The sequence below is a fragment of the Pseudomonas sp. NPDC089752 genome (assembly GCF_044748725.1).
In the GTDB taxonomy this organism is placed as follows: Bacteria; Pseudomonadota; Gammaproteobacteria; order Pseudomonadales; family Pseudomonadaceae; genus Aquipseudomonas.
The window spans coordinates 115,343-230,256 of the sequence record NZ_JBIVGP010000008.1; the positions used below are offsets into that span (position 1 = coordinate 115,343).

Genomic DNA, 114,914 nt, shown 5'->3' on the forward strand with positions numbered 1-114,914 from the left:
CCACGCCTTGCCCGGAAAGCGCCATGGTTACGATCAGGTTGTAGTCATTGGCCGTGAAGATCGCTGGACTGCCGCTTGAGCGATGGTCGATATCGATGGACTGATAGGCGAACCACACCCCCCAGTCGACATGTTCGGCCACTTGTGAGCGACCGTATGGGCCATGGTTCAGCAACGCAGAGTCGCGCAGCCCTTCCAGGGTATGGATCGAAGGGTGATCCATGGCGAATTGCGGCGAGCAGACGGGATAGATCAGGTCATGAAACAGATGCTCACTACTGTAACCCTCACGGATGTGCGCAATCTTCGAGATGAAGACATCGGGCTGAACACCGGGCTCCATCGTCAGGAAGTTCTGGGTGGTGATCAGGTGCAGCTCTAAGCCTTCGTTCTGCGCGATGAACTCAGGCAGGTTGTCGGAAAGCCAGAGGGCTGAAAAGGCCGGCGTGCAACAGACCGTCAGTACTTTGGCTTCGGATTGGCTGCTACGAATGCGCTCGGCGGTCTGGGCGATATTGACGAAGGACAGATGCGCTGCGTCGTAGAACAGGGTGCCGGCAGGCGTCAGCTCCACGGCCCGTGCGCCACGGGTGAACAGCTGGGTCCCAAGGTTGAGCTCCAGCTCGCGGATTTGCCGGCTTATGGCCGCCTGCGACACACACAGCGCTTCGCCTGCCCGGGTGAAACTTCCATATTTGGCCGCCGCCACGAAGGCCTTCACAGCCCGCAGCGAGGGCATCTTGACCAAGATCGTATCTGGATCGACTGGCTTGGACATGCTTGGCCCTTAGATTTTCGACATGCATCAGTGCGCGGCGAGGGTAGCGATTGTCCTTGTCTCCCTGCCATCCATGGGTCGCTTTCGGGAATGTCTTGTCGTTCACCGACATGGGCGTCTCAGCAATCGACGTTCGTACTGTTCGTTATCGGCCGTGCCAGATCGGCTGCTGAAATGGCGCTGACATGCGATAAGCCGTGATTATTCCATGATAGTTAACGGTTGAATTCATCAACGCTAAACGGCAAAATCAGCATGTAAATACGTGGTACATACCACAACACGAAATCGTAGGAGCAAAGCATGGCCCGTGGCGGCATTAACAAGGCGGTGGTGCAGCAGGCGCGGCAGGTGCTGATCGCCCGGGGCGAGTACCCGAGCATCGATGCGGTACGTATCGAGTTGGGCAACACTGGCTCCAAGACCACGATTCATCGCTACCTGAAAGAGCTCGAAGGTGTGAAACCGGCGGCGTTGCAAGGGGCGCCAGCGTTAAGCGACACGCTGGGCAAGCTGGTGGCGCAGTTGGCGGAACAACTGCAGGAGGAGGCCGATGCCTGCGTCGAACGAGCGCAAGCGGCGATGAACGAGCAGCGCGAGCAACTCGAAGGCCAGCTGCAACTGGCGCAGCAGGCGTTGGCCGCAGCGCACCAGCAACAGCAAATTCAGTCCGCTGCACTGGCTGCGGAGTCGGAGCGACTCAAGGCCACGCTAAGCACGCTGCAGGCCGAGCAGCTTCGAGGCGCCAGCCTCAATCAGGCACTGGGCGAGCTTCAGGTACGACTGAGCGACAAGGATGAGCAGATTCGCTCGCTGGAAGAGAAGCACCGCCACGCTCGCGACGCCCTGGAACATTACCGCAGCGCCAGCCGTGAACAGCGCGAACAGGACCAGCGTCGCCATGAAGCGCAGGTGCAGCAGCTCCAGGTCGAGTTGCGCCAGCTGCAGCAGGGGATGATCGTCAAGCAGGACGAGCTGACCCGCCTGCACCGGGATAATGAGCGCCTGCTTGGCGAGCATCGCCAGGCCAGCAGCGAACGCAAGGCGCTCGATGAGTTACTGGAGCAGCGCGACACGCAGATTCAAGGCCTGCGTACCATCCTGGCGCAAGCACAAGGGGCCAGCGACGAGATGCGCCGGCAGTTGCAATCGCAAGGTCAGGCGCTGGAAGACCAGCGCGCGCTGTGCGCGGAGCAGGGCAGGCAACTGCAGTTTCTTGAAAATCAGTTACACGAACGCGATGAGGCAATGAGGCTTTACCAGGCAAGAAACGAGCAGACGGCCCCATGATCCAGAGCACGCCACGCTCCCGCATCAGGCACTGCGGGAGCGGTGCCGTGTTTAGCTATCCACCTTCTTGGCTGCCTCGACACCTGATGCAGACAGCTTGATGGGGTAACTGACGCTTAGTGGCTGATCGCCTTCAACCGTTACGCTGCCGTCCTGGATCAACCCGTGGGCTTGCAAGGTAATCAGCACATCAGCGACAGCCTTCTCACCGCGATAGTTGTCGAGTACTTCCTTGCCCAACCCATGCGGGTGCGCATGCAGGAGCCGGGTGAGAATTTCGCTACGCAATGTATCGTCAGTCATGGGTCTCCTCCGGCTATTTGCCATGCTTGGTCTGAAGCGCCTTGGCCTGCTCCAGGTGATGTTCCAAGGTAGGCAGGGTTTCGCTGGCAAAGGCCTTCAGCTCGGCCTTGTCGGACGAAGCGGCCTCTTTCTTGAACAGTTCCACGGCTTTTTCGTGGGCGTCGACCTGGTTGTTGACATAGGATTTGTCGAACGACTCTTCACGCCATTCGAGGATCATCTTCTTGACCTTGTCGGTCAGCGCGGCTTCATCAGGCACGCTGATGTCCAGCTTGCGCGCGATGTCGCCGAGTTTCTGGTTGGCTTTGGTGTGGTCGGTCACCATCTGTTGGGCGAAAGCCTTGATCTCGGCGTTCTGGCTCTTTTCCATCGCCAGGTTGCCGGTAACCACTTCGGCTATGCCGGCCTCCGTGGCTGCATCGACGAAATCATCGGAGGATGCGGCCATTGCCTGCAGCGATGCCATGCCGATGATCAGCGACAAACCTGCACGCTTGATGAACAGATTGCTCATGTCTCACTCCTTGCTTTCGGTGGCGCGACCTCAGTGTCGCGTACGGTTGAACCGTGCCCGGTGCAATAGGTTTAATTTTTTTGCCTGCAGGCCGACCACTGCGCCAATGGGGTTGAACGTTGCCGGGTGCCGACGCTCACACATTCAAAGGTTGCGCGAAGGAGCTGAACATGAGCATTGAACGCAGCATTCCCGAGCTTGAGGCCTGGTATGCGCAGTACGACGATGACAGCTACCGTCGGCAGTCGCCGGATGCTTACCATCATGAACTGGTGCGCACGGCAGAGGCGCTGCGCGATGATGGCGCCATCGATTGGGATGACTGGCTGGCACTGAAGGCCTTGGCGGATGAGGCCCATGTCGGTGCCCTGCACGACGCGGTACAGGCCCACGTGGAAGACCCGGACGCATGAAAGCGCTGCGCATCGCCACATTCAACATCAATGGCATCCGTAGCCGTCTGCCTGGCCTGTTGGCTTGGCTGGAAAGGGAAAAGCCCGATATAGCCTGCCTGCAGGAACTCAAGGCAGCGGACGCGCAGTTCCCTGGCGAAGCGATCGAGGCCGCGGGTTATGGTTACCTGCACCATGGCCAGCCATCGTGGAATGGGGTGGCGATCCTGGCGCGCGACAGCCAGCCGCTGGAAGTACGCCGAGGCCTGCCGGGAATGGAGGATGACAGCCAGAGCCGCTATCTGGAGGCCGCAGTCCACGGTGTGCTGGTCGGCTGCCTGTACTTGCCCAACGGCAACCCGCAACCAGGGCCGAAGTTCGACTATAAACTGCGCTGGTTCGAATGCCTCAACGCCCATGCGCGTGAACTGCAAAGCAACGGTCATCCCACGGTGCTGGCGGGTGACTTCAACGTGGTACCGACCGATTTCGATATCTACGACCCTAAGTCCTGGCTCAAGGATGCGCTGTTACAACCCGAGTCACGCTCGTGCTATCAGTCCTTGCTCGATCAGGGGTGGACCGATGCCATTCGCCACCTTTATCCAGACGAGCGCATCTATACGTTCTGGGATTACTTCCGCAACCACTGGGCCCGCAACGCCGGGCTGCGCATCGACCATCTGCTGCTCAACCCAGCGCTTGCGCCCTATCTCAAGGCCGGGGGTGTGGACGCCTGGGTACGCAATGAACCCAAAGCCAGCGATCACGCGCCTACCTGGATCGAGCTGGGTACGCGCAAGCGGCGCTGAACTATAGTGATAAGCGGCAAACGCTTGAGGGCAAGGATTTCCATGGGTGCGGCCAGGAAGCAGGACGATGACGGGCTGTTCGCGGTAACCAGCGAAGGGCGTGCCTTGGCATTGTTTCGCCTGGTACTGACGTTCATGGCAGTGGTGATGCTGACCTTCGTGATGATCGAAGGCTGGCGCATCTGGCGCGATTACCGGCATGCTTTCAGCAATGCCGAAAACATGGTCAGCAACCTCGCCAGGGCAACCGCCCAGCACGCCGAAGACGCCATCCGCCAGGTGGACGCGATCACCGCCGCGCTGGCCGAGCGATTGGAAGGCGATGGCTTCGACCACCTCGATCGGCCGCGTTTGCATGCCCTGCTGGCCCAACAGAAAGCCATCATGCCGCAGTTGCATGGGTTGTTCGTCTACGGGCCGGATGGCAGCTGGCTGGTCACCGATCAAGCCGCTATCCCTGCCAATGCCAACAACGGCGACCGCGACTATTTCGTTTTTCACCGCACCCATGCCGACCGCGCAGTGCGGATCGGTTCCGTGGTGCGCAGCCGTTCCACCGGCGACCTGATCATTCCCATCTCGCGCAGGTTGGACAACCCAGACGGCAGCTTTGCCGGCGTACTACTGGGGACCATCAAGGTTGACTGGTTCGTGCGTTACTACGGTGATTTCAAGATCGATGAACGCGGCGCCCTGGTGCTGGCCAAGCGCGACGGCACCATTCTGGTCCGCAGGCCATTCGTCGAGCAGGTCATAGGCCGCAGCCTGGCCAACAGCGAAATTTTCCGCAAACACCTGCCTTACGCCAGCGAGGGCCTGGCCGAGGCGGTGGCAGTGGTCGACGGCACGCCACGCTTGTATGGCTATCGTGCTTTGGCGAGCTATCCACTGGTGGTTGAGGCGGGGTTGTCGCGGGAGTCGATCATCGCGCCCTGGCGCCACGACATGATCAAGTCGGCCGCAGTCATGCTGTTGCTACTGGTGGGGCTAGGCGCATTCGGCTGGGTCGTGTTGCGTCAACTGCGCGAGCGTATTGTCATCGAACGGGCGCTGCACCGGGCGCACCAGACGCTCAAATCGCTGGCCCTGACCGACAGCCTGACGGGTCTGGGCAACCGCCGCAGGCTCGATGCTGTGTTCGAGGCCGAAATCCGACGCGCCAGGCGCCAGGCGTATGCGCTGGCAGTGGTGATGCTCGACCTGGACTACTTCAAACTCTACAACGACCGATACGGCCACCCTGCAGGCGACCAATGTCTGCGCCGCTTTGCCGAAGTGTTGCAGCAAGCGCTCAAGCGCCCGGCGGACCTTGCGGTGCGTTATGGTGGCGAAGAATTCACCGTGCTGCTGCCCAATACCGATGTGCAGGGCGCGGTGCTGGTTGTCGAAGAGATACTGCAGTCGCTGCGCCGGCAGATGCTCGAGCACGCTGCCAGCCCCCTGGGCCGTGTTTCTGCCAGTGCGGGGATCGCCGTTGGCCATCCTGCCATTGATTCAAGCAGCCCGGAGAGCTTGATGGCAGCAGCGGATACCGCTCTGTACAAGGCCAAACGGCAGGGCAGGGATGGCTACACCGTCGCCGGAGGAATGGCGATGAGTGCCCATTGACCTGGGAACGGTCAAGGCAACCGCAGGCGCATTGCGCATCTTCCACTCAAGCCGAGCGCGTATTCGCTTGCCAGCAGGCTTGAGAGCCTAATGTCCAGATCCGCATCGGCAATCACCTCGAAGCCATGGCGTTGATAAAACGGCGCATTCCACGGCACGTTCGAAAACGTCGTCAGTGTTACCTGGCCTAGCCCCTTGTGGCGCGCCTCCTCGATCATCCGAGTCAACAGCTGTCGCCCAATGCCTTGGCCTTGGGCGTCTCCTCGAACCGACACTTCCTCTATGTGCAAAGCCTGGCACTGCACGCTTGCGCAGATGAAGCCCAGTATCTTGCCTTCCTCTTCGGCCACCCAACTGCATCCGTTGCCCAAGAACGACAGGTGCGCAGCATCGTCCATGACGCTGCTGGTGGCAAGCCAGGCCAAATCCGGGAACTGGAGGAACGCCTGGGCGGCTGATCGCTCAACCGCCGCCAGTTGGGAAAGATCATTGGGTTGCGTTGCACGTATCATCAGCGAGCGCCTTTCAATCCATTGCCGTTGTCTGAGCCTGCAACTGCCAGCGTACCGAACTGACACCTTTTTCAAGGCTTACCCGGCTCACCAGGCGCTCCAGAAGTGCCGGCGCTTGGGGATTGCCCAGCAATTCGGCGCGCACTTCCAGGCGCGCTGGGTCGTTCAGGTCCTCGCTGTGCAATGACTGCAGGCGCAATTGCGGGTCTCCCAGGCTGTGCAGCATCAAGCTGCGCACCTGAATTTCGTCCTCGGCGCGGCACACGACGCGCACCTCGAAGCGCTGCTCGACCTCAGTGGCAGGCACCACGTCCTGGCGATCCAGGCGCTGGGCAATATCACGCAGCAGAATATTGGCGCACAGTACCACCAAGCTACCCAGTGCCGCCTCCAGCAACAGGCCGAGGCTGCACAATACACCCACAGCTGCCGTGCACCAGAGGGTGGCCGCGGTATTGAGGCCGCGGACCGTGAATCCATCGCGCATGATCACGCCGCCGCCGAGAAAGCCGATTCCCGAAACCACATAGGCGGCAACCCGGGAAGCATCGGTGGGCGCCATGCCGGGCACGGCCTGGGTCATCAGCACGAACAGACAAGCACCGGTGCTGACCAGCGCATTGGTGCGCAATCCGGTCAGGCGTTGGCGCAGTTGGCGCTCGGCGCCGATCAGGGCGCCCAGCAGCAGGGCGATGCTGACACGCAGCAGAAATACTTTCCAATCCATAACGAACCTCTTGCACGGGCATACGCCCGCTTTACGCCACAGCAGGTGGCGCGGTTGAAAAACCAGAAATGCGCAGGACCACGAAGGTAGGGAAAGGGGAAGCTGTTGCCGTTCAAGGCTTGAGAAATCCACCGTCTAGCCAATGGCGAGACAGTGGCAGGTTACTGCCGGACTAGCTCGCCGCGTGGGCCTGTCGCAAGCGACTGGGGCTACTGTCCAATGCAGGACTCCTGATTAAGGGTGCGAAATTGCGGGGTGGACCTTACGCCGCTGCCAGGGCAGGGTCAAGGGTGAAATGGTGACAATGACTTCATACGGAAATGCCCTACAACCGGTCACCGGTGCATGGAAAAAATCGCCCATACTCGGTACCCTTGCGCGACTTTTTGCCATCCCCCGGACACGCCCCATGCTGCTCAATCTCTTCGTGCTGATCGGCACCTTGGTGGCCATGGAAGGGGTCGGCACGCTGGCGCACAAATACATCATGCACGGCTGGGGCTGGTGGCTTCATCGCTCGCACCATGAACCACATCTGGGCATGCTCGAAGCCAACGACCTGTACCTGGTGGCCCTTGGCCTGATCGCAGCCGGGCTGGTGGCGCTGGGCAAAGCCGGGCATGCGCCGCTGCAATGGGTGGGCGGCGGTGTCGCGGCCTATGGCGTGCTGTATGTGCTGGCTCACGATGGTTTCTTTCACCGGCACTGGCCGCGCAAGCCACGCCCCCTCAATCGCTACCTCAAACGCCTGCACCGCGCGCACAGGCTGCACCATGCGATCAAGGGGCGTACCGGCAGCGTGTCGTTCGGCTTCTTCTACGCACCACCGCTGAACGTGCTCAAGCGCCAGCTGCAGGCCCGACGCATGCGCCGCTAACGCCTCAATTCACCATGTTGCTTTCTGCTGCCGCAGCCGCCTGCCCGCGGCTCACCCACCAGCCAAACGCTGCCGCCGTGAAAAACATGATCAGGCTGTACAACGCCGCGGGCACGGCCATGGTCGCGTTATTAAGCAACGACGGGCTCAAGGCCAGGGCAATCGCCAGGGTGCCATTGTGGATACCGATCTCCATGCCAATGGCGATGGCCTGGCGCTTGGGGATACTCAACAGGCGCGGCACCCAATAACCGACCGCCAGGCTGATCACGTTGAACAGCAGCGCCGCCAACCCCACGACCGGGGCGTAGGCGACTACCGTCTGCCAGTCCTTGGCCAGGGCCAGGACGATGGTGAATGCCAGGAACAACGCCGCCACCAGCTTCATGGGCTTTTCCATGCGTGAGGCAAAACCGGGCGCCCAACGGCGAATCAGCATACCCAGGGCAACCGGCAGCAGGACAATGGCGAACACCTGCATGACCTTGGCAAATTGCAACGGAATGGCTTGATCGGATTCCATGAACCACGCCAGCGACAGGTTCACCAACAGCGGCATGGTCAGGATCGCGATCAATGAGTTGACCGCCGTCAGGGTAATGTTCAGCGCCACATCGCCATGGGCCAGATGGCTGAACAGGTTGGCGGTGGTGCCGCCCGGCGAGGCTGCCAGTAATATGAGGCCAACCGCCAACGCCGATTCAAGGCCAAAACCATTGGCAATCAGAAAGCACACCAGCGGCAGCAGCAGAATCTGGCACACCAGGCCGACCACCACCGGCTTGGGGTACTTCACCACACGGGCGAAGTCAGCCAAGGTCAGCGACAGGCCCAAGCCAAGCATGATGATGCCCAGGGCCAAGGGGAGAAAGGCAGTCAGCAACGGCGATGCAGTCATTGGCGGTTACTCGGGCGGGGAATCCAAGCAGTCTAGGCTGGGCCTTGACGATAGCTACTGGCAATGCATGCGTTCTTGGTAACCTTTTGTAAACGGAACGTTGCTGCCGCGTTGCGAGCGCGCGCCGCGCACAGTAGCATTCGCGCTTTTGCCAAGGATTCGCCTGTCATGCCGTTCCAGCAAGGTCTGCTTGCCACTCCGGTGCCTGCCCACGCCCGTCACCTTTTTTTCACCCTGCACTCGCCCGAAGCACTGCCAGCTGCACTCGATGCGCTGTTGCCACAGGTCGATGGCCAGCACCTGATTGTCGGCATCGGCGCGCCCCTGGTGAAGGCGCTGGGCCGCGAAATTCCGGGCTTGCGTGCTTTTCCGCAGCTGGATGCGGCGGTGCACAACCCCAGTACCCAGCATGCGCTGTGGCTGTGGTTGCGTGGTGATGAACGAGGCGATTTGCTGCTGCAGGCACAAGCCTTGGAACACGCGTTGGCGCCTGCGCTGCACCTGGTCGACACCGTCGACGGCTTTTTGCACCGCGGCGGTCATGACCTGACAGGCTATGAGGATGGCACTGAAAACCCGGTCGACCAGCAAGCCATGGAAGCAGCCATCGTCGCGACGGCTCTGCCAGGCCTGGCGGGCTCCAGTTTTGCTGCTTTCCAACTGTGGAAGCACGATCTGGAATACTTCAAGTCACTGCCGCAGGTAGATCAGGACAACATCATCGGTCGTCGCCTGAGCGATAACGAAGAGCTCGACGACGCCCCAGCGTCGGCCCATGTCAAGCGCACCGCCCAGGAAAGCTTCGAGCCGGAGGCATTCATGGTGCGTCGCTCGGTGGCCTGGGCCGACAACCGCGGCGCAGGCCTGGCTTTCGTGGCCCTCGGCCACAGCCTGGACGCCTTCGAAGTGCAATTGCGGCGCATGAGCGGCCTCGAAGACGGCATCATCGACGGCCTCTACAGGTTCAGTCGCCCGCTGACAGGGGGGTATTACTGGTGCCCGCCCATGGCCGGGTCGGTTCTGGACCTCAGCCTCTTGCTACAAGCCTGATCACTAAATATCCAGAAACAGAATCACCGATCGACGCGCGTCCTGGCGGCTAGCCTTAAAAGTTTCCGACCTATGACGGGAGCTTTTCCATGTATGCACGTCGCGATGTCCTACGCGCCGGGGCGGCTTTGGGCCTGCTCGCTACCGCCCCTTGGCTGCATGCTGCGCCCTCCGCTGGCCTGCTGACCCGCAAGGTACCGTCCACCGGCGAAGCGTTGCCGGTGATCGGGGCCGGTACTTCCGGCAGCTTCGAGGTCGACGCCGGCTCGCCTGAGTACCAGCAACTCAAAATAGTGCTCAAGGCGTTTTTCGACGGCGGTGGCAAAGTCATCGACACCTCGCCCAACTATGGCGGAGCCGACCGCATCCTCGGCCAGTTGCTGGAGGAGGGCGGTTGGCACCGCCAGTGCTTCATCGCCACCAAGATCGCCGCCGACAGCCGCGACGATGCCCAAGCGCAATGGGCCGGTACCCTTGAAAGCCTGCGTACCGACAAGGTCGACCTGCTGCAGATCCACAACCTGCGTGACTGGAAGACTCAATTGCCCTACGCCCGCGAGCTCAAGCAACAGGGCAAGACCCGCTATGTCGGCATCACTCACTATTTGAACAGTGGCCAGGATGAAGTCGCGGACATCGTGCGCAGCGAGCCACTGGACTTCATTCAGATCAATTATTCAGTCAATGCCCCTCAAGCGGCGCGCGAGCTGCTTCCCCTGTGCCAGGACAAAGGCGTGGCTGTGCTGATCAACCGCGCTTTCGACGATGGGCGCCTGTTCGCCAGGGTCAAAGATCGGCCCTTGCCAGCCTGGGCAGCGGAGGCGGGGGTCGGCAGCTGGGCGCAACTGTTCCTGAAGTTCGCCATCAGCCATCCGGCCGTGACCACGGTGATCCCTGCGACCAGCCGCCCTGAGCGCCAACTCGACCAGCTCAAGGCCGGCCACCACCCCTTGTTGAGCCAGGCGCAGCAACAGGCGCTGATTCAGCAGTTTTCCTGACCATGGTCAACTGGCGCAGAGGGCTGAACATCCAACCGGGAGAGGGCCCGGCCGTGGCCGCCGGTTTGGCGCTGTTCTACTTGCTGTTCACCGGCTATTTCATGCTGCGACCGGTACGCGAAACCATGGGCGTGGCAGGCGGCGTGGAAAACCTGCAATGGCTGTTCACCGGAACGTTCATCGCTACCTTGGTATGCCTGCCGCTGTTCGGCTGGCTGGCTTCAAGGGCACGCCGGCGGCAGATTCTGCCCTGCACCTACGGTTTCTTCGCCAGCAACCTGTTGTTGTTCGCCGCGCTGTTTGCCCGCGACCCCGACAATTTGTGGAACGCACGGGCGTTTTATATCTGGTTGTCGGTGTTCAATCTGCTGACCATATCGCTGGCCTGGAGCGTTCTGACCGACCTGTTTTCCACCGAGCAAGGCAAGCGCCTGTTCGGCTTGCTGGCCGCGGGCGCCAGTCTGGGCGGCCTGAGCGGGCCCATTCTGGGCACGCTGCTGGTCGCGCCGCTCGGCCATGCGGGCCTGGTGGCGTTGGCCGGCGTGTTTCTGATAGCCAGCATTACTGCAGCTGCTTACCTTCAGCGCTGGCGTGACCGCCAGCCACTGCCAGCCCATAGCGATCAACCTGCCTCCAAACCTTTGGGCGGTAATCCATTCACGGGCGCAACCGCCGTGATGCGCTCACCGTATCTGCTGGGCATCGCCTTTTTCGTGGTGCTGCTGGCCAGCGTCAGCACCTTCTTGTACTTCGAGCAGGCGAGGATCATCAGCGAGACATTTACCGATCGTACCCGCCAGACCCAGGTGTTCGGTCTGATCGACAGCGTGGTGCAGGGCCTGGCGATCATCACCCAGGTGTTCATCACTGGCCGCCTGGCCAAACGTATGGGCGTAGGGGTGCTGCTGGTGGCAGTACCGCTGGTGATGGCGGTAGGCTTCGTCTGGCTGGCCCTGGCGCCGGTATTTGCGGTTTTCGTGGTGGTGATGGTGGTGCGGCGCGCAGGGGAGTACGCCCTGGTACGTCCAGGACGGGAAATGCTGTTCACCGTGCTGCCAGCCGAAGATAAATACAAAGCCAAGAACTTCATCGACACGGTGGTCTACCGCGGCGGCGATGCGCTTAGCGGCTGGGTCAAGCGCGCACTGGATGTGCTGGGTGACCATCCGCAGCTGGCAATGTTCATCGGTGCGCTGATCGCCCTTGCCTGGGGTGTCACCGGAGGCTGGTTGGGACGGCGCCAGCGGCAGCTGGACAAGGAAAGCCCTTCGTCCGCTGGCGCGCCAAATACTTCACCGCCGCTTATTTAATGCCACCGGTCCGAACCCATCGCAATAAAACGAATCCTTCGATATCGCCGAACTCCGACTCTATGTACGGCATTATTGCCGTGCAAATCCCGAAGTCATATGAGGTTTTGCACCATGGACAAGAAAGATAAGGGCAGTGCCGGCAGCCAGGCGGGTCATGGCAGCCAGGGCGGTTCGAAAAATCCTGGTAACTTCGCCAATGACCGCGAGAAGGCATCCGAAGCCGGTCGCAAAGGGGGCCAACAGTCCGGTGGTGGCCACACCAACGACACCAGCCGCAAAGGCGGGCGTTCGTAAGTGACGCAGCGCAGTGTCGGGGCAACCTGGCACTGCGATTCACCCCGGCACGAGGACTTCCCATGCGTTTGACTCCATTGTTCGCCTTACTCGGCAGCCTGACCCTAGTTGGCGGCTGCTTCGATCGTGACAGCGACCACCCGGCCAAGGATGCCGATCACAGTAAGCCTTCGCTGCAGATGCAGCAGAACACTGAGAAACCTGCGCCACAACCTGCACCAGGGCCTGAGCCGATGCCTCGCGAAGGCCAGAGTCAATAAGCAGACGAGGAGGGCGGTATGACGGTCTTGTCTCGCAACAGCCTACCCCTGACGCCGGCACCGACCGCGCACGTTTCCCTCGCCAATCGCTATGAGTCTTTGTTGAACGGCGACGCCAATGGCATTCCCCCATGGCTGGCTGAACAACTTTCGCTGACTCACGCCCGCCCGGATGACCTGCCAGACAGCGCGGATCAGCTGCATGCCTGGAGCGCTCAGCATGCCGCGCAAGTGGCTGCTGATCATGCCGAGTACCTGGAGCAGCGCCGCCAGGGCGCCCCTCGTCGATATTTCGCCAACCGCGCCCAGGCGTTGTGGTTCATTCAGCAGGTCGCGCCGACCAAGGCAGTGGACGGTGCCTGGCTTTTCGGCACCTTGCGCCATTGGCAGGATCCGCGCTTTCACGGCCTGATTCGCACCTACCTCGAGGAGCTGGGCGAAGGCGACCCGCGCTGCAACCATGTGCTCATCTACCAGCGCCTGCTGAGTCGGTTGGGTTGCCTGGAGCCCTTTGAGCTGGACGATGACCGTTACCTTCAAGGCGTACTTCAGTTGGCGCTGGGCATGTGCGCGGATGATTTTCTGCCTGAAGTGATCGGCTACAACCTTGGCTATGAACAGCCGCCGTTGCATCTCTTGATCACGACACATGAGCTCGCTGAATTGGGCATAGATGGCTACTACTTCCAGTTGCACGTGACCATCGACAATGCTGCCAGTGGCCATGCCAGCAAAGCCATCCATGCCGTCCAACAGCTGTGTCCTCAGGGCGACGCCGAAGCATTCTATCAACGGGTGCGGCATGGCTACCGGTTGAACGATCTGGGCACTGACACGCCTACCCTGATCAGCCGCTTCGACCTTGAAGCACAGCTCTTGGCGCTACTGGCACGCAAGCGCGTGTTCGGCCAGTTCATGCACGCCGACCGTTGCCGTTTGCAGCAACGTACGGTCAACCAGTGGTTGGCCGACCCGGAGGCGATGCCGGCCTTCTTGCAAGCCTTGCAGGCGCAAGGCTGGATCAAGCGTGGGCAAGATCCCGCCGACAGCCGATGGTGGTCGCTCATCGATGGCCCCAGCGCGCCCATGTTCGGCGTGTTCAATGCCTACGAAAAGCAGCTCTGGCATGACTGGATCGCGGACGGTTGGCAAACGCCCCAGCGCCGGGTACCGCCAGGCGCCTGGGAAGCTGAACTGAACCAGACGTTGGCGACGCCAGCGCGCGAAGCCACGGCCGACATCGACACCCTGCTTGCCTGTATGGCAGGTAAACGCCATGCCCTGCCGGAAGGCCTGCAAGCTACCCGTGCATACCTCAAGGCTACCGGTCTCGCCCAGGAGAGCCCACACTGATGATGCTCACTCCCCAGCAAGTTCAGGCTGACGAAGCGTTGCTACGGCTTGGGCAACGCCTGCGTGCAGATGGCTATCGCTTCACCTGCGTGACGCCCGCCACCCATGCCCGGAACAACGCCAGGCAGGGCACGGAGCAGGCGCGCAACCTGCGTGATGTGTTTGGCTGGAGTCGGCCCTTCGCTGCTTCGCTGATATCGAATGATGAGCTGGACCAGTTGCAAAGTGCGCGAGTGCTGTCAGAGGAAGGCGAACTGCTGCGTAGCCAGATTCGCTGGTCCAGCCTCGACGACCTGCTGCTGGTGCATTCCGCTTATCCCACCGACGCCAATGATGCGGTGTTTTTCGGCCCGGACAGCTACCGCTTCGCCCAGGTCATACACGACCACCTGCAACACAGCCCATTGCGCGTCGAACACGCCGTGGACATTGGCTGCGGCAGCGGCGTCGGCGCTCTGGTAATCGCTCGCGCTGCCCAGCATGCCCAGGTAACCGCGGTCGACATCAACCCACTGGCCTTGCGCTACACCGCCATCAATGCGGCGCTGGCCGGGGTCAGCAATGTGTCGATCCAGTCCAGCGACCTGCTTAACGGGCTCAGCGGCAACTTCGATCTGATAGTGGCTAACCCGCCTTACATGCTGGATGCCGGTCAGCGTACCTATCGCCATGGCGGGGGAAGCCTGGGTGCGCAGCTGTCATTGCGCATCGTCGACCAGGCGTGCGAGCGTCTGAGCCCTGGTGGCGCCTTGCTGCTGTACACCGGTGTGGCGATTGTCGAGGGTCGCGACCCGTTGCTCGAAGCGATTCGCCTGCGATTGGCCGGGCCGGAATGGGCGTGGGTATACCGTGAAGTGGACCCCGATGTGTTTGGTGAACAGCTGCATGAGCCGGGCTACGAGCACGTCGAGCGCATCGCCGCAGTGGCGCTGACCGTAAACCGCAGTGCCTGACGCCATGTCTCGCTTCTGCACATTCGGAATCGAAGAAGAATACCTGTTGCTGGACCTGGCAAGCAGGCGGGTGCTGACAACCCCCTCGACCCACATTGCCAAGCGCTGTCGTAATGTTTTGGGCAAGCACTTCGCCGACGAGATGTTCCTCAGCCAGATCGAGCTGGCATCCCCTGTGTTCGGCAATCTTCTGGAAGCGCGCAGGTTCATCCTCGATAGCCGCTCGCGGCTGATCGAAACGCTGGCCGAAGAAGGCGCAGGCCTGTACTGCGCAGCCAGCCATCCCAATGCACCGTGGCTGCGCCAGAAGGCCAGGCCCACAGCACATTATCAGCAACTGTTCGAAGATTATCGGCATGTCGCACGGCGCAGCCTGCTCAATGGGCTGCACGTACACGTCGGCGTGCCTGCCGGGCATGACCGCATGCAATTGATCAATCGCGTGTTGTACTGGCTGCCGTTGCTGCTGGCATTGAGTGCCTCGTCGCCGATGTGGATGGGTCAAGTGACCGGCTACATGAGCTATCGCCGGGTGATTTGCGGGGAATGGCCGCATATGGGGCTGCCGGAGCCCTTGCAAGACTGGTCAGCCTACCAGCGGTATCGGGCGCTGCTGCAACGCACCGGCGCGCTGGCCGCGGAGGGTGATTTCTGGTGGGCGATACGGCCTTCCCGGCGTTTCCCGACCGTGGAGCTTCGCATCTGCGATGCCTGCCCCAACCTCGAAGACGCGCTGTGCCTGGCCGGCCTGTTTCGTCATCTGGTGGAACACTGCCTGCAACCGGCTCGTCAGGCCGCCCCCATCAGCCGTGAACTGCGCTGGGTAACCCAGGAAAACTACTGGCGCGCGCTGCGCTATGGGCGCCTGGCCGAGTTCATTGGGGTACATGAGCAGCAACCGGTCACCGCGCTTGGCTGGCTATCGCAACTGCAAAGCTGCTACCCCGCCCAGACCCTTGATGCCGAATGGGCATTCAACCGAGCTGAACGTATTCTGCGCGAGGGCAGCAGCGCCGATCTGCAGCTGGCTTGTTGGCGGCAGGCACGCGAAGGCGGGGCAAGCAACAGCCAGGCGTTGAATGCGATCGTGGATCAGGTGCTGGCTCAGGCACGTGGGCAGTCAGGGCCGCAACCCACCACGGCGGCGCTTGCATTACGCTAGCGTTCGCCGAAAATGGCGGCGTCCATCGCAAGCCATTTGGAATGCCGCTCCATGATGCTGATCAAGCAATTCCCTGACATCACGCTGGCCGATACGCTGTTCGTCTTCGCACTCGAGGCCGAAGCCGGGTCGGTGTTCAGCCACGTCAACACCGTCTTCACCGGCATCGGCAAGGTCAATGCCGCCATCGCCCTGACCAAGGCCATTCACCGGCAGCGCCCCAAGCTCATCGTCAATCTCGGCTCGGCCGGCAGCCAGCGCTACGGCAAAGGCGAGGTGGTGTGCTGCACGCGCTTCGTGCAGCGCGACATGGACGTCACCCCGCTGGGGTTCGCCCGTTACGAGACACCGCTATCGGACATACCGGTGCTGCTCGAGCACGGACAAGCGATCCCAGGGTTGCCCCAGGGCACTTGCGGCAGTGGCGACAGCTTCGAGGTCAACCATGGCGAGTCGCCGTATGACATCGTCGACATGGAAGCCTATGTGCTGGCGCTGATCGCCCGTAGCGAAGGCATCCCCTTCGTATGCCTGAAATACATCTCCGACGATGCGGGCAGCGATGCAGCAGGCGATTGGTCCGTGCAGGTGCACCTGGCCGCCGAAGCGTTCCAGCGAGCGCTGTTCGACCCGGCCAGGCAATCTGAGTAAACCTTCGCGCCGCCACGCAGTCATTTCAAGTAAGCGCCCGGCATTTCCGGGCCAAGGAGGTGGCTGATGACCCTTGTCTGCCTGCTGCGTGGCTGCCACTGGCGTGCCATGGCCAACCCCGAAATCGTCGGGCTGCACTGCCAGCATTGCGAACGCTGTGGCGCCTTGCGCTACTGCCAGCCCGGCCAACCCCTGCAACCTTAGGAGGTATGCCATGGCCAGGGCAATCTGGAAAGGCGCCATCAGTTTCGGCCTGGTGCATATCCCGGTCTCTCTCAATACCGCAGTGCGCACGGAGCGTGTCGATTTCGACTGGCTCGACAAGCGCAGCATGGAGCCTGTGGGCTACAAGCGCATCAACAAGGTGACTGGCAAGGAAATCGACAAGGACAATATCGTCAAGGGCGTCGAGTACGAAAAAGGGCGTTATGTGGTGATCAGTGAGGAAGAAATCCGCAAAGCCCGTCCTGAAGCTACCCAGACCATCGATATCTTCTCCTTCGTCGCCGCCACCGACATTCCGTTGCAGCATTTTGATACCCCGTATTACCTGAGCCCGGACCGGCGTGGCGGCAAGGTTTATGCGCTGCTGCGCGAAACCCTGGAAAGCACCGGCAAGGTGGCCCTGGCCACCGTAGTGCTGCACACCCGCCAGCACCTGGCGCTGCTTCGCCCGCTTGACGATGCATTGGTGATGATCACCTTGCGTTGGCCTGAGGAGGTGCGGGGGTTGGAAACGCTGGAACTGGACAAGAGCGTGACCGAGACCAAGGTCGACAAGCGCGAACTGGACATGGCCAAGCGCCTGGTCGAGGACATGAGCGGTGAGTGGGCGCCTGATGAATACCACGATGCGTTTCGCCAGACCATCATGGACCTGGTGGAAGAGAAGGCCAGCAAGGGCAAGATCAGCGTGGTGGACAAAGGCGAGGGCGGCGATGCCGAGAAAAGTGCCGATATCATCGACCTTACCGAGCTGCTCAAGCGCAGCCTTGGGGGCAAGGCTGGCAAGAAAGCGCCTGCTGAGAAAAAGCCGGCCAGGAAAACTCGTAAAGCTTCGTGAAAGCAGGCCCGGCGCCTTCGCGGGCAAGCCCGCTCCCACAGGATCACCACTACCCATCAGGCTGGTGGAGAACCTGTGGGAGCGGGCTTGCCCGCGAAGGGGCCCGAGAAAACACTAGGGAATCTGCGCCTGCAAACCCGACAGAAAATCCCCAAAGCCCTCCCTAGCCCGGCTATCGATGCGGCTACTGGTCGCAACACTGTGCTTGGCCGTCCACACGATCTGCGCACCACTGGCCTCCAGGTCGCGCACAAGCTGCACATCCTCGTGCGCCTGCAGCGGCTGAAAGCCACCCACGCGCTCATAGGCGCGCGCACAAACCCCAAGATTTGCCCCATGAATATGCCGATGCCCCTCGCAGGCCTGATAGCCGCTGAGGTACAGCTTGCGCAACGCCGCACGCTGCCACGGTTGCCATCGCTCGATATGCACGGTGCCACACACGACCTCGGCACTGCAGCCCAGTTGCGACAGCAACCAATGCGGCGGCACCTGGCTGTCGGCATCGGTACAGGCCAACCACCGGGCACCGCGCTCGAGCATCAACGCTGCACCTAAGCGCCGGGCCATGCCGACACTGCCGGCATCGACCGCCAGCGTTTCCACGCCAAAGCGCTTGGCCACTGCTGCACTGCCATCGACACACCGGTCCAGCACTACCAACACTTCGACCTGATGGCCAGCCTGCTCAGCCAAGGCCACCGCCGCACCCATGGCCTTCAGGCAACGCCCCAGCCGCCGCGCTTCGTTGTGCGCCGGAATCACCACGGCAATCATGAGCACGTCTCGTTCAGATCGACCACGCTGGGCTGGCAGGACCAGTATTCCAGCAGAAAATCCGCCTCTTCATGGCGTACCACTGGATACAACGGCAGGTGCCTGGCCAGCAGCTGGTGCACTTCACGACCATCCTGCGGGCAGCCTGAAATCGGATGGCGCCAGTGACAAGCCAGCAGGCCTCCATCATCGCTCAGGCTGGCGACAGACTGCTCGATCACCTGCAACCAATCGGTAGGGTCGAGGTAGTAGCCGACCTCGCTGAGCACGATCAGGTCGAAACTGCCCCCTGGCCAGTCCACCGGCAAGCGGCCCGTAGCGACGGACGTATTGTGGCTGCCTGCCAGGCGCTGACGGGCCAACTGCACGGCAGTCGGGTCCAGGTCCTGGCACAGCAGTTCGGCGCAGCGTTCAGCCAGCCCGGCGCTCAACTCGCCATTGGCACACGCCGGTTCGAACACGCGCTGGTAACACTGGCGCGGCAGGCTGGCCAACATCAAGTCACGCTTGCGTCGCTCATACCAGCGGGTGCGAAACGCCCAAGGGTCCTCATTGTCGGCATACAGGTTGGCGAAATACTGGGCATCGAGGCTCATGACGTCTCTCTTTACAGAAAAATCAGTTCGAAGGGTTGCAACAGGCAATCGAGCAGGTTGGCAGGCAATACCGGCGGGCGCTGCTCGTCAGACTCCAGCTGGCTGTGGTGCGCGGCGATCGCCTGGCGCTTGCGCGCCACGCGTGCTTCATCCAGCTGCAGGCGATGAGCCCTTGGCCAGGGCAAGCGCGCATCGTCAGGCTGCGCCCAGTGCCAAGCCCACACCGGCACTTCGACCAATTGGACACCGCGCGCAAGCGCGGCCTGAGCTGCGGCGCGACCGAGCGCTTCGTGATCGCAATGGCCATCGCCGCGCCAGGTGGTCATCAACAGGTCGTCGGGTTTGAGCAATTGGTTGAGGTGGTTGACCAGAAAAGCCTCATCACGCGGCAGTCCACCGTCCTTGAGATGTAGCCGGCGCCAATCCAGATTGTTGAGATCCAGATCCAGCTGTTGCAACGCATGCCGACTTTCCAGCGGCCTTTGCCGGCGCAGGCGATGTTCGGTCCAGGTCGACGAGTCGGGATGGCTGCCTTCACCATCGGTGGCGGAAATCAGCAGCAGGTCCTGCTCGCGGCCGTGCATGCCGGCCAGCAAACCACCCGCCATCAGTATTTCGTCGTCCGGGTGCGGTGCCAGAAGCACCAGGCGCCGGCCCGGGGGCAGGAGCTGTTGCGGGGTGATCCAGGTCGCACGGGCCAGGTGCGCGGACTGCTGCCAATCCGCCCAGGCCGTGCCTGAACTGGCCTGAATAAGGTTTTCCTTCATAGCTGCCAGGCTCCTGCCGGTACGTGCGCCAGCTGTTGTCCGAGGGTGGCCAGATCGCGTTCGGCATGGCTCTGGCGCAGAAAAACCGGAAGATCGGCGCTAAGCCGGGCGAAATGGGCGTTGCGACAGAAGGGGGTGGCGCCCAGAGCGCGTCCCACATGATGAATGACCTGTTCGACCGCCTGTTCGACCTGGGCACGCACGCGCCGCACTTCAAAGCTGGCATCGGCGGCAGGGTGCAGGTCGATCCACGCGGCGCATTCGCGCAAAGCGGCGCGGGCGCCGAACAGCGCTGCATCTACCGCACCCAGGTGGGCGTGGGCATGGACATCTGCCCGAGGCTTGCGGCAGTGCTCGCGCAGGTAGTCGGCCAATGCTTCGCCAGCGCCATACCAGCAGGCCGCGATACCGGCACCGCCATGCCAGAAGCCTGGGCGGGAGAGGTATTGGCCCGAATGGCCGACCGCGATGCCCGGGGTGTCGTCAAACGCGACCTCCACGCTTGCCGTGATGCCCATGCCCACCGCTTGCCAATGATCGATCTGCAGGCTATTGCGGGTATGGGTCAGGTCGATCGCCACCAGCTGCGGCAGGTCGTTATCGGCCCAGGCCGTAATCAACGCGTGATCGATCTGCAACGCCCCGGAGCACCACGCCTTGCGCCCGCTCAGGCAGACCTCGTCACCACTGCGGGCAACGATCTGGGCACGGGCATCCGGCGGCTCGGCAGCCCATACGCCCCATATCCCTTCACCCGCCAGCGGTGTTGCACCGCACTCGGCCAAGATCGCCAGGGCGTCGGTATGGCCTTCATACAGCTTTGCCAGTGCCAGGTCGCATCCGGCAATCCGCGCCAATGTCTGCCATCGCTGCAAGGTATCGCCGTGACCCGGCAGCGGCAGCAGGTCGAGATGGCCAGCCCGCAGGGCCTGCATCAGTTGGGCTAATTGGGCGTCCAGATTGAGGGCCTGCGGCCGCTCACTGAAGGTGCGTAGCAAGCTGTCCAGCGTGTCCAGATTGAAATCCTGAATGATGCTCATGCCATCCCCATCTGTTTGCGCATGCGCGCGGTGATCGATTGCCGGGTCTTGCCCATTGCCGCCCACGGGTCGTCGACTTCTGCCAGGCGTTCGTGCAGGTTGCCGATGTGCCATTGGTTGGCGCCTTTCAGTTGGCCGAGTTCCTCACGCCATATGGGCACCGACACCGGCAACCCTTCGCGGGCGCGCAGGGAGTAGGCGCAGGCCGTGGTAGCGCCTTTGCCGTTGCGCAGGTAGTCGATGAAAATACGCCCAACGCGGTTTTTCGGGCCGGACACCGCGCTCAGGCGGTCGGGGAACAGCTTGGCCAGGTAGCTGACGATCGCGTGGCTGAAGTCCTTGACCTCATCCCAGCCGGCACGTCGGGTCAGCGGCACTACCAGGTGCATGCCTTTGCCGCCGCTGGTCTTGAGGAATACCTGCAGGCCCAGCTCGTCGAGCAGGGTCAATGTCAATTGCGTGGCTTCGATCATGGCTTTCCACGGCAGTGCAGGGTCCGGGTCGAGGTCGAGTACGAAGCGGTCGGGTTTCTCGAAGTCCTGGTCGGTGGCATTCCAGGTGTGCAGTTCGAGCATGTTCATCTGCACCGCGCCAAGCAAGGTGTCGGGGCGGTTGATGACCATCGCCGCCTGGCCCGCTTCGGCCTTGTCATAGGTAACAACGTTGGCGATCTGCAGCTGGCCGGCATTTTTCTGGAAGAACAATTCGCCGCTCAGGCCCTCCGGAGCGCGGACCAGTGCGACCGGGCGGTCCTTGAGCTGGGGCAGGATCAACTCGCTGACACTTGCGTAATACTCGGCAACCTGGCGTTTGGTCGCGCCGATGGTGGCGTCTATCACCCGGTCTGGGTGCGTGAGACGCAAGTCGCCGAGGTCTTCGTCCTGCTCTGCAGGCTTGCGTTTGGTGATCTTTTTTGCAGGCATGGCACGCTCCAGGTCGATGGCGCTGGCAGGTTTGTCGTCGCGCAGGCCATGGAATACCGAGTGGCGCACGATTCCATCGCGGGTCATCTGCGCGTACGAGACTTCGGCCATCAGTTGCGGCTTGAGCCAGTGCACGTCGCGGGCCTCGGCGCCGGTCGGCGGCTGGGGCAGGGCGGGTTTGGCAACTTCCAACGGTTTGAGGCGGGCGTGAATGCTGTCCAGCGTCGTGGCACTGAAGCCCGTGCCTACCTTGCCCGCGTAATGCAGCTCGCCGCTGTCGGGGTCGTGCAAGGCCAGCAGCAAGGCGCCGAAGCCACTACGACTGCCTTTGGGGTCAGTGAAACCGACGATCACGAACTCCTGGCGCTGCTTGCACTTGAGCTTGATCCAGTCGGCGCTGCGCCGGCCGATGTAGGTGCTGCCGGCGCGCTTGCCGATCAGGCCTTCGAGCTCCAGGCGACAGGCGCTGTCGAGCAGTGACTGCACCGGCTGATCGAAATCGGCGGAAAATTCGAGGACCTCGGATGCGTCGTGCTCAAGAAGCTGACGCAGCGCTTCGCGCCGGTCCTCCACCGGCTGTTCGCGCAGGTCCCGGCCGCCCAGAAAGGGCATGTCGAACAGGTAGTAGCGAATCTGCCCGTCCTCTTCGGTATCGAAGGCATTCTGCAGGGCCTGGAAGTCGGCCACGCCGTTCTCACCATTGACCACCATCTCCCCATCGAGCCAGGCCGAGTCGACACCCAATGCGCGCAGTGCAGCCACTTGCCGGGGCATCTTGCTGCTCCAGTCATGGCCATTGCGCGTGAACAGGCGTACATCGTCGCCCTCGATGCGGGCAAGAATGCGATAGCCATCGAATTTGACTTCATAACGCCAGTCGCCCTGGGGCGGCGAGTCGACCAGGGTTGCCAGCTGAGGCTGTAACTTATCGGGCAAGGCGACTTTCTTACCGGCACTGGCACGACTGCGCTTGGCCGGTTTGCCGGGCTTTTGTGCTTTTGCCGCGCCACGGGGGACCAGGGTGCGATCACTGATCACGCTGTCAGGTTGCGCTTCGACGATGCTGTATTCGGCCTCGCTGCGCGCCTGGCCGTCGTGGGACTTGACCAGCATCCATTGCTCTTTCTTGCCAGCCAGGTGGGTGCGGAACAGGTTCCACACACCGCTGAGCTTTTCACCCTGCAGTCGGAACCGCAGTTTGCCCTTGGCGTAGGCCTGGTGTGCGTCACCCTCGGGTTCCCAGACCCCTCGGTCCCAGACGATCACATCCCCAGCGCCGTAGTGGCCTTCCGGGATATTGCCTTCGAAATCCGCGTAGTCGAGGGGGTGATCCTCCACATGCACAGCCAAGCGCCGCACTTTGGGGTCCAGCGACGGGCCCTTGGGAATGGCCCAGCTTTTCAGCGTGCCGTCCAGCTCGAGCCGGAAATCGTAGTGCAGGTGGCTGGCATCGTGCTTCTGGATGCAGAACTGCAGGGCATGCGCCGCTTTGGATCGACCACGCTTGCCACTGGGCTCGGGCGTGGCGTTGAAGTCACGCTTGCGCTCATATTCCTCCAAGGGCTTGGCCATATCAGGCTCCAGATAGGGTGGCGGTCCTTAATTTGGGAGGCAGCGGGCGAGTTGGGAGTTCAAAAAATTACATGCACGAAAAACTCTGAATCTCGGCCGTTCTGCGCAGTCGACCAGTTACAACCTTCTGATGGAGAGCCGACATGAGCCAGCCCACTGATCGCAAGCCTTACACGCCCAGCGAAATCGACGACACCGAGGACCGCATGGGCAGCGTGCATGAACTGGACTTCAATGAACGCAATGACGAGCGCAAGGGGCGTATCGGCGATGAACGCCCGGCCTCGGAAGTGGACAAGGAGTTTCCGCCGCAGCGTGTGGCGGAGAGTGGCATGACCGGTGGTGAGGCGCTGACCGACAGCCTGCATGAAGATAACGTCACTGATGACGACCTCAGCCCCGACACTTTGCTGGATGAGACGGGTGCACGTGACCCTTACGAGCCTGGCGATGGCGGCGGGCCGGCGGATCAAGAGCTGCGCGAAGTCGATGCCCGTGAGATTGGTGGAGGCATTGGCCTGGATGAAGCCGAGCTGGCCCGTTCCGCGCCACTGGATGGCGAGCCGTGGACGGACGATGTGGCGGACGAGCCGCCAAAGCAGTGATGTCCGCGTGGGAGCGGCTTCAGCCGCGAAACAGACGACGCGGTGAATGGCACCGGCTTTGCCGGTGATCGCGGCTGAAGCCGCTCCCACCAGAATAGTGAGTCCGGCTGATCCCAAAACGGTGATGTCTCATGTGTGGTGTGGGAGCGGCTTCAGCCGCGATACAGACGACGCGGTGAATGGCACCGGCTTGCCGGTGATCGCGGCTGAAGCCGCTCCCACAGGGATCGCGCAGCTTTTTAAGTTTTGTGGAAGACAGTTGCTCCCACAGGATGATCGTGTCTGCCAGATCCACGAACTAATGGGTCTGCCAGATGCCGTTGCTGCGTTCGCAGTCCGTGCGGGCCTGGCCCAGGCTAGGGGTGTCGTAGTAATACGTGACAACCCGGGCATCCTTGGGCAGGGCAGGCTTGGTCGACGGCTCATCGCGCCCCGCAGATTTCGGATTGGCCAGGCTCTCCTGGGTCAACGGCGCAATGCAACTGCCGACGCTGCCATCCGCGCAGCGCGGCACTTTATGTTTTTCGGTGTTGAGCATCTCCTTGCTCTCATTGCTGCACGACCAGTTGATCGCCTCGGCGGGCATGTTGCTGTAGCTGTAGCAAGTCCGCCCCTCCACCGGTTTTATGGCTTCACTCGACGAGCGCGTCGTCACCTCACAGGCTTCGGCCAGCACCTCTGCGCTGGCCAGGCTGCCCAGCAGTATCATCAGCACGGATACACGCATGTGTCACCTCCCGGGCCTCGGCCCGTTTTCAGGTCTTGCGCAAGGTCGCTTCGCCGCGCTGGCGCATGGCCCGCGCACGCTTTTCCAGTACCAGGTAGGTAATCACCGCCAGCAGCAGGGGTATCAGGTAATACAGGGTGCGATAGCCCAGCAACGCCGCGACCAGGCTGCCCTGGCTCAGCTGGCCGTGCAGCAGGGCAAGAAACACCGCTTCCAGTACGCCCAGCCCCGCTGGAATGTGCGCAACGACGCCTGCCACGCAGCTGATCAGCAGGATCCCGAGGATCGACGGGTAGAACAGGTCGTTCGGCAGCAACCAGTAGATCAACAGCGCCATCAATGCCCAGTTGCTCGCGCCCAGCGCCACTTGGCACAACGCCAGACGCAGCGAAGGCAAGGTGATCTCATGCTCTCGTATGTGCCAGGTGCGTCGTTTGGAGAAGCCGCAGGCGACGAGATAAGCCGCCGCAACGCCGAGCAGCAGAAAACCGATCATCTGCAGGCCGGTTACGCCTACCGCCCAGCTTTCCGGTAACTTGACCAGACGCAACGCGAAGACCGTGCCCGCCAGCAACATGTAGCCCATCCAGTTGGTCAGCAAGCCCAGCGTCAGAATCTTGGTGATGGTCGGCGTATCCAGGCCCAGCCGCCCATACAGCCGATAACGCAGGGCAACGCCGCCGACCCAGGTGGTGAAGTTGAGGTTGAACGCATAGCAGACGAAAGCCACCGGCAGCACTTGGCGCGCGGGCAGGTGGTGCCCGGTATAAGCCCGTGCCAGGAGATCGTAGCTGGCGAACGTCAGGTAGCTGCACATCGCCAGGCCCAAACCGATGATCAACGTGCTGGGTTTGTAAGCGACCAACGACTGCCGCACCTCGTTCCAGTCCAGATTGCGCGCCAGCATGTACAGCAAGGCCGGGATCAGAATCAGGAACAACAGGGTCAGCACGCGCTTGCCCCAGGTCTGCCAGGTTTTTTGCGCCATCAGGTATTGCCCTCATGCAAATCGCCCTGGGCCTGCATCTCAGGTTGTACCGAGCGAAGCTTTTGTCGGTGAGCGGGGAACCAGCCCGCAATGCGGGGGAAGTAGCGGGTGAGGTGGAAGCCTACGAAGATCAGCGGCGCCCGCCACCAGTAGCCGCGGATCATTCGTTCCAACGTCACCGCTTTGCAGTGTTCACCGGCCAGAGAGGCGAGGTGCTGGTACAGGTGCTGATTGAAACGGCGATCTCGGATCAGCAGGTTGGCCTCGAGGTTGAACGACAGGCTCAAGGGGTCGAGGTTGCTCGAACCCACCGTCGACCATTCATCGTCCATCAATGCCACCTTGCCGTGCAGGGGGCGTTGGCAATACTCGTGAATGTGCACGCCATCACGTAGCAGATAGTTGTACAGCAACCGAGAGAGCGCACGGACCCAGCGCATGTCCGGTTGCCCCTGCAGGATCAGCGTCACCTCGACCCCCCGCCGTGCAGCGTTGCGCAATTCGCGCAAAAGCCGATAGCCCGGGAAGAAGTAGGCGTTGGCTATCACAATCCGATGCCGCGCAGCACGGATAGCCTGCAGATAACACGCCTCGATATCGCTGCGGTGTTGCGTGTTGTCGCGCTCGACCAGTACCGCACTGACGCCGCCGGCAGCCTGGCTGAGCGGCCGCACCTCACTGGGTGGGTCGAGCACCGGCGCCATCAGCCGTTTACTGGACGCATGCAACTGCGCCACGACCGGCCCACGCACCTCCACCGCATAGTCCTGCTTGGCCATTGGGCCAAAATCGCCCAGGTGGTCGGCGCTGTAGTTGATGCCACCAATGAAGCCTCGTTCGCCGTCGATCACCACGATCTTGCGATGCAAGCGGCGGAACAGGTTGGTGCGCATGCCCGCTACGCGTGGCTGCGGGTCGAACGCATGGAAACTCACGCCGGCTTCGGTCATGGCCGAAATGAAGCCATCCGGCAGGTCCGCAGTGCCGTAGCCATCCACCGCCAACTCTACCCGTACGCCGCGCTGCGCGGCATCGATCAACACTTGCTGCAGTTGCTGGCCGACCTTGTCATCGAAAATGATGAAGGTTTCCAGGAGAATCTCTTTGCGTGCCTGCGCCATCGCTTCGAACACGCGAGGGTAATATTCTTCGCCATTGATCAACAGCTCGACGCTGTTGCCCTCTACCCAAGGTCTGTTCACAAGTTGATCTCCGCAGCCAGAGGGGCATGATCCGACAGGTGCGACCATGGATATTTGGAAAGCACCTGAGCCTTGCTTACCTTGGCGTTGCGCAAGTAGATGCGGTCAAGGCGCAGCAGTGGCAGGCGCGCCGGGAAACTGCGTGCCGGCGCACCAAACCGCTCACCGAACGCTTCCGCGAGGTGTCGGGTAAGCACGGCATCGGCCTTCAGCCGCCAATCGTTGAAATCGCCTGCGACGATCACCGGGGCATTGGCTGGCAGGCTATCGAGCAAATCCAGAAGCAGTCGCACCTGATCTTGCCGGTGGGTTTCGCGAAGACCGAGGTGCACACACACCGCATGCACTTCCTCATGACCCGGAACGTTCAGCCGACAATGCAGCAAGCCGCGCTCCTCGTTGCCCTTTATCGTGACGTCGAGGTTGCGGTGATCGGCAATCGGGAATTTCGACAGCAGGGCATTGCCATGATCGCCATGCGGGTAGACCGCATTGCGCCCATAAGCGAACTGCGGCCACATGCTGTCGGCAAGAAACTCGTACTGCGGCGTGTCGGGCCAGGTCGGATGACGCAGCGCATGCTGTTCATGGCTGCCGTGGACTTCCTGCAGGAACACAAGGTCTGCATCGGTGGCACGGACCGCTTCACGCAGCTCCGGCAGGATGAAACGCCGGTTCAAGGCGGTGAATCCTTTGTGTACGTTGATCGTCAGCACATTCAGCCGATGGACCGTGGTGATACGGTCGATGATGCACTCAGGCTTGGGCAGGGTCTTGTTCACAATGCCACCTCCGGTTCCACGCCGGGCTCAGTGACCAGCTCACCTGCCAGTTCGAGTTTTTCCAGCAGGCGCCGCGCGTCGAACGGGGCGTGGACCTTCTGGTCGTTATCGAAGTAGCAGTAGATATCCCGCGATGCGCGCCGATGCGGCTGCCGTTCGACGATCAGATGTGCATCGTCGGGTTGGCTGCCCTGGCTCCATCTTTCAATGCGCTGCTTCCACCTGCGCAAGGCGCGGGCGGTATAGCCACTACTGTAGAGCTCGACATCGCCATGCAGGCGCATGTACACGAAATCAGCGGTTACGTCTTCGACGTATGGCCACTTGCCTGCACTGTCAGCCACCACCAGTGCCACGCGATGTTTGCGCAACAACTGCACGAACGCCTCGCACAGAAAACTTTCGTGGCGTATCTCCACGGCATGGCGCAGGCGCGCGTTGCCACGGATATCGGTGCCGCCATTGCCCTGCAGACGTTCGGCGCAGTGCCGAGCGCAATCACGCGCAGCTTTGCGATCCCGTGGCAGCAATTCAAGAAAGCGGGAAAAACGTTCTTCGTCGAACTTCATGTTGGGCGGAAACTGCCAAAGGATCGGCCCCAGTTTCTTGCCAAGCAGCAACAGGCCCGAGGCGAAGAAGTTGGCCAGCGGCTCCTCGATGTCCTTGAGCCTGCGCACATGGGTGATGAAGCGCGGACCTTTGACCGAAAACACGAAGTCTTCAGGTGTATCGTCTCGCCACTGCTGATAACGCAGCGGCGTCTGCAAACTGTAGAACGACCCATTGATCTCGATGCTGTTGACCGCTCGCGAAGCAAATGCCAGCTCGCTGTTCTGCGGCAGGCCCTGGGGATAGAAGTCCTTGCGCCACGGGGTATAGCGCCATCCGGAAATACCGATGCGGATATCACTCACGCTGTCGTCCTCATTGCTGTCCCTTGAATAGCGACCCGGCCGACAGGGCAACGGTTCAGGCTGTTTGACAAATGGCCGGCAAGGCGGTGCAGGGGAACTTTGCGCCCGCCGGCGATTCCACCGAAGGACGAATGGTGGTGAGGAACCTGAGCATGAAATTCGACCGCTTCGCCCAATGGCTGGCCAACTTCACCGGCCGCCCGATGTCCTTTGCCGTCGCGCTGCTGTTGATACTGGCCTGGGGCGTGAGTGGGCCGTTGTTCGACTACAACGATACCTGGCAATTGGTGATCAACACGTCCACCACCATCATCACGTTTCTCATGGTATTCCTCATCCAGAACACCCAGAACCGCGACAATGACGAGTTGCATATCAAGATCGACGAGCTGTTGCGCACAACCAAACGCGCTCACAAGGCGTTGCTCGACCTCGAAGACATGGACCCCGCGCAGTTGCATGCACTGCGCAAGCAATACCAACTGATGGGCGAACACGGGGAACCCAATGGACCAATCGCCACACGGGACGACGCACGCGACTGAGAGCCGCCCAACCTTGCGCAGCGACCCGGCAATCTGGAGGCACGCATGGCCAGACACATCATCCACTTCACCGGCCCGATCAATTCATCCACCTGCGGCAACCTGATCAACACCTGCTCCAAGGCGTTGCAGCAAGGTGTCGAGGTGCTGCAGCTGAACATCGCGACGATGGGCGGGGAATGCAGTTACGGCTTCACCCTCTACAACTTCTTGCGAACGTTGCCCGTGCCAGTGCACACGCACAACCTGGGTACCGTGGAATCGATGGGCAATATCCTGTTCCTCGCTGGCGAACACCGTACGGCCTGTGCACGCAGCAAGTTCCTGTTTCACCCCTTTCATTGGACGCTGCACGGCTCGGTGGATCATTCCCGCATGGCCGAATATGCGATGAGCCTGGACTATGACTTGCGCCTGTATGCGCAGATCGTCGCCGAGCGTACTCAGGGCAGCACCGAGGTGCTGGACGTTCCACGCTATTTGATGGCCTATCCACGCATCCTGGGGCCGCAGGAGGCGCTGGAGAGCGGGATGATCCACGCCATCGACGAAATGCCGATCGAAGCAGAAACCACCCAATGGAGCGTTCACGCATAGTTCAGGCGCAAGTATTTGTGGGCTTTAAGTTTGGTGCCGCCTGTCAGCTGCATGCATCGGCATTGAGCAGATCGTTGCGCCAATGGCTCGGAAACTAGGCATGGCAACGTTCATGCGTCCAACCCTCGAATCGCAAGGAGAAACGACATGGCTCGTGATCAAGAGCGAACCAGCCAACGTGGCGGCACCAAGGAAACCAACCCCGGCAATTTCGCCAACGACCGCGAACGAGCATCCCGAGCTGGCCACAAAGGCGGCCAGGCATCGGGCGGCAACTTTGCCAATGACCGCGAACGGGCTTCGCAGGCTGGCCGCAAAGGTGGCCAGAACAGCCACGGCGGGGGCCGTCCGCAACAGGGTTGAGCCACTGCCAGATCCGAGGGCCCGCGAGCGTCCGCTCTGCGGGCCGCATTGGAGAGCAATTGTTCGACAATTTTTTTGAATCTTTGCCGCCAGGCATCACTCAATGACTAAGTCATCCATGGAGAAGAGGAGGGCCCCGTGATGCCTAATCCGCAGCTGTACATCATTGACTACCAACTGCATGGGGAACAGCGCAGTTTCATCATCCGCATGGAGCGGATGGATAACGCCGAGGCCTGGCATTGGGCGAGTTGTGATGCGGGTATCGGCATCATTCCAAAGTTCGGCCGGGAAAAAATCAAGAAGGTCAGCCGGCCGATGGCTGAGCGTTATGGGATCACCGCTGTGAGTTGGCGCCTGTCGGGAGGCAAGCCGAGCCAGCCAGTGGGAGATTCGGCCGTCATCAGCTGAAAGCAGGAGCGGGCTTCGAGGCCCGCTCCAGTGGTGTCAGGCACCCGACTCCGGGTCGCTGGCCGGGACGCCCGGACGGTTTTGCTCATCGTCGGCAACATTGGGATCTGCATCCGGATCGTCATTGCGATCATTGGGTTGTTCCGGATCCAGCTCGGGCCAGTCATCCTGGGCGCTACCGCCGCCCATTCGCAGTATCTCGCTCATCACGATCTCCTTGGTGGCATGTGCAATTTAGAGTGCAATGCAGCCAAGGATGATCTGCCCGCAAGCGGTCGCGCCCGACCAACGGCTTCAGGTGCCGGTGTATTTGACTGCCGCCGCCGTGCGGGTGGTGACATTCAACGCCTTGAGCAGCGATGAAACATGAATACGCACGGTAAACGGCGAGATATCCAGAGCGCGGGCGATTTCTTTATTGGTCTTGCCCTGGGCAATCAACCGCAGCACTTCTTGCTGACGATGGGTGAGCAGCTCAAGCTCGGACTCACTACCAAGGTTTGGCAATAGCCCTGAGGGTGCATACTTGACGAGTACTTCGCCCTCGCGAATGGCCAGGATCGCCGCGCCGATCTCGTCGGGGGCGATGCTTTTGCCGATGAAGCCATCGACCCCGCTGGCCAAAACCCGCTCGATCAGATCGGGCTCATCGACCATCGACACGATGATCAGCGTGGTACGGGACAATTGCTGGCGCAGGTCGGCCAGGCGGTCGATGCCGGTCAGGCCGGGGAAGCGCAGGTCGAGAATCAGCGTGTCCGGCACCTCTCCCTGGCTGGCAAGGTCCAGCACCTGCTGCAGGTCGCCGGCTTCTTCAAGCTGAGCGTGTGGCAACACCCTTTGCACGGTGCGAGCCATGGCTTCCCTGAAAAGCGGATGATCATCCGCCACGATGATGCGGCACGTCACGTCCTGACACTCCCTGTGAAGACCGGTTTCCCGGACCCTGCTAATTTAGCAGCTGACTTCGGTAACTGTCGCGCCGGGATGGCCGTTATGCGACACCGTACACAGGGACGTCAGCATGGACTACAACAAGAACAACGAACTCGACCAGGCCAACCTGCGGGTCATCGTCGCCAGCTGCGCGCTGGTCTACATCACCGTTCTGGGCTTTCTCCCCGGACATTCGCTGAACGACTACCTGCCGGTCATCTATTACATCGCCAGCTTCATCATCCTGTCGATCGGCCTGCGCCAGGCCATTGCCCGCTGGCCGGGGCATTACCCGTGGCGGCGGGTGCTGGGCATCGTGCATGACTACACCGGCACCTGTTTTGGCCTGGTACTGGGCGGCGAGGCAGCGCTGCCGCTGTATGCGGTGATGGTCTGGGTCAACCTGGGCAATGGCATGCGCTTCGGCACACGTTACCTGCTGATTGCCACCGTGCTGGCGCTGACGGCGCTGGTGGCGGTCTATCAGCTCAACCCCTACTGGCAGGCCAACCCGTTCATGGTGCTGATGCTGCTGACCACCAGCACCGTGATCCCGGTGTACGCCCACCTGCTGCTGGAGCGCACGCGCAAGGCATCTGAGCTGGCGATGGCAGCTACCCAGGAGAAGTCGCGTTTTCTGGCCCAAGCCAGCCACGACCTACGCCAACCGATCCACTCCATCGGCCTGTTCACCCACGGCAACGATAGCGCCGCTGGGCATCTGGCAGTTGTACTCGCCTTTGGCGGTGGTGACCGTGTAGTACGTAAGGGTGCTGTCGCTGCGCACGTCAGCCACCTTGCTTACCTTGGTGTTCAGGGCGAACTCGGCACGCTCTTTGAGGGTGTCGTTGGAGGGCTTGATGGTCTGGCAGCCGGTGACACCGACCAATACGGCGGCGCTCAGGAGGAGTTTGAGGGTGTTCATGACAGAGGGCTTCCTTGGCGTTGTTCTGTGCCGGACTATAGCGCCGAGGAACGGGCAGGGCAGTAGGGCGGATGTACGAGGTGGCGTTGTGCCTCTAATGGATGCTGTACCGGCCTCTGTGGGAGCGGGCTTGTCCCGCGAACACGGGCGACGCCCGTGCCATCCAGCGCGGAGCCTGCTTCGCGGGGCAAGCCCGCTCCCACAGAGGCCGGTACAGGCGACCCATCACTCAGGCTTTTTCAACACCAAGGTCAGAATGTCGTAGCTGGCCACCAGCTCACCCAGCTGGTTGGTCACCTCCACATCCCACGCCACCACACCTTGCGGCTGGCCGAGCGGGCTGGTCTTGCCCTGGTCGATCTTGCGCTTGCAGGTCAGCCGTGCCTGGATGGTGTCGCCAATGCCCACCGGGTTGATGAAGCGCAGCGTATCCAGGCCGTAGTTGGCCAATACCGGCCCGGCGCCTGGGGAGACGAACAGCCCGGCAGCGGCGGACAGTACGAAGTACCCATGGGCGATGCGCTTGCCGAACTGCGACTCTTTGGCAGCAATCTCGTCGAAGTGCATGTAGAAATGATCGCCCGAGAGGCAACCAAAGTTGACCAGGTCGGCTTCGGTCACCGTGCGTCGGTGGGTCAACAGCGATTCACCGATGCGCAGGTCCTCGAAATAGCGGCGGAACGGGTGTACCTCAGTCTCGATCACTTCGGCTCCGCGCACATATTCCCCAGTCACGGCGGTCAGCATGCTTGGCGAACCCTGTACGGCGGCACGTTGCAGGTAATGCTTGACCGCACGCAGGCCTCCCAGTTCTTCGCCGCCACCGGCGCGGCCTGGGCCGCCGTGCTTGAGCTGCGGCAGCGGGGAGCCATGCCCGGTAGATTCCTGTGCGGCCTCACGGTCCAGCACCAGCAGGCGACCATGCCAGGCGGCAGCGGCAGGAATCGCCTTGGCGGCTACGGCGCGGTCGGCGGTGACCAGGGTCGCCACCAGGCTGCCTTTGCCGCGCGCCGCCAGAGCCAGAGCTTCGTCCAGATCGTCGTAGGCCATCAAGGTACTGACCGGGCCGAATGCTTCGATATCGTGGGCACCGCCCTCGGCATGCGGGTCGCGGGCCTGGAGCAGGGTCGGCGCGAAGAACGCCCCTTCGGCAACGCCTTCGCCACGCGGGGCAAAGCCGTCGCTGGCGCCGAACAATTGGTCGCAGCTTTGCAGCAAGGCACGCACACGCTCGCCGACGTCACGCTGCTGGTCGTGCGAGGCCAGGGCGCCCATGCGCACCCCTTCCAACGCCGGATCGCCGACCACCACCTTGCTCAGGCGCTCACGCAGACGCGTAGCCACGGCATCCAGATGCTTGGCGGGGACGATGGCGCGGCGGATGGCGGTGCATTTCTGCCCGGCCTTGGTGGTCATCTCGCGCACCACTTCCTTGATGTACAGGTCGAACTCTTCGCTGTCTGGCGTGACGTCAGGGCCCAGGATCGCGCAATTGAGCGAGTCGGCCTCGGCGGTGAAGGGCACCGAGTTGCGGATCAGGTTGGGGGTCACGCGCAGTTTGGCCGCCGTATCGGCGGAGCCGGTGAAGGTCACTACATCCTGGCCTTGCAGGCGGTCGAGCAGGTCGCCGGTGCTGCCGATCACCAGCTGCAGGCTGCCAGCCGGCAACAGGCCGGATTCGTTCATCAGGCGCACCACCGCTTCGGTCAGGTAGCTGGTGGAGGTGGCCGGTTTGACGATGCAAGGCATGCCGGCGAGGAAGGTCGGGGCAAACTTCTCCAGCATGCCCCAGATCGGGAAGTTGAACGCATTGATGTGCACGACCACGCCCGCACGCGGCACCAGGATGTGAGAACCGGCAAAATGGCCCTGCTTGCCCAACGGGATCGCCGGCCCTTCATGCACCAGATTGCCCGATGGCAGTTCACGGCTGCCGATACCGGCATAGGAGAACAGCGTGGCGTTGCCGCCCTCGATGTCGATCCAGCTGTCGGCACGGGTGGCGCCGCTGTGGTGGGAGAGTGCGTAAAGCTGCTCTTTGCGCTCGGCCAGGTACAGCGCAATGGCTTTGAGGCGGGCGGCACGCTGCTGGAAGTCCATGGCCATGAGCTCGGCCAGGCCGCGGTTACGGGCGAACTCAACGGCTTCGGCGAAGTCCGGGCGCTCTTCGTGGCTGTAGGCCAGGACGTGGCCATCCAGGGCGCTGCGCAGGGCCTGGGCGCCGTGTTGGCCGATCCAGCGGCCGGCGATGAAGCTCTGCAGGGTAGGGGCGTCAGACATGCTGTTCTCCATGCTGTTCAAGTGGGGTGGGGGCGCTGTTACCACAGCGCCACGGTGTAGCCGATGATCAGGCGGTTCTCATCCACGGCGTTGGTCAGGCCATTGCCGGAACGGAAGGTGACGTTGCGCCAACGCAGACTGACGTCCTTGAACGGGCCGCTCTGGATGACGTAGGTCAGGTCTGTGTCGCGTTCGCGCTCGCGGCCATTGCTGACGGTGGCTGTCTCGGCGTGGCGGCCGTCGGTGTAGCGGGTCATGAAGCTCAGGCCCGGAATACCCAGGGCGACGAAGTCGTAGTCGTAACGCACTTGCCAGGAGTCGAGGCCGGCGCGGGTGAAGGTGTTGTAAGTCACCAGGTTGACGGTGAACGGGTCACCGCCGTTGACGAACGGGAAGGCGCTGTCGCCGGACATCTGCTGCCAGGTGGCGGTGAATTTATGGGCGCGCACGCCGAGGGTGAACATGGCGTTGAAGTTGCGGTTGTCGATGTTGCCGGCGCGTTCGGCGCCGTCGTTGCGGCTGTCGAAGTAGCGCAGGTCGGTGCGCAGGCTCAGGCCTTCGCCCAGCGGGCGGGTATCTACCAAGCCGATGAATTGCTGGCGGTAGATGTCTTCCAGCTTGGCGTAGTAGTAGCTGACACTGGTCTGCGGGGTGATCGCGTAGCTGCCACCGCCGAAGTCGAGGTGGTCACTGCTGGCGGCGCCGTAGCCCATGTCGTCGCGCCCGGACGAGTCGCGCAGGTTGGTTTTGCTGAGGCGCCCGGCATTCAGGGTCAGCCGGTCGATGTCCTGGCTGGTCAGCTGGCCGCCCTGAAAGGTAGAGGCCAGCAAGCGACTGTCGTTGTACACCACCACCGGAAGGATCGGCTGCAGGGTGCCCAGGCGCAGGGTGCTCTTGGCCACCCGTAGCTTGCCGGTCAAACCCAACTCACTGTAATTGTCGACCGGTTCAAGGCTGTTCGGGCCGAACGGCAGCAGGCCGGTGTTGCGCCGGTCGGGGCTGGAGTCGAGCTTGATGCCCAACTGGCCCATGGCGTCCACGCCAAAGCCCACCGGGCCTTCGGTGAAACCCGATTCCAGTCGGGCGGTAAAGCCTTGGCCCCATTCCTCGGCCTTGGCTTGCGGCGCATTGTTCTGCCGGAAGTCACGGTTGAGGTAGAGGTTGCGCAGGTCCAGCCGTGCGTGGCTGTCGCCGATGAAGTCCGCCAGGGCCGGCAAAGGCAGGGCGAGTGTGGCCAGCCACGCGGCAGACGTGAAGTGCATGCGGTTCATTGATGATGTTCCCCAGAGTCAGAGTTCAGTGCTTGCTGGCACCCGCGGCGCCGATGCCGGTCATCGAGCGGATGAACTGGGCGAGATAGCGCCCACGTTCTTCGCTGGCACGCTCAGAGGCGTCCGTCACCGAAAACGCCCAGGCACCGAGGAACGCAAGGCTCATGGAGAACAGGGCTGGGTTGCTATAGGGAAACAATGCTTGTTCGTGGTGCAGCACGTTGACCCACACCGCCGGGCCCAACACCACCAGTACCACTGCCGACACCAGGCCGGCCATGCTGCCGCACACCGCACCACGGGTGGTCAGACCCTTCCAGAACATCGAAAGCAGCAGCACCGGGAAGTTGACCGAGGCAGCCACGGCCAGCACGAGGCCGGAGAGGAAAGCGATATTCTGCGACTCGAACACCAGGCCCAGCACCACCGCCAGCATGCCGATCACCAGCGTGGCGATCCGCGATACGCGCATTTCCTGCTGTTCCGTGGCCTGGCCTTTGCACAGCACGCAGGCATACAGGTCATGGGATACGGCCGAAGCACCGGACAGGGCCAGGCCCGCCACCACGGCGAGGATCGTGGCGAAGGCGACAGCAGAGATGAAGCCCAGGAACAGGTTGCCGCCCACGGCTTGCGCCAGGTGCACGGCGACCATGTTGCCGCCGCCGATGATCGCGCCGCTGGCATCACGGTAGGCGGGTTCGGTGCCGACCATGACAATGGCGCCGAAGCCGATGACGATCAGCAGCAAGTAGAAGTAGCCAATGAAACCGGTGGCGTAGAACACGCTCTTGCGCGCTTCCTTGGCATCACTGACGGTAAAGAAGCGCATCAGGATATGCGGCAGGCCAGCGGTGCCGAACATCATGCCCAGGCCCAGCGATATCGCGTCCACCGGGTTCGACAGCAAGCCGCCGGGCGCCATGATCGCCTGGCCCTTGGCATGCACGGCCACGGCGTTGGCGAACATCGCTTCGGTGCTGAAACCGAAATGCTTGAGCACCATGAACGCCATGAACGTGGTGCCAGACAGCAGCATGACCGCCTTGATGATCTGCACCCAGGTGGTGGCGAGCATGCCACCGAAGGTGACATAGGCGACCATCAGCACGCCGACCAGCATCACGGCGTACAGGTAGCTGATGCCGAACAGCAGCTCGATCAGCTTGCCGGCCCCGACCATCTGCGCCACCAGGTACATCAGCGCCACCACCAGGGTGCCGAAAGCTGACGTCAGACGCACCGGGGTCTGCGCCAACCGGTACGACACCACATCAGCGAAGGTGTACTTGCCCAGGTTGCGCAGGCGCTCGGCGATCAGGAACAGGATGATCGGCCAGCCGGCCAGCACGCCCAGGGCATACAGCAGGCCGTCGTAGCCGTTCATGAACATCATGGCCGATATGCCCAGGAAGGACGCGGCGCTGATCATGTCACCGGCGATCGCCAAGCCGTTCTGCATGCCGCTCAGGCCACCGCCGGCGGTGTAGAAGTCGCTGGCCGACCGGGTGCGCAGGGCGGCCCAGCGGGTCACCAGCAGGGTGAAACAGACGAACACCATGAACATCGAGATGGCAGTCCAGTTCATTGCGCGCACTCCTGCTTGACCTTGTCGTTGAGCGGGTCGAGCACGTTGTTGGCGCGGTGCACGTAGATGCCGGTGAGGGCGAAGGACAACAGCACCATGAGCACCCCGACCAGCATGCCGACGGTGGTGACGCCGCCGCTCAGGGATTGGCCCAAGGTGCTGGGGGAGAACGCCACCAGTAGGACGAAGCCGTAGTAGATGACCAGCATGGCCAGGGTCAGGCTGCCGTTGAGGCGGCGTTTGCGCCGGACCAGGTGCTGGAAGTCGGGGTGGTTGCTGATGCTCTCGATGTGTTCGGGGGTCATGGCAAGCGATCTCTGGGTGTTGTAATTGTTTTTGGTGAGGTCACGCGGGTTTTGCTGGGTTGCTGAGGGCGCTATCGCGGATGAATCCGCTCCTACAAGAGCGGCGCAGACCCCTGTAGGAGCGGATTCATCCGCGAAAAAGGCGACGCGGTCTTACAGTTGATCGAAATCGAGCACCACCTTGTCGCTGACCGGGTAGGTCTGGCACGACAGCACATACCCGGCCGCCACTTCGTAGTCCTCCAGCGCATGGTTGCTGTCCATCTCCACCTCGCCCTCGATCACCCGGCACTTGCAGGTCGAGCACACCCCGGCCTTGCACGAATAGGGCAGCTCTGCGCCGATGGCGTTGCCGGCGTCCAACACGTTCTGGGTGTTGCGCGGCAAATCGAAGCTGAGCGCGCGGCCATCACTGATCACCGTGATGTGGCTGAGCGCCGAATCGACCTGGCGCGCCGCCTCGCGGGCTTCACGGCGGGTTTCGCTGCCGGCAGCGGCGAACAGTTCGAAATGAATGCGGTCCTCGGCCATGCCATTGGCCTGCAGGCTGTCTCGCACGGTTTCGGTCATTGCTTGCGGGCCGCAAATGAACGCAGCGTCAAGGCTGGCCACGTCCATCCAGCGAGAGAACAGCTGGCCACACTTGTCGGCATCGATGCGGCCGTTGTAGAGGTCGACGTCCTGCTGCTCGCGGCTGAACACGAAGATCAGGTTGAGGCGGTCGAGGTAGCGGTTTTTCAAGTCTTCAAGGGTGTTGCGAAACAGCGCGCCCGAGCTGGAACGGTTGCCGTACAGCAGGGTGAAGCGGCTGTGCGGTTCACTGGCCAAGGTAGTGGCGATGATCGACAAAATCGGTGTGATACCGCTGCCGGCGGCCACGCCCAGGTAGTTGCCCCGGCGAGTTGGCTGCAGCGGCACGAAGAAGTTGCCAGACGGCGGCATCACCTCCAGTTGCGCGCCCGCTTTGAGCACGTCATTGGCGAACGCCGAGAAACGCCCGCCTGGCACGCGCTTGACGGCCACGCGCAGCTCGCCGTCCTGCACCGCGCTACAGATGGAATAGGAGCGGCGCACTTCTTCATTGTCCAGTTGGGTGCGCATCACCAGGTACTGGCCCTGGGTGAAGCGGAAGGCGTCGTGCAGATGCGACGGCACGTCGAAGGCTATCGATACCGCGTCGCGGGTTTCGTTGCGCACTTGCTTGATGGTCAGGCTGTGAAACTGGCTCATGGTGGTCTCCACGGCTCAAATGCATTTGAAGTAGTCGAACGGCTCCAGGCACGCGCGGCAGCGGTACAGCGCCTTGCAGGCCGTGGAGCCGAACTGGCTGAGCAGCTCGGTGTGCTGGCTGCCGCATTGCGGGCAGCACACCTCGGGCGCCTCACCGAGCAGGCTGCGCTTGCTGGTGCTGCCGCTGGGCGGGGCGATGCCGTAGGCTTGCAAGCGTTCACGGCCCAGCGCGCTGATCCAGTCGGTGCTCCAGGCGGGGGTCAAGCGGCGCTCGAGTTCGGGCGCAGGAAAACCGGCTTGTTCCAGCGCCTGCCGGATATCCCCCTCGATCACCTCGGTGGCCGGGCATCCGGAATAGGTGGGTGTGACCACCAGGTACAGGTGTCCAGAGCGCCAGTCCAGGTCGCGGACAATGCCTAAGTCGACGACGCTGACCACTGGCACTTCGGGGTCCATGACCTGGCCCAGCACGTCCCAGGCTCGCGCCAGGTCATCGCCTTGCTCAGCCCGTGCGCCGCGATCGCCGACGATCAGTTCACCAGGTTGCATCGGGGTAGGCCCTTGGCAGGAACTGCATCTCGGCCAGCAGCAGCCCCAGGTGCTCGGTGTGCAGCCCTTGCCGGCCACTGAGGTAGAAATGGCTGGCGGCCTTTGGCAGCGGCAACTCCACCGAAGCGAAGGTAGCGCTGACCTGTTTGAGCCAATCGGCGCCAACCTGCACAGGGTCGGCAGCGATGCCAGCTTCGGCCAGTTGCACCTCGTGATCGCTGCCCGCCGTGAGTTCGACGGTGAAGCGCCACAGCGTCGGAATCGCTTCCAGCATGCGTCGACGGCTCTCTTCGGTACCGCCGCCCAGGCGCTGCACCCACTCGGATGAGCGGCGCAAGTGGTAGGTGACTTCCTTGAGCGCCTTGGCAGCGATACCGGCGATGCGCGCGTCGCTAGAGTCGGCCAGGCGCTGGAGCACAGCATGGTGCCAGGCGTCATAAAGGAACTGCTTGGCCATGGTCACGGCGAAGTCGCCATTGGGTTGTTCGACCAGCAACAGGTTGCGATAGGCCCGTTCATCGCGGCGAAAGGCCAGGGCATCGGCATCGCGGCCATCGTCCAGCAGCTCGGCGGCGTACTCCAGCCAGTTGCGCGCCTGGCCCACCAGGTCGAGGCCGACGTTCATCAAGGCCAGCTCTTCTTCCAGTGCCGGTGCGTGGCCGCACCATTCGCACAGGCGCTGACCCTGGACCAGGGCACTGTCGCCGAGCAACAGCAGGTAAGGGATGAGATCGTGCTTGTGCATGGCCAACCTCACATGTGCCCGACTTCGTCGGGCAGTTCGTAGAAGCTGGCGTGGCGATAGACCTTGTCGTCCGACGGCGCGAACAGCGGGTCTTTTTCGTCAGGCGAGGAGGCGGTGATCAGCGCCGAGGGCACGACCCACAGGCTGACCCCTTCGCTGCGGCGGGTGTACAGCTCGCGCGCGTTCTCGATCGCCATGGCGGCGTCGGCGGCATGGACGCTGCCGACATGCTTGTGGTTCAGGCCGTGCTTGCTGCGCACGAATACCTCGAAGAGGGTCCAGACAGACATTTCAGATCTCCGCATCAATCGCCGCTCAGGCGGCGTTCTTGTTCTGTTGCTTGCGTGCATAGGCCACGGCCGCTTCGCGTACCCAGGCGCCATCCTCGATGGCCTTGCGCCGGGTGGCGACGCGTTCCTGGTTGCACGGGCCGTTACCTTTAATGACTTCGTAGAACTCGTCCCACTGGATTTCGCCGAAGTCGTAGTGGCCGCGGGCTTCGTTCCATTTCAGGTCGGGGTCAGGCGCGCTGCAGCCGAGCAGTTCGAGCTGGGGCACAGTCTGGTCGATGAAGCGCTGACGCAGCTCGTCATTGGTCTGGCGCTTGATCTTCCAGGCCATCGACTGGGCGCTGTTGGGGGAGTGTTCATCGCTGGGGCCGAACATCATCAGGGCCGGCCACCACAGGCGGTTGATGGCGTCCTGGACCATGTCCTTCTGCGCCTGTGTGCCCTGGCGCATCATGGTCAGCAGCAACTCGTAGCCCTGGCGCTGGTGGAAGCTTTCTTCCTTGCAGATGCGCACCATCGCGCGGGAGTAGGGGCCGTACGAGGTGCGCTGCAGCACCACCTGGTTGACGATGGCCGCGCCATCGACCAGCCAGCCCACGGCGCCCATGTCGGCCCAGCTCAGGGTCGGGTAGTTGAAGATGCTCGAATACTTGGCCTTGCCGCTGTGCAGCTTGGCGATTTCTTCGTCGCGGTCGGCGCCGAGGGTTTCCATGGCGCTGTACAGGTACAGGCCGTGACCGGCCTCGTCCTGGATCTTGGCCATCAGCTGCAGCTTGCGCTTGAGGCTGGGGGCACGGGTGACCCAGTTGCCTTCGGGCAGCATGCCGACGATCTCCGAATGAGCATGCTGGGAGATCTGCCGGATCAGGGTCTGGCGGTAGGCCTCGGGCATCCAGTTCTTGGCTTCGATCTTGATCTCGGCGTCGATCTTCTCCTGGAAGTTGCGCTCTTCTGGCGACATCTCCTCCAACGACTTGACGCGTTTGACTCCGGTTTCCACTAGCTGTGCGTACATGTTCCGACTCCTGCTAAGGCATGAGCCATTTGTAAGCGATACAAAACATAACGTCAAACAGATTTATGCGTATCGAATAAGATTTGTGTATCACATACCGCCCTTTTCGCGGGGCAAGCCCGCTCCCACAGGGTGAATTGCATTACCTGTGGAAGCGGGCTTGTCCCGCGAATAGGCCACCAGCCACAATGCAAAAAAAAAAGCCCCAGCCTAAGCCGGGGCAATAATGGGCAGCTGTTGAATCAGCTGGCCAGGCGCTTATCAAAAACGTGACAAGCCTTGCCTTCAGAGCGCTTCAGCGTCCCGCAAGGCTGCAGCCGCACCTGGGTGCTGATGCCGATATAGGTCTTGATCTGCTTGGTCAATTCACCGGTAAGCAGCTTGCGCTGCCCGTCATCCATGGCCTGGCACTCGGCACGCAGCTCCACATGCACCTCGACACTATCCAAATTTCCATCACGATACAGATGTATCTCGTATAGCTCGGAAAGGTGTTTTATTTTAAGCACCTGTTCTTCAATCTGTGTCGGGAACACGTTGACCCCGCGAATGATCAGCATGTCATCGCTGCGCCCAGTAATCTTGCCGATGCGCCGCATCGGCCGCGCAGTGCCCGGCAGCAAGCGGGTCAGGTCGCGGGTGCGGTAGCGCACCATCGGCAGCGCCTCCTTGCTGAGCGAGGTGAACACCAGCTCGCCGAGTTGCCCGTCAGGTAACACTGCGCCGGTCACTGGATCGATGATTTCGGGGTAGAAGTGATCTTCCCAGATGGTCGGGCCATCCTTGGTCTCGATGCACTCCATGGCCACACCTGGCCCCATGATTTCGGACAGGCCATAGATATCCAGCGCATCGATGCCCAGGCGCTGCTCGATGGAGCGGCGCAGCTCGTCGGTCCAGGGCTCTGCACCGAAAATGCCGAGGCGCAGCTTGAGGTCGTGGGGGTCGATGCCCTGGCGTTCGATCTCGTCGGCCAGGTTGAGCATATAGGACGGCGTAACCATGATGATGTCGGGCTGGAAGTCGCGGATCAGCTGCACCTGCTTCTCGGTCTGGCCACCAGACATGGGGATCACGGTGCAACCAAGGCGTTCTGCTCCGTAGTGCGCGCCTAGCCCACCCGTGAACAGGCCGTATCCGTAGGATACATGCACCTTGTCACCCTTGCGCCCGCCGGCTGCGCGGATCGAGCGGGCGACCACGTTGGCCCAGGTGTCGATGTCATTCTGGGTGTAGCCGACTACCGTGGGTTTGCCAGTGGTGCCGCTGGAGGCGTGCAAGCGCACCACCTCCTGCTGAGGCACGGCGAACATGCCGTAGGGGTAGTTGTCGCGCAGGTCGTTCTTGCCGGTGAAGGGGAACTTCGCCAGGTCGTCGAGCGATTTCAGGTCATCGGGGTGGGCGCCGCATTCGTCGAAGCGCTTGCGGTACAGGGGCACATTGTCGTACGCGTGTTGCAGGCTCCAGCGCAAACGCTCCAGCTGGTGCTGACGCAGGGCGTCGACACTGGCGGTTTCCATCGGGTCCAGCAGGGCACGATCGGCATCATGGTACATGTTCATGGCTTCACTCGAATTGTTCTTGTTGGCCGGCGCTTCCTATGGAAAGGGGCCGTGAGTGTCATGGACGCAGCATAACCGGCGGCGTCGCGTTCAGTAACAAGCCATTGGTCAGAGACGCTCGATGACCATGGCAATGCCTTGGCCGACGCCGATGCACATGGTGCACAGGGCGTAGCGTCCGGCGGTTTCTTCCAGCTCATGCAGGGCGGTGGTGACCAGGCGCGCACCGCTCATGCCCAGCGGGTGGCCCAGGGCGATGGCGCCGCCGTTGCGATTGACCCGCGCATCGTCGTCGGCCAGGCCCAACTCGCGCAGCACGGCCAGGCCCTGTGCGGCGAATGCCTCGTTGAGCTCGATGACGTCCATGTCGGCCAGCGACAGGCCGGTCAGTTCCAGCACTTTGTGCGTAGCCGGTACCGGGCCGATGCCCATGAGGCGCGGTTCGACACCGGCCACGGCCATGCCGACAATCCGTCCACGCGCCTTGAGGCCATGGCGACGAGCCGCTGCGCTGCTGGCCAGCAGCAGTGCGCAGGCACCGTCGTTCACCCCAGAAGCATTGCCCGCCGTGACGCTGCCGCCCTGGCGGAACGGTGTACCGAGCTTGGCCAGCTGTTCCAGCGTGGTGTCGGCGCGTGGGTGCTCATCGTGCTCGACGCAAAGGGGTGGACCTTTGCGTTGACTGATCTCGACCGGCACGATCTCCCGCGCCAGGCGGCCACGGGCCTGGGCGGCGGCGGCCTTGTGCTGGCTGCGCAGGGCGAAGGCGTCCTGATCGGCACGGGAAATGGAGAATTGTTCAGCGACGTTCTCCGCCGTCTCCGGCATTGAGTCGATGCCATACTCGGCCTGCATTCGCTTATTGACGAAACGCCAGCCAATGGTCGTGTCGAACAGCTCGGCGCTGCGGCCGAATGCCTGCTCCGACTTGCCCATGACGAACGGCGCACGCGACATCGATTCGACGCCCCCGGCCAGCATCAGCCCAGCCTCGCCACAGCGCAGGGCGCGGGCGGCATTGCCGATGGCGTCCATGCCCGAGCCGCACAGGCGGTTGATCGTGGTGCCCGGCACGCTGATCGGCAAACCGGCCAGCAGCGCGGCCATGCGCGCCACGTTGCGATTGTCCTCGCCGGCCTGGTTGGCGCAACCGAGGATCACGTCGTCGATGGCGTTCCAGTCCAGCTGCGGGTGGCGTGCGACCAGCGCCTTGATCGGCACAGCGGCCAGGTCGTCGGCGCGCACGCAGCTGAGCGCGCCGCCGTAGCGGCCGATCGGTGTACGCACAGCGTCGATGATCAGCGCATCGAGGGACGTCTGTTCAGTCATTTGCGGTCTCCTGCGCGATCACCGTGCCGCGCACTTTGTAGGATTTGCCGTGGAACAAGGCGATCAGCTCGCCGTGCTGGTTTTCGATGCGTACGTCGTACAGGCCGGTGCGGCCCTTGCGGCTCAGTTCGGTTGCGGTCGCCGTGAGCACATCGTCGCGCAGGGCAGGGGCGACGTAGTCGATGCTGCAGCCCAGGGCGACAGTGGCTTCGTCGTAGCTGTTGCAGGCAAAGGCGAAGGCCGAATCGGCGAGAGCAAACAGGAAACCGCCGTGGCAGGTGCCGTGGCCCTGGATCATGTCGGTGCGCACCTGCATGCTTAGCCGGGCTTGCCCGGCGCTGGCCCCCAGCAGGCGGATACCCAAGGCCTGGCTGGCCTGGTCGCGGGAGAACATCGCATCGGCGCAGGCCTGGGCCAGTTCGTCCGGGGTGCGTTGCAGGTCAGTCATGCAGGCGGGCTCCTTGAGCGTGGCTGCGGCGCAGCAGCAGGGAAGGGCGGTAGCGGCTTTCGCCGTAACTCGATTGCAGGTTTTCCAGCACGCGCAGCGTGTAACCCAGGCCGATCTGCTCAGCCCAGGCCAGCGGCCCACGTGGGTAATTGACCCCGGCACACATGGCCAGATCGATGTCGGCAGCGCTGCCAACCCCTTGCAGCACCGCGTCAGCCGCTTCATTGGCGAGCATGGCCACCGTACGCAACACCACCAGGCCGGGCAGGTCGGCGAGCGCCGCCACCTTGATGCCAGCGCGCTGCAGCAGCGCAACCACCTGGTCGCGCGCAGCGACCGCCGTGTCCGCAGACCAGCTGATGGCGACGCGCGTGGCCGTGCGGTAGTCCAGGGCCAGGTCGACCAGCACCAGGTTGCGCAGGCCTTCTTCACGTGCACGCTGGCTGGCCAGGCGACCGTCAGACAGCACAAGCGTTGCGTCACCCACGTGGATAACGCCGTTGCCTGCTCGCTTGGTCAGGGCGATCCCGCTGTCGCGCAAACGCTCGACCAGAGGCTGCAGCGCGCCCAGATCGCCCTCGATCACGCAGTGCTCAATCGTCTGTGGACTCTGCAGCTCGGTCGGTTGCGCACGCTCGGCGTCCTCGGCGTAGCTATAGAAGCCCTGGCCGCTTTTGCGCCCCAGGCGGCCGGCATCGACAAGCTCTTTCTGCACCAGCGAAGGCTGGAAGCGAAAGTCACCATAAAAGGCATCGAACACCGAACAGGTCACCGCGTAGTTGACGTCATGGCCGATCAGGTCGGTGAGCTCGAATGCGCCCATGCGAAAGCCGCCGGCCTCTCGCAACAATGCATCGAGCGTCGCGCAATCCGCTGCGCCTTCCTGCAGCAGGCGCAGGCTTTCGGCATAGAATGGCCGCGCCACACGGTTGACGATGAAACCGGGTGTGGAACGGGTATGGACCGGCTTTTTTCCCCAGGCCTTTGCCGTTTCATAGAGGCTTGCGGCAACGGCTGGCTTGGTCGCAAGGCCCGCAACGATTTCAACCAGCGCCATCAACGGTGCCGGGTTGAAGAAGTGCATACCGACCACATTTTCAGGCCGAGCAAGGCCAGCCGCCAGGCTGGTGATCGACAAGGACGAGGTATTGCTGGCCAGGATGCAGTCGTCTGCGCACAGCGCTTCAAGCTGGCGCAGCAGGTCTTGTTTGACTTGAAGGTTCTCGACGATGGCCTCGATCACCAGCCGGGCATCGGCCAAGGCTTCGATTGCTTCCTCCGGCTGCAGGCGCGCAACGATGGCCTCGCGGGTATCCGGCCGCAGCTTGCCTTTTTCCACCAGGCGCCCGAGCTGGCGATCGATACCTGCCACAGCCTGTGCCGCGATACCAGGACGGTTGTCGTAGAGTTTCACCCGGTGGCCAGCCTGGGCCGCCACTTGGGCAATGCCGGCCCCCATGGCACCGGCACCGATGACTGCCACCAATGCGTTGTTGTCGAGTGCGCTCATGCTCAGCGCCCCTTGAATTCAGGTAGGCGCTTGTCCATGAAGGCGCTGACGCCTTCGCGGTAGTCCTCGCTGCGTCCGGCCAGGCGCTGCAGATCGCGCTCAAGCTCCAGCTGCTGATCGAAACCATTGTCGAAGCTGGCGTTGAGGCTGCGCTTGATCAGCGCCAGGCCGTAGGTCGGCTGAGTGGCGAGGTGGCGGGCGAGGGCGATGGCCTCGTCACGCAGCTCGGCATCATCGACCATCCGATGAATCAGGCCCCACTGCTGGGCCTGCTCGGCACTCAGGCGCTCGCCAAGCATCGCCAGCGCCTTGGCCCGAGCCATGCCGACCAGGCGCGGCAGCAGCCAGGTGCCACCGGAGTCCGGCACCAGGCCGATCTTGCAGAAGGCTTGGATGAAGCTTGCCGAGCGTGCGGCCAGTACCAGATCGCAGGCCAGCGGGATGTTTGCCCCGGCACCTGCCGCCACCCCATTTACCGCGCAAATGACCGGCAACGGCAGGTCGCGCAGGGTGCGAACCAGCGGGTTGTAGAATTTGTCGATGGACTCGCCCAGGTCAGGCACCGCCGCACCGGGTGCGACATTGCGGTCGGACAGGTCCTGGCCCGCGCAGAAGCCACGGCCTTCACCCGTCAGCAGCAGAACTCGCGCTTCACTGCTCTGGCGCACCTGCTTGAGCGCTTCGCGTACCTCCAGGTGCATCTGCGTGTTGAAGCTGTTGAGTTGCTCGGGCCGGTTGAGGATGAGCTGGGCAACGCCGCCCTCGATGGAAAACAGGATGTGCTCGAACGTCATGGAAGGCTCGCTCCGTCAGGGGGATGGGAAGGGCTGGTCAACGGCCTTTGAACTGGGCCGGGCGTTTTTCCTGGAAGGCGCGAATGCCTTCGTCACGGTCGGCGGTGCCGGCCAGCAAGGTGAAAGCGTGACGTTCGAAACGCAGGCCGCTGGCAAGATCGGTGTCACCCGCCTTGAGCAGTGCCTCCTTGGCAAGGCGCACCGCCAGCGGTGCCTTGGCGGCTATGCTGCGGGCTACTTGAAGCGCGCGCTCGACGGTCAGTTCGGGCTGGGTGATTTCGCTGATCAGGCCGGCCTGCAGCGCATGGCTGGCATCGATTGCCTCGCCGGTCAGCACCATCTGCATCGCCAGCGGCTTGCCCACGGCGCGCAGTAAACGCTGGGTGCCACCGGCACCGGGAATGATGCCGAGGTTGATTTCCGGCTGGCCGAACCGGGCATCGCTACCGGCGATGACGATGTCGGCGCACATCACCAGCTCACAGCCACCGCCCAGGGCGTAGCCGTTCACGGCGGCGACCAGCGGTTTTGAGAACGCGGCGATGCGTTGCCAGTGGGCAACGCGCGGGTCGTTGATCATTCCGATCAGATCACGCTCGGCCATTTCACGGATGTCGGCGCCCGCGGCGAACGCCTTGCGGCTGCCGGTTATGACCATGGCACGGGTCAGCTCGTCTGTTTCGGCGGTATCCAGTTCGGCGGCCAGCTCGGCCAACAGGTCGGTGCACAGTGCATTGAGAGCATCTGGGCGGTGCAGGGTGACCAGGCGAACGCCATCTTCAGTCGCCTGCACGTTGATAAAACGCGGCATGTCGGGATCCTCAGGCTGCTTGCACGGCGCATCGGATGGCCGGCATTTCTTGGAATTGTCTGCAGGGGCGATGATCGAGCACGCCCAGGTGCGATCAATATAACCACCATGCGATACACTCACGCAATAGCTAGACTGCGTTTCGGTATCTGTTTAGGTGGTCACTGTTAGTCGATACAGCCCGATTTTCGATGTAATATAGCCACGAGCCGCAATTGACGGCCACCGCAATAGCGATACAAGATCAATGTGAAATTCTGATCAATTAGGAAAATACCTATGCCGTGCTACCGCCTGGAAGGCTTGACCCCTGTCGTCGACCCGACAGCCTACGTCCACCCGAGCGCCGTACTGATCGGTGATGTCATCATCGGCCCGCACTGCTACGTCGGGCCGTTGGCTTCTTTGCGCGGTGACTTCGGCCGCATCGTTCTGGAAGAGGGCGCCAACCTGCAGGACACCTGCGTGATGCATGGTTTTCCGGGAGGCGACACGGTGATCGAGCGCAACGGCCATGTCGGCCATGGCGCAGTACTGCATGGCTGCCGCGTTGGGGCAGACGCCCTGGTCGGGATGAATGCCGTGGTCATGGATGGCGCCCTCATCGCGCCACGTTGCATCGTCGGCGCCACCGCCTTCGTCAAGGCAGGATTCGAATGCGCCGAGCAGAGCCTGGTGATCGGCTCTCCCGCCCAGGCCCTGCGCCAGCTGACCGATCAGGAGCTGAACTGGAAACAGCGCGGCACCGCCGAATATCAGCGCCTGAGCCAGCGCTGCATGGCCAGCCTGGTCGAGTGCCCACCACTGGCCGAACCTGAGGCCCAGCGCCCGCGCATGATTGACGGCGGATTCAGGCCCAAAGCCGCGGAGGGCGCATGAGCCTCCCTGAAACGCGCAATGGTCAGGCGGGACGCCGCACAGGTATAGTCGCTGCTTTCCCCGCGCACAGTTCCTCCATGAGCAACCTCGCCCCGCTGAACCATTTGATCACCCGTTTCCAGGAGCAGACGCCTATCCGCGCCAGTTCGCTGATCATCACCCTCTACGGCGATGCCATCGAGCCTCATGGCGGCACGGTCTGGCTTGGCAGCCTGATCAATCTGCTGGAGCCGATCGGCATCAACGAACGGCTGATCCGCACCTCGATCTTCCGCCTGACCAAGGAAGGCTGGCTCAGCGCCGAAAAAGTCGGTCGGCGCAGCTATTACAGCCTTACCGGCACCGGCCGACGACGCTTCGAGAAAGCCTTCAAGCGTGTCTACAGTCCCACCCAACCAGCATGGGATGGTGCCTGGACCCTGGTGTTGCTGTCGCAGCTCGACGCCGGCAAACGCAAAGCCGTGCGCGAAGAACTGGAATGGCAAGGGTTCGGCGCCATGGCGCCTAACGTGCTCGGCTCGCCGCGGGCGGACCGTGCCGACCTGGCGGCAACCCTGCGTGAGTTGGAGGCGGGCGACGAGAGTATTGTGTTCGAAACCCATGCTCAGGAGGTTTTAGCCTCCAAGGCCCTGCGCGCGCAGGTCCGGGAAAGCTGGCGTATTGACGAGCTCGGGCAGCAATACAGCGAGTTCATCCAGCTGTTCAGGCCGTTGTGGCAAGCCTTGAAAGAGCAGGACGAGCTCAACCCCGAGGACTGCTTCCTGGCTCGCACCCTGTTGATCCACGAGTACCGCCGCCTGCTGCTGCGTGATCCGCAGTTGCCAGACGAGCTGCTGCCGGGTGACTGGGAAGGCCGCGCGGCCAGGCAGTTATGCCGAAACCTGTATCGACTGGTGGTTGCCAAGACCGAAGCATGGCTCAATAGTGCACTGGAGACAGCTGATGGGCCGTTGCCAGACGTGAATGAAAGCTTTTACAAACGATTTGGTGGTCTGGGTTGAGCTTGTGAGGCTTAATAGCGCCTGACGATGTTGAAGGGACCGACATGACAACCATTACCCCACGCGTCCTTGAAGACGTTGCCTTTGGCGACCTGGACCTGTTGCATAGCATCAGCGTTGCACTGATCGGCGAGCAGGACCGCCAGGCGCTGTATGTCAAGATCGTTGATGCTGCAGCAAGCATAACCGGGTCGCAATTCGCCACGATGCAGATACTTTGCCCGCCCGATCACGGGTCAGGCCATGGCGGCAAGCTGCAACTGCTGTGCTCGCGTGGCCTGCCCCCGGATGCCATTCAGTTCTGGCAGTGGGTGAGCTACAACGCGTTGAGCAGCTGCGGGTTGGCCCTCAGGCGCGGCAAGCGTGCAATCATCTCGGACTTTGAGCTGTGGGACGAAATCGCCGGCACCGAGGAACTGCTCGCTTTTCGCAGTGCCGGCATCCGTGCAGCTCAGACCACACCACTGTTGTCACGCAGTGGTCGGTTATTAGGGATGATGTCCACCCATTGGACCCAGCCACATCACCCCTCGGATCGCGTCTTGCGCCTGCTCGACATCCTCGCGCGCACTGCTGCCGACTTGCTGGAGCGAACGTTGGCCGAAGAAGCCCTTCGTGAACTCAACGAAACGCTGGAACAACGGGTCGCGCAGCGCACTGCCGAGTTGATGGCCACCGAGGAAAAGCTGCGCCAATCGCAGAAAATGGAAGCGGTCGGCCAATTGACCGGCGGGCTGGCCCATGACTTCAACAATTTGCTCGGCGGCATCAGTGCTTCGCTGGAGCTGCTCAGCCTGCGCACTCAGCAGGGACGCATGGGGGATGTCGAGAGGCACATCAAAGCAGCCCGTCACTCCTGCAGCCGAGCAGCTACCTTGACCCACCGCCTGCTAGCGTTTTCCCGCCGACAAAACCTCGAGCCTCGCGCTGTAAAGGTGGCCACGCTGCTGCAGGAGATGAGCGAACTGGTTCAACGCACGGCGGGGCCTGGCATTGTGGTTGAAACAATCTGGGACCATGCGCTATGGCCTGCCTTCATCGACCCGAGCCAACTCGAGAATAGCCTGTTGAACCTGTGCAATAACGCCCGGGACGCCATGCCCCAGGGCGGGCGAATACAGCTTGAGGCCGGCAACCTAACGCTAAGCGCACAGCACGCCGAGCACTATGAAGTTGAGCCGGGGCAATATATTCAATTGAGCGTGACCGACACTGGGGTCGGCATGCCGCCCGAAGTACTGGCTCATGTCTTCGAGCCTTTCTTCACCACCAAACCCGAAGGGCAGGGCACAGGCCTTGGCCTTTCGATGATCTATGGCTTCGCCCAGCAATCGGGCGGCCAAGTGACAATCCGTTCGCGCGTGGGCGAAGGCACCCGGGTCGATCTGTATCTGCCTCGTCATCATGGCGAAATACCTGAACCCGACGCAATCGACGACAGGGCGCCTGCAGTGGCGTTACAGCAGGGCAAAACGGTACTGCTGGTCGAAGATGAACTCACCATGCGCATGGTCGTGGCGGAAACACTCCAAGATCTCGGCTATGAGGTACTTGAGGTTGGCGAAGCGGCTGCCGCGATTGAGCTCCTGCGCTCAGGGGTGAACATCGACTTGCTGATCAGCGACATCGGCCTGCCAGGGGGCATGGATGGATGGCAACTGGCTGAACAGGCGGTTGGGCTTGATAGCTCCTTGAAAACACTGTTCATCACCGGGTACTTGCAAGCCAGCGAGTTGGCTGCAGGCAGGCATGTCCTGATCAAGCCGTTCACGCTTGAGTCGCTGGGGATGCGTGTTGGCGAACTGTTGGTCGAGTAGGTCAGCTTTCGGGATGCTTAGGAATCATAACTACACTAAATGAGTATTTAGTGTAGTTATTCCTTAAGTTCATATCATAAGGGCAGGGTAGCTCATCTGGTGAGCTCAAGGAGCATCATGCAATGACACACTTTCCAGGCTGGATGCTTGAAAGCGCCCATAACTACCTCAAGGCCGCTGAGCTACTAGACGCCCAAAACCTCCCGCATGTCGCCATGGTCAACGCAGCAATCGGTATCGAAATCTTGCTGAAAAGCTTTATTTCCGTACCAGATCACCACCAAGGCACATCCGGCGAAACCTACAAGCTCGACGTCGAAGCGCTCAAAGCGGCTCACCAGCACTTGCAGTCAATCGGCAAGATTCCACCCAAGCAAAAGCGTGACGCGCACGATCTGCTGACGCTGTTCCACGCGATGCCTGCAGCTATTCGTGAAAGCCTGGCTCTGAACAGCCAGGAACATTCATTCGAGCGGTATCGCGATGTGTTCACCAACAACCGGTATCAGTATGAGTCAGCCAGCTGGAGGTTTTCCGATCCAGTGCTGATGAGGTTGCTGCGCTGGACGTTGGCCAACGTGGTCGGTTACTACAAGGAGCGAGGCTCGGAGGATCCGTTCGTGCTGGGTTACATCGCTGAGATCCAAGCTCGATCTGCAGCGCAGTGATCGAGGCCTGGGGCCTGGCTTCAAATCTGCTCACTCACGACCCCGGCAGCTTCATACGAAGATGCGCATAATGCATATTATGTTAAATCAGTACTTTGCCGAGCTGTCTATCATGTGTCGCTTGCACCCTAAAACCGGACGTTGCCTCGAAATTGCCAGAATCTATCTGTAGCCGTTGTGAAACACGGACACTCCTACCCCTAAAACCCCCGCAACCCAGAGCCCACAAGGCCTCCAGCGTCTTGGGGTTGCTTTCGAACGCCGGAAAACCTCAGAAATGCGGACACATATGCCTCTGAGTGCCTTCCGCAAACCCTTGAATCCATTGGGGCTCGTCAAAAAACGCTCGTTTGAACCGTTGCTCCGGTTTTCTGCGCTATCTGGACACTGGAATAATCTGCGGGATTTGCAAAATCACCCCTGCAAGCCAGTAAATCCAACGCCTCCAGGTTTTTTTGCACCTAATACGGACGCTTTCCTGGGCTCACGCCGAACCCCATAATCAGGACACTTTCCGTATTTTCAACGCTCAACGAGCCACAGTCCCCATGTGAAATACACGCACTTGTGGCCCGCAAAGAGACGCAACGCCAAGCAGACAAGCGCTCCAAGCCACGGGCTCCGGGCCTCACAGCAGTCCCCTCGATGTCGATCCTGGATTCAGCTCCTTGGAAACCGCTTACCAGCAAAGCTTTCGCACAGCTCATCCACGAACGACGCTCCGAGCCGTTTTCCTGAGAACGCAACGATAATGCGGACACTTTCCAAAGCCCGCCCTGAGCAACCACCAGGCGGGATCCCCGATTTTGCTGCCTTTGGTGTAATTTGCGGTCAATGCGGACACTTTCCGAAATCGACCTGCACGACAATAATGCGGACACTTTCGTATTGATAAGCTTGTAATGTGGACACTTTCGGGGGGGCGAAATGGACATTGGAGTGACGAAGCGTACTTATACCTATATTGCCACTTCACGCCAGTGATTAGAGAGTCTTAAAGAGGCTTCCTCATCCTGCAAACAATATAGAGGAAATTCGAATAGTTCCTTAAGCCCTGCACTCGAAGGTGGCCACTGAAGCGAAAGCAACAATATTCTTATAAACCGAGATTTATTTGAGCGACAGGCACTACCAATGTCTGACGCTGCCAGATGCAAATTGCTCATATATGACGCAGCCGGGCAGACCCATAACTCCGAATATGGCCTAGTGGGTTTCTTGTCATATGTCAAGCAAGCATGATAGTCGCTGACGGGTGGTGTCGATGGGCTAAAAATTTGTCAAGGTTGCGGCCGGCCAAACTTGGCGCTACTATCCGGCAATTCCCATTAACTATGGCCAGTCGATTGAAGTGAGTGATTGAAGCGGGCGGTGCAGGAAGTGAAAACTTCCTAAAACAGCCAGATTAGGAAGTTTCAATTGCTGACGTATGCCAGCCCATTACGGTAAGTAAGATGACCTGCACTCCCCGGCCCATATTTGAATCTCACAGTGATTTCGTGGATCAGGATTTCACTGTAGGCCGGCCATCAATCACGAGCGTCGAGCGATTCTTGGAAGGCTTTGCTCCCGAACTCAAAGCCATCCCAGGGTTCCTGGCTATCAGGGGTTATCTGAGGTGTTATGCCGACAACGCGCTCACATTCAGCACGTACCGAGGCCACGTTGAGCGGCTATTTCTCTGGGCGCTGATCGTGCGCCAGAAGCCTGTGCACGAGTTGAAACGGCTTGATGCCGAAGCGTATCTTGAGTTTTGCAAACACCCGCCAGTCACTTGGGTTGGGCCAGTCATTCGTAATCGGTTCATTTCAGAAAATGCTTTAAGTAGTGCTGATCAGACACCGGATCTGGAATTAGCGGCCAACCCCAAATGGAAGCCTTTCACACTGCGCGCTCCGAAACAAAATCGCAGCCTGAGTGAAAGTACTGGGGACAATTCGTCGACCTACTATCACTCATCATCCGGCAGCATGAACAATGTATTCAAAATTGCAAGTGGCTTTTATGAATATCTAGTTGAAGAGGAAATCGCTACTTCGAATCCGTTCCGCAAGGTTACTAAAAAGGGGCAGTATAGTTCATCTCAGCTAGAATCCAGCACTTCTCGGGCGTTGACCCCTTTGCAATGGGATTATGTGATTGACACTGCAGAATCCATGGCCGCTGCTGATCCTAGGAAACATGAGCGCACCCTATTCGTGCTCGTTACGATGTTCAGCATGTATTTGCGCATATCGGATATCGTTGGGCGTACTAATTGGCAGCCCACCATGGGAGATTTTCGTCTGGATGCTGATGGAAACTGGTGGTTCCATGTTGTGGGTAAGGGCAACAAGTCCGGAAAAATCGCAGTGCGGGATGAGTATGTAACGAAGTATCTCACAAGGTACCGTACCTTCATTGGACTGAGTCCATTGCCTACTTATCAGGAGAAAACTCCGCTTCTGAAAACGCTGAGTGGTCGCGCAGGCCTCTCGGATCGACAGGTGCGCGCCCTCCTCCAAACCGTTTTTGACCAAGCGCTCGTCAGAATGCGTGCAGAAGGACGTGAGTCTTATGAAATGGACAGCCTGCGCGTAGCATCATCGCACTGGTTACGTCATACCTCGGCGACCTTTGATGCGCCGTTCAGAAACGCGAAGGATCTTCAGTACGATCTAAGGCATTCCAACCTGGCGACAACTCAAAACACCTACTACCACTCACATGATCAAGAGCGAGCGCGGTCGGTCAAACACTTAGGAACGCGAGACAGAGGCTGATACTGCGCTGCCCTGCTCTTGGCATAATGTAAGGGCAAGCTCAATACGCACAGGGCAGCATAGGTATCCCATGGAGACCCTACCTGTGCCAGGCTACCTACTCAGTCTCAATTGGCGAGTGCTAATTAGCATCAGACATTGTCAGGCGATACGATTAGTATCTGAATCGGGTTGCGCGTACGCATGCTCCATACGTAATGTGTCAGTATGTGTAAAATAAAAATAATGGAGGCATTTAAATGCCCGGCACAAAGTCCACCTCATGCACTCGCGCTCGAACCAAAAAATGGTTTGGCACCCGCCTATTATCTGTTGCCCAGAAGAAACTTGTAAGACTTAGCCAATTCCAAGCAATCGGTTGGTTTTTCAAGGCCGTCGATATCATGGCGGAAGGATCCTTGCTGGATCAACTGAACGGAATGTTTTGTTTCGACCGCGAAGTTGATCAACTGGGCATCGGAGCTGACGCCCCAATACATCTATTATGCTCTGCTAGCTGGGATGAGAGATTTTTCGTGGCTTGGTGCTTGATCGGTACCCGCGAGCGAGAGCTTGCCAAGCAACTGATTGCTGGCGGAGCCCACAACTTCTGGCCCGACACGCGTTTCTGCGAAACCGGTTGGGAAGACCGTGTTCAAGCGTGGCTGGCCAATCTCCCCACGGGCGAATCTGATCACGTACAGTTTGAAATCGTGAGGTTCGTAGGCCAGCCCCCTCGAAATGCTCTCCAGTTCGCACAATAGGATCGAGGTGCAATGCTCATCTGATTGTCGAGTCTTCAGGATCAGGAAAAGCCCCGATGATAAGCCCACCTGGCCATCCTGGAGCTACCGCCAGTTATGCGCTGCTTCGCGGTTCGATCTGTGCAGTGCATTGCGTGGCCCAGTCGGGAGTCACAAGCTGTATATCCATACAGCATTGGGAAAATACGGTATCCCTTAGGCCCCAAGTGCACCGTCGCCCCCTGTGCTGGTTTTCTGATGACCCTCTAAAGCCCGTGGCACGGGGCCTGTAGCCATTTTCCACTCGCGACCACCCGCCATGCTCGACATCGTAAATCAGGTCATCCAGGTGGCAGATTCTCGGGGCTACAGATAGTACTGTATATACGCACAGCATTCGGTCGACCACGCCCGCACCAGGCACCCTGCCCTTGCCCTTTTCCGCACAAGCGCAGCTAGGGCAAAAACTAAGCTAGAGCTTAGATTCTCACCGCAGCCGCCCAAAAATCTGGAAAAACTAAGGTAAACCTTAGTTTTCAAGGGCGTCTTCCAGTGACTATCGCCTCACACAGATATCTGTAAACCAACTTTTTGCACTGTAAACCACAGCGGTTAACAGTATAAAAAATTGGTTTACAGCCTCTGCTCTACCCTTCGGTGGCAGGGAACAGCGCCCGCTGGGTGAGCAGGAGCAACCCTAAGAGGCTGGAGGCGTTGTCCTTACGGTTTTCGATAGCCTCATCGAGCAGTGCCCGGGCGTCTTCCTGCGTGAGCTTCAGCGTAGCGGTAGCCAGTGCGGCGGCAAACTCCAAGGCGGCATCGCCGTAAGTCCGCTCCCAGCGGGCAAATACCTTGGCGATGAACTCCTTCATCAGCTTGCTCAGCTCCGGGCTTGCTGAGTAATCAAGCTCTGAAGGGAGACACGCCCGGAGGAATGACGCCTGTAGGACGTTGTCGTTAAACCGGAGGAAGCACTCCGGTGATAGCACCACGGACTCATACCCCGTCGGCTGCAGGCGCAACTCATGATCTTCGTGCTCCCGAGCGAACTGCAGGACGGCAGCAATCGTAAAGAACACCGTGCTTTGCGGTACGTTCGGACAGTCCTGGCCCACATTGCTTGAGGCGTCGAAGAACAGAAATCCATCGGATAAGGCGAGCGCGCTGCCGTCATGTTTTGGCAGGAAGCTGTGCTTGTTCGCCATAACCAGCTCAGCGGCCTCATCAAGAGCCTGATGACGAACCTTGTCCGCGACTGCAGGCGTGAAGCCGACGTCATCGACCTGCCCGGCAGAGGTAACCTTGGTCAACCGACTCCAGGCGTTGTCTTTCCCGTCATCTCCGATGGGCAGGCACAGCCAGTTAGAGAAGCCATACTCCCGGGGCGTGGGGTTCTTCACCAGAAACGTTTTGAGAAGTGTCCAGGCTCTCGCGCTCTGTGGAATCCCGATCGGTGCAAGGAACCTGCGCGGCACGGTCGCATCCATGTAGGCCCGCAGATCACGACTGATCTCTCTCAGGATGCCGCCATCGCGCGCAACCACTGTCGCGACCAGCACCCCGGAGACGGTTTTGAACTCAACTTGGTCAAGCTCGCTGTAAGGCACGCATTGGATTGGCTTGGTCGCGCCCCATTTCTCGCTGAGAATCTCATGGGCCACCTCGCCAAGTTTCTTCGACCCGTCATCGTCGGCGTAGACGATCAGGTTTGTCGCCATGGAGACCGACCAATCAATTTCAGCGGCCAGCCATGTTCTGAAGGCAGCGTCCGCCAGCAACAGATCAGGATTGAGCGTCAACAGCTTGCGAGGCTTGCTCGACTTGTTGAATCCATCAATTCCTCCCATACCGAAGTACTTGTGGAATTTGGCCAGCCGCTTCGGGTCATGCTTCAAGGATATCGTGATCGACTTGGGTGGCTTGGATTTCGCCGAGAAGTTCTCTCCTATGATCTCAATCAGCGTGCAGCCTTCCTCCGCCTTGACTGGCAGTGGGTAGTCAACGTCGTCCAGGGCGACCAGGACACCTCCGTATCGGCCATCCGCCGTGCGATCGATCAGTGTGGCTACGCACTCCTCTGCGAAGCCCTGCTCCCCCATCTGCTTGGCCATACCGCCAGATGTAGAGGCTGATACCACGCAGAAATACTGACCTTCCGGCGGGTAGATGGTCTTGAGCCGTTCGTAGGAGTGGAAACTCATGACTTCGGACTTGCTATCCAGGCGAGCGAGCGCATTTTTCACGAATGCATAGATGCCCATGGTGTCGATGTACACCTTGCCAGCCTGGCGCAGCCTGGCACCGTACTCGAGTGCAATTGCATACCCGACCACACACACCTCGGCCTCATCGCTCGCCAGTTCCCTGGTCTGGATGAACACGTTGTTTAGTGTGCCGGAGGGGTGCTTGAAGGAGTGCGCGGATGGCGCTGCATGAATCACGTTGTTCTTTTCGATCAGCGTTCTCAAACCCTCTCTCAAGAGAGCGCTCGGATCATGACGGTAGACAAGCTCTTTGCCGCCCAGCACATGGGGGTTGAAGCTTGCGCCATTCCACTCCAGGAACACGTATTCATGGACACATACACGCGCGTTTTTCTCGCCACGCTTTAGCAAGTTGGCCAGGCGGTCTTGGTCGTCAGCCCAACCGCTCTTGAACACGGATAGCTGATCAGACGTCCCCAGGATGTAGACGCAGTCAGGTAGATGCCGTTGGGCCTTGAGAGCCACCTCGATGTCAGTGAAGACATGCTGAACCGAGAGCTCGGAATCGTTGTAGCAGACGACCAACGCTTCATGACTGCCAGTGGGATCGCTGACAGCGGACATCCATTGATAGAAACGCTCCATTACATGCCCCTCAATGGAATCATGATGGTGACAACAGCGCCTGCAACGGGCGCCAAATCGGTGGTGTCCCAATCCCTGAAATCGTCAGGATGACGGTGCTGGTCGTTCTCTTCGAATTGGTTATAGATGCACAGTCGCCCGGAACGGATACGGATCAATCCGCCTACCTTGCGAAGCTCGTTCAGGATGGCAGGCAGGCCGATGCCCGCAGCGTCCAGAGTCTTGCTGGACTGGCGTGGCTGCAGGCATTTGAGCAGGTAGTCTCGCTCCTCCTCGAGCGACATCTCTTGCACCGCCCTGCCGCTAAACCTGGAGGCGAATCCGGGGCCTGAGTCGAAGAAGCTGATGTGCAATGCGCGCAGGCTGGTCTTGTTGTTGTCGGTGGTGGACGACTCTCGCTCCCAGTAACGGCGCAAGTCCTCACTACCGTCAAAGTCTTCAGCGAAAATCTCGTCCTCAAGTCGCTTCCAGCCGACCATGACGCCTTCTACGTGGGCGAAATACGGGTGGCCCAAATGGTCTGAAGTCGCGTGTTCCTGGGTGTTGGATACAAGCTCAGAACAGAGCAGGCCCAAGCTTTCGAGGAGAGAATCCGGAACACTGGCACGCCCGCTCTGCTTGTTGACGAAGTCAATGAGCCTGCGCATCTCAGTGGTCATTTCAGACGCAGGCTTCACCTTGCCTTCCGCGCTAAAAAGCGGTCGCAGGTGCTGAACCTTCGATCCTGCAACACAGATCAGATCGACGACTCGGCCGTTGACGACGTCCTCGTACCTGCCGGCGTCCATGGCCTGCATTCGTTCGACCGACTCCTGAAAGACCTCTCGGCGATTGAATGTCTGCTCGCCGAGCCGGATACCCTTGGAAAGGCGCAAGGCAGCAATACCTGGCGAACAGTTAGCGAGGTTGTGCAGCAACGCTTGAGCATCGGCTTGCGGGTTGAAATCAAGGTAGTCGCTCTGCAACTGCTGCCGGGCCAGGGTAACGATCAGTTGCAGGCGTGCGGCATCATGCATGGCGCCATGCCGCGCACTGAGCATGTCTGCCTGAATGAGAAACCTCTCACCCTGGCTGTCGCAGATCTTGCGAATGGCCGCTTCGATGTCTTTGAGCGTACGCGTCTTGCCAAGGTTGATAGGTTTCAAGCCTGTTTCTCCAATCAAACGTCCGCTTTGTCCCCAGCGCCAAGAAGCAAGGTTTTGATCTTGGGTTCTGGCTTCCAGTAATTCGGGCCTTTGAGGAACTTCCCGTTCTCGTCGTAGATAGGCTTTCCATCTGCTCCCAGTTTGCTTTCGTTGCTGTCCATGATGACGTCCAGGACGTCCTCCAATGGTAACCCGTACTTCAGGGCCTCAGACCGGCAGTAAACCATCACATCACCCAGCAGGTCGGCTATGGCAACCTTGATATCGATCTCGGCTTCACCTTTCTCGATCTTCTCGACGATTTCATCGATCTCATGGACTTCAGCCATCAGCGTGGCCTTGAACTTCCTGAGCTTGTCCGCAGGATCGGCGAGAAGCGTCGGAGCGCTGTTGATCGGCAGCTTATACATCTGATTCATGGCATGAATGCGGTCTTTGAAAGGCTTACTCATGAATGCTTCCTTCTCGATAAGTCAAAAGTGGTGAGTCCGCTTTGCATGATGCAACACGCAAAAAAACAAAGGAGCGGCTTGAGCGTCGCGATGACGGGACATGAGCGTTGGACAGGCGCGTGGATGCCTGGCTGGCATTGAGGCCGCGAGGTCACGCTGGGAATGGGCTGGGAGCGGTTGGGCGTCTGGGCAATCCGTGTGCGATTGAAAACTCATTGTCTCTCACTACTCCATTAGCCCAGGACGCCAGTCAAGAAATCAAGGTTCCAGAAGCATACCCCAGATATTTCGTCTAGCGCGCCTACGAGGTTCAAAACAGTTTTCACCCCTGCTCCACTGTGCCATGAGTGAGGCATCACCTGGCACGCCTCTACAACGCCTCTAGAGGCAGAGTGCTAGGCGCTGCAGGGCTTCTCCGACATCCACGAGATGACAGCCCTACGACTAGGTATCAGCATCACGGCAGGGCCTATGCTCTATGGCAACCTCAGGGAGGCCTTTTGCGAGCCCCGCTTTTGGCATCGCTGGCACGCAGGGTCAGCGAGCACTAGAAGCCGTTCTCGGGCATGGGGATTTCGGCCTAGCTCGAGTGGGGGCATAGACGATCATTCTGTTCTCATCTCCAATCCAAGATGATTGGAGACACCGCGCCTCACTCAAGGGCGATGAACAGATCAATTAATGGTTAAAACGTTAATTGTTGCGTCGAAAATAAATGAGATGAACCAATAAACGCCCTAATCTCATTGTTACATAGTGTTACATCTTTTCCTGGCGTATTAATCGACGAGTATTAATTAAATTAGCGCTTTTTACTGGTGCTACATACAGTCCCACTGAAGTCCGAGGTCTCAATATTTATTTAATTAGTCGAATGGTGAAGGCTTTCAGAATTCTGCAATTGCGCCTGTAGCCCAACGGCAGCGCGGCCTCCAGAGGGAATCAAAATTAAAATAATATTTTTTAAGCTCACGGATGCCCATAAATATTATCGACTTGGGAGAGCCGATTGACACGCTGGAACTTGGAAGTAAAACTTGCTGAATCTTGAAGGCGAGGACTACTCAGTGATAGATACAATTGACACAGTTACTTCAGAAAGCGAAGGGCGATCCGGCAAAGCACTTTTCAAGGACTCAGAGACACATCCGATAGCATTTCAAAATGATGATGCCTGCATGCAGGACGAGCACCATGTTTACGAGGGTCAGAAAGTCTCCGAGCTGACCCTCCATTGCCATATGCAGCCTAGCCTAACGATTGACAGCATGAAGAGGTGGGGAAAAAAGATCGTCGATCTCACGAGGGCATCTGGCGGTAACATAAAACTGAATGCTGCACACGATCTGATTGCGAATGCTTTGGGTTATAAGAGCTACCTCAGAGCTAACGAGCTTAGGGGGGCGGACGACGTTGTGCCAAACTTATGGCAGGCTGAGGGCTCTTGCGGGCTGCATTTGCTGACCATCAACGGCGGGTGGCCTTCTGAGAAGCCCTCTGAAGAGTTCAACCAGAGGCGAGCCCATAACAAAGAGCGTGCGTTTGCGTCAATGCAAAACAAAATAGAGAGGCGCCGGTTGAAAAATATCGAGCGACACTTGCGGAAATCTGGCGGTTGCCCTCGTCCGTAATCGAGATGGTTTGGCCTATCGATCGCGTGACCGATCTAGGCTGAGCGTTGGTGTATACCCTTGAAGACCGCCAACCCCTGGCCCACAGTAGCATCGTGGGTAAAAGGGCCCAGCTCGAGGTCACTCAGGCGACAATCCCATGCTCTAAGCGCCTGATGAACTCTATCACCGTGTCAGTCTCCAGCCGGGTTGTGACCATGCTGGCGGGAGCTTTGCCATCAAACGCTTTGACTGGGTGAGACATCCAGCGCATTGCCGCATCAAGATCGCCGCTATACAAGCTCTTAGCTGCTTCGAGCACTTCTAGGTAACGGTCGTGTTGATCAGGGGACAAAGTACTCATGTGAAAGCGCGCTCCGCTTTGGCTATGACTCACGCCGGGCATTTGGCTGCGTCGAGCTGTGATTATGGTCGATCGCTGGGCGAGCGTCTGCTGCCATTTGCGATTCCCCACCGCTGGGTTGCTTCTGACCTGCAGCGCTTGGGGTTCCGCGCTTCAATGCCAACTGTTCCCGCATCCAGTGGCCTGCAGTGTCGAAGTCTCGCATCATGCCCGCAAATTCTTCGTCAGTGAGAAGTGCGGGCAGTCTGTCTGGCGTCACGGCGACTCCATTTATGCGGCTGGTCGATCGGCGTCGGATTGATCCAACGGCGACCATGCATTCAAAAAACCAACCTAACATGGCACTACGGGAAGCTCCAGCGCACCGCCCGTGGCGTGAGTCCGCTGGCACGGATCAGGCGGGCTCGAGGAGCCGCAGATGACAGCCATGGGCCATGGGGGCATGGAGTCGCGCAGACGCCTCCCCAGATGATCTGACATGCCTCCGTCACTTACGTATTCCTTAGTATGCCTGGAATGCCCTGCCCGCTTTGAGGCCATCGCATCAAATCTAGCCCCTTGAACCGGATGCCCCCCCTTAATCTAGCCATCGAACTGCTGAGTCAGTCACCAGGTTCCGATTACTGATCCGGTTCACCGCGCCAGCGCCAGCTCGCGCTCACGGTGCCGCTCGACAGGCAAATGGGAAGAAATTCGACGATTTCATTTTGCCATCCTCGCAGATCGCCATGCTCCGGATTGTGTGCGAGGATTCGGTCAGCGCGATGCCTCAAGGGCGTGCTAGACGGTAAACAGGATATCGAGCCGTTGATTTCCTCGCTGTGGCGCTGGACGCCATCATGATGATTACAGGAGGTTGTACTAGAGACATGGCATTGGATGTGGCGTTTAGCCTTGAGGCTGGAGATTTTGTCGACCCCGATCGAGCCTATGACCTGTATTGGGCAGGAGTCATCACCAACAAACGTCTCTTCGTTTGTCCGGGCGCGGGCTGCACAGCCCAGGTGACCTGTGCAAATCTGGACAAGGACGTGCAGCGCATGCGGGTGGTGCCGCACTTCAAGGTCTACGGCGACCATAGTGAGGCGTGCGGGGTGGTCAACGGGAAGGCGGTCGACTTGGAGGTTGAGCCGAACGGCCCTGACGGGCAGGAGCGCAGAACTGTCGATGAGTCAATTGTTGACGTCTTCAAGCTCGAGCGTCCCGACTCGTACTACGACGAACCCACACAGGATCCCTCTGCCGATGTGCATGTAGCGAAAAAGCGCGCTAAGAGCACCAGGCCATACACCACCAAGCTGGGTGAATCTGGGATCGTTGGCCCCATCTACTCCGTCCGTTCGGTGGTAAGCCGTTACATTCGCTATCGATCTGACAACACCCTCGAGTTTCGCCGCCTCAACATCGCTGGCCAGGACGTAGCGTACGACAGCATTTTCAAATGCATTTGGGAGCAGGATCTGAACGACCTCCCCGACCACCCCGTGATCTACTATGGTTGGGCCTACATTGACCGTACCAGAAAAGACGATGCGTACCGGATCAAGTTCAAGAAATGCTTGATGCGTGGAACCGAAAGCCTCACAACCTCAAGCTTCGTCTCGGATGCGCTCGTCGACCGGTACAGACTCAAGAACCTCATGGCAACCAGGCTTTCAAAGATCTCTCAGGAGCCTAAACCGACCGCATTCGTGTTCCTGTACGGACAGCCCACAGTACGTACATCGAATGGGACAAGCTACGCCAATTTCGAGCTGAAGAACTTGGACATGATTGACGTCAATTACGACTGTCCATTGCCTTCCAAGTACGACAGGTAGCCTGCAACTCCTGCGCAGCACGACGTTTGCTAGGTCGAGGCTGCCATGATGCTAGGCCAGCCCACGCCTTATAGCGCCAGTAAATCCAGCAGTGGGATGCTGAGGTCAAGGCGCCATCGGTACCGGCGGTTGTGCATCCAAAATCGCCCGGAGTGCTGCCCTGGGGCGTCGACGGCACGAGCCTGCCTACCCATCGCCAGCTGCGCCCTACTCGCCCGCCTACCAGACTTCGTTCGGATCGGAGTCGTCGGCTGCAAACAGGTCTTGGGCGCCAGCTGGCCGCGCCGCCGTCCCCGGCTCGTCCTCATCCTCATCGCCCTGGTCAGCGGAGTCAAAGTACTCTTCATCCATGTCATCGAAGTCAAACTCGTCTTCGATGGCAGCGTCGGAGTCGAAGTCGAAGTCGTTGAGCGCTGATTGCCTAAGCTGGAAGATAGGCGGAAGCTGAGCCCCTTCACTGTAGAAGCCTACGCCAGCCGCCAGCATTGCGGCGAAGCATGGCTCTCCCTGGATGAATTCAAGGTTCGGGTTGGAAAGCCAACGCCGGCGCCCGCCTTCATAAGCCAGCATCCAATTGTTGCCTATAAGCGCCTGCCCCGTTGCCAACGGCTCGAGTTCGGCAAGATTGAGCTCGCCGGCCACCAAACCGGACTGATTTAGATCCAGGGCGATGAGCGAGCAAACGGAGCTCTCCATCTGGAGCACTTGCTGTACCAGTGGCGCCCCTAGGGAGATCCTGAGCTCCTTGCACAGCCATAGCAGCCAGGCCGTTTCACTGTGATGGTTCGCCGCCGAGGCTGACTCGAGTAGGTTTCTGCAGAAATCGCCCAGCGCTTCCCGGTTCAATTCATACTGATGGCGATGATAGGTCACCAGGATCTGGGTGATCACTTGAAGTGTGTTGGGAAATCCATACCCGCATTTGAGCAGGTAGGCTTCGGCGATCGACCAGTTGGATTTTTTGATAATCGTGGACGAAAGCTGCTTCAAGCCATACTTCACCAAGCTTTCGTCCTTGAACCGCGCCTCCAGCGAGAACAGCACCTCAAAATAGTGGTGGATGTCGTCTTTTTGCTGGCGGCGCTTCGGTGAGACAACCAGCTTTTTGAGGGTGTATTTCCAGGACTCCTGGACGAGCTCGCGGACTTCAACAATCTTCGTTTTGGATGCATTGATCTGCAGTTCAAATGCGCTGACGCACTTGATGATGACAGCCAGCGCGCGTTCAGCCTCTTCCCTGGTGTTGAAAAAGAAGGTGAAGTCATCGACATAGCGGAAGCCTTTAGGCCAGCCACCCAGCGCGTCTCGAATGGAATCGTCAATCGCGACGCCTATCATCTCGGCGATGATGTGCGACGTATCCGGGCCAATCGGCAACCCAATGGTCTGCCCATCCTGCGTACCCATGCAGCGCTGATCCAGGGTGTTGCCGAAGAACTGATCGGATTTGCCCCTGTTGATCTTGGCTAGCGCCTTTGTATGCAAGGCCCACGGAATCGTATGGGTGTAGATGGTGGGAAAATAGTTCGAGATATCGGTGACCAGCGCATACCGTGCGCCCGCCGAGCGGCGCACGCGCTCCTCGTACAGGTCAGTGAATTTCGTCAGCTCAATCGCCCGCAGCGATCCTCCAGCCCCAGGAATGCTTCGAGAGATTTCACTCTTGTTGAAATGCTCTTGGATTTTCGGCCAGTACCGGCAGATGTCCTTGGCCAATCCATAGAAATTAACCGGGTTGGGTATAGAGGTGGTACGTCTGCTGTATGACGACCTCGCCACCGAAAATCGTTCTGACTGGGAAAGTATGCGCCTTCTTCCGTCCAGGGCCTCATCCCAGGAAGCTTGGAGCTCCTCGATTTTTTCCGCCAACTGCGTGGTGCTGAATCCGACTGGAAGCTGGATCGGGAAATACCCTCTAGAAAGCAAGTCCTGTAGCTGCATGGCTCTCCCGGCAATCAGGTGTTGGTGAGTGAAAGGCCTCAGTTTTGCAGGCTCAGTCTTTCCAGAAGGCATTCAGCCCCCACATGGCAACAGGTTTCAATCACATGGATGCCGGCGGTGGTGATTACCCGGTAGCTATATGCCATGAAAATTTGGTGAAGGCTACTCGACGACGCCGCTCAGCGAATCTTGCCCCTGCTGCACTCAGGCCGCTTATCGGATCCCGGCTCCGCTTCACGAAGGCAAGATGAGGCAGCGCGCCAAGTTATATGGGGCTTTCACCAAAGAGCGGCGCCTGCGTGCAAACCGCGATCCGACCAGTTGTCTTGCGATAACCCATAAATTGAACCAGCCTCCTTGATCCGGTGGTACGACGTGCAGAGCACGATGCTCCGCAGAGACACATGCTTCCAATTCAAGGGGGGCTTATGGACTCAGTGGATAGCGACGCCCAACACTTGCTTGGCCTGATCGTGAAGGCCGCGCAGCTCGATGCCCATCAACAAGCCGAGCGACACGACCTGTTGCGCCAGGCCAGCGCCTTGTTGTGGTGGCTGGAGCCAAGATCCCCTCCCCGCACGATCGCCAATCTCCTCTACTGCCTAAGCCTGCCGCTTGAGCAGTGGCTGGACAGCCGCCTCAGGCAAGGCTACGAGGGCACCCTGCAGTTTGCCGACGAACCCACCATGCTGTGCCACGCCATCGCGCTGGAAACCAATCCTCGCGCTGGATGGGAGCGTGTGCAGCAGATTGTGAAAAACGTCCGCGACCTCTGCAAGACTCGCCCCAGCGGTGATGATGAGTACCGGCTGTTCAGAATGTTCTTGATCGAGCATGGTGTCGTCGACGCTGATCGAAGCCTCGATTTCCTGATCCCGCTGCAAGTCAGCTTTAACTCCCTGTACGAGCCCATACCACAGCATTTGATCCGTTTGGGTCAGGTTTACCTGTGCCCGGGCTGTGGTTGGCCGATGGAGATTCACCGCCGCGCGGTGTCATGTGGCGCGCACTGGTGTGAACAAACAGTTGGCATATTCCAGTGGATGGGCGACGACCTGGTAAGCGTAAAAACCGGCAAAGTGATCCAGCCGCATCCCGCCGAGAACAAGTACCGGCTCATCCCGGCTTTGTGGACATTTACCTTGATCCCCGGGCTGCTGGAACTGCGCCTACGTGACGGGATAGGCCGATTGGGCCTCATTGCCGAGTTGTGGCCCGACGTTGATCAGGCTGATCTGCGCTTTACCATTCATGATCGAACCTATTCGCTCGATGCCAAGGTGTGGCATTCGCCCAAAAATCTGGGCCTACACCTCGCCAGCACGCCGTTTACTGAGACGTTCATCGTCATCCCTGATTACCAGGCGCAGTTCCTCGAAACGCTGAATGAGCAGTGCTTCCCGAAGGAGGTCATGTCTGAGTCACAGTGCCTGCGGTGGGTGAAAAAATTATGCCAACGCTAACTGAGAATGCCACCGCCCTCGCGCTTGGGTTGGCCGTCAAGCACATCAGCAAGGAGCCAACCCTTGCAGATGCAGAAGTCTTTCTGGTGGGGCGTCCCCACCTCTGGAGCGGCTGGGAAAGTGCTTCCGAGAGCGTGCGAGACCAGATCATCACGCTGATCAAGTACCGGCCCGTCGACCTGAACCAGACCGGGCGATTTCTTGAAGAGGCTGGGCGAATCATCTTCGAGGGTGGCGCTCCTTTCAGGTTGGCCGGGGCAGATCTGTTGCCTGACCAGATAACCCAGCCACCCCTCAAGGAGACTGATGTCTATTACTTCCAGGCAGGGTTCGACCTGGATGGCCTGATCGACGAGAAGCTGTGCGCCATTCGAACGGAGCCCACTACAGCATCGTCTACCAAGTGGCCCACTGAGGGCCAAATTCTGCTTAGAGAGACCCAAGCGGATGGATACCGCACGTTCGTGATCTCGGAGGCCCAGCGTTCTCGCCTGGTGCTGGATGATACCGCCTTGCCCCTGTTGGAGGCTCCGGACACTCCGGTGTTTTCCTGGGCGAAGGCATCGCTGTACGAGATAGCCTGCGCGCTTGATGAGGCGGGTTCCGACCCGGCCAACCATCTGCACCAAAGCCATCGCAGCTCTCTGAACTCAATCGTGCGAAACGATGGTTGTGTGGAGGCACGTGCTGGGACGTTCTATCGGGTCAATGCTCCGACGGGGACGGGGAAAACCGTTGTGATGCAGTTGATGGGTGTTCAATCCGCCTTGCAGGGGCATCGTGTAGTGATCGCAGTGCCTAACCTCACTGATGTGCGCAACATGGTGGAAGCGCTGAAGCGCGCGATGAGCATCGTTGCCCCTCACCTGAAGGTCGCCCCGCTGCACTCTCAGCGCCGGATCGCTAAGGCGGGCGACTACTACCTGGCACGTGGACGGGAAGATCATCCTTACGACTACCGATGCCTGCTCGATCCTTGTGCCACTGACGGCAGCGTGAGTCCCCGCGACGAGGAGCCCTGTTTCAGTCTGCAACTACCCGGCGAGCGTCGCGGCAGGGAGACATTTAAGCGCATTCGCAGTTGCCCATTTCTGAACCAATGCGGTAAGCGAACCATGCTCGAGCAGGCTTTGGCCGCCGACATCGTTGTGGTTAACCACCACGCCCTGATTTCCGGTACCACCCGCATCGCCGTCGAGGGTGGCGGTGGCGAGTCGAGAAGCCTGCTGGAGCTGCTGCTGCGTTCGGCCTCGCTGTTCATGGTCGATGAGATCGACGGACTGCTGCTGAGTGCAATCGATACCAGCGTCTTCGAACTCCCGCTGAGCAATCATATCGAGCACAGCAGCCTTGCCGAGCTGCATATGGAGATCTTTGGGCGGGACACCATTGCAGATGTCGATGCTTCTACCCTGTATCGTGCTCAGCGCGCTTGCAATGCAGTGATCCTCCATACGACTCGATTGCTCCAGCTGGCGCTTAAACACCTCACCTGGCCAGAGCGTGAGACGGTGTGGGAACGCGCTGAAGACCAGATGATCGCCGAATGTCTGGGTGTTGACCCCTCGGTGCTCGACGGTATCTGCGGCTATGGCAATCAGCCCATTCCTCCACACTTGGCTCCCCTGCGGGAGCTCCTGCAAGCGTTTGAACACAACGACCCACTGCCGAGCCCGACTGAGGTAGTGGTCAGTATCGGCAAGCTGCTCGAGACCCTGGCGAAGCAAAGGAAGCTGGGGCTGCGGCTCAACGATAAGAAGAATGAGAAAAACGAGAAGAGGCTGGAAAAGCTCAAGTCTTCTCTGGTCATCAGGACGAGTTTGCACTTTATTGAGGACAGCCTTCGCACCCTCTATGCCGATGTGCCCATTCTGGCGCGAGCCAAGGTCGCTGCAGCGCTGAAGGTGCAGCAAGACCTCTCGGGTTCCGCACCCTTCAGTCCGACTCCGCTCGGCCCACTTCAGCGCGTCGTATACGGGTTCAAGCGCAAGCAGGAGGGAGTAGGCACCTGGTCGCTCCAAGTTGTAGCGATGTCCGGCGACCCTCACCGGACGCTTCAATACTTGCCCAACCTGACCTCGAAGATTCACGCCGGCGTGAACCGAACCTTTATCGGTTTCAGTGCCACGGCGTTCTTCCCCGGCGCCAGCTGCTTCGACCTGAACGCCAAGACCCTCATTGACGTACCGGATGCCAAGGGAAACATTCGCTTCGAAAACGTCAATGTATCTGTCCATGTTTCGGGGGCGCCGCTTGATTCTCGGCTGTTGCATGTCAGGGATCTGGCCTATGAGTTATGGCCTTGGCTTACCAGTCGCCTGGCAGCGCTGGAGCAAGACGAGATGACCCGGCCCCGAGCGCGCTTGCTGCTGGTGACGGGCAGTGATGCAGAGGCAGAACAACTTGCCTCGACGCTGTATGAAGTGTCAGGTGGGCAGCGCAAGGTGGCCTGGATTCGTGGAGGTAAGAAAGCGGATCGACAGGCGCGCTTGCCCCAGGCGAACAAGCTCACTTATGACGATCTGGTGGAGTTCGCTGACGGCCCGAATGCGGATGTTCAATTGCTGGTTAGCTCCATCTATCCGATGGCGCGAGGTCACAACATAGTGACCTCAGATGGGATGTCGGCCCTGGGTGGCGTGGTTGTGTGCGTCCGGCCATTACCCTCTTCTGATCAGACCGGAAACAACCTTGCACACCTGTGCTATAGCGTTGGTGAAAGCATTGAGCCATCTGCAACCCCGGGACTGGCGCTGCTAAAAGAAAGGGCCATGGCGAACCGAATACTCAATGGCATCCGCCTGGCTCCACCGTACTTTTACAGCCAGCCCAAAGCCATACGGTTCTACACCATCATGAACGTCCTGGTCACCCTCACCCAACTGGTCGGGCGTGCCAGGCGCGGCGGCACCCCAGTCACCTGCTACCTCGCTGACGCTGCGTTCTTCGACAGCCGCTACACTTGGGCGATGCTTTTGGATAGGACGATCCAAAAGCTCAAGCTGGATGGCCACTGGCGCAAATTTTCAACGCACCATGCGGGCCTGGTGGAAGCCATGACGCTGTATATCGAAGCGGCTGGCCCGCAAGCTACAGCGGGCACACAAGAGACTGAGGGACTACCCGATGACGATTTCCCTGAGGACTAATCTGTTCCGGTTTGATCCGGACGAGCTCCCGCCCGTACTGCAGTACCAAGCTTCACAGGACTTCGTGAACGGATGGCAATTGCTCTCTAACCATTTCGGTAAAGACTACCTTCCTACCGAGTCACTCGAGGAAATGCTCAGCCACCTTTCCGGTGGCCCTGTGTGGGTCAACGCGCAACTGCTAAAGATCAAGCAGGCGCCAGCCATCGCTTCGCTCAAGCCGATCGACCCGGACAAACTGAACCGGGCGATCAACGTATGGGCGCAGCACATCCTGCGCAAAGCAGCGCCTGGCCAGCAGGGATTCATTGAGTTGCTTGTGCCTGAGCCCCCAGTACTCATCCATGCCTCGGAGGTCATGCACGATCCGAGGCAATCGACAGTGACCTACAAGGTCGTGCCCTGGATGCTCGCGCAGCAATTATCGACCAAACCGATGGAGTCCTCCGTCCCGTTGAACCTCACTGTCTGCACCGACGGCTCCTTGCTTGCCTGGGACAATCCGCTTTTTTATGAGCGTGGTGAGCGCCGCGCCGTAGCCATGCACGCCGTGACAACAAGTTTGCTATTGCTGCACAAGGTGCCGAGTCAGTACGCCTCTGTCACGGTTCACTTGAGCCATATTCTGCCCGAGTGGCGCCATACGACACATTCGGCGTGGATCAAAACCGGTAACGGAATCTCGAAATTCCAGATCCGGACGGTGCGAACCGACGACGGCAACTTCCAAACGATCTATACCAGTCCAGCTGCGGAGCTTCTCCAACACATGGGGGAAGGTGCTCTACCGCCGCTGGGGGGCAATGAGGTCTCTATGGCAGGGCCCGTGCGACCGGTTTACGCCCGCACGCCGATCGGTTCACCCATTGGCAGTGGTGTCGGCACGGTTATCCTTGACCAGGCGAGCTTTCACGTCCAGAAAACCGTGACCTCGGCCAAGCCCATGCTGACCCGCTATGTGGGGCGGCTCATTGGCCAGCGAGACAAAACGCCGGAAGAACCCGCGCGGCCCATTCGGATCGCGGTGGTCACTGCGCACACAGACACCATGATGCGCATCAGCAAGGCTTACGAAGATCTGGAATCTGTTTCCCCGGTGTTCAGGGAAAAACCCAAGCCTGAAGTTCTGCTTCAGCAGATCCAGTGCAAGGATGCCCAGCGGGTGCTTACCTCCCAGACAACGTCAACCGACATCCAGAGCTGGTTTACCCATGAATTGCTGCCAAGGTTGAGTGCGTTGGCGCCGGATGCGGCGATCATCGAGACAGCGCCCGAGGTGGCTAGCAAAGACAGTGACGATCCGAAGCATATCTTGCGAGCACTCTGCGCCAAACAGGGAATCTCTACCCAGTTCATCTTCCATATTCCGCCTCAAGCCGAGGGTACGGCCCCACCGAAGAGCATGGCCGCCGGACTCAAAGGGCGACTCCGGAAGGCTAAGGCTCAGGAGGAGCCTCCTGAAGATTACCCTGCCATCAACGGCCTCATTGATGCGATCCGAGGTACCGGCTACATACCCATGCCGTTGGAACGCACCGCAGGCATACCTACCGGAACGACCGTCGTTTCCATTTACGTTGACTACCTCAGCAAGCTGAGCGTCTATCTGCCAGTGATCACGCGTGCCGTGGTCAATACGCGTGACCTGCAGGTCTACGTGGGGGGCGCAGATGGCCAGCCGGGGAAGTGGATAAGCTACCGGGAAGGTCTCTGTGCCATTCATGCAAGCCCGAAGTTGCTGGATCAGGACGCGGCAAAACTGCTCATCACGCAAGCGCTGCTGGCGCCTACCACTGTGGCCGACAGCCCGTTGATTGTGTACATCAACGCCGGAGCGAAGCGATTGTACCCGGGCATGAACGACGGCGCCGGCCATGGGCTGCCGCCTATCCCGAAAGGCGCGTGGTTGATACGTACGCGCTCTGATCAACAGACGGCTCAGATGACCGGTGTGCACTCGGTTTCACCCTTGGCGCCGATGTTCATTGGTAATCGGATTGGTGTGCATCAGGCTGAGCACCAGGAGTTGGTGTACTACTTCACTTCCTACTCCAAAACGTTCAACAAAACACGATCTCATCGCTACCACACGCGCTACGACGTCAATCAGGCGCAGCTCAAGGACTCGTGGCAGCAGCTGGGCGTGACGGAGTTTGTGATGATCCAGGAAGGGAATTTTGCGACCAAGGATCAGCTGGCACTGCAGGCCGGATACTGGTGCAAGAATGCCCCCTTGTGGGATGGGTTCCTGCGACTTCCCTACCCGCTTCACGCCGCGCGCCAGATCGCCGAGGATCATCCGGTTGCCGAGAAGCTAAGGAAAGGCCGCTTTTGATAGCGGCTATGCTGGATCTGCTATAAGGGCTGAACTAAGCCGGGTCAACGCCGCAGGCATACCACGCCCGTTTCCAGTCCATTGCGGCTGCCTCCGCCGGGTCGCATTCCAATTGACGGCATGGACACCCGGCAAGGCCCTGGCCAGAGAGTTTCCAGGTCTGACCGAAGCGAATACAGTCGCCGATTGAGGATTGAGAGGTGGCTCAGGAAAGTAGCGGCGACCATTCCTGCGCCTGCTGGCGACCTTCCCTCTAAGCAGCTACACAAACAGTCATGCTGGTGGTGCTTGTCGTGACAGCGGCTAAACACCGACAATCACGCCCTTTCGCCAAAAGGAGCGGATTGTGTACGAAGAACGTTTCATCGCATTCGTCGACATTTTGGGGTTTGGTAAGCTTGTTGAGTCCAGCGCCGTCGCCCCAGATCTCGTCCAAAAGATCTTGGATGCCCTGATGTCCATCCATCCCGACAAGATTCGAGATGAGATGCCGTTCACCATCAACCATGACAAGGTGCCTGCGGAGGAGATGGAGCAGCTCCTTAGCGATCTGCGTCGAGCGGCAGCAGCCATGAGGCATCTGGCCCCGGTTGCAGTGCACTATTTCTCGGACAGCCTGGTGATTTCCGCGCCGGCGAACAATGTCATGGCGTCCCAAATGGTGCTGGACTTGCTGACAAAGCTCAGCACCATGATGTGGATGAGCCACAAGCTTCTGCTGCGTGGCGGCGTCACAGTCGGGCCACTGGTTCATGTCGAAAACGGCCCTATGTTCGGCCCGGCGATGAATCGTGCTTACTACCTGGAATCGAAGCTCGCAAGCGCTCCTCGCTTCCTGATTGACCGCCACTGCATCGAGCGCTACCGCGAAGTCGAAACTTTTGGGCTTTTCGAGTCCTTCATCCAGGAGCAGGATGACGACTTCTTCTACGCATCCTTGGCCACAGCGTTCCGGCACATCATCAACGACTCCGCTCAAAGCACACTGGGCGAAGAATTTCTGGAGCAATACAGGTCAGCGATGCTGTCTGCGCCGGAGGAAATTGAGCGCCTGATCGCCCAATTCAAAGACGAAGCTAAAATTACGAACAAATACGTATGGTTGGCGGGGGAGTTTTCAGCGCGTATTCCCGAAGTGAGAGCAGCCTACACCTCAGAAGAATGACCATCGCTGCGTGCGCCAAGAGGTGGACAGGATGATCAGCAAGCGGGTGCACGCCATCCGCTATAAGCCCAGATCTCCTGCCAAGTGTTGGTCACGCATCGTACCTGTGGCATGCCCATCGTCGAGAAGGCGTCGGCGCAGGTAGTGCAACAGGTGAAATCGCAGGGAATATCGTATTTCAATACCAGGGCTGAGAACGTGAAAGCGGCTAGCCCTGCTTCGAATCAACGCTCTGTGCAGCGCCTCCAGCCCCTCGCTACCGAGGTCTTGCGCATAAAGACGCGATGGCGATTCGAGCCCCGGGGCTCTTTTGTAGCTCGAAATGGCTGAGTCCAGAATACGTTCCAGGTCAGAACCATAGTGTTCAGTAGCCCGCGCCCACACAGCCGTTTCCAAGCATGTGTCCAATTACTACCCTTCCCTAACCGTCACCCGCGAGGTTTGCTGGCAAGCAGGTCGCGGCGGGTGCTCATTTATACTGGCGATCGCTGAAGCGAATACCTGGAGGGTTTAGATGTTTATTGAGTTTGACCTCAACCGCAACGATTTTGATGCCTTGATGCGGCATTGCCTAACGTACAGGCCGGAAACCGGGGATGCCCGTGAAGACCAACGCTTGCTCGATGCGCTTGAAACGCTGTTGGAAGCCATGCAGGTGTCAGATCCGTCCCCTGACAGCTGAAGGCTAAGAGTCCTGTCGCTGGCCACAGTACATCCGACCCTGAGCCTTCTGTTTAAGCTTGGAGGGTCTCGAACCAGCCAGTGTGAAGCGCCGATTCGCGAGCACGAAGCGCTCACCAGCAGTGTCACAGGCATCAGCCCAAGGCGTCCAAACATGCCCCAAACAGGGAAAAAGCGTGACGCGCATCACATTTATAAAATAAGTGCCCCCCCTCCCCCCTTGAAAAACTTCAAGCGAGACGGAGCTTTTATATTTGAGGGCAAAGAAAAAGCGGTGGTTCAAGCATCTCCCCCGTTAGTTGCTTGATACGACGGTTTCTCGGGCGGCTTCCGCCCTTGCTTCTACTGCCTTTCTGGCTTTGACGACGGGCCATTGAGATGGCACAGAGTGGGTGGTAGAGAGGGTCGCCCTACTTTGGCGGCTTTGCCGCCACCTTCTCTTTGCTTCCAAAGAAAGCTCTTCACTTCCAAAAAAATGGATGGATGGCACCTGCGGTGGCGATTTGCAGGTACTCGTACGCCCGGAGTTTATGGCTTGCCAGGCCCTGCCCAGGTGGCCCTGTGTTCAGGGCGATTGACCCTGGCGCGCTGTACGAGATCCATGGCGCAGACGTCTATGTGGACGCCAGCTCAGGCTGGGATATCGAGACGCGGATGGATTATGTACGCTGAGCAGACCTCAGATCTGCCCAGAAAATCGTGTGTCTTCAAAATGAGCCTGCAGGGAGGCAATTTGGCCAAGCTCGACTTTATTTTCAGTGTTCATATGTGTGCCCTCAGCGAGGCCATTTCTGTCATGCGAATGCTCGCAGAGCAGGCAGAAAAAAATGTGGCGCTTGCACTCAAGGAAGCTGACGATTTGATAAAGGAGCATGAGCACGAAGAAGAAGCGTACGATCAGCACGGTGAAAGCTACGTGCGGCAACGGACTTTCTACTCCTGCGGCTCTTCTATCGGATATGACTCTGACGAAGTGCTATTGACCTACAAATTCATGATCACCCAACTCACGCGACGCTCAGCATTTCTTACGATGTTTGGATTGTTCGAGCACCGTATGAGTCAATGCCTGGTGTTTATGCTTGAACTGACTGGATTTGAGGGAAAGCTCAAGGGTATGGGGCCAATAGAAAAGGCCCACGATATGCTGAAAAAGGTCATTGGTGGCAAAGGCATCACAGACCTGGATCATCTGACTGTTATCAGGAACGTAATGGCTCACAGCGACGGCACCGCTAAGGGCTACAGGGAAATAAGCACGCGCATTGGTAAAAAGAGCACTTGGGAAAAAAGGGTCTTGTCAGCCATTCGCAAAACCGAGGGGGTGTCGGTCAACTTTCTTGACGGTGTCCTGATGGACGAACGCTTTTTGGAGTATGCCGTCGGCGATTTTCAAAGGTACGTGGGAGAAATGGAGGCGGCAGTGCAGCGATATCATGCAAAATATGGGAGTAAATCAAGTAAAAACCGGCGCAAGGGGTGGCTGAGAAGGATAAAAGAGCATTGGTTTGTCAAAATGTTCGCCTAGTACTTCTCGAACCTGTCGAATGCCCCTGCAGAATAAATAATGCCATCGATCGGAGGGCGCGCCTCGAACCTCGGTCTGAGGTGTTCATGGTCACGCCCCGATCCGACTTACGCTACGAATGATCTGATGCGAAACGCGAGAAGCGTTGTTGCTATCACACCCGCACATTGAGACCAAAAAGGCTCGAGCCAGGCGTAGGTATCCTCGTCAAGCCAAACGCTGAACGCAGGCATGAGTGCGATCCAGGAGAGCCCCAGGCACACTGGCCAGCTGTAGCTGAGGCCCACGCCGAGTAGCCCTCGGCCCAGGCAGTATCCAAAGACCCAGGCCAGACCCAGCCTCCCCAGGACAACGCCGGTCGTGGCGATGTCCAGATGTACCTGTGCAGCCAAGGTGACCACGGCACAGAAACACAAAACCAGGGCCAAACAGATCAAGATCCCGGCAGACGAGCTGCTGCTGTAACTTCCACGCATTGTTGTACCTCACTGATGAACGGTGATGTATCAATGCCCTGAAGCTGTTTTGATTTCAACTCAACTTCAAGCGTTTTCTCCCAGGTCTCCTGAAACCGCTTGATGCCGGTGCCCTTGCGGGGCATCCGCTCTAGCCGCTGTCTCTCATGCCCCCTGCCTGGTGCTGGCCGTCTGAAGGCGTGTCATGGATCGGGCACCGATTCCGTGATCGCGGCGGTCAGACCTGCCCGTCGGCAGGCACTCGGTTGAATGCTTCGTTAAAACGCTGACGACTTCACTTTCCCGTTACAATCGGAGCAGTTTTGCTGCGCCGTGTGCGTACGGATATACCAGCCGAATGAGGAGCAAGCGAAGTACCCATGAAAATCCAAGGCATTATTTTCGACTGTGATGGGACGCTGGTGGATAGTGAACGTCTCGCAGCTCAGCTACTGAGTCAGCTGCTGGGCCAGCAGAGTGTTGAGATGTCCCCCGCCGATGTTCTTCATCGATTCCGTGGCGTCCAGTTTCAAAGCTTCGTGGACGGTCTCTGTGATCAGTACCCTGCGTTATCTGCCGAGACGCTTATTACGGGCTTTCGAGCACTCAGCATCCCACTGTTTGAAGCCAGCCTGGATCCCATGCCAGGCGCACTCGCATTTGTGGAGGCGCTGACAATTCCGGCGTGCGTGGCCTCGAACGGCCCTCGGATCAAGATCGAAACCTGCCTCAAGTCCGTCGGCCTCTACAACACCTTTAAGCACTTGATCGTGAGTGCCTACGAGGTGCAAGCCTGGAAGCCAGATCCACAGATCATGCTGCATGCAGCGGACAAGCTACGGTTGCCGGCGAACCAATGCCTGGTGGTAGAGGACAGCTTGTCAGGCGTTGAAGCGGGCCTGCTCGCCGGCTGCGTTGTTGCGGGCTTTGGCGATACAGATTTTGGCAAATTCGCAGATGAGGACAATTTCCACCCATGCCCTGACTACCGCGCACTGGATCTACTGGTGAACCGGCTGATCGCCTAGAAGATCGGGGTGAGTGATTCCATCCCGATCACATTGTGGGGACGTTTCTTTCACTCATTTTTTACGATCTCTCGCAGAGACTAGCGCCCTCCCTACGTAATAGACCTCGCCCGCCTCGCAGCGGGCATTCTTTTGCCTGCGATCTCATATATGCTTTCATGAGCGCAACGCCTCACCCGTTACGGCTCTTGCAAAAAGCTGCCGCCTTTCTCCCGCAGAAGCTCAACCAATGCAACACCGGCGGGAGGTAAAGTGGTGAGGCCCTGCCCCATCACCTACCCTCGCAGCGCCAGCAACCACGATGCTGGGTACAGCTCGCCTTCTGGTTCCAGCCGCGTTGCTCCGGTCGAGCAGCAGCACGTTGGCGACCTGCCTGGAAGATCTCATCACCAGCCGAGTTGGCTGACATCGAATCCCAAGGCCCAGTTCTCTTCCTCATAGAACGTGGCCTCTATGTACAAGCGTATGAGTGGCTTGGATGTAAGGAATGAGGGACAATTGATGCCCTATTCAGGGAGAAAGCGCGTGCATTCACAGCCACTCACACCGAGAGAGGTGTACCAGGTTCTGCGTGATATTGCGCTGGGGCAGCAAGCCATGCGACGCCTGGGTGATTTGGGCTGGACTCAAACGCAGACCGGGCTCATGACGGTCGAGGTCAATGGCTGGGTTCTGACCTTCTCCAACGACGGTATCAAGCTGGACTACTGCAATAGCTGCTACAGCCCCGATGGACGTGAGTACATCTTCGACTCCTCTCAGCGTTTCGGTACCGATCCTCTGGAGTTGCTCAGTACCTGGGAACACGGTCAGCTCCAGACGCTGCTGTCGTCACTCTAAGTTTGCGATGGTCTACCCTGCTGAGGCTCTGAGTCCACCTGCCCATGCGTGCTGAAATTGCCCCAGGGGCCGGTAACTCGCTAGCCTGAAGACAACCGACCGCTTGAGCACCGTGCCCATGTCCAACCAGCAGCCTCAGATTATTCAGCTCAGTCTCAGCCAGTACCGTTATCTCTATTGCGTTGACCTTGAAGCGACCTGCGATGACCTGATGCCGGGCGAGTCCTCGCGAGGGCTTGTTGTTACCCCAGAGGAGATGGAAACCATCGAGCTCGGATTGGTCGTGATTGATCAACGAGAGCGGCGCGTTGTGGACAGCTTCCAGAGCTTCGTTCGCCCTCGCCTGCACCCCCGACTCACACCCTTCTGCAGGCAGCTCACGACCATCGAACAATGCGAGATTGATTCTGCTCCTGGCTTTGTCGACGCCATGCAGCGGCTCAATGATTTCGCGAGCGGTTATGCCGGCGCTGCCTGGCTGTCTTGGGGTAAGTACGATGCTGTTCAGATACGCCGCGATGGAGCCATCAATCAAGCCAGCAGCCTGCTCGAAACCATCCCCCACTTCAACGTGAAGGACTGGTTCGAGCAAGTGTTTGGAGAGCGGCCTGGTGGTCTCAAGCCTACTGTTGAGCAGCTCGGGCTAGCATGGGACGGAATCTATCATCGCGGGATCGATGATGCGAAAAACGTGGCAGCTGTGGTGCTCCAGCTGCTTGCCAGCCCCACCAGGTGATACTCACCTAGGCGTATCTTCACTGGCATAGCCGAGGCCGTAGAGTTCTTGGAAATCTGCGGCAATACAGGCAGATCAGGGGTATGGTCGTCTTGGAATATCATCGGTGACTGTTCGGCCTCACATGATGGGGATTAGGAGAAAAAGAGTGTCGACTCCAGATAAAGGAACTACGTCGATAGGACTAGTCCATGAGGCCTTGAAGGGCGCAATCCAGCGAGGCATCGACATTTCCTCCGCGCTTCAGCGCGCTCAAATAGATCCTTCTCTGTTAAGTTCCCCACAAGCACGGGTGACCGCTGAAAGTTTTTCCAAACTATGGATTGCCCTCGCAGACCTACTCGACGATGAGTTTTTCGGCATTGATAGCCATCCGATGCGCCGGGGTACCTTCAAGCTCATGTGCCAGGCAGCCTTAAGCTGCGAAACCCTTGGGCAGGCGCTGCGTCGCATTCTGGCGTTCCTGCGGATCGTCCTCGACGATGTCTACGGAGAGTTGGTTTACGAAGGTGATAGGGCGTTGATCATCATCCACGACCATGGCGTGGAACGACGCCTTTTTTGCTACGGCACATGGTTGATCCTGGTGCATGGCTTACTGTGCTGGCTAGGGAACAGGCGGATCCCTATTGAGGCATTGTGCTTACGCCCAGACAAGCCGGCGGACAGTAGCGACTACCGAATTCGCTTCTGCGAGGACATCCAGTTCCGTGCTCCGATATCCAGTGCCAGTGTCAAGCGAAGCTACCTGGAACTCAAAGTGGCACAGGCACCGTCTTCATTGCATGCGTTCTTGAAGGAATCTCCGGGTGGGCTGCTTGTTCAGTACCGCAACCACGGCAGCGTGAGCAGTAAGATTCGCAAGCGTTTGAGAGATCTGAGCCCTGATGAATGGCCTGAACTCGATAGCCTGGCTCAACAGCTGAGGGTTTCCTATTCCACATTGCAGCGTCGCATGCAGGCTGAGGGTGTCAGCTACCAGAGATTGAAAGACAACCTTCGACGCGATATAGCCATCGATCTATTGAGTCGAGCGGACATAACTGTCACTGATGTGGCCGTTTGCACTGGCTTTCAGGAAACCAGTGCATTCCATCGGGCGTTCAAGAAATGGACGGGCGTAAGCCCGGGTGCTTACCGGCGATCCAGCGTCGACCCCTCAGAATCCTGATTTACCCTCCCTCCTGATCAAGCTTGAGCGATCCCTCTGCCAGGGTGAGCTCTCGCGCACACCGCGTTTTGCCACCTGCTCATTACGTCAGAACTGAGTTAACCCACGAATGCCCAGAACGGTCACGCACAACGATGTCTGGGGGCATGGGCTGACGGCGCTGACAATCCTACGATAGCCCGCAAGTAGACCAGGGCGTCCAGCGAGATCGTCGAATATATGCGTTCCAACGTGGATGCCTAACTCGCCTGGAAAGCTGGTCGAGCCTGCTCTCTTAACCATGTGCACTTCACTAACAACAACAAGATTGAAGGAGACACACAATGCAGACGGTCAACGTCTATACGCTCGCGAGCGAGTCGAAATTCAACCGATTCCATGGACTCATACTCTTTTGGTGCGTGCTGATACTCGTCATTGACGGCTATGACTTGGCGATCGTGGGGGCTGCACTTCCAGCGATCATGCAAGATATGAACATCGATCCTACAAGCGCGGGCATTATGGCCGGGTCTGCGCTATTCGGAACGATGCTCGGAGCTATCTTTCTCGGCACGCTTGCTGATCGCGTGGGCCGACCCAAAATGATTGCCTTTTGCGTAGCTCTGTTCAGCCTCTTTACCGCAGGGGCTGGCTTCACCAGCGACCCGGTGAGCTTCAGCATAATGCGCTTCATTGCGGGACTGGGCATCGGCGGTGTGCTGCCTGTCTGTACGGCACAAATGGGTGAGTTCTCACCGATCAAGCTGCGTACCCGCCTGGTCACTCTGGTTTTCGCGGGTTACTCCGTCGGCGGGATCTTGGTTGCGGTCACATCCAAGCAATTGATCGAGAGTCACGGCTGGCAATCAGTGTTCTACGCCGCAGCACTACCGGTTCTCTTGATTCCTTTCATTCTGAAGACGATGCCCAACTCCTTCGGCTACATGCTCAAGCATGCCGATCAAGACAAGCTGCGTGAAGTTGCGCGGCGAATTCAGCCTCAGCTGGATCTCGGGGTGTCAGTCCAGATTACCGGCAACCCAGCGGTGCTTGGGAAACAGGAAGCTCCCGTGCGTAATCTATTCAAGGACGGTCGAGGGTTCAGCACCCTGATGATCTGGGTGGCATTCATGACAGGGTTGTTCATGGTGTATGCGCTCAACTCCTGGCTGACCAAACTCATGGCAATGGCAGGATTCAGCTTAGGCTCAGCCCTGAATTTTGTGATCGTCTTCAACGTCGGTGCCATCGCTGGCGCACTGGGTGGTGGCTGGTTGAGCGACAGACTCAATATCAAGTACGTCTTGGTCAGTTTTTACATCGTCGGCGCCATTGCCTTGACCATGATGGGATACACACGCTCCACCGCACTGCTCTACGCCGTTGTATTCGTGGTCGGAGCATCAACGCTGGGGACGCAACTGCTGGCTTATGCATATGCCGGTGATTTCTACCCTTCCACCATACGTTCTGCCGGAGTTGGATTTGCCTCAGGGGTCGGAAGAATCGGTGCGATAGCTGCTCCGGTACTCATTGGGTGGTTGGTCTCCATGAACCTGCCCTTGGAACGCAATTTCCTGGCTATCAGCTTGGCGGGTTTAATGGGAGCGTTTGCAGTCACCTTGATTAACCAAGCCTGTGCTGATTCATCTCATGCTAGGAAGCACGCTGCGTTGCCCGTCGATTCAGGCAACTAGCTTCGCCTCGAGACCCAACTCAAAGAGTTTTCTGAAATGACAATTTCCCGCTTAGCACAGCCGTCGCTGCCTTCAGAAACGCTCTGTGAGGCGGTCGATTGGGCGATTATGTCGAGGCGCAGTATTCGGGCATTCCTGCCTGATGAGGTTTCCCATAAGGAAATTGAAGCAGTGCTGAATGTTGCACGCTTCAGTGCGACGGGCGTGAACATGCAGCCCTGGCATGTTCATGTAGTGACCGGGGATACGAAGCGCAAGCTGTCACAGGCCATCGAACTACTCGATAACAACCCGGCGGTCAGTGAGCATTTAAGCGACCCTTATGATTATTACCCACGGGAATGGGTCAGCCCCTACATTGACCGCAGGCGCAAGGTCGGCTGGGATTTGTACGGCCTTCTAGGGATTTCGAAGGCTGACAAGCAAGGGATGCATCAACAGCACGGTCGTAACTACCGCTTCTTTGATGCACCGGTAGGGATGATCTTCACCATCGACCGCGTTCTGCAGGTAGGTAGCCTTCTTGATTATGGGATGTTCCTGCAGAGCCTGATGGTCGCAGCGCGAGGTCGAGGACTGCATACCTGTCCCCAGGCCGCGTTTCTGAAATACCACAAAATCATTTCTGAAGTGCTGGAGATTCCCGATCACCAGATGCTCGTCTGTGGGATGAGCCTCGGTTACGCCAATGAGCGTTGTGTAGAGAACAGCTTAGTCACCGATCGTGAGCCCGTCAGTGCGTTCACCACGTTTCACAACAATAAGAAGGAGACAACGCTATGACGATGAGTGCCTATCAATGCGGATTAAACCGTACCGCTGCAAACCATCTGCCACTGACACCGCTTGGGTTTCTCGACCGTGCTGCACTCGTTCATCCTGAGCGTGTCGCCTTGATTCACGGGGAGTTCCAACAAACTTGGAGGGAAACCAGAGACCGCTGCTACAGGCTCGCATCTGCTCTGTGGCGCCGGGGGTTGGGGAAAGGAGATACCGTTTCCATCATTGCTCCAAATACCCCGGCGATGCTTGAAGCCCACTTTGGCGTTCCGCTTGCCGGTGCGGTACTGAACTCCATCAACTACCGGCTGGACGCAGAGGGTGTTGCTTTCATCCTCCGTCATAGCGAATGTAAGCTACTCCTGGTCGATCGTGAATTTGCGGCTTTGACGGAAGCGGCCCTCAATCTGCTGGCGAAGAAACCTGACGTCATTGATATCAACGATCTTTTGGCACCTGCAGGCCCTGCTATAGGTCTATGCGATTATGAAGAGCTGATTGGCACGGGTGAGCCTGCATTTGAGGGGGTTTGGCCCGAAGACGAGTGGGAGCCTATCGCCCTCAATTACACTTCGGGCACGACAGGCGATCCCAAAGGCGTAGTTGCCAGCCATCGTGGCACGTACCTGATGAGCATGCTGCAGATGACCAATTGGCCTCTGACTCGTGCTCCAAGGTACCTCTGGACGCTTCCGATGTTTCACGCCAACGGTTGGTGCTTCACATGGGCAATTACCGCTGCCACAGGTACCCACGTTTGTCTGCGCAAGGTTTCAGCGGAAACTGTCTTCGATGCCATTGAGCGCCACGGCGTTGACCATTTCTGCGCTGCCCCGATCGTAATGGCGATGATTGCAAATTCGGCCAACCCTCCAGCACTCGAGAAAACCGTACGCGTGCTCACCGCTGGATCTCCCCCACCCGCTTCGGTTTTGAAGGCTGTTCTCGCTCTCGGTTTTGAGGTGGATCATGTCTACGGAATCACAGAGGTATGCGGCACTCCAGTCAGTTGTGAATGGCAGGAGTCTTGGGATGGTCTTCCTGAGGCGGAGCAGGGTTTGCTGAGGGTGCGCCAAGGTGCGCGGGCTGCTGCATTCGAGCAAATGATTGTGGCTGATCCTGACACATTCGTACCGGTACCGCGCGATGGTGTCACGACAGGTGAGCTGCTCATGCGTGGCAATACTGTCATGAAAGGCTACTTCAAAAATCATGCGTCCACGGAGAAAGCGTTCGCTGGAGGCTGGTTCCATACGGGTGATGTTGCGGTCGTCCACGAGAACGGGTACATCCAGATCACTGATCGGTGCAAAGACGTGATCATCTCCGGGGGGGAGAACATTTCCTCCATTGAAATCGAGGAAGTAATCCACGAGCACCCTGCCGTTCTCCACGCAGCGGTCGTTGCTCAGCCCGATGAGAAATGGGGAGAAGTACCCTGCGCTTTTGTTGAGCTAAAGCCAGGTACTAACGCACCAGCGGAAGAAGAGATCCTCGCGCTCTGCCTCGAACGCCTGGCCCGTTTCAAATGCCCGCGTCGCGTCATTTTTGACGAACTTCCTAAAACCGCCACTGGGAAAATTCAGAAGTTTATTTTGCGTGAGCGTGCTGGCAGTCGCGATGCGATTGTTCGGTTAGCATCAGGCTGCTGACGCCAGTCACATAGAGGCTTGAACAATACCGTAGCTCTCACGGGATTGCGATGTTGTGCACACAATAAAAATAAATGGTGATTATTATGCTCAAAAATATTACCAGATCGGCTGCAATTATATTTATATCTTCACAAAGCCCCCTAGTGCTCGCTGATTTCATCAAGGATTCAAAGGGCACCCTCGAGCTAAGAAATTTCTATTACAACAGAAATTTTCGTAACGATGGTGCTTCGCAATCGAAACGGGATGAGTGGGGGCAAGGCTTCATACTTAACCTACAGTCTGGATTTACTGAAGGTACTGTAGGGTTCGGCCTCGATGCGCAAGGACTTTTGGGGATTAAGCTCGATTCCAGCCCCGACCGTACGGGTTCTGGTGTGCTGGCATTCGACTCGGAGCGCAACGTCGAGAATGAATACGGCAAGGTCGCCTTCACCGCAAAAGCGCGCATGGCTAAAAGTGAGCTCCGAATCGGTGGCTTGAGTCCACTGATGCCCCTGCTGTGGAGTAACAACAGCCGTCTGTTGCCTCAAGTTTTCAGGGGCGGATCACTGGTTTCCAATGATCTTGAGGCATTGACGGTGTCCGCCTACAGGATCAACGCGGTCAAGCAACGCAACTCAACAGATTTTGAAAAGTTGACAGCGTTTGGCTACAAACCTATAGAGGCTGACCACTTCAGTTATCTGGCGCTTGATTTCAAGGTTCTTCCTACACTCACTGTTAGTGCTCACGCTTCAGAGCTAGAGAATCTCTATCGCACCCACTTCTTTGGATTCAAGCTGAATCAGCCTTTGGGCGCAGGAGTCGCGATCGCTGATCTGCGTTATTTCGACTCAGAAGAGACTGGCGACAAAGATCTAGGCGAAGTTGATAACCGGACGTTCAGCAGCTATTTAGCTTACAGTTTTAGCGGCCACACGCTTGGTGGTGGCTTTCAAAAGGCGTGGGGTGATACGTCGTTCGCCATGGTGAATGGTGCAGATACCTACTTATTTGCCGAGTCCCTTGTCAGTACTTTTACAGCTCCCCAAGAAAGGGTCTGGTTCGCTCGCTATGATTACAATTTCGTCGCTATGGGCCTTCCGGGCTTAACCCTCGTCCTTAAATATGCGAAGGGTGAGGACGTCGATCCAACTCTTCTCACCACCCGCCAAGCTGCAGGCCTTCGGGCTGTCGGCGAAGATGGTAAAGAATGGGAGCGAGTGACTGACCTTACGTATGTTGTGCAGAGTGGCCCAGTCAAAGGCCTGTCAGTGCAGTGGCGCAATGCTACGAATCGCTCCACCTATGCCGACAGTGCCGATGAAAACCGCTTCATTGTGCGCTATACAATGGCCTTCTAATCGGCGCTGCTTCGATTATGGCCCTATCGCCAGTGCTGACCTAAAAGGGAAGCCTGGCCTTTTCCTGCGCGATGATCTTGGCCCTTCTGTTTGGCTCGGTTTGGTTGCTCCATGCATCCATCCTAAATTCACCGCCCACCTGGTCAACCTGTACGGGCTTCATGGCTCGGATCAACCCTGTGCCCGAATCAGACCAAGAAGCCGACGAGAATTCGACTCCAGAATATGCATGGCGTCTGCAGGGGTGATGTCCCATGCCCTTCCCAGTAACTGTGCGGTGTGACCTGCACTCCACGGCATGACACTGGCGCCATCTATCTGAGCAAAAGGCCCATCGCTTTCTGGGACGACCCGATCGCGCGGGAGTTTCTTGGCCAAGGACTGCCCCGCTGCCGAGTTGAAGGCTGCTGGGCCAATGCTGAACCAGCAGTCTTGTGCTACTGCAGCCTTGAGCTCCGTGGCTGTTCCAGTGAACCAGTGCAGCACAGCAGTACCGTAGCCCGGATGATCGTGCAAAACCGCCAGCACATCCTTCACGGCCTGACGCGAATGGATGCTCAGTACTCGACCGCCGAGTGCTGCGCACTGAGCCACGACGGCAACGAACACCCTGCGCTGCACGTCGTAACTCGCTTGAAAGCGCTTGGAACCATCCAGGCCGACCTCGCCCACTGCCGTCACCTGTCTGATCTGCTCAAGCAGCATGTCGAGCTCAGCGTGACGGGCTCCAACGATCTCCGGGTGCAGTCCGGGAGTGATCAGCACCTTGTCGCTACCACCCAGCACTCTGCACGTCGCGGTGAACGCTCGGGGGCTGGTGGTGACAAGCCACGTGAACTCGTTCCTGTCCTGTGCCTGCGCGTAAACGTCCCGGGCATTGGAGTACAAGTCGAGGTGGCAGTGGAAATCCATCAAAGTACGCCGTCCCCAGTCAACAAAGCTTCAAGTTCTTGAATGCCATTCGTGAGCACTGAGCGATACTGCGCGCGCTCATCAACTGGAGCGAACGCGAGCGAGGCGCCCAAGAATCTGTCGATACCCTTAGACCGGGTCGTCAAGACAGCCTGTGCCACAGCCATTGGATCATCCGGGCCGCTGGACTTGTCGCTTCCCACCAGGCTGGGATACACATACTGGGTTGCGTCATCACCTCCCGTCCATGCGGTGAACGCGGCGCGACGAATCATACAAGGTACGCAGCGCCCGCAGTGCGTGCGATTATAAGTGCGGAAACGCCCACAGCTGGTTGTCTGCCAGGCCAATTGCCGCAGACGCACCGGATCAAGGCAGTCGTTCATCATTTCACCCTTGGTCTTGAACCGGTAGGGTAGTTCCAGCTGCACACGCACTCCTACACCGTCCAGCACCTGCTGGAGCTTGGCTATGAACAAAGGGTGCGTCGTGCGGGTGCTCAAGCTCGATACGCGCCCGGGGACAAGGGGCGGATTCACGCAGATGAACCCGTTCTCAGGAATGAACAATGTGGGGCGAGGGGCGGCCAATCGCGACGTGGCTAATACGGCGAACGCGTAGAACGCCAACGATCGGGCGCGCGTTGAAGGCTCTTTAGAGCCCTTGAAGCTGATGCCGTGACTCCACTGATAGTGGGCCCCATCCCCGCCTAGCAGCTGAGCGTAATCGCGCTGGCGCTGCGAGTCCTCATGCGCCAGTTGCGAGACAAACAAGGGGCGCCGCCCTTGAGCGACCAGGTCGAGCCCACCGATCAAGCTATCGAGGCCTCCCGACAGCAACGACACGCAGTCCTGAGGTTTGGCAACGAATTTTCCTTCCGGTGGCGGCATGCCAGCCCCGGTGAAGATCAGCGTCCAGTAATCCCCGGTCAATACCTTGAGCAGCTGTTCCAACTCGGCTCTGTAAGGTTCCCATCGCAGTGGTTCATGCAAGCCGACGCTGAGCTCAATGGTACGCGTCCAACCATCGGCGCTAGTCTTGCGCAACCCACACAGATCGGTTGCGCACACCGCCAGGCAAAACTGAACAAAATCCCAGGTCGCCGGGCTTGGCCGGAAGCCTTTCCGCTTGAGAGACCCATGCCAGCCCTTGGCAATGGTACCAACACCCTCTCGCCGGGCGGACTTAAAGTACGAAAAGGCGCGCTCGCCCGGTTGAAGTTCAGCGGGCAGCTGGTCAGCTCTGGCGCAAATTACCTTGATCATTCTGCAAAGACCTCCAGCGCGCCCTGGAGGACTGTTTGCGCCAGGGTTTGGCAATCCAATCGTTGGCCTGCTAGTCCTTCCATGATCCGCTCTACCTCACCGTGTACCCATTCCTGAACATCATTTCTAAGCTCTTGCACTTGAAGGGGCGAATACTTCAGTTTTTCGTAGGTCTGGCCTAGTTGCTCGTCGAGTCGGTTGCACACAGCGTTACCGATTGTGAAACCGATGACCGAGTTGATCTGGTCATCGGTGAGGACGAAAACATCGACGTCCGGATCTTTTTGGTACAGCAAGGCCATCGCGTCCGACCCTGCGTTGCGCAGCGACTCATCATCGATGCTCCCGGTGTCAGGCATGACTTCCTTAATGAGCTCCAGCACCAGGTCTTCTGCCGAAAGATTCTGGCCACGCACGCGCTGCAGCCAGTCGATCGCTTGCTGGGTGCTGCCATCTCGGACGGCTTCGAGGAACTTGCCCAAACGGCCGGCGCCCTGAGCAACCCCGCGCATTGTTCGCGCAGCTCGAGCCGAACCGCCCATCCCCTTATTGATCATGCTGCTGGCGGCACCACGGAGCGCGTCTCTGCCACCACCCGATAGGTACTTACCCAGCTTGGCGCGAGCCGGCATGAACCGGCGATCAGGCGCTACATCACACTCCTGGCCAGCCTCGGTATTATCGTCTTGGCCACCAGGCGTGTCCTCGGTGCCTTCGGTTTCCGTTGTGCCATCTCCGGGCCCTGCCCCCGCGCCCTCCCCTTGATCCAGCCACTCTGGATCGAAGGGTGAGCCTGCTTTACCACCACTGCTCGAAGTTGAGGTACCCATCAGCTTGCATTCCTTAGCGCCCGATCGATTGCATTCTTCGTATTCCCCGCGACTTCTGAATTCTCCTTCCAGGCCTTGAGAACATCTGTGGCCCAGGATTGGTTGGCAAGTGAGGGAATGATCCCCGGCCCTACCGATTTCGCTGGAGCTTGGGCCAGTAAGACAGCGGCGCGTTTACCCAGGGATGTGTGCACCTTGCAGGGTTCAATTAGCATGACCATCTCGGTCTTATTCTTCCAAGAGCGGGAGGTGACGGTGCCCTGCCAAGCCTTCACCATGGCGAGCTCAGCCTGCGTGGTATCCAAGGCTCGGATGGCCTGGGTCAGTGGATCGTTACCGCTGGAGGCTTTCTTCAGCATGTCCCGAAGCTGTCGCGAAGCAGGCGTCATGTTGTCATCCCCGAAGTCTCGGGTAGCCGAGTCGCGACTCAGGTGAAGCAATGGACGCAAGTCTCTGGATCCCAGCGCAGGGGCTAGCTGCAGCCACTCCCTCACAAAAAACTCATCCGGGAAGTTCTCAGGGAGCCCTGCTCCGCTGGCGGCAAGAGACTCAGCCTCTAGAAGGATGGATACCTGGCCGTCATTGTCCGAAGTCACCAGTGAGGACAGCGTTTTGGCGAGGTCTTCGTTACACCGCTCAAGCAGGTGCCATTTGGCCAACGCAGGGACATCTAGCTTGATTCCCTGAGGCGCCGCCAGCGACTGACGCAGGAATACGGTATTCAAGAACCGCTTCATCAGTCGCGGGTTAGCACTGATGGCGGTGGAGTTGAACATGAGTGGCGCCAGCCCCTCGGCAAGCTGCATAAGCTCCTGAAGTCTGAGATCACCATCGACGAGCTCAAACAGGAATTCGGTGGTGATCGTCTCGCCCTGCCAACTCTGACTCAGCCTTTTGGGGATGAGCAGTTTGGCATCCTCAAACTTGTCTTGCGCGAACGCTCCAGCTCTGGCCTCGCGCTCCAGCAAGAGCAGTACCAAGTAGGCCTTGGCCTCATTCACGCCAAGACGAGGTACGTGCAGAGGTACCTGAATAAGCTTATCGAAGTAGTTGGTCGCGATGTCGTCGTTGATATCGGTTCCTTCGAAGTGCTTCTTGACCGCACCGCGAATGAAGTCATTGTCGGCAGCGATCACGAATGCCGTACGCTTGAGGAACAGCAGAAGGCGGATCGATTCCAACGTCGAGATGGCCGTTTCAGGAAGGCACCTGTCGAGGTCATCGACAAATACTACCAAGGTCACCCCGAGCTCACCGAGCAGCTGCTGCAGCGCATCGCGGAACGCCTGGATCTCGTTCGGCAGAGACATGGGATTGGCCGGGTTCAAGATGCCAAGCGATTTGAGACCAAAGTAATCTGCAGCCCCATCGTCATCACTGCCGTCGGCGTCGGCACCTTTTGCCCCTGCCGCCTGGTCGTCTCCAGCATCTCCTGCTGAGGATTTGAACCAGCCCATGGCTTTGACGACTGCCTTACCCACCGAGCCTATGGGCAGCCCGGTCTTGATGGTGAGCGCGGCCTCAGTGCTGACCTGTACAAGCTTCAGCAAATTGATCCTGCGCATCAGGTCGACAGCTTTGTTCCACAGTGTCTTGTCACCTTTGGCGAGATTGAGCACCTCATCGCCAACGATCTGCAGTAAGGCGCTGCGAGCGCTCTCGAAATCTTGATAAAGCCAGGGGTTGAATGTGATAACAACGTAACGGGTGTCCTGTGCGCTATCTGCGGAACCCGTTTGGGGGGCGGTAGAAGGTGTCGCGCTAACAGCGGGCAGGTCGGCCAAGCGTGAGGCAATCATCTTCACCAAGGAGGATTTACCCGCGCCCCAGCCACCTGACACGCCGATTGAGATGGGCTCGCCGGCACTTTGTTTCAGAAGACTCGCGCACGCATCTGCGACCACCCCAAAATTTAGGTAATCCGTCGTGGTTTCGTTGTCGTGCCACATGAGCTAAATCCATTTTCTGAGGCGATCGAACCGTCGGCTACGCGGATCCATCGCGATAAGAGGCAAGGCCCGGATTGTAGGCAAGTAGATAGCCATGTGCCATACGCTTGCTGCATCCAGTAAGGTCTTGCAATGAAAAAGCGAGGTTGATGGGTACCGTCACTGAACTTCTTTGTGTGATAGAGGGAGGTTGCTCGAACCGGAGCCCCTAGACTGGCTGAGCCAGGGGTGTTCGAAAAGCACCCAGGGTACAAATGTACTCCAGTGTGCGCGCACCTTATGATGCCGATAGAATCCTACGGATGACCTCGGCCAGAAATATCATTTCAGGAAGGATTGATGTCACTTAAATCGTCATTTGCGAGTGTGTTGCGGGCGGTACGAAGCACGCGCAATCTCAGCCAGCGTGGGTTTGGTGATGTAACGAGTCGCACCTACCTGTCCAAGCTCGAGACCGGGAAATCAAGCATTACCCTGGACAAGCTCGATCAGCTAAGCCAGCGCCTTGAACTAAGCCCACTCACCCTCCTCACACTGACGCTGAGCGAGAGCACCGGTCAGCCGGCGCAAGAGCTGATCGTCAAGTTAAGGTCGGAGTTGGAAGACCTCCACCAGAATGGTGGGCTGTCCGAGTTACGTGCCCCTGCGTGGGAGTGCCCGGTAGCCAGGCCCGACTCATTGCCTGCTCGCAAACGGCACAGGGCCCAGAGCTCTCCCTCCTCGACCCTGCAGGCTGAGTTGGCGTTCATGGATTGATGCGCCACACAAGCGCACGATCTGAGCGGGCGCGGGCGTACAACTTACCCACGCCGTTACGCAGGGGCTATTCGACGACGACCCTCAGGCGCGCCAGGTTTTTTACTCGACCGAATTCAGATTGTGGGAGACCTTCGCGTTGAGAGGTAACGCGGAGCACGGGGTAATAGACACCGGGCTTGGAGTAGGTGAAGGTTTTCTGGAGCGTCAGGCCAACAAGTGGCTGCGTTGGCATTTGCGCACTGACAAAATCGTCCCTTCCGGACGCACTCCATTCTGCTTGCACAACCTTTCCGGCGCCAGGCGGGACAGAGATGTGGCCCACAAGTGTAACGGGTGAGTTGACGGCGACCGTTATCCGGTCTCCGCTGCTCGAGGTGAGCTCAACGACTGGTTGAATACCCCGCCTATCAGCCGCTGCCCTGGGTAGCCTCACCTGCCCATCGGCTACCTTGTACTCAGTCGATACGGGTGGAGCTATGCCTCTTTCTGCCCAGGCACTCACATCCCGCACTGCCTGTTCCAAAATACCGTTGTAGTCGATGAGCCTGACGACCTGGCTTTGGGCTGCACCGTAACCTATGACACTCCCGTCCAGATGGTCAGCGTTGTCGTTCAGCCAGACACGGACATTGTCTTTGTAGTGACTTCCCTGATGTTGCTTCAGCCGCTGGGCGTACCAGTCAGCATGCCAAGGGTATGCATCGACATCCAGCGCGTTGGAGATCACGATCATCTTGGCGTGAATTTGGCCAGTGTGCGTCCCTCCTCCGCTGACATTCGTACTGATGAGTTTGCCCGCCAGCACCTGCCTCTGCGGATACAGGGGTGATCCATCCGATTTCAGGAATTGATCCCACTCCGTGAACCCTCCTGATGTTGGGATCTGGTGACGATGATAAGTAGTTAGCGCTATGGGCCAACGGTTGCTGACGTGTACTCTCGAGGTTTCTTTGAGCGAATCCAGTGCTACCCGGTCATTTTCGGGGGCAAGGGTCAGAATGCCAGTGGCCGGGTCGAGTGCCCCCTCCAATTTCACAGGTGTTGAATGACCCGGATTGTCGAGTGAAAACTCCAGCCACTGAGCATTCTTGGTGGCAGGTACATTGGCAAGATGAATACGGATCGGTCGATCCGCCTCACCACGATCGATCGCTGTAATAGAGAGGGTCTGATCAACCTTCGCTTCACGGACAAGCTTGCCGAGCGGCGAGTCTTCTGTTCCCAGATAGCCTGGCTTGCTCCAGAAATCGTCAGCGTACGTGGGATCGATACCTTTCACGGTGCTGGCAAAGCCCATCAACCCCTTAGGATCATTGAGCCCCAGCAGGTAGGCGTAATTATCCCACCCCCTGACCGGTACCCCCATGGCGGTCACCTCTCTGAACGCTGCTGCCTCAGTGGTATCGAGGCCTACATACGGGTCGCCACTGCCGCCCGGGCTCATTGCATCGGCAATACCGATGGCTTTATCGCCCAGGACAAGGCGTGCGAAGGCGCGCACAAAGAAGTTAGTGGGGATGGATGTCGGTAGGCCGATCACAAACGGGACGGCACCATCCCATACGCCCGATGAGTTTTCTACTGCAGCGATGGTTTGATAAGAGCCTCCACTGCCGCCGTAAATGTAACCATAGATGCGCGGCTCATGAGTCTGGTAGTAATCTCTGGCTATGACCTTTGAGAACTTGGCCGCCGCAGCGTTAGCTCTGTAACCTGACGGTGAAATTGTTTCAACCGTATACGCCCCACTCTCAGTATTAAACTTTAAGATCTGATCGGTGGGGACGCCAGCACCCAAAGGGTATACCTTTTGGAAGAAGCGTCCTTGCCACTGGGATTTAGGTGGGAAGTAGAAGCTGAACTTTGCGTCCGTACCTTCAAAATGGCCAGAAACACGATGAAGCGGGATGGGTGACTGCAAATCCTCCCGGCTATCAATGACCGGTTTGGCGAAGTCGGGATCCGTACAGTCTGCCGTGACGAACATCGGAGAGCCCCGGGTGGCGCCGCATGTGGCCTGAGCTGCGAGCGCGGTCGAAGACTGTCCGCTTAATAGGCTGGCAATGCCAAGCGCCAGCGCAGCAGAGGTTACGGCTCGACAGGATTGACGAACTGACACGCTTGGGCAGATCTGACAATGGTTCATGTCGACCGGATGTGTGTGGATCCTTTCAAGGAACTCGTCTTCTTCATCGGCAAGATCACTCCTCCGTACCTAATCCTTTTTGCAGGTACTCATTTTTTGAATGATGTACCTGCATTTTGCACTTCTGCGCTGCCTGCAGCCCAATGTCTGATTGACCATCACGGGTGGACGCAGGGAGCTCCATAGGCTAGAAATCAAAAGCCCCCTTACGGGGGCTCATGGAAAGCTCAAGATCACGGCATCAGCCACGACTCAACTTCATCGGCTCCGTATTGGGATTTCCATTCTTTCAGAAGCCGATGGTTCCCACCCTTCGTCTCAATCAATTCGTCGTTGTGGGGATTTTTGTAGACTTTGAGTTGGCGGGGACGACGAGGAGATTTTGCCTGCGCTACAGGGGCGACTTGGCGGCGAACTGCTTGGGGATCCAGGATATCGATAACGTTACGCAAGCTGAACCCGTAGGAAGCCAAGAGGTCGCGGAGCTTGCGTTCAAACTCGATTTCACTTTGGAGTTCGGAGCTATTTTTCATCGACTCCAACTCAGCGAGTTGAGCTGCGAGTTTCTGCTCCAACTCGCGAAATTCGGCCAGACGTGACATAGAAATTCTTCCTTCAATTCAGGGTTAACAGGTGCACAGTGAAATCATGCTAAACCATTAGCATGCTTACGTCTTGAAATTTTGTTGATTGCAAGCGCGTCTTCCTGGATTCGTGTGACTGGCCAAAGGCTTGGTCAGCAAATGCCCATTTCCAGCGGCCTTGTAACGACCTGATCCTGTTGAACCGTTCTTTAGGTGGTCATCTAGCTGAAATAAGCGGAGCCGGAAGCATCCTGACATAGTTAATCTGCCTACGGCGACAAACTGACGTTGTACCTTCAGGCTTGGAAGCTCACGAATGTGCTGTGCTAGAGCGGGACAAAACGGGTTGCTGAGACTTCTCCACGGTATCAATCAAGCTGATACAGCTTGGTCTACACCGAGAGCACCGAGGCTCCCAGCGCTCCGATCGTTTGCAGGCAGCACGTGGCGCAATGGCGACCCTCATGGAGTAATGTGCAATGGAAATAGACCGTCGAACGCTACTGCAGCTTGGCTCATTGGCAGGGGCAGGTCTGGCGATGCCGGCCCTGGCGGCGCAGCCGACATCGCAGCACCCTGCCCGCCTGCTCGTGAGAAATGCGACGCTGATTACCATGGATCCGCAGCATGGAGATCTACAGGGCGCAGATGTGCTTATAGAGCACAATATGATCCGTCATATTGGGAAGAACCTTCCCGCCAGTGGCGCACAAGTAATCGACGCGACCGGAATGATCGTTCTGCCCGGAATAGTGGATGCGCACTGGCACCTTTGGAATAGCCTGCTCCGCAGTAGCGCCCCGATCCCTGGAGGGCCTGCATTTTTTGAAACTCAGCAAGCCACCAGCAAGCGTTTTACCCCTGCCCTTACAGAATTGAGCGTCCGGCTAGGACTGGCAGAGGCCATCCATGCCGGCATCACGACGGTGAACAGTTGGTCGCACAACATACGCGAACCCGAGTTCGCACAAGCTGAATTGCGGGCCCTGACGTCTAGCGGATTACGTGCTCGGCTGTGGTACGGCTATCCCCAGGACTTGTCGCCTCAAGCGCCCATGAACTTCGCAGACATCGAGCGGGTGAAGGCCCAACTTCAGTCATCGGAGTACCAGCGTGTCGACCTCGGCCTGGCAATTCGCGGCCCAGAGCGTACCGAAGCCCCCATCTGGCAGGAAGAGTTCGATTTCGCCAAGGCACACGCGCTTCCAGTCTCCACCCACATCGCGGTCACCCAGAAGATGCGTGAAAAGAAGGCGATCCAGCAGTTGGACGATCGCGGCCTGCTTTCACCTTCCGTGCAACTGGTGCATGCGACTCACGTCGACGAGCAAGACCTCAAGAGCATCTCTGCCAATGGGGCTTCGGTGTGTATCACCCCTCTCACTGAAATGCGCATAGGCTACGGGCTTCCTCCAGTCGAGGCACTGCACCGAGCAAAGCTTCCGGTCACGTTGGGAGTGGATACCCTGGTCTTGGGTGGCAACGCCAACCCCTTCTTACTCATGCAGACTTGCTTGAATCTTGCGATCGGCACTACCGGCGAGGAACAGTTCATGACAGCTCGCGATGTGCTTCGCTGGGCAACGCAGGACGCCGCAGACGCCATGGGCCTGGGTCACGAGATTGGTTCTATCACGATTGGGAAGCGTGCGGACATCATCATGATGAACACCCGTAACCTGGGCATGTTCCCGGTGATTGATCCTGTGGCGTCGATCGTTCAGTCGGGAACGCCAGCCGACGTTGACACGGTCATCGCTGATGGCCGGATCATCAAACGCAATGGTCGCGTCCTAGGCATCAACCTCGCGCAGTTGTCGGCACAAGCGGCTGCGGGCGCCGCAGCGCTGACAAGTGCGTAAAGACCGACATCCATCACGTGGAGTGTCCGGCATCCTTCTGGTGTGTAACTGATAAGAACGGATGCTGGACGCGGTGTGCCGCGCCGCATGTGTACCTCGTCTCCGGGGAGGAGGCGTCCTCAGCAGGTCGGGATCGCGGATCACTCCGATTAGGAGTGACCCTCCATGATGTATAAGTGCGCAGAAGATGACTTTAAGCGAAGCCCAATAATAGACTGGTACTCATCGGAGTAATAGAAGTCCCTGGCCTTAACCAAGGAGGAAAACTCGAGAATTATAACTCGAGCGACCTCCCGGTCGCCTTCCAAAATATCCAAGCTATCGGTGGCAACAATAAAAGTAGCCCCCCACTTTTCGAGCATGGGCTTTACGGCGTGCATATAGCGATTGTAGAAGTCGCCCTCGTCATGAATTTTTAACTCAGCGTACAGATAACCTTTAGCAGTCATGTTGCCACCTAGATAAGTGTTCACTTCAAGCGTCAGCGGAGGTGCTCGAGCACCTCCCTACGTCGAAAAAAGGATTACGGCCAATTTAGGCATCTTTTGGCAAATGCTCTGGAGGATCACAAGCCACGGTGCCCATTTTTGCTGGCATTGACATTTCAAAGAGCTCTAGGTCAGCTGAAATGCCTGTTTCATTGTGCTTCAGTCCAGGTGGGATAAACAACGACTCACCCGTATTTACTCTTACAGTTCGTCCGTCCTCAAATTGCAGATCAATCCAGCCACGTAATGCATAAATGAAATGCACATCGCAGATATGATAATGCCAGCCGGTTTGCTCCATTACGTCCGTGGCACAAGTCACCTGTGCCCGTGCGAGTCCATTGGTTGCATCAGTAAGGCCGAGGTCACGGTACTTGAAGAAATGCCGCCGCCCCTCGACAAATGGAGCTGTTTCCGGCGTTGCATGTGTCAGTCGGGCCAGCAGTTCAGAAACCAAGCCCGGGATTTCGATCGAATCTGATTCTTTGAGAGCTTTCACTTTTTCCTCGCTTTCACAGTATAGAAGGTCACGTTGTTTAATCTGTAGTTTTTTAGCGATTAACTGCTAACGATTGATAAATTAGTTTGACAACCCTTGAGCGGTAAGACTCAACGGCATTTCTAATCACGGGTTTAGCTAAGTTTTCCAGTTTTAGCCACACCGCCTGCCAGGTAACCACCATCGACAGGCAGAAAAACACCATTGATATAGGCTGCATCGTCTGAGGCCAGATAAATAATGGCGGACGTTATTTCGTTCAGCAGGCCTAGTCTTCTAGCAGGTATCATGGACTCGTAGGCATCAATCGTCGCAGCGTTATAACTAGCCTGGGTCAAGGGTGTAATAACTGGCCCTGGTGCTACAGCATTACTCGTGATACCCAAAGGGCCGAGTTCCATGGCCATCTGCCGAGTAAGCCCAACCAAAGCTGCTTTGGAAGTGCCATAGGCCGCGCGCCCGATCCCTGCCCGTTCTGCACTTACAGAAGCGATATTGATAATCCTCCCGACTCCAGCCTTAGCCATATTGCGAGAAGCACGCTGGGCACAGAGAAATGCGCCAGTGACATTAACTGCCATTACTTTGGAAAACAACTCTGCAGGATAGCCAAGGAACTCGTGCACCCCCATGATACCGGCACTGTTGACCAGAATTGAGGTGTTAACGCCGTACCATGACTCAGCCGATTCAAAAGCGCTTTCCACTGACTGGGGGCACGAAACATCAATAGCGAAAGCCTTAGCCAAACCACCACTGCAGGTGATTTTTGTAGCTACTTTCTCCGCGTTCACTATGTCAAGGTCACCAACTGCAACGGCTACTCCGCTGGATGCAAATGCAAGTGCTGCTGCCTCGCCAATACCGGAGCCCGCGCCAGTGATAAACGCCGTTTTCTCGCTTGAACTCATAATTCACCTTCCTAATTCCATAAATACAAGAGCATGCAACATCAATGCTAATATTTTCGAGCGTCGGTATTGCGGCGCGATTGGATATCTCTCAGCGCGGGCCATAAAGGTTTTCGGCCTGATGCGCTCCCTTGAGGTGGCTTTCCAAGGGTTCTCTGGCATCAATGCGCTCATGCACAAAATCATTATCACGAAGTAGCAAAAGAGCGAGTATCGAAGCGACGCCAGTTACTAAGTAAAAATACCAGGGGGCAGAGATATCTCCCGTCTTCTGGATCAACCAAGTCGAAACAAAAGGAGCGCTTCCGCCGAAGACTGCCACCGGGATATTGTAGGCAATTGCAATGCCTGTAGATCTAACCTTAGTGGGCAGGAGTTCGCTCATCAGTGCGTATGTCGATGAGGCATACAGCCCAAACAAGATGGCCACTACCATCAGAGGCGCAATGAACGCCTCTGGAGTTGCACCAACTGCAGAGCGGAAAAGCCATGCCATGGTAAACGTTGCAAGAGCGCCAACTACCAAGAGAAATTTTTTACGCCCGTACCGATCTGTAAACATCCCGCCCAAAGGCATTACTAGCGCAGCAGAGGAACTGGCCAAAAACCCATACAGTAAAGTTGTTCCGTTATCGAAATTAAGCACTCTAGACATGTAGGTAGAGGCGTACGTGAGCACCAGATAAAATATGGAGCTATGGAGCGATATGATCATAAACACCAACGCAATCGAACGTTTCCACTTCCATACGTCGCGCAGCGGTGCTTTGGACGTCTCCCCGGCTTTCAGAAGGGCTAAAAACTCTGGGCTATCTTCGAGCTTCAGTCTGATATACATGGAGATAATGCCCATTGGCCCAGCAACGAGGAAGGGAATACGCCAACCCCCGCTCTGCATGGTCTCGGAACCAAGAAAGTATGTCATGCCGTTAGCGACAACGCCGCCTAAGACCAGGCCGAGAACTGCAGTCACCATCAGCCACGAAGTTGAAAACCCCCTTCGCCCTGGCCCCGCGTACTCTGATATGAAACTGGTGATGGTTCCGATTTCGCCGCCAGCGGAAAAGCCTTGAATACAGCGTATCAAGATTAGCAATATAGGGGCGGCTATCCCTATAGCGTCGTAAGTCGGCAGTAAACCGATAAGAAATGTTGACCCTGACATTAGAATCAGCACTGCGATCAACGTCCGACGGCGACCAATTTTGTCCGCAAACGGCCCGAAAAACAGGCCTCCCAGGGGACGTATAAAGAAACTTAGCGCAAACGCAGCGAAGCTACTCAGGAGGCTGGTCGTTGGATCATCGGAAACAAAAAATGATTGGCCAATGTAGACGGCGAGAAAGCCGTAAACACCATAGTCGTACCATTCGATAAGATGACCGGAGGTGGCGCCTATGAACGCGCGCCTGCGTTGACGGGTGGCAGTTTGCAAACACGTGCTCATCAGAATTTTCCTAATCTTATTGTTGTGATCGGAGGTCAGCTAAAACTGATGTCAAGGTCTAATCGCTGCTAGGGAGCTCCTGCTCTTTTGCCAGTCCTGATCAGACACCCTTACATAGTTTGAAGCAGGCTTTCATCCTGTGCTGTTACCGTATTCCATGGTCTAGACTGCCCCAAGGCCGGCAAGGCCGGTATCCGTGCAACTACGTACAGGGATCAGTATCACCACCTGTGCTAGCATCGAAGCACTGCCGAGCCGTCAAGAGCACCTGATGAACGATCTGAACCATCTACCCTCAGATTTGGAAAAGCTTGGATTCCAGGCCTCTCCAGCCCCTTTGATCGTCACGGGGAATAGGCGAATTCTTGAGGTAAACCGGGCGTTTGCCACGCTGTTCGGATTCGAGCGAGAAGAGCTCGTCGGTGAACATCTTCTCAAGCTCTACCCTTCGCAAGCCGACTACCAAACGATCGGGGCTCGCAGCCTGAGTTGGTTACGCCATGCAAAGAATGGCGCCTATTCGGATGAGCGTTTCATGCAGCATCGGAACGGCCAGGTTTTCTGGACGCGAGCCAGCGGGTATACCTTGACGCCAAAGGATCCGTTCCAACTGATGGTTTGGCATTTTGAACTGCTCGACAGAGCGATAAGGCCTTCCGTGACGTTGACCCCGAGAGAGCGAGAGATTTCGGTGCACATTGTCAACGGGCTGACCTGCAAAGAGATCGGCCGAAAGCTCGATATCTCTCACCGGACGGTGGAGGTGCATCGAGGCCGATTGATGAAAAAACTGAACGCTAAGAATAGCGCCGAACTCGTGTCCAAAATCATCGTCGTGGGTTAGCCGTCTATTGTACGTATGCTTGATGCCGGCCTACCCCGCTTCTCGGCGTGGTCTCAGTAGCATGACGCGCTCCTCTAGCTTCGCCAGGGAACGCCCCTTTCTCCAGACTCGTAGCGGCGTACGTAGTTCTACGAACTTTCCCTCCATTTCGCCGCAGTGCATCCTCGTCCTGTGCCACTGGCTTGCCGGTATCACGCGCTGACTCACAGCCTCTCAGGTTGCTATTGAATCGGGAATGTAAGGCGAAAGCCATGCAGCCTGGCATTTCTCAAGCGAATAGCATTACTTGAGAGGCATCGCGTGAAACCTATACCAATAATAATGAAGAGAGTACGTCATGACCCCGACCTCTGGATCTGCTAAAGCTGCAAGCACGACACCGCCTACCTACATAGGTGCGCGATCACTACCAGTCATAAGTGGAGTGGTGATTGTCGGTTTCATCTTTCTCTGTGTGTTACCCGCTATCTCGGGTGAAATGTCTTTCATCTCGCTGTCTGCTCATAACCTGTTGATCACATTATCAGCACTCGCTTTACTTATGGTGGCTGCTTACAGAGGGTGGAGCGTTATTATTTTTGCCCCTATCGCCGCTATGGGAGCCGTACTGCTTGTTGATCCCACCGCAGTGGCGCCAGCCTTCACTGGCTTGTTCATGGATAAAATGGTTGGTTTTCTTAAGTTGTACTTTCCCGTTATCATGCTTGGCGCCTTGTTCGGGAAGTTAATGGAGCTTTCCGGCTTTTCGAGATCAATTGCTGCCTCCGCAATCCGTGTATTAGGTCGTGAGCACGGAATGACGATTGTGGTTGGTGTATGTGCGCTTTTGACCTATGGTGGTGTTTCACTTTTTGTGGCGGTTTTTGCTGTTTACCCCATTGCCGCAGAGCTTTTTCGCCAGAGCGATATTCCCAAACGACTAATGCCCGCCACCATTGCCCTTGGCGCCTTGACGTTTACCATGGATGCGCTACCTGGCTCACCACAAATCCAAAACATCATTCCTAGCAGCTTTTTTGGTACCAATAGCTGGGCGGCGCCATGGCTTGGAGTGATCGCGTCCATCTTCATCCTGACTGTAGGTCTGCTCTACCTGCAGCATGCGCGTCGCAAAGCCCATCGCAAGGGTGAAGGGTATGCAAGTTCGGAATTGAAGAACGAGCCTCAAACGGACGACAGCATAAAGCTGTCGCACCCAGCGCTGGCTATGACGGCCCTGGCAGTCGTCAGCGTAGTCAATTTTCTACTCACATATAAAATTCCTGATTGGTACGGTGCATCGCATGCACTCAACTTACCTGGCATGGCCGTCACCGTAACATCGGAAGTGCCGAAGCTTACCGCGATATGGTCTGCAGAAGGCGCGTTGCTTGCAGGTATTTTGTTCATTACCGCTTGCTGCTTCAGAATAATTACGGCTCGGTTGGCAGAGGGGAGCAAAAATGCTGTCTTGGGGGCAGCAGTGGCTGCTATGAGCACTGCCTCAGAATACGGTTTTGGAGCGGTGATCGCTGCATTACCAGGGTTCTTGGTCATCTCGCAGGCGCTGCAAGCCATACCCGGGCCGCTTCTTAACGAGGCTGTCAATGTTACCGTTTTATCAGGCATCACCGGATCTGCCTCGGGGGGCTTGAGCATTGCCTTGGCTGCTATGGGCGATCAGTTTGTCGCTGCAGCCAACGCGGCCAATATACCGCTTGAGGTGCTTCACCGAGTCGCGTCCATGGCCAGTGGTGGCATGGACACGATGCCTCACAATGGCGCGGTTATCACACTTCTTGCCGTTACGGGACTCACTCATAGAGAAGCCTATGGCGGCATTTTCAAAATTACACTGATCAAAACGGCAGCAGTATTCTTCGTTATAGGTGCCTATCACCTGACAGGTGTCGTTTAAAGCGATCTTGATTCCGGTGCTTGGGCAACTGGCAGTGCAAACTTCCCCAGGGTGACTCCTGACGCCTGACTGAGATCATGACGTACATTGAAAGATAAATCTCTGAGGTTCTAATGACAAAAAATGCACTGGTGACGGGAGCGGGCTCAGGAATTGGCTACGCTGTGGCAGTTCACTTAGCAACAGCGGGAATGCACGTTGTTGTTGCTGACATCAACGTTGAGGCGGCTGAAAATACCTGCCAGGAAATATGGCGAAACGGCGGAAAAGCAAACGCTCTATATATGGATCTTGGTAGCCCTGACTCAATCCGCTCTGCATTTCAGAGTTTCGAATCCACTGTAGGCGCATGCCAGATTCTGGTTAATAATGCGGGTATTGCACGTCTGCACTCTGCGCTCGAGCTTCCTCTAGACGAGTGGAACTCCATGATGCAGATAAATGTGACGGGGTCACTTTTGTGCATGCAGCATGCCGCCAGACATATGCTTGAGGGGAAATGGGGACGAATCATAAATATGTCCTCAATCTCCGGAACGCTTGCGGGCGCAGGCCGGGCAGCTTATGGCGCCAGCAAGGGTGCCATTAATGCCCTGACTAAACAATTCGCAATTGAGCTTGCGCCTCACGGCATTACGGTCAACGCTGTCGCCCCCGGGCCTGTTGAAACGCCATTGGTAAAACAGTTTCACACGGCAGAATCACGCAAGCAGTATATTGAGCGCGTCCCCATAGGGCGCTATGCCGAGCCAGAGGAAATCGCTTCAATCGTGGGCTTCTTGAGTTCTGACAGCGCGTCCTATCTGACGGGCCAGGTCATTGGCGCCGACGGCGGGTTCACTATTGCGGGAATACTCAAGATCTGAAAAGCGCTTGGTTTGGGGTAGCGCTCCACAGCGGAGTACAACACCATGCATTGAGTAAGTGGAATCTGATAATCAGTTGGGGACGTGAACGATGGCCCCTGATTGATTCGCGGCCTCCTTTTGAACCTGTCAGGATCTGGATAAGGCTGGCTAGCCGGGCTGCAAAGCAGCAACGGGTGCGGTCGTCGGCTGAAAATATTTTCCAAAAGACCGCCCCGATGGGCCGCTCCCCCCTGTACCTGTTGCGACTCGGTAAGCGGTAAAGTCGAGCCTACCCTTGCTTCTCGATGTGCTCAGCCTTCCAGAGCTGCGTTCCATCGTGCACCCACACCCCCAGCCCTTTGGGGAATGGTGAGTTACCGATGATGACGAAAATCAGCCCGTTAAAGTCATCGCCGCCGGCAGCGGCCTGCTCCGCTGCCATGGCAAGGTCGGCATGCGAAGGGCTTGGACAAGCTTCAGGGTGGGAGTGCCAGAATCCTAGGCAATGCAGCCCTTCTCGAAACAAGCGATCACGCTCTTTTTGAATGGCCTTGAGATCCAATCGTACGCCGGCATAGCGAGCCCATCGAGAGGCAGGGTTCGTGACCTTATCAACCCGTACCACGGGGCCGTTGATATCCCGGGTGAACAGCTGACCTGCTGCCTCGGCAGTTTTAAAACCATGCTGTACATGCTGCTCCAGCGTGCGCAACGACTCCCCGCAGAACTCGATCTCCCACCGAGCACCCGGAATGCGGAACCTAAATCCCTGTTCAGGCATGGTGGAGTGTCTCCGAGAAATCACGAGAGACCTGAACCGAATGGAATGGATCATCTGACTGAGGGACAAGGTCACCCAGGCTGGCGACAGCGTCCGTACGCTCGAAGTAGACGGATGCCCTTACCCAACTCCAGATCTGAGAGGCGCAGCTCTGATCATCCAGGATCGAAAGAACTCGTTCCGTCACGAAGCCTGCGGCTTGCCACGCATTGGCCGCGCCGTACGGGCTGAAGCCTGAGCCACACGCGGGCAGCGGAACGCGGCCATTGCGCTCCCAGCTCGCCACATTCACTTTCTCCACAGGATCATCCGAGGGCCAGGCGTCGTGAGCGTTGATGTGCACCACGTGTGCTGCAGCACAGAAAGGCTCCATCCAAGCCAGGACGATCGCACCTCTGCCGAGCACTGATTGACGCACATGGGTCAGCAGTGTGCGCGTCGTGCTTTCGCCCGTACAATCAATCACAAGATCGTAGACGTCTGCTTCGCACTCCTCCGCGAGCCAGCGTGAAACCGTGGCATGGTGCGCATTGATATTTACCTCAGGTACCAGAGCAGTGAGTCTCAGTTTTACCAGTTCGGCTTTGGACTGTCCGATGTGGTTAGCCCCTAGCAGGTGGCGTGCACAATTTGCCGCTTCCAGCGTCTCCCTGTCGACGATGTCGATCGTGCCCACACCCGCCCGCGCCAGCAACTCGGCCACGGGCGATCCCAGTGAACCACAGCCCAAGAGCAATACTCGCTTGCAACGTCGTTGATGCAGACTCGCCAGCCCGATATCCCGGGCCAGCGCCCAATCGGCGTCTACCCTTTCTACCTTGATCGGCGTAACTCTGGGAGGCAGCAGCCCTTCCATCACAGAGGGCGTGATCAGGTAGCCGTAGCACACCGACGGTTCGGCGAAGATGATCGTCAGTGACTGCTGCTTGTTTTTCCCGCCGCGTACCTTGCTGACCCATTCCGTGAATCGCCCAGGCACATCGGCCAGGTAGTCGACCAATGAGCCCAGCGCAACAACGTCCCTGGGCCAGACATCAGGAGTCCACTGTGTACCTTCGGGTATCGGGATGTAGAGTGCGCTGCCGCGCGTCAGCATGCCGATATCCCAGCGGTGCCTCTGGGCCAGCAAATGAGGGTCTTGATCGCCAGGCGTGACCACCAGCACCGATGTCCCACCGCTTTGTCCCTTTGGGAAGTAACCGGCCACAGCCCCCTCGGTGACTTGGGTGAGTGGCGGTATCACACTGCGGACAGCCGCAGGGGCTTGAACACCCAGTGCCTTGTGTCGCGTCCAGCAGAAACGTAGCCAGTAGGATTGGCGCTCAGCCTGGAACTCCGAGATAAGCCAAGTCTGGTTCTGGGTGTCGACCCAGAACCGGCTCAGCCGCTCGAGAACTTCCTCCACAATCTGGACGGGAGAACTGTAATCCCCGGGCGCAGGCTCCACCCCATGGCAGAATTTTCCGTCCTCTTCCACGTGCGGCCACACCAGGCAAAGTGAGGGGTCGAAGTGAATCTGTGGAGGCGTAACCGGAAAATCAGGCAAGAGAGACAGCTGTACAACCTGCCAGCCCTCTGTCGGGTGATCCAGTTCAATGTCCCAGGCGTCCATCTTGATGCGGCGAGTGGGTTTGCGGGATCGGGTGGCGAACGCGGCCCCGTCGCCATCGAGCCACTGCCTGACGACCAGTGCAGCAGCTTCGAAAGGCGTTACGACAACAGTTCCATCAAGCAAGGGTGTCCCTCGATCCGACTTTTCGCGGTTGTTGAGGTTGGCCAGAGGCTGAGGACGGGGACGATCCTTTGAGGCCGGCAAGAATTGCGGGGGCGCCGATAGTGGTGGCGGCCTCCTGGCTGCCTTTCCAGGCACGAACGCCTGCTTCGCCAAAGATGGCCCGTACTCGCTCTTCTGCTGCTGTGCTCTGCCCGACCGTGAACAGTGCTTCAAGGTCTTGGGTCAGACGTTCATGCCACTCGTTGAAGCTCTTGTTCCGAGCCCCGCCGTCAGTGTTCCAGCGATCCGCGAAGTTCTCTTTTACCTGGCCAGGCATGGCCGGGTTGTTAACCCGAATTCCCTGGCGGCGATCAATGAAGTCGGGCATCCGGGCAATGATTTCCATCACTACCTCAATGGAGGAACGCAGGCCATACGGGTGGTTCTGCAGGAGATCGTCGTAAGCCTGACCCGCCAGTGTCACCAGGATGATCGAGATAGGGCTGGTTTCGCGGATGTGAGCCGGCTGACGTTTGAAATAGTAGTCACGGTGCAACTTCATGAGCTGGACGAGCCGGCGCAGGATGTCGTCCAGTGCCACCGGTGCGTTGGGAATCGGATCAACCTGCGTACGCATATTGATCGCTTCGTCCATCGCGACCATCTGGAACGGGAAGCGCTTCGCCGCGATTGCGCAGAACCAGTTTGCGAAGTCTTCTGGGTTGGACGGACTCCACACCGTCTTCTTGTCGCGTACACGGAGGTCAGTACCGGTGATGTGCACGGACAATGGGATCGCCGGCGTCACGTCAAAGTAGAACGGCTCGCCCGGATACGGCAAGCGCCAGCAGCGGTTTTTAGGCTCGGGCTCCCCCGCCCCATCGATGCCCTGCAGCGCTGCGCCGAACAACTGAAAGAAGTCCTCGGACTCGGTCAGGTTGGTGAACCGGGAGCCACTGAGCTTCACGACCACATCCAAATCGAAGTTCTCACGCCCATCGCCAGCGATGGTGGTCTGCGTGCGCATCGAGCCTTGCACCACTACGTGGACGTCATCAGTGGACATGCCGAGCTTGTGGGCAATGTGCAGACCAAACCGCTTGTAGCTGCGCTCTGCTGCTTGCCGCTTGGCTTCAGGAAGCTCCAGCTTCTTCAGCATCGATACGATGAAGCTTTCCCACTGTTTGGCCTCGCTTATGTCCCGCAAACCTGGGAGCACCTTCGAACGCCGTTGCGACTGAATAGCCATGTTCACCTCACTTGGTGGCATTTAATTCGGGAAGGGAGTGTTGTACGTACTTGCCAGGCTGCTCAGGTGCGGTAGGCATCTCTACGGCCCAGGGATATGGGTTCTCTTCGGCGCGCTGCCACTGGTAACAGCGAAGCGGCGGCATGTTGTGCGGATCGTACCGACGGCCAAAATTGATACAGATGCTGGCAGGAGCCGCCAGGATAAGATGCACCATGGAAACCTTAAGTCCTTCCAGCTGGCCAAGGGTCTCTAGGAATTGCTGCTGCAACGCCGCGTTTTCGCCCGTGTACCACAGGCGATTCGGTACTGGTTTAGGGTGGCGTAAATGCACCAGTGGCGTGCCTGGGAATGCTTTCTCGATATCGGGCAGTGATGCCACATAGCTCGCCGACACGGCCAGCACGACCTCGCTACCCGGTGGGACGGTATCCAGGCCAGTGATGGTGAAGCGGTCGCCTGAATCGGCGTCAGCAAGCTCGCCCCAGCGCGAGTGGATGCGATCCCATTCCATGACAAGGACGTTGCCTTCGTCCTCGAGGACAACGCCTGCGAAGAACAGCAGCGGTACCTGCATGATGCCGCCGGCGACCACCTGAACGTCCGCTCGCGCGTTGTCGTCCCGGATACGGCGCAGGTCGCGCGGCATCAGGTAGATCTCATTCAGTACCTGTGCTACCTGAGGTGGGTTGGATGACAGCTTCTGCCGGGCATCCAACAGCAGGCTGTGGCGCTGACCGACCAGGCTCTCGGGGACGGCCTCCAGCAAGGGGTGGTCAGAGGTGTCAACGAGGCCCCGCACCTCCACCACGGCAACACGCTTGCGCTGGCGCTCCTGACGCTCATGGCGCCAGTCGCTGATCGCCATGAAGATGCCCAGGGCAATGATGACAAGGGCGCCATAGGCGCTGAGGGTGGTGAGGTGGTCATTCAGCCCCCCTTCATTTGAAAATTTGAAGGCTTCGATAACGCCGAAGAACTGGCGCACCTCGAAGTTGAGGCTACCGGCCCCAACGATCGCGATGATCCCCACACCCACCGTTGCAACGCCCAAGCCAATATTGCGCTTACGCGTAGCGAAATTGACAACCTTGGTGCCGATCCACATCAAGTAAGACATTAGTGCCCGCATGAAGAAACGCTCCTCCAGCACGACAGGTAATTGCGTGCTTGGCTGGTGAGAACAGCTATCACTGAATTTCCTGCCAGCCAGCGTCCTGCAGGGCATAGGCGGTGGTTCTACGAGGCCATTACTGTACGTTTAGCCAGATAAAAAAACAATAATTGGATCCATGATTTTCGGATCGAGGACAGGATGTTGAAGAGGATGCAGTGCTGGGCTGCTGGGACGCAGTAAGCCGGGAACGATCCGTGGCAGGCGCCATGGAAGGTATCAGGAGGACGTCCAAGCAAGGTTATGGTGGGTCAGCGAGCCGATTCTGTGAGTGCGGCTTGTGGGCGACAATCCCCGCCCAACATGCCCGGGGACACAGGTCAGCGTCAGGCAACATGATTGGTGCAGAAGAACCTGAGCCTGCGAACCAGCCCTTTGGACAGCATCCATCCGTCAATCGAGAATTTTCCGGCTCCGACTGCCGATACCGATGAGAAAACTACCAGCAGAAGTAACACGTACTCCCACCCGCCTCCTCCAGAGGACGCCCAGGCATAGCCTCGTGCCCACTCCCCGCCAAAGCCCACAGTCGCGACCACCATGTAGATCAAACTGACGAAGCCACCCACTCTGGCAAAGAGCCCTAGCCCCACACTGACTGCCGAAGCAAGCTCAATAAGGCCGCCCAGGATCACAAACAGTGCAGCGCCCTGAGCGATGCCCAGCGCCTGGAATGCGTGCACCATGTGCTCGAAGGCTTCCTGACCGGCAAAAAGCTTTTCCGCAGAGTGGCACAGTTCGTTAAGCCCGAACGTCATGCGGATCAGCGTGAATTGCCACAACACAGCTCCCAGCCATGCCCCCGGCCGTCCCCGACTCTCTCGAAGGTCATGCAGGCAACAGTCAACGAACTGCAGGGCAAGCGGAATGGCTCCCAGGCTCGCGATCACCATTACCGTTTGTGCGCTGTGCAGGGCTGCGATTCGCCAGGCAAGGAGATACGCGAGCATGGAGATCAGATAACCCAGGGCAAACACCCTAGGGGTGACCGTGACCGAGCACGCCAATGCGATACCAAACCAGAAGGTGCAAAACCAGGCCGCGAGATCAGGCAGTGTGCCTAGGATAAAGCCCTCATAAAGGGCTGACATCAGCGCCAGTGCTATGCCGGTGGCGCTTGCCCAGTTTGGAGTTCTTTGGGGTTTGAGTGCTTGGTAGTCAGCTGCAAAAGCGCCATCCACGACGCCTCGCGCAACGTTTGCCATATTGTTCATCAGTCATCCTGACTATCGTGAGGAAATAAAAAAGCGCCACAGGGTCTGCCTACCCTACAACGTGGCGCGAAAGCGTTGCCTGTCAGTTGGCGGAGGCTGTGCTCGGTACCAGTTGCTCGGTCTTGGCCTCATTGTCGTCTGCGCGACGCAGCGGCCCCACGATGACCAGGTAACAGATGAAGGCGCCAGCCGCATTGAGAGCGACGTAAATCAAAGCGCCGTTGAACGAACCCATCGATTGCACCAAGTAGCCAATCACAATGGGCGTCAACACACCGGCGAGACTGCCAAAGGTGTTGAATATCGCGCCATTGATCCCTGCGCTGCCCTTGGGTGAGACATCGGAAATGATGGCCCAGCCTAGAGCACCGACTCCTTTGCCGAAGAATGCGAGCGCCATGAACAGCACGACTAACCAATCACTTTCGACGTAGTTGCAGAGCATCATGCTCATCGAGAGCGTCATCCCAACGAAAATTGGCAGCTTGCGCGCCAGCGTCAGCGAAAGACCTTTGCGCAACATCCAGTCGGAGATGACCCCGCCCGAGATGCCGCCGATGAAGCCACAAATGGCTGGGACGGCTGCCAGCAAGCCCGCGTCGAGCAGCGAAAGTCCGCGCTGCTGCACCAAGTAAACCGGGAACCAGGTAAGGAAGAAGAACGTCATGGTGCTGATGCAGAACTGAGCGAGGTAGATACCCAGATACATGCGCTGGCCCAAAAGCGCTCGCGCATTTGCCCACGTCTCACGCATGCTGAGCTTCTTCTGCATCGCAGGTTGCTCGGCAAGCCCGGCACCGCCCTCGCGAATATGCTCCAGCTCCGTGGAAGTGAGCTCGGCATGATCTGCCGGCGCTTTGATCCGCATGATGAAAATCACACCGATCCCGACACCTATGGCTCCCATCACATAAAAGATCCACGGCCACCCCCATCGTGTGGAGATCCACGCCAACAGAGGTGTGAACACGACCGCTGCGAAATACTGCGATGAGTTGAAGATGGCAGTCGCAGTACCGCGTTCTGCAGTAGGAAACCACATCGAAACGATCTTGCTGTTGGCTGGAAAACAAGGGGCTTCAGCCAATCCGACAAGGAATCGGAACACGAACACCGCCAGGAAGGCCAAACCGACCGGCATCATGGCCACAGTACCAATGACGACGGTGAACAACGACCAGGCGACTATGGCCAACCCCAGCACGCGAATACTGCCGAAGCGGTCAATTGCAACACCGCCAGGAATTTGGAACATCATGTAGGCCCAGGCAAAAGCGGAGAAGAGCCAGCCCATCTGGGCATGCCCGAGGCCAAGCTCATCGGACAGACTCGCTCCCGCGATCGAAAGCGTTGCGCGATCACCCTGATTGACGATCATCATGATGAAGAGCAGAGCAATTACCTCATAGCGGCGATGCTCAGCAAAAAAGCGACGAAGAGAAGCATTTTTTTTCATTGTCTTTCTCGAGGCCGAATGGCTTCACTGCCGGCAATGCCAGCAGGACGCAGAGGCTTAGCGGGAGGTTTCGCGAACAACAGCGTCGGTGCGCTGTTTGATCTCAGGTCGCAAGGCAGTTCCCAGGCCCGCTCGTTGCGGCGCCAGCGCAAAACCTTTCTCGATTTCTGGCAGGTGCGTAACCAGGTCGCCGTACCAGGTCGAAAGCGATGCGCGCACCACTTCCTGCAAGACGGCAGTTGGAGCGTGCAAAGCGAGTTGAAGCCCGGCGAACAATGCAACCGGCCCGGTACAGTCGTGCGGAGCTAATGGTTTGTTGTACGCCTGGGCTAAAGCCGCGATCTTCCGTCCTTCCGTGAAACCACCGCACCACACAAGATCCAGCATGAGGTAATCAAGGCTGCCGGCGTTGAGAAGATCCCGGTACGCCACGGCGCCGCCCAGCGTCTCGCTGGCGCAGACCGGCACGCGCGTGCGCTGGCGCAGGTCAGCCAATGCTTGGGCATCATCCATCTTGCAGAGCGGGTCTTCTACCCAGTAGACATCGTAAGGCTCAAGCGCCTGACAGATTCGCAGTGCGGCGGTGCTGTCCCACAGGCTGTGCAATTCGCACATCACTTCAATGCGGTTGCCGACCGCCTCGCGAATCCTTTTGAAGGCTTCCACCCCCTGCTCCACCTCTGCCAAGGTGATGCTGTTCGCCCCTTGTTGACGAGCGAATCGATCAAACGGCCAGATCTTCATGGCCGTGTAGCCCTCCTCGACCAAGCTGATAGCCAGGCTGGCCGGGTCACGCTCGAACGCTAACTGGTCATCGTAGGGGCCCTGAGCACAATCGCGGGCGTTGATCTCTCGCCGTGCGCCCTGCTGGGTGTTGAATTCATAACCCGCACAGGTGTTGTACACCCGAATGCGGTCGCGGCATGCCCCGCCCATGGCTTCATAAATAGGAATGCCGTGGCGTTGACCTTTCAAATCCCAGAGCGCGATATCGATGGCGCTGGCGGCGCGGATCTCAGCACTCGCGCTGTGATACCCGACATAGGGCGTCGTGAGCTCCAGGGCGATAGCCTCGATCTGTCGCGAGTCACGACCAATCAGGCCCGGTGCGACCAACTCATGGATAGCGGCTTCAACGGTGGCAGCGCCGCGAAACGTTTCTCCCAGACCGATCAAGCCCTCATTCGTTTCGACCTCAACCCAAATCAGCTTTGGTCGTTCGGGCAGGCGGATGGTTCTCACACAGGTGATTTTTGACATTTTTATAGTCCTTCTTGGAATTCACCAAAATGGTATCGTTACCATTCGTGGTCAAAACCCTACCCGAGAAATCCGCTATCGACAAGGCCGATTCGGATGAAGACTTACTTCTGGGGCTGGCTTTGCGCTGTGGATTCGCGTTGGACAACCGTGAATCCCACGTCCTTGACGGGCTCCTCCACGAGCTCGCCCTGCAGCCGGGCAAGCATCATTCGAGCAGCCAGATCGCCTATCTGCGCACCATCAACCTTCACGGTGCTAAGCGATGGATACGTGTGAGCGGCAAAATTCATGTCGCCAAATCCCATGACGGACAACTGGCTCGGAACGGCTATTCCCCTGGCGATGGCTTCGGTTAATACGCCGTGGGCAATGGTGTCAGAGGTGCACACCACCGCTAGCGGCTCACCTTGGGACAGAGATTGCTCTTGCAGCAACTGGCTAAGCCCTTCACGCCCTACAGCTAGCGAAGGCGCACCTGCCGAGATGTGACGCGAGACTTCGGTCACCCCGTGTTCGGCCAAGGTATTCGTGAAGCTTTCTGCACGACGAAGCCCGCGAGGATCGTCGACCGCCAGCAAGCCGAAGCGCCGATAACCCTGACCAAGCAGGGTGCGCGCCACCTCTCGCCCTGCCTTCTCGTGCGAAAAACCTACCAGCATATCGATGGGTTCTGATGAGAGATCCCAGGTCTCAACCACCGGAATACCTGCGAGCCTCAACCGATCGCGGCAGGCCGGAGTATGCAGCGTACCGGTCAAGATGATGCCGTCCGGGCGGCGGCTGAGAATGAATTCCAGCAGCTCCTGCTCCTGTTCCCGGTGGTGACCTGAAACACCAAGCAGAACCTGGTACCCGGAGCGACTCAACGTCGCGCTGATGGCTTGGAATGTGTCGGAGAACAGCGGGTTTGTGACCATGGGAAGCACAACCGCCACCAGGCGAGTCTTGCTCGAGCGCAATGCCCCCGCCAGCCGGTTATGCACGTAACCCGTTTGGCTGACCGCCTTTTGCACCTTGAGCCGCGTGGACTCCTTCACCGTCTCGGGGGCGTTGAAGTAGCGTGATACGGTCATCGGCGCCACTCCGGCGAGTCGCGCTACGTCGGTAAGCGTCACGGTCGCCGAGTGGTTGGGGTTGGTGTTCGAAGGCATTTCCGACATAGGATTAGCGTATTTAGGCTTTTTTAGGGCCTACGATGCTATCAGCGAAGCCGACTCCCAGGCCAGGAATGCGAGAACTGCAAAAAAAACGTTGCCATTATGAGAGCGCTCTCAATACTCTATCAAGGCATCACCAGCCTGTTGCGTTCTGTGCCCTGTCAGAAGGATGCCATTGCGCAGGGACTGGTTGGTGACCTGCACACCGCAGCACTAACAACAAAAATCAGTGGAGGATGCTATGCGTGGTTTTATCAATTGCAGCAAGGTCGCCCTCGTGGGCCTGTGTCTGAACGGTGCCGTAAATACAGCGGCCTACGCCGAGGAGCCTAGCCCGCTTCATTACCTGAACATCCAGACCATCCATCCGCACACGCGCGATGCGTTCCTCGAGGCGATGCGTCACAACGCGACCCAAAGCCGAACCGAACCCGCGAACATTGTGTTTGATGTGGCGGATCCAGGCGGGAACGATCCTACTGTCGTGCTTTTTGAAAGCTGGCGAGATCGTGCAGGCTATCTACAGCATGAGGCCTCGGCTCATGTAGCGCCCGTCTTGGCGCTGGTTCCTACGTCATTTGCCAAGCCTGAGCGCAAGTATCTCCTTGAAAACGCTCCCGGCCTCCCGGCGCCGGAGCGCAAGGTGATAGCGCAACCCACCACCACACACAACGTGATCGACCTGGCAGAGCTAAAGGCCGCGTCGCACAACGACTTCGTCAAGCAAGCCACCACTGAAATCCTCGAAGCTCGACAGCAGCCGGGTAACCTCGCCTTCAATGTGTACCAGGTGCACGATCAGCCCAACACCTTCGTGGTCTATCAGCGTTGGGTTGACGCTCAGGCCTATGCAGACTTTCGATCCCGCCCTGCCGCCCAGTCATTCGAAGAGAACTTGAGCGCCTCCAGCACTAACGCCAGAGAGACCTTGGTGCTTCGTGACAGGATCTTGGAATGAGTCGTTGCAAGGCTTAATCATTGACAGAAAATGGTAACGTTCCCATTATTCAAGAGAGCGCTCTCTAATCTGCGCGCAACATCGCCGCAACAAGAGTTCATAACAAGGAGATGTAGACGTATGCACCACCGGACGTTTTTCAAGAAAGCCCTGTTCACTGCCGCCCTGTTTCCTGTGCTGAGCTTTGCCGGCACTGATGATCGCCTGCACACCGAAGTGACAGTCTCAACCATTACAAACGCCGTCACGGCCACCGAGAATGGAACGTTGTTTGCCGGACTTCCACGCTGGCACGCCACCAAACAAACCCCTTCACTCGTGCGTGTCGATGGCCCGGAAAAGCTCACCCCCTTCCCGGGCGGTTCCTGGAATGACTGGGCGCAAGGCAAAGCACCGGAAGACGCTTTCGTACAGGTCAATTCGGTGCACGTGTTCGATGACGACAGCGTATGGATCGTTGA

The 114,914-nt window shown here is 58.6% G+C and carries 107 protein-coding genes and 1 pseudogene (2 of these 108 running past the window's edge); 51 read left to right on the plus strand and 57 right to left on the minus strand.

Annotated features, from left to right (window positions below):
* Positions 1-778 carry the 5' portion of a LysR family transcriptional regulator gene (locus ACIPZF_RS15250; RefSeq protein WP_400800766.1) on the minus strand. 182 nt of this gene lie to the left of the window's left edge, so only the first 778 of its 960 coding nucleotides appear in the window; its start codon is at positions 776-778; its stop codon lies off the left edge, out of view.
* A gap of 303 nt (positions 779-1,081) precedes the next feature.
* On the opposite strand from ACIPZF_RS15250, the gene ACIPZF_RS15255 reads away from it, so the two are divergent.
* Positions 1,082-2,068, plus strand: a complete 987-nt coding sequence (locus ACIPZF_RS15255) for a DNA-binding protein (protein WP_400800769.1) — start codon at positions 1,082-1,084, stop codon at positions 2,066-2,068.
* Positions 2,069-2,119: 51 nt separating this feature from the next.
* Here ACIPZF_RS15255 and ACIPZF_RS15260 read toward each other — a convergent pair whose 3' ends face one another.
* Positions 2,120-2,371 (minus strand): hypothetical protein, encoded by a 252-nt coding sequence (locus ACIPZF_RS15260; RefSeq protein WP_400800771.1) that lies wholly within the window; start codon positions 2,369-2,371, stop codon positions 2,120-2,122.
* 13 nt (positions 2,372-2,384) lie between these two features.
* On the minus strand, positions 2,385-2,885 hold the full coding sequence (locus tag ACIPZF_RS15265; protein ID WP_400800774.1) for a DUF4142 domain-containing protein: 501 nt from the start codon (positions 2,883-2,885) through the stop codon (positions 2,385-2,387).
* A gap of 170 nt (positions 2,886-3,055) precedes the next feature.
* Here ACIPZF_RS15265 and ACIPZF_RS15270 point away from each other — a divergent pair, with 170 nt between their 5' ends.
* From ACIPZF_RS15270 to ACIPZF_RS15280, 3 genes are read left to right on the plus strand one after another with little or no spacing between them, the layout of a single operon-like run.
* A complete protein-coding gene (locus ACIPZF_RS15270; RefSeq protein WP_400800776.1) occupies positions 3,056-3,298 on the plus strand; it encodes a hypothetical protein in 243 nt (80 codons plus the stop codon).
* Positions 3,295-4,089: an exodeoxyribonuclease III gene (xth, locus tag ACIPZF_RS15275; protein ID WP_400800779.1), complete on the plus strand. Its 795-nt coding sequence runs from the start codon at positions 3,295-3,297 to the stop codon at positions 4,087-4,089. Before ACIPZF_RS15270 ends, xth begins: the two co-directional genes overlap by 4 nt.
* 42 nt (positions 4,090-4,131) lie before the next feature.
* The gene (locus tag ACIPZF_RS15280; protein WP_400800782.1) at positions 4,132-5,697 is read left to right on the plus strand and encodes a diguanylate cyclase; all 1,566 of its coding nucleotides are present in this window, start codon (positions 4,132-4,134) and stop codon (positions 5,695-5,697) included.
* 11 nt (positions 5,698-5,708) lie between these two features.
* Here ACIPZF_RS15280 and ACIPZF_RS15285 read toward each other — a convergent pair whose 3' ends face one another.
* Both ACIPZF_RS15285 and ACIPZF_RS15290 read right to left on the minus strand, forming a co-directional pair.
* Positions 5,709-6,212: a GNAT family N-acetyltransferase gene (locus ACIPZF_RS15285; protein WP_400801250.1), complete on the minus strand. Its 504-nt coding sequence runs from the start codon at positions 6,210-6,212 to the stop codon at positions 5,709-5,711.
* Positions 6,213-6,222: 10 nt separating this feature from the next.
* A complete protein-coding gene (locus ACIPZF_RS15290; protein WP_400800785.1) occupies positions 6,223-6,936 on the minus strand; it encodes an MgtC/SapB family protein in 714 nt (237 codons plus the stop codon).
* A 409-nt stretch (positions 6,937-7,345) separates the two neighbouring features.
* On the opposite strand from ACIPZF_RS15290, the gene ACIPZF_RS15295 reads away from it, so the two are divergent.
* Positions 7,346-7,813, plus strand: coding sequence for a sterol desaturase family protein (locus ACIPZF_RS15295; protein ID WP_400800787.1), 468 nt, complete (start codon positions 7,346-7,348; stop codon positions 7,811-7,813).
* Positions 7,814-7,817: 4 nt separating this feature from the next.
* On the opposite strand, the gene ACIPZF_RS15300 is transcribed toward ACIPZF_RS15295, so the two are convergent.
* Positions 7,818-8,711, minus strand: coding sequence for a bile acid:sodium symporter family protein (locus ACIPZF_RS15300; RefSeq protein ID WP_400800790.1), 894 nt, complete (start codon positions 8,709-8,711; stop codon positions 7,818-7,820).
* 168 nt (positions 8,712-8,879) lie between these two features.
* Between ACIPZF_RS15300 and ACIPZF_RS15305 the strand changes: the two genes are divergently transcribed.
* From ACIPZF_RS15305 to ACIPZF_RS15355, 11 genes are all read left to right on the plus strand, one after another.
* Positions 8,880-9,761, plus strand: coding sequence for a Dyp-type peroxidase (locus ACIPZF_RS15305; RefSeq protein ID WP_400800793.1), 882 nt, complete (start codon positions 8,880-8,882; stop codon positions 9,759-9,761).
* 89 nt (positions 9,762-9,850) lie between these two features.
* Positions 9,851-10,759, plus strand: a complete 909-nt coding sequence (locus ACIPZF_RS15310) for an aldo/keto reductase (protein ID WP_400800796.1) — start codon at positions 9,851-9,853, stop codon at positions 10,757-10,759.
* Positions 10,760-10,761: 2 nt separating this feature from the next.
* Positions 10,762-12,069, plus strand: coding sequence for an NTP/NDP exchange transporter (locus ACIPZF_RS15315; RefSeq protein WP_400800798.1), 1,308 nt, complete (start codon positions 10,762-10,764; stop codon positions 12,067-12,069).
* Between the two features lie 114 nt (positions 12,070-12,183).
* Entirely contained in the window at positions 12,184-12,366 is a 183-nt protein-coding gene (locus ACIPZF_RS15320) for a general stress protein (protein ID WP_400800801.1), read from the plus strand.
* A gap of 62 nt (positions 12,367-12,428) precedes the next feature.
* Entirely contained in the window at positions 12,429-12,626 is a 198-nt protein-coding gene (locus tag ACIPZF_RS15325; protein ID WP_400800804.1) for a hypothetical protein, read from the plus strand.
* A gap of 18 nt (positions 12,627-12,644) precedes the next feature.
* Positions 12,645-13,979, plus strand: a complete 1,335-nt coding sequence (locus ACIPZF_RS15330) for an iron-containing redox enzyme family protein (protein WP_400800807.1) — start codon at positions 12,645-12,647, stop codon at positions 13,977-13,979.
* Entirely contained in the window at positions 13,979-14,932 is a 954-nt protein-coding gene (locus ACIPZF_RS15335) for a methyltransferase (RefSeq protein WP_400800810.1), read from the plus strand. Before ACIPZF_RS15330 ends, ACIPZF_RS15335 begins: the two co-directional genes overlap by 1 nt.
* Before the next feature lie 4 nt (positions 14,933-14,936).
* A complete protein-coding gene (locus tag ACIPZF_RS15340) occupies positions 14,937-16,094 on the plus strand; it encodes a carboxylate-amine ligase (protein ID WP_400800811.1) in 1,158 nt (385 codons plus the stop codon).
* Positions 16,095-16,145: 51 nt separating this feature from the next.
* Positions 16,146-16,745, plus strand: coding sequence for a nucleosidase (locus ACIPZF_RS15345; RefSeq protein WP_400800814.1), 600 nt, complete (start codon positions 16,146-16,148; stop codon positions 16,743-16,745).
* A 66-nt stretch (positions 16,746-16,811) separates the two neighbouring features.
* Positions 16,812-16,949, plus strand: a complete 138-nt coding sequence (locus ACIPZF_RS15350; RefSeq protein ID WP_400800817.1) for a PSPA7_2676 family Cys-rich small protein — start codon at positions 16,812-16,814, stop codon at positions 16,947-16,949.
* 10 nt (positions 16,950-16,959) lie between these two features.
* Positions 16,960-17,808 carry a Ku protein gene (locus ACIPZF_RS15355; protein ID WP_400800820.1) on the plus strand — a complete coding sequence of 283 codons (849 nt, stop codon included), beginning with the start codon at positions 16,960-16,962 and terminating at the stop codon, positions 17,806-17,808.
* A gap of 114 nt (positions 17,809-17,922) precedes the next feature.
* Here ACIPZF_RS15355 and ACIPZF_RS15360 read toward each other — a convergent pair whose 3' ends face one another.
* The 5 genes from ACIPZF_RS15360 to ligD are packed head-to-tail and all read right to left on the minus strand — an operon-like array spanning position 17,923 to position 23,483.
* Entirely contained in the window at positions 17,923-18,585 is a 663-nt protein-coding gene (locus ACIPZF_RS15360) for a glycosyltransferase (RefSeq protein WP_400800823.1), read from the minus strand.
* Positions 18,582-19,181 carry a class I SAM-dependent methyltransferase gene (locus ACIPZF_RS15365; RefSeq protein WP_400800825.1) on the minus strand — a complete coding sequence of 200 codons (600 nt, stop codon included), beginning with the start codon at positions 19,179-19,181 and terminating at the stop codon, positions 18,582-18,584. Before ACIPZF_RS15365 ends, ACIPZF_RS15360 begins: the two co-directional genes overlap by 4 nt.
* Before the next feature lie 11 nt (positions 19,182-19,192).
* On the minus strand, positions 19,193-19,948 hold the full coding sequence (locus ACIPZF_RS15370) for a PIG-L deacetylase family protein (RefSeq protein ID WP_400800827.1): 756 nt from the start codon (positions 19,946-19,948) through the stop codon (positions 19,193-19,195).
* Entirely contained in the window at positions 19,945-20,988 is a 1,044-nt protein-coding gene (locus ACIPZF_RS15375) for an acyl-CoA dehydrogenase (protein ID WP_400800828.1), read from the minus strand. The genes ACIPZF_RS15370 and ACIPZF_RS15375 overlap by 4 nt, the downstream gene beginning before the upstream one ends.
* Entirely contained in the window at positions 20,985-23,483 is a 2,499-nt protein-coding gene (gene ligD / locus ACIPZF_RS15380; RefSeq protein WP_400800830.1) for a DNA ligase D, read from the minus strand. The genes ACIPZF_RS15375 and ligD overlap by 4 nt, the downstream gene beginning before the upstream one ends.
* Before the next feature lie 143 nt (positions 23,484-23,626).
* On the opposite strand from ligD, the gene ACIPZF_RS15385 reads away from it, so the two are divergent.
* Positions 23,627-24,088 carry a phosphotransferase system, HPr-related protein gene (locus ACIPZF_RS15385; RefSeq protein WP_400800833.1) on the plus strand — a complete coding sequence of 154 codons (462 nt, stop codon included), beginning with the start codon at positions 23,627-23,629 and terminating at the stop codon, positions 24,086-24,088.
* Positions 24,089-24,386: 298 nt separating this feature from the next.
* Here ACIPZF_RS15385 and ACIPZF_RS15390 read toward each other — a convergent pair whose 3' ends face one another.
* Genes ACIPZF_RS15390 through ACIPZF_RS15410 form a run of 5 tightly spaced genes read right to left on the minus strand, consistent with a single transcriptional unit; the run spans position 24,387 to position 28,701 of the window.
* Positions 24,387-24,815: a hypothetical protein gene (locus ACIPZF_RS15390; RefSeq protein ID WP_400800835.1), complete on the minus strand. Its 429-nt coding sequence runs from the start codon at positions 24,813-24,815 to the stop codon at positions 24,387-24,389.
* 28 nt (positions 24,816-24,843) lie between these two features.
* On the minus strand, positions 24,844-25,803 hold the full coding sequence (locus ACIPZF_RS15395; RefSeq protein WP_400800838.1) for a lysylphosphatidylglycerol synthase domain-containing protein: 960 nt from the start codon (positions 25,801-25,803) through the stop codon (positions 24,844-24,846).
* Complete coding sequence (clsB, locus tag ACIPZF_RS15400; protein WP_400800841.1) at positions 25,803-27,005, minus strand: cardiolipin synthase ClsB; 1,203 nt, start codon at positions 27,003-27,005, stop codon at positions 25,803-25,805. Before clsB ends, ACIPZF_RS15395 begins: the two co-directional genes overlap by 1 nt.
* Positions 27,002-27,787, minus strand: coding sequence for an endonuclease/exonuclease/phosphatase family protein (locus ACIPZF_RS15405; protein WP_400800844.1), 786 nt, complete (start codon positions 27,785-27,787; stop codon positions 27,002-27,004). The genes clsB and ACIPZF_RS15405 overlap by 4 nt, the downstream gene beginning before the upstream one ends.
* The gene (locus ACIPZF_RS15410) at positions 27,784-28,701 is read right to left on the minus strand and encodes a DUF72 domain-containing protein (RefSeq protein WP_400800847.1); all 918 of its coding nucleotides are present in this window, start codon (positions 28,699-28,701) and stop codon (positions 27,784-27,786) included. Before ACIPZF_RS15410 ends, ACIPZF_RS15405 begins: the two co-directional genes overlap by 4 nt.
* 152 nt (positions 28,702-28,853) lie before the next feature.
* Between ACIPZF_RS15410 and ACIPZF_RS15415 the strand changes: the two genes are divergently transcribed.
* From ACIPZF_RS15415 to ACIPZF_RS15430, 4 genes are all read left to right on the plus strand, one after another.
* Positions 28,854-29,246: a low affinity iron permease family protein gene (locus ACIPZF_RS15415; protein ID WP_400800850.1), complete on the plus strand. Its 393-nt coding sequence runs from the start codon at positions 28,854-28,856 to the stop codon at positions 29,244-29,246.
* Between the two features lie 45 nt (positions 29,247-29,291).
* Positions 29,292-29,843 carry an ATP-dependent Clp protease proteolytic subunit gene (locus ACIPZF_RS15420; RefSeq protein WP_400800853.1) on the plus strand — a complete coding sequence of 184 codons (552 nt, stop codon included), beginning with the start codon at positions 29,292-29,294 and terminating at the stop codon, positions 29,841-29,843.
* Between the two features lie 147 nt (positions 29,844-29,990).
* On the plus strand, positions 29,991-30,206 hold the full coding sequence (locus ACIPZF_RS15425) for a general stress protein (protein WP_400800856.1): 216 nt from the start codon (positions 29,991-29,993) through the stop codon (positions 30,204-30,206).
* 141 nt (positions 30,207-30,347) lie between these two features.
* Complete coding sequence (locus tag ACIPZF_RS15430; RefSeq protein ID WP_400800859.1) at positions 30,348-30,617, plus strand: DUF6555 family protein; 270 nt, start codon at positions 30,348-30,350, stop codon at positions 30,615-30,617.
* A gap of 36 nt (positions 30,618-30,653) precedes the next feature.
* Here the strand turns inward: ACIPZF_RS15430 and ACIPZF_RS15435 are convergent, their stop codons facing one another.
* On the minus strand, positions 30,654-30,824 hold the full coding sequence (locus tag ACIPZF_RS15435; RefSeq protein WP_400800862.1) for a hypothetical protein: 171 nt from the start codon (positions 30,822-30,824) through the stop codon (positions 30,654-30,656).
* An 87-nt stretch (positions 30,825-30,911) separates the two neighbouring features.
* Positions 30,912-31,526 carry a response regulator gene (locus ACIPZF_RS15440; RefSeq protein ID WP_400800865.1) on the minus strand — a complete coding sequence of 205 codons (615 nt, stop codon included), beginning with the start codon at positions 31,524-31,526 and terminating at the stop codon, positions 30,912-30,914.
* A 115-nt stretch (positions 31,527-31,641) separates the two neighbouring features.
* Here ACIPZF_RS15440 and ACIPZF_RS15445 point away from each other — a divergent pair.
* A pseudogene (locus tag ACIPZF_RS15445) lies at positions 31,642-32,247 on the plus strand (hybrid sensor histidine kinase/response regulator); the annotation flags it as partial.
* 456 nt (positions 32,248-32,703) lie between these two features.
* Here the strand turns inward: ACIPZF_RS15445 and paaZ are convergent.
* From paaZ to paaF, 15 genes are all read right to left on the minus strand, one after another.
* Positions 32,704-34,758 (minus strand): phenylacetic acid degradation bifunctional protein PaaZ, encoded by a 2,055-nt coding sequence (gene paaZ / locus ACIPZF_RS15450; RefSeq protein WP_400800868.1) that lies wholly within the window; start codon positions 34,756-34,758, stop codon positions 32,704-32,706.
* A gap of 38 nt (positions 34,759-34,796) precedes the next feature.
* Positions 34,797-36,029 (minus strand): OprD family porin, encoded by a 1,233-nt coding sequence (locus tag ACIPZF_RS15455; protein ID WP_400800871.1) that lies wholly within the window; start codon positions 36,027-36,029, stop codon positions 34,797-34,799.
* Between the two features lie 25 nt (positions 36,030-36,054).
* Positions 36,055-37,617, minus strand: coding sequence for a cation acetate symporter (locus tag ACIPZF_RS15460; protein WP_400800874.1), 1,563 nt, complete (start codon positions 37,615-37,617; stop codon positions 36,055-36,057).
* Complete coding sequence (locus ACIPZF_RS15465; protein WP_016391704.1) at positions 37,614-37,922, minus strand: DUF485 domain-containing protein; 309 nt, start codon at positions 37,920-37,922, stop codon at positions 37,614-37,616. Before ACIPZF_RS15465 ends, ACIPZF_RS15460 begins: the two co-directional genes overlap by 4 nt.
* A gap of 153 nt (positions 37,923-38,075) precedes the next feature.
* Positions 38,076-39,152, minus strand: coding sequence for a 1,2-phenylacetyl-CoA epoxidase subunit PaaE (gene paaE, locus ACIPZF_RS15470; RefSeq protein WP_400800877.1), 1,077 nt, complete (start codon positions 39,150-39,152; stop codon positions 38,076-38,078).
* A 15-nt stretch (positions 39,153-39,167) separates the two neighbouring features.
* On the minus strand, positions 39,168-39,701 hold the full coding sequence (paaD, locus tag ACIPZF_RS15475; protein WP_400800880.1) for a 1,2-phenylacetyl-CoA epoxidase subunit PaaD: 534 nt from the start codon (positions 39,699-39,701) through the stop codon (positions 39,168-39,170).
* Positions 39,688-40,446, minus strand: coding sequence for a 1,2-phenylacetyl-CoA epoxidase subunit PaaC (paaC, locus tag ACIPZF_RS15480; RefSeq protein WP_400800882.1), 759 nt, complete (start codon positions 40,444-40,446; stop codon positions 39,688-39,690). The genes paaD and paaC overlap by 14 nt, the downstream gene beginning before the upstream one ends.
* Positions 40,447-40,454: 8 nt before the next feature.
* Positions 40,455-40,736: a 1,2-phenylacetyl-CoA epoxidase subunit PaaB gene (paaB, locus tag ACIPZF_RS15485; protein ID WP_400800885.1), complete on the minus strand. Its 282-nt coding sequence runs from the start codon at positions 40,734-40,736 to the stop codon at positions 40,455-40,457.
* Positions 40,737-40,761: 25 nt separating this feature from the next.
* Entirely contained in the window at positions 40,762-41,751 is a 990-nt protein-coding gene (gene paaA, locus ACIPZF_RS15490; protein WP_400800888.1) for a 1,2-phenylacetyl-CoA epoxidase subunit PaaA, read from the minus strand.
* A 242-nt stretch (positions 41,752-41,993) separates the two neighbouring features.
* Positions 41,994-43,313 carry a phenylacetate--CoA ligase PaaK gene (gene paaK / locus ACIPZF_RS15495; RefSeq protein WP_400800891.1) on the minus strand — a complete coding sequence of 440 codons (1,320 nt, stop codon included), beginning with the start codon at positions 43,311-43,313 and terminating at the stop codon, positions 41,994-41,996.
* 108 nt (positions 43,314-43,421) lie between these two features.
* On the minus strand, positions 43,422-44,642 hold the full coding sequence (gene pcaF / locus ACIPZF_RS15500) for a 3-oxoadipyl-CoA thiolase (protein ID WP_400800894.1): 1,221 nt from the start codon (positions 44,640-44,642) through the stop codon (positions 43,422-43,424).
* Complete coding sequence (paaI, locus tag ACIPZF_RS15505; RefSeq protein ID WP_400800897.1) at positions 44,635-45,090, minus strand: hydroxyphenylacetyl-CoA thioesterase PaaI; 456 nt, start codon at positions 45,088-45,090, stop codon at positions 44,635-44,637. Before paaI ends, pcaF begins: the two co-directional genes overlap by 8 nt.
* Positions 45,083-46,600, minus strand: coding sequence for a 3-hydroxyacyl-CoA dehydrogenase PaaH (gene paaH, locus ACIPZF_RS15510; RefSeq protein WP_400800900.1), 1,518 nt, complete (start codon positions 46,598-46,600; stop codon positions 45,083-45,085). Before paaH ends, paaI begins: the two co-directional genes overlap by 8 nt.
* A 2-nt stretch (positions 46,601-46,602) precedes the next feature.
* Positions 46,603-47,394: a 2-(1,2-epoxy-1,2-dihydrophenyl)acetyl-CoA isomerase PaaG gene (paaG, locus tag ACIPZF_RS15515; protein WP_400800902.1), complete on the minus strand. Its 792-nt coding sequence runs from the start codon at positions 47,392-47,394 to the stop codon at positions 46,603-46,605.
* Between the two features lie 37 nt (positions 47,395-47,431).
* Entirely contained in the window at positions 47,432-48,205 is a 774-nt protein-coding gene (paaF, locus tag ACIPZF_RS15520) for a 2,3-dehydroadipyl-CoA hydratase PaaF (RefSeq protein WP_400800905.1), read from the minus strand.
* 279 nt (positions 48,206-48,484) lie between these two features.
* Here paaF and paaY point away from each other — a divergent pair, with 279 nt between their 5' ends.
* From paaY to ACIPZF_RS15550, 6 genes are all read left to right on the plus strand, one after another.
* The gene (gene paaY, locus ACIPZF_RS15525; protein WP_400800908.1) at positions 48,485-49,084 is read left to right on the plus strand and encodes a phenylacetic acid degradation protein PaaY; all 600 of its coding nucleotides are present in this window, start codon (positions 48,485-48,487) and stop codon (positions 49,082-49,084) included.
* A gap of 77 nt (positions 49,085-49,161) precedes the next feature.
* Positions 49,162-50,085: a phenylacetic acid degradation operon negative regulatory protein PaaX gene (gene paaX, locus ACIPZF_RS15530; RefSeq protein WP_400800911.1), complete on the plus strand. Its 924-nt coding sequence runs from the start codon at positions 49,162-49,164 to the stop codon at positions 50,083-50,085.
* Between the two features lie 44 nt (positions 50,086-50,129).
* Complete coding sequence (locus ACIPZF_RS15535) at positions 50,130-51,902, plus strand: ATP-binding protein (protein WP_400800914.1); 1,773 nt, start codon at positions 50,130-50,132, stop codon at positions 51,900-51,902.
* Between the two features lie 122 nt (positions 51,903-52,024).
* On the plus strand, positions 52,025-52,570 hold the full coding sequence (locus ACIPZF_RS15540) for a hypothetical protein (RefSeq protein WP_400800916.1): 546 nt from the start codon (positions 52,025-52,027) through the stop codon (positions 52,568-52,570).
* 1,454 nt (positions 52,571-54,024) lie between these two features.
* Positions 54,025-55,332, plus strand: coding sequence for a tyrosine-type recombinase/integrase (locus ACIPZF_RS15545; RefSeq protein WP_400800919.1), 1,308 nt, complete (start codon positions 54,025-54,027; stop codon positions 55,330-55,332).
* A 239-nt stretch (positions 55,333-55,571) separates the two neighbouring features.
* Positions 55,572-56,075, plus strand: coding sequence for a hypothetical protein (locus ACIPZF_RS15550; protein ID WP_400800921.1), 504 nt, complete (start codon positions 55,572-55,574; stop codon positions 56,073-56,075).
* A 626-nt stretch (positions 56,076-56,701) separates the two neighbouring features.
* Here ACIPZF_RS15550 and ACIPZF_RS15555 read toward each other — a convergent pair.
* From ACIPZF_RS15555 to ACIPZF_RS15565, 3 genes are read right to left on the minus strand one after another with little or no spacing between them, the layout of a single operon-like run.
* Positions 56,702-58,903: a hypothetical protein gene (locus ACIPZF_RS15555; RefSeq protein WP_400800924.1), complete on the minus strand. Its 2,202-nt coding sequence runs from the start codon at positions 58,901-58,903 to the stop codon at positions 56,702-56,704.
* The gene (locus tag ACIPZF_RS15560) at positions 58,903-60,066 is read right to left on the minus strand and encodes a hypothetical protein (protein ID WP_400800926.1); all 1,164 of its coding nucleotides are present in this window, start codon (positions 60,064-60,066) and stop codon (positions 58,903-58,905) included. The genes ACIPZF_RS15555 and ACIPZF_RS15560 overlap by 1 nt, the downstream gene beginning before the upstream one ends.
* Positions 60,063-60,500, minus strand: coding sequence for a MazG nucleotide pyrophosphohydrolase domain-containing protein (locus ACIPZF_RS15565; RefSeq protein ID WP_055137105.1), 438 nt, complete (start codon positions 60,498-60,500; stop codon positions 60,063-60,065). Before ACIPZF_RS15565 ends, ACIPZF_RS15560 begins: the two co-directional genes overlap by 4 nt.
* Before the next feature lie 1,037 nt (positions 60,501-61,537).
* Here ACIPZF_RS15565 and ACIPZF_RS15570 point away from each other — a divergent pair.
* A complete protein-coding gene (locus tag ACIPZF_RS15570) occupies positions 61,538-62,131 on the plus strand; it encodes a hypothetical protein (protein ID WP_400800929.1) in 594 nt (197 codons plus the stop codon).
* Positions 62,132-62,255: 124 nt separating this feature from the next.
* Here ACIPZF_RS15570 and ACIPZF_RS15575 read toward each other — a convergent pair whose 3' ends face one another.
* Positions 62,256-62,474 carry an MbcA/ParS/Xre antitoxin family protein gene (locus tag ACIPZF_RS15575; RefSeq protein WP_122251667.1) on the minus strand — a complete coding sequence of 73 codons (219 nt, stop codon included), beginning with the start codon at positions 62,472-62,474 and terminating at the stop codon, positions 62,256-62,258.
* 869 nt (positions 62,475-63,343) lie between these two features.
* On the opposite strand from ACIPZF_RS15575, the gene ACIPZF_RS15580 reads away from it, so the two are divergent.
* The gene (locus tag ACIPZF_RS15580; protein WP_400800932.1) at positions 63,344-64,294 is read left to right on the plus strand and encodes a hypothetical protein; all 951 of its coding nucleotides are present in this window, start codon (positions 63,344-63,346) and stop codon (positions 64,292-64,294) included.
* 219 nt (positions 64,295-64,513) lie between these two features.
* Here the strand turns inward: ACIPZF_RS15580 and ACIPZF_RS15585 are convergent, their stop codons facing one another.
* Positions 64,514-66,235, minus strand: coding sequence for an RNA-directed DNA polymerase (locus tag ACIPZF_RS15585; RefSeq protein ID WP_400800935.1), 1,722 nt, complete (start codon positions 66,233-66,235; stop codon positions 64,514-64,516).
* Positions 66,236-66,663: 428 nt separating this feature from the next.
* Between ACIPZF_RS15585 and ACIPZF_RS15590 the strand changes: the two genes are divergently transcribed.
* The 6 genes from ACIPZF_RS15590 to ACIPZF_RS15615 all read left to right on the plus strand — a co-directional run bounded on the left by ACIPZF_RS15590 (position 66,664) and on the right by ACIPZF_RS15615 (position 76,556).
* Positions 66,664-67,698: a hypothetical protein gene (locus tag ACIPZF_RS15590; protein ID WP_400800938.1), complete on the plus strand. Its 1,035-nt coding sequence runs from the start codon at positions 66,664-66,666 to the stop codon at positions 67,696-67,698.
* Positions 67,686-70,847 (plus strand): hypothetical protein, encoded by a 3,162-nt coding sequence (locus ACIPZF_RS15595; protein WP_400800941.1) that lies wholly within the window; start codon positions 67,686-67,688, stop codon positions 70,845-70,847. The genes ACIPZF_RS15590 and ACIPZF_RS15595 overlap by 13 nt, the downstream gene beginning before the upstream one ends.
* Positions 70,825-73,182 (plus strand): RNaseH domain-containing protein, encoded by a 2,358-nt coding sequence (locus ACIPZF_RS15600; protein ID WP_400800944.1) that lies wholly within the window; start codon positions 70,825-70,827, stop codon positions 73,180-73,182. Before ACIPZF_RS15595 ends, ACIPZF_RS15600 begins: the two co-directional genes overlap by 23 nt.
* Before the next feature lie 346 nt (positions 73,183-73,528).
* Entirely contained in the window at positions 73,529-74,347 is an 819-nt protein-coding gene (locus tag ACIPZF_RS15605; RefSeq protein WP_400800946.1) for a hypothetical protein, read from the plus strand.
* Between the two features lie 514 nt (positions 74,348-74,861).
* Complete coding sequence (locus ACIPZF_RS15610; protein ID WP_400800948.1) at positions 74,862-75,029, plus strand: hypothetical protein; 168 nt, start codon at positions 74,862-74,864, stop codon at positions 75,027-75,029.
* 732 nt (positions 75,030-75,761) lie between these two features.
* Positions 75,762-76,556, plus strand: coding sequence for a hypothetical protein (locus ACIPZF_RS15615; RefSeq protein ID WP_400800951.1), 795 nt, complete (start codon positions 75,762-75,764; stop codon positions 76,554-76,556).
* Between the two features lie 433 nt (positions 76,557-76,989).
* Here the strand turns inward: ACIPZF_RS15615 and ACIPZF_RS15620 are convergent, their stop codons facing one another.
* Positions 76,990-77,157 carry a hypothetical protein gene (locus ACIPZF_RS15620; protein ID WP_400800954.1) on the minus strand — a complete coding sequence of 56 codons (168 nt, stop codon included), beginning with the start codon at positions 77,155-77,157 and terminating at the stop codon, positions 76,990-76,992.
* A 234-nt stretch (positions 77,158-77,391) separates the two neighbouring features.
* Between ACIPZF_RS15620 and ACIPZF_RS15625 the strand changes: the two genes are divergently transcribed.
* The 8 genes from ACIPZF_RS15625 to ACIPZF_RS15660 all read left to right on the plus strand — a co-directional run bounded on the left by ACIPZF_RS15625 (position 77,392) and on the right by ACIPZF_RS15660 (position 86,246).
* Complete coding sequence (locus tag ACIPZF_RS15625; RefSeq protein WP_400800957.1) at positions 77,392-78,039, plus strand: HAD family hydrolase; 648 nt, start codon at positions 77,392-77,394, stop codon at positions 78,037-78,039.
* Positions 78,040-78,564: 525 nt separating this feature from the next.
* Positions 78,565-78,879: a hypothetical protein gene (locus ACIPZF_RS15630; protein ID WP_400800960.1), complete on the plus strand. Its 315-nt coding sequence runs from the start codon at positions 78,565-78,567 to the stop codon at positions 78,877-78,879.
* 118 nt (positions 78,880-78,997) lie between these two features.
* Positions 78,998-79,615 (plus strand): exonuclease domain-containing protein, encoded by a 618-nt coding sequence (locus ACIPZF_RS15635; protein ID WP_400800962.1) that lies wholly within the window; start codon positions 78,998-79,000, stop codon positions 79,613-79,615.
* A gap of 148 nt (positions 79,616-79,763) precedes the next feature.
* Positions 79,764-80,786 (plus strand): AraC family transcriptional regulator, encoded by a 1,023-nt coding sequence (locus ACIPZF_RS15640; RefSeq protein ID WP_400800964.1) that lies wholly within the window; start codon positions 79,764-79,766, stop codon positions 80,784-80,786.
* Between the two features lie 323 nt (positions 80,787-81,109).
* Positions 81,110-82,465 (plus strand): MFS transporter, encoded by a 1,356-nt coding sequence (locus ACIPZF_RS15645; protein ID WP_400800966.1) that lies wholly within the window; start codon positions 81,110-81,112, stop codon positions 82,463-82,465.
* A 36-nt stretch (positions 82,466-82,501) separates the two neighbouring features.
* Entirely contained in the window at positions 82,502-83,248 is a 747-nt protein-coding gene (locus tag ACIPZF_RS15650) for a nitroreductase (RefSeq protein WP_400800968.1), read from the plus strand.
* A gap of 2 nt (positions 83,249-83,250) precedes the next feature.
* Entirely contained in the window at positions 83,251-84,897 is a 1,647-nt protein-coding gene (locus tag ACIPZF_RS15655) for an AMP-binding protein (protein ID WP_400801252.1), read from the plus strand.
* Between the two features lie 74 nt (positions 84,898-84,971).
* Positions 84,972-86,246: an OprD family porin gene (locus ACIPZF_RS15660; protein WP_400800970.1), complete on the plus strand. Its 1,275-nt coding sequence runs from the start codon at positions 84,972-84,974 to the stop codon at positions 86,244-86,246.
* A 171-nt stretch (positions 86,247-86,417) separates the two neighbouring features.
* Here the strand turns inward: ACIPZF_RS15660 and qatD are convergent, their stop codons facing one another.
* From qatD to ACIPZF_RS15680, 4 genes are read right to left on the minus strand one after another with little or no spacing between them, the layout of a single operon-like run.
* Positions 86,418-87,158 (minus strand): Qat anti-phage system TatD family nuclease QatD, encoded by a 741-nt coding sequence (gene qatD / locus ACIPZF_RS15665; RefSeq protein ID WP_400800972.1) that lies wholly within the window; start codon positions 87,156-87,158, stop codon positions 86,418-86,420.
* Entirely contained in the window at positions 87,158-88,423 is a 1,266-nt protein-coding gene (gene qatC / locus ACIPZF_RS15670; protein WP_400800974.1) for a Qat anti-phage system QueC-like protein QatC, read from the minus strand. The genes qatD and qatC overlap by 1 nt, the downstream gene beginning before the upstream one ends.
* Complete coding sequence (locus ACIPZF_RS15675; protein WP_400800976.1) at positions 88,420-89,253, minus strand: hypothetical protein; 834 nt, start codon at positions 89,251-89,253, stop codon at positions 88,420-88,422. The genes qatC and ACIPZF_RS15675 overlap by 4 nt, the downstream gene beginning before the upstream one ends.
* On the minus strand, positions 89,253-91,202 hold the full coding sequence (locus tag ACIPZF_RS15680; protein ID WP_400800978.1) for a P-loop NTPase fold protein: 1,950 nt from the start codon (positions 91,200-91,202) through the stop codon (positions 89,253-89,255). Before ACIPZF_RS15680 ends, ACIPZF_RS15675 begins: the two co-directional genes overlap by 1 nt.
* 339 nt (positions 91,203-91,541) lie before the next feature.
* On the opposite strand from ACIPZF_RS15680, the gene ACIPZF_RS15685 reads away from it, so the two are divergent.
* Complete coding sequence (locus ACIPZF_RS15685) at positions 91,542-91,958, plus strand: helix-turn-helix domain-containing protein (protein ID WP_400800979.1); 417 nt, start codon at positions 91,542-91,544, stop codon at positions 91,956-91,958.
* Between the two features lie 67 nt (positions 91,959-92,025).
* On the opposite strand, the gene ACIPZF_RS15690 is transcribed toward ACIPZF_RS15685, so the two are convergent.
* Entirely contained in the window at positions 92,026-93,948 is a 1,923-nt protein-coding gene (locus ACIPZF_RS15690) for a Tat pathway signal sequence domain protein (protein ID WP_400800981.1), read from the minus strand.
* Between the two features lie 392 nt (positions 93,949-94,340).
* Positions 94,341-94,709: a histone-like nucleoid-structuring protein, MvaT/MvaU family gene (locus ACIPZF_RS15695; protein WP_400800983.1), complete on the minus strand. Its 369-nt coding sequence runs from the start codon at positions 94,707-94,709 to the stop codon at positions 94,341-94,343.
* A gap of 461 nt (positions 94,710-95,170) precedes the next feature.
* Between ACIPZF_RS15695 and ACIPZF_RS15700 the strand changes: the two genes are divergently transcribed.
* Entirely contained in the window at positions 95,171-96,553 is a 1,383-nt protein-coding gene (locus tag ACIPZF_RS15700; RefSeq protein ID WP_400800985.1) for an amidohydrolase family protein, read from the plus strand.
* A gap of 149 nt (positions 96,554-96,702) precedes the next feature.
* Here the strand turns inward: ACIPZF_RS15700 and ACIPZF_RS15705 are convergent, their stop codons facing one another.
* The 4 genes from ACIPZF_RS15705 to ACIPZF_RS15720 form a co-directional block, all read right to left on the minus strand.
* Positions 96,703-97,002 (minus strand): DUF1330 domain-containing protein, encoded by a 300-nt coding sequence (locus ACIPZF_RS15705; RefSeq protein WP_400800987.1) that lies wholly within the window; start codon positions 97,000-97,002, stop codon positions 96,703-96,705.
* A gap of 85 nt (positions 97,003-97,087) precedes the next feature.
* On the minus strand, positions 97,088-97,540 hold the full coding sequence (locus tag ACIPZF_RS15710; protein ID WP_400800989.1) for a cupin domain-containing protein: 453 nt from the start codon (positions 97,538-97,540) through the stop codon (positions 97,088-97,090).
* Between the two features lie 134 nt (positions 97,541-97,674).
* On the minus strand, positions 97,675-98,451 hold the full coding sequence (locus ACIPZF_RS15715) for an SDR family NAD(P)-dependent oxidoreductase (protein WP_400800990.1): 777 nt from the start codon (positions 98,449-98,451) through the stop codon (positions 97,675-97,677).
* A gap of 91 nt (positions 98,452-98,542) precedes the next feature.
* A complete protein-coding gene (locus ACIPZF_RS15720; protein ID WP_400800992.1) occupies positions 98,543-99,898 on the minus strand; it encodes an MFS transporter in 1,356 nt (451 codons plus the stop codon).
* Positions 99,899-100,169: 271 nt separating this feature from the next.
* Here ACIPZF_RS15720 and ACIPZF_RS15725 point away from each other — a divergent pair, with 271 nt between their 5' ends.
* The 3 genes from ACIPZF_RS15725 to ACIPZF_RS15735 all read left to right on the plus strand — a co-directional run bounded on the left by ACIPZF_RS15725 (position 100,170) and on the right by ACIPZF_RS15735 (position 103,505).
* Positions 100,170-100,742 (plus strand): LuxR C-terminal-related transcriptional regulator, encoded by a 573-nt coding sequence (locus ACIPZF_RS15725; protein WP_400800994.1) that lies wholly within the window; start codon positions 100,170-100,172, stop codon positions 100,740-100,742.
* Positions 100,743-101,220: 478 nt separating this feature from the next.
* Complete coding sequence (locus ACIPZF_RS15730) at positions 101,221-102,639, plus strand: GntP family permease (protein ID WP_400801254.1); 1,419 nt, start codon at positions 101,221-101,223, stop codon at positions 102,637-102,639.
* Positions 102,640-102,752: 113 nt separating this feature from the next.
* Complete coding sequence (locus tag ACIPZF_RS15735) at positions 102,753-103,505, plus strand: SDR family NAD(P)-dependent oxidoreductase (protein WP_400800996.1); 753 nt, start codon at positions 102,753-102,755, stop codon at positions 103,503-103,505.
* Positions 103,506-103,776: 271 nt separating this feature from the next.
* Here the strand turns inward: ACIPZF_RS15735 and ACIPZF_RS15740 are convergent, their stop codons facing one another.
* From ACIPZF_RS15740 to ACIPZF_RS15775, 8 genes are all read right to left on the minus strand, one after another.
* Entirely contained in the window at positions 103,777-104,268 is a 492-nt protein-coding gene (locus ACIPZF_RS15740; RefSeq protein ID WP_400800998.1) for a Mov34/MPN/PAD-1 family protein, read from the minus strand.
* Entirely contained in the window at positions 104,261-106,003 is a 1,743-nt protein-coding gene (locus tag ACIPZF_RS15745; protein WP_400801000.1) for a ThiF family adenylyltransferase, read from the minus strand. The genes ACIPZF_RS15740 and ACIPZF_RS15745 overlap by 8 nt, the downstream gene beginning before the upstream one ends.
* Complete coding sequence (locus ACIPZF_RS15750; protein ID WP_400801002.1) at positions 105,996-107,231, minus strand: nucleotidyltransferase; 1,236 nt, start codon at positions 107,229-107,231, stop codon at positions 105,996-105,998. The genes ACIPZF_RS15745 and ACIPZF_RS15750 overlap by 8 nt, the downstream gene beginning before the upstream one ends.
* 7 nt (positions 107,232-107,238) lie before the next feature.
* Positions 107,239-108,351, minus strand: a complete 1,113-nt coding sequence (locus ACIPZF_RS15755; protein WP_400801004.1) for an SAVED domain-containing protein — start codon at positions 108,349-108,351, stop codon at positions 107,239-107,241.
* A 380-nt stretch (positions 108,352-108,731) separates the two neighbouring features.
* Entirely contained in the window at positions 108,732-109,619 is an 888-nt protein-coding gene (locus ACIPZF_RS15760; protein ID WP_400801005.1) for a DoxX family protein, read from the minus strand.
* Positions 109,620-109,701: 82 nt separating this feature from the next.
* Positions 109,702-111,075, minus strand: a complete 1,374-nt coding sequence (locus tag ACIPZF_RS15765; protein WP_400801007.1) for an MFS transporter — start codon at positions 111,073-111,075, stop codon at positions 109,702-109,704.
* Positions 111,076-111,132: 57 nt separating this feature from the next.
* Complete coding sequence (locus tag ACIPZF_RS15770; RefSeq protein ID WP_400801009.1) at positions 111,133-112,335, minus strand: mandelate racemase/muconate lactonizing enzyme family protein; 1,203 nt, start codon at positions 112,333-112,335, stop codon at positions 111,133-111,135.
* 104 nt (positions 112,336-112,439) lie between these two features.
* Complete coding sequence (locus ACIPZF_RS15775) at positions 112,440-113,498, minus strand: LacI family DNA-binding transcriptional regulator (protein WP_400801011.1); 1,059 nt, start codon at positions 113,496-113,498, stop codon at positions 112,440-112,442.
* A 238-nt stretch (positions 113,499-113,736) separates the two neighbouring features.
* On the opposite strand from ACIPZF_RS15775, the gene ACIPZF_RS15780 reads away from it, so the two are divergent.
* Both ACIPZF_RS15780 and ACIPZF_RS15785 read left to right on the plus strand, forming a co-directional pair.
* Positions 113,737-114,453: a putative quinol monooxygenase gene (locus tag ACIPZF_RS15780; protein WP_400801012.1), complete on the plus strand. Its 717-nt coding sequence runs from the start codon at positions 113,737-113,739 to the stop codon at positions 114,451-114,453.
* 120 nt (positions 114,454-114,573) lie between these two features.
* Positions 114,574-114,914, plus strand: the 5' portion of a protein-coding gene (locus tag ACIPZF_RS15785) for an L-dopachrome tautomerase-related protein (protein ID WP_400801013.1). 796 nt of this gene lie beyond the right edge of the window; the window shows 341 of its 1,137 coding nt (coding positions 1-341); the start codon lies at positions 114,574-114,576; the stop codon falls past the right edge of the window.

Coding starts and splice junctions, on each gene's coding strand:
- ACIPZF_RS15545 (WP_400800919.1), top strand. CDS start 54,025: ATGACCTGCACTCCCCGGCCCATATTTGAATCTCACAGTGATTTCGTG.
- ACIPZF_RS15660 (WP_400800970.1), top strand. CDS start 84,972: ATGGTGATTATTATGCTCAAAAATATTACCAGATCGGCTGCAATTATA.
- ACIPZF_RS15345 (WP_400800814.1), top strand. CDS start 16,146: ATGATGCTGATCAAGCAATTCCCTGACATCACGCTGGCCGATACGCTG.
- ACIPZF_RS15355 (WP_400800820.1), top strand. CDS start 16,960: ATGGCCAGGGCAATCTGGAAAGGCGCCATCAGTTTCGGCCTGGTGCAT.
- ACIPZF_RS15755 (WP_400801004.1), bottom strand. CDS start 108,351: ATGTCTTACTTGATGTGGATCGGCACCAAGGTTGTCAATTTCGCTACG.
- ACIPZF_RS15305 (WP_400800793.1), top strand. CDS start 8,880: ATGCCGTTCCAGCAAGGTCTGCTTGCCACTCCGGTGCCTGCCCACGCC.
- ACIPZF_RS15540 (WP_400800916.1), top strand. CDS start 52,025: ATGACACACTTTCCAGGCTGGATGCTTGAAAGCGCCCATAACTACCTC.
- ACIPZF_RS15750 (WP_400801002.1), bottom strand. CDS start 107,231: ATGGCTATTCAGTCGCAACGGCGTTCGAAGGTGCTCCCAGGTTTGCGG.
- ACIPZF_RS15625 (WP_400800957.1), top strand. CDS start 77,392: ATGAAAATCCAAGGCATTATTTTCGACTGTGATGGGACGCTGGTGGAT.
- ACIPZF_RS15290 (WP_400800785.1), bottom strand. CDS start 6,936: ATGGATTGGAAAGTATTTCTGCTGCGTGTCAGCATCGCCCTGCTGCTG.
- ACIPZF_RS15265 (WP_400800774.1), bottom strand. CDS start 2,885: ATGAGCAATCTGTTCATCAAGCGTGCAGGTTTGTCGCTGATCATCGGC.
- ACIPZF_RS15720 (WP_400800992.1), bottom strand. CDS start 99,898: ATGAGCACGTGTTTGCAAACTGCCACCCGTCAACGCAGGCGCGCGTTC.
- ACIPZF_RS15320 (WP_400800801.1), top strand. CDS start 12,184: ATGGACAAGAAAGATAAGGGCAGTGCCGGCAGCCAGGCGGGTCATGGC.
- qatC (WP_400800974.1), bottom strand. CDS start 88,423: ATGATCAAGGTAATTTGCGCCAGAGCTGACCAGCTGCCCGCTGAACTT.
- ACIPZF_RS15740 (WP_400800998.1), bottom strand. CDS start 104,268: ATGCCTGAACAGGGATTTAGGTTCCGCATTCCGGGTGCTCGGTGGGAG.
- paaA (WP_400800888.1), bottom strand. CDS start 41,751: ATGTACGCACAGCTAGTGGAAACCGGAGTCAAACGCGTCAAGTCGTTG.
- ACIPZF_RS15675 (WP_400800976.1), bottom strand. CDS start 89,253: ATGGGTACCTCAACTTCGAGCAGTGGTGGTAAAGCAGGCTCACCCTTC.
- ACIPZF_RS15385 (WP_400800833.1), top strand. CDS start 23,627: ATGAGCCAGCCCACTGATCGCAAGCCTTACACGCCCAGCGAAATCGAC.
- ACIPZF_RS15705 (WP_400800987.1), bottom strand. CDS start 97,002: ATGACTGCTAAAGGTTATCTGTACGCTGAGTTAAAAATTCATGACGAG.
- ACIPZF_RS15315 (WP_400800798.1), top strand. CDS start 10,762: ATGGTCAACTGGCGCAGAGGGCTGAACATCCAACCGGGAGAGGGCCCG.
- paaH (WP_400800900.1), bottom strand. CDS start 46,600: ATGAGCGCACTCGACAACAACGCATTGGTGGCAGTCATCGGTGCCGGT.
- ACIPZF_RS15430 (WP_400800859.1), top strand. CDS start 30,348: ATGCCTAATCCGCAGCTGTACATCATTGACTACCAACTGCATGGGGAA.
- paaB (WP_400800885.1), bottom strand. CDS start 40,736: ATGTCTGTCTGGACCCTCTTCGAGGTATTCGTGCGCAGCAAGCACGGC.
- ACIPZF_RS15775 (WP_400801011.1), bottom strand. CDS start 113,498: ATGTCGGAAATGCCTTCGAACACCAACCCCAACCACTCGGCGACCGTG.
- ACIPZF_RS15600 (WP_400800944.1), top strand. CDS start 70,825: ATGACGATTTCCCTGAGGACTAATCTGTTCCGGTTTGATCCGGACGAG.
- pcaF (WP_400800894.1), bottom strand. CDS start 44,642: ATGACTGAACAGACGTCCCTCGATGCGCTGATCATCGACGCTGTGCGT.
- ACIPZF_RS15765 (WP_400801007.1), bottom strand. CDS start 111,075: ATGAAAAAAAATGCTTCTCTTCGTCGCTTTTTTGCTGAGCATCGCCGC.
- ACIPZF_RS15760 (WP_400801005.1), bottom strand. CDS start 109,619: ATGAACAATATGGCAAACGTTGCGCGAGGCGTCGTGGATGGCGCTTTT.
- xth (WP_400800779.1), top strand. CDS start 3,295: ATGAAAGCGCTGCGCATCGCCACATTCAACATCAATGGCATCCGTAGC.
- ACIPZF_RS15455 (WP_400800871.1), bottom strand. CDS start 36,029: ATGAACCGCATGCACTTCACGTCTGCCGCGTGGCTGGCCACACTCGCC.
- ACIPZF_RS15330 (WP_400800807.1), top strand. CDS start 12,645: ATGACGGTCTTGTCTCGCAACAGCCTACCCCTGACGCCGGCACCGACC.
- ACIPZF_RS15650 (WP_400800968.1), top strand. CDS start 82,502: ATGACAATTTCCCGCTTAGCACAGCCGTCGCTGCCTTCAGAAACGCTC.
- ACIPZF_RS15395 (WP_400800838.1), bottom strand. CDS start 25,803: ATGGCGCAAAAAACCTGGCAGACCTGGGGCAAGCGCGTGCTGACCCTG.
- ACIPZF_RS15295 (WP_400800787.1), top strand. CDS start 7,346: ATGCTGCTCAATCTCTTCGTGCTGATCGGCACCTTGGTGGCCATGGAA.
- ACIPZF_RS15360 (WP_400800823.1), bottom strand. CDS start 18,585: ATGATTGCCGTGGTGATTCCGGCGCACAACGAAGCGCGGCGGCTGGGG.
- paaZ (WP_400800868.1), bottom strand. CDS start 34,758: ATGTCTGACGCCCCTACCCTGCAGAGCTTCATCGCCGGCCGCTGGATC.
- ACIPZF_RS15595 (WP_400800941.1), top strand. CDS start 67,686: ATGCCAACGCTAACTGAGAATGCCACCGCCCTCGCGCTTGGGTTGGCC.
- ACIPZF_RS15735 (WP_400800996.1), top strand. CDS start 102,753: ATGACAAAAAATGCACTGGTGACGGGAGCGGGCTCAGGAATTGGCTAC.
- ACIPZF_RS15310 (WP_400800796.1), top strand. CDS start 9,851: ATGTATGCACGTCGCGATGTCCTACGCGCCGGGGCGGCTTTGGGCCTG.
- paaG (WP_400800902.1), bottom strand. CDS start 47,394: ATGACGTTCGAGCACATCCTGTTTTCCATCGAGGGCGGCGTTGCCCAG.
- ACIPZF_RS15685 (WP_400800979.1), top strand. CDS start 91,542: ATGTCACTTAAATCGTCATTTGCGAGTGTGTTGCGGGCGGTACGAAGC.
- ACIPZF_RS15390 (WP_400800835.1), bottom strand. CDS start 24,815: ATGCGTGTATCCGTGCTGATGATACTGCTGGGCAGCCTGGCCAGCGCA.
- paaC (WP_400800882.1), bottom strand. CDS start 40,446: ATGCACAAGCACGATCTCATCCCTTACCTGCTGTTGCTCGGCGACAGT.
- paaX (WP_400800911.1), top strand. CDS start 49,162: ATGAGCAACCTCGCCCCGCTGAACCATTTGATCACCCGTTTCCAGGAG.
- ACIPZF_RS15715 (WP_400800990.1), bottom strand. CDS start 98,451: ATGAGTTCAAGCGAGAAAACGGCGTTTATCACTGGCGCGGGCTCCGGT.
- ACIPZF_RS15255 (WP_400800769.1), top strand. CDS start 1,082: ATGGCCCGTGGCGGCATTAACAAGGCGGTGGTGCAGCAGGCGCGGCAG.
- ACIPZF_RS15325 (WP_400800804.1), top strand. CDS start 12,429: ATGCGTTTGACTCCATTGTTCGCCTTACTCGGCAGCCTGACCCTAGTT.
- ACIPZF_RS15375 (WP_400800828.1), bottom strand. CDS start 20,988: ATGAGCATCATTCAGGATTTCAATCTGGACACGCTGGACAGCTTGCTA.
- ACIPZF_RS15420 (WP_400800853.1), top strand. CDS start 29,292: ATGGCCAGACACATCATCCACTTCACCGGCCCGATCAATTCATCCACC.
- paaK (WP_400800891.1), bottom strand. CDS start 43,313: ATGAACATGTACCATGATGCCGATCGTGCCCTGCTGGACCCGATGGAA.
- paaY (WP_400800908.1), top strand. CDS start 48,485: ATGCCGTGCTACCGCCTGGAAGGCTTGACCCCTGTCGTCGACCCGACA.
- ACIPZF_RS15730 (WP_400801254.1), top strand. CDS start 101,221: ATGTCTTTCATCTCGCTGTCTGCTCATAACCTGTTGATCACATTATCA.
- ACIPZF_RS15580 (WP_400800932.1), top strand. CDS start 63,344: ATGGCATTGGATGTGGCGTTTAGCCTTGAGGCTGGAGATTTTGTCGAC.
- ACIPZF_RS15555 (WP_400800924.1), bottom strand. CDS start 58,903: ATGGAGCGTTTCTATCAATGGATGTCCGCTGTCAGCGATCCCACTGGC.
- ACIPZF_RS15780 (WP_400801012.1), top strand. CDS start 113,737: ATGCGTGGTTTTATCAATTGCAGCAAGGTCGCCCTCGTGGGCCTGTGT.
- ACIPZF_RS15270 (WP_400800776.1), top strand. CDS start 3,056: ATGAGCATTGAACGCAGCATTCCCGAGCTTGAGGCCTGGTATGCGCAG.
- ACIPZF_RS15335 (WP_400800810.1), top strand. CDS start 13,979: ATGATGCTCACTCCCCAGCAAGTTCAGGCTGACGAAGCGTTGCTACGG.
- qatD (WP_400800972.1), bottom strand. CDS start 87,158: ATGGATTTCCACTGCCACCTCGACTTGTACTCCAATGCCCGGGACGTT.
- ACIPZF_RS15575 (WP_122251667.1), bottom strand. CDS start 62,474: ATGAGTACTTTGTCCCCTGATCAACACGACCGTTACCTAGAAGTGCTC.
- paaE (WP_400800877.1), bottom strand. CDS start 39,152: ATGAGCCAGTTTCACAGCCTGACCATCAAGCAAGTGCGCAACGAAACC.
- ACIPZF_RS15680 (WP_400800978.1), bottom strand. CDS start 91,202: ATGTGGCACGACAACGAAACCACGACGGATTACCTAAATTTTGGGGTG.
- ACIPZF_RS15585 (WP_400800935.1), bottom strand. CDS start 66,235: ATGCAGCTACAGGACTTGCTTTCTAGAGGGTATTTCCCGATCCAGCTT.
- ACIPZF_RS15655 (WP_400801252.1), top strand. CDS start 83,251: ATGAGTGCCTATCAATGCGGATTAAACCGTACCGCTGCAAACCATCTG.
- ACIPZF_RS15725 (WP_400800994.1), top strand. CDS start 100,170: ATGAACGATCTGAACCATCTACCCTCAGATTTGGAAAAGCTTGGATTC.
- ACIPZF_RS15370 (WP_400800827.1), bottom strand. CDS start 19,948: ATGAAGGAAAACCTTATTCAGGCCAGTTCAGGCACGGCCTGGGCGGAT.
- ACIPZF_RS15565 (WP_055137105.1), bottom strand. CDS start 60,500: ATGAGTAAGCCTTTCAAAGACCGCATTCATGCCATGAATCAGATGTAT.
- ACIPZF_RS15465 (WP_016391704.1), bottom strand. CDS start 37,922: ATGACCCCCGAACACATCGAGAGCATCAGCAACCACCCCGACTTCCAG.
- ACIPZF_RS15535 (WP_400800914.1), top strand. CDS start 50,130: ATGACAACCATTACCCCACGCGTCCTTGAAGACGTTGCCTTTGGCGAC.
- ACIPZF_RS15460 (WP_400800874.1), bottom strand. CDS start 37,617: ATGAACTGGACTGCCATCTCGATGTTCATGGTGTTCGTCTGTTTCACC.
- paaD (WP_400800880.1), bottom strand. CDS start 39,701: ATGCAACCTGGTGAACTGATCGTCGGCGATCGCGGCGCACGGGCTGAG.
- ACIPZF_RS15425 (WP_400800856.1), top strand. CDS start 29,991: ATGGCTCGTGATCAAGAGCGAACCAGCCAACGTGGCGGCACCAAGGAA.
- paaI (WP_400800897.1), bottom strand. CDS start 45,090: ATGACTGACCTGCAACGCACCCCGGACGAACTGGCCCAGGCCTGCGCC.
- ACIPZF_RS15280 (WP_400800782.1), top strand. CDS start 4,132: ATGGGTGCGGCCAGGAAGCAGGACGATGACGGGCTGTTCGCGGTAACC.
- ligD (WP_400800830.1), bottom strand. CDS start 23,483: ATGGCCAAGCCCTTGGAGGAATATGAGCGCAAGCGTGACTTCAACGCC.
- ACIPZF_RS15350 (WP_400800817.1), top strand. CDS start 16,812: ATGACCCTTGTCTGCCTGCTGCGTGGCTGCCACTGGCGTGCCATGGCC.
- ACIPZF_RS15770 (WP_400801009.1), bottom strand. CDS start 112,335: ATGTCAAAAATCACCTGTGTGAGAACCATCCGCCTGCCCGAACGACCA.
- ACIPZF_RS15435 (WP_400800862.1), bottom strand. CDS start 30,824: ATGAGCGAGATACTGCGAATGGGCGGCGGTAGCGCCCAGGATGACTGG.
- ACIPZF_RS15550 (WP_400800921.1), top strand. CDS start 55,572: ATGCCCGGCACAAAGTCCACCTCATGCACTCGCGCTCGAACCAAAAAA.
- ACIPZF_RS15645 (WP_400800966.1), top strand. CDS start 81,110: ATGCAGACGGTCAACGTCTATACGCTCGCGAGCGAGTCGAAATTCAAC.
- ACIPZF_RS15300 (WP_400800790.1), bottom strand. CDS start 8,711: ATGACTGCATCGCCGTTGCTGACTGCCTTTCTCCCCTTGGCCCTGGGC.
- ACIPZF_RS15690 (WP_400800981.1), bottom strand. CDS start 93,948: ATGTTCGTCACGGCAGACTGTACGGATCCCGACTTCGCCAAACCGGTC.
- ACIPZF_RS15590 (WP_400800938.1), top strand. CDS start 66,664: ATGGACTCAGTGGATAGCGACGCCCAACACTTGCTTGGCCTGATCGTG.
- ACIPZF_RS15620 (WP_400800954.1), bottom strand. CDS start 77,157: ATGCCCCGCAAGGGCACCGGCATCAAGCGGTTTCAGGAGACCTGGGAG.
- ACIPZF_RS15260 (WP_400800771.1), bottom strand. CDS start 2,371: ATGACTGACGATACATTGCGTAGCGAAATTCTCACCCGGCTCCTGCAT.
- ACIPZF_RS15415 (WP_400800850.1), top strand. CDS start 28,854: ATGAAATTCGACCGCTTCGCCCAATGGCTGGCCAACTTCACCGGCCGC.
- ACIPZF_RS15610 (WP_400800948.1), top strand. CDS start 74,862: ATGTTTATTGAGTTTGACCTCAACCGCAACGATTTTGATGCCTTGATG.
- ACIPZF_RS15700 (WP_400800985.1), top strand. CDS start 95,171: ATGGAAATAGACCGTCGAACGCTACTGCAGCTTGGCTCATTGGCAGGG.
- ACIPZF_RS15695 (WP_400800983.1), bottom strand. CDS start 94,709: ATGTCACGTCTGGCCGAATTTCGCGAGTTGGAGCAGAAACTCGCAGCT.
- paaF (WP_400800905.1), bottom strand. CDS start 48,205: ATGCCGCGTTTTATCAACGTGCAGGCGACTGAAGATGGCGTTCGCCTG.
- ACIPZF_RS15365 (WP_400800825.1), bottom strand. CDS start 19,181: ATGAGCCTCGATGCCCAGTATTTCGCCAACCTGTATGCCGACAATGAG.
- ACIPZF_RS15340 (WP_400800811.1), top strand. CDS start 14,937: ATGTCTCGCTTCTGCACATTCGGAATCGAAGAAGAATACCTGTTGCTG.
- ACIPZF_RS15635 (WP_400800962.1), top strand. CDS start 78,998: ATGTCCAACCAGCAGCCTCAGATTATTCAGCTCAGTCTCAGCCAGTAC.